Raw genomic sequence first — 115,343 nt, forward strand, 5'->3', positions numbered from 1 at the left:
ACGCCCCCGTCGGCAGTGGCACCGCCGGCGGGGGCGTTCTTGTGGGCGCTCGGGTCGGGCGGTGTCCTACGCGGGGACCCAGGCGTAGCAGGCCGTCGAGGTGAACTCGGTGGTGCCCGCCGGGATCGTCGCCGTGATCTTGTCGCCGGTCTTCGGCGGGGTCGCGGGTCCCGAGGCGAGGACGGAGCCGTCCTTGCCCTTGGCCTCCCAGGCGCAGGTGGTGCTCTGGGTCAGCGCCCGGTAGGTGCCGGGGGCGGGGGACTGCCGGCGGCCGTCACCGAAGCCCTTGTCGGCCGCGTCCAGGATCGGCTTCTGCTCCGGACACAGGAACGGGATGGCGTCCTTCGCCCCAGGGATCTCCCCGGCGACGATGGCGCCGACGGCCGCGTCCTTGTCGTGCTTCGCCGTGCGCTCCACCCGCTGGCAGGACTCCTGGCCCGTTTGGAGGACGGCCGCGGGGTCCATCTTCTCCGGGACCCGGCCGCTCAGGTACTTCTTCTCGGTCTCGGTGAAACTGCCCGTCTTGGGGACGAGCTTCGCGTCGGGCAGGACCGGGCCGGACGGCTTCCCCCCGGAGGGGGACGGCGCGGCCGGACTGTCGGCCGGGTCAGGCACCGAGGAGGAGGCCGGCGGCTTCGGCTTGCCGGCCTCGGCGTCGGCCTTGCCGTCGCCGCCCGAACCGCAGGCGGTCAGGGCCAAGGTGGCGGCCAGCAGAACAGCAGCCGCTGCGGAGCGTCGGTACATCAGGGGGCTCCCGTACTTGCCGGTGGTGGACAAAGGAGTACGGGGCCTGCCGCCCGGGCAGGCCCCGTACTCCGTCAGGCGGGTGGTGCCTCGGCCGTTACTTGGGGCCGAAGGTGAGGATCAGCTGCGGCGCGGCGTCCGCGGCCGTCGCCTCCGAGGACCAGAGCCACAGCGGGTCGGTGCCCGTGCTCGTCAGGGCCATGCTGTAGCCGTTGGTGCCCAGCACCGAGGAGACGGCGGTGGTGTCGAGTTCGACGTTCTGGATGGCCGAGCCGTCCGGCACGCCCGCGATGGAGCCGAGCGGGGTGGTGCCGAGGGTCGGCTTGGTGTTGAACGTCGTGCCCGCCGCGCTCCAGGTGCCGGTGACCGGAACCACGGACACGGTGTCGGCCGTACCGGCACCGGTCTGCGTCGTGGTCTTGATCTGGAGCGACGCCGCCTTGAGGACCGTCCCGGCGGGGGCGGCCGGGAGGTTGAAGCGCAGGTACGTCTCGTACGCCGAGGTGCCGCGCACCGCGAGCGAGGTGGACGTGCCGTAGGCCTGGCCGGGGGCGCCCTGGTTGATGTAGGTGTCCTCGGTCGCGACGACCTTGGAGACCGTGTCGGTGGGGGCAGTGGCCAGGTCGTAGTGGTTCTTGACCTGGGCCTGGGTCAGCGCCGTCGGGTAGACGGCCGTCTCGTCGATCTGCCCGACGAAGAAGTTGCTCGTCGGACGGCTCGGCCAGCTGCTGAGGTTGTCGCCGCCCACGTGCCAGAAACCGGCGTACTGCTGGAAGTTGGTGACGTTCAGCGTGCCCTTGTTCTGGCCGTCCACGTACAGCGCCATGCCCGAGGGGCCCTGGGTGCCGACGACGTGGTGCCACTTGTTGTCGTTGTACGTCTCGAACAGGCCGGTGGAGATGGTCCGGGTCGAGCCGTTGTACACGCCGAAGACCAGGCGGCCCGTGTTGGTCATGTACAGCTGCTTGTCGTACGAGCCGCTGTTGCGGTCGGTGTTGTTGCCGAAGCCGATCAGCTTGCCGCCGCGCGTGGTGTTCGTCTTGAACCAGGTCTCGATGGTGTAGCTGCTGCCGACCGTCTGGCGGTGGTCGCTGTACACCTGCTGGCTGGTGCCGTTGAAGCCCATGGCGGTACTGGCACCGGAGACGGCGCCGGGGGTCTGGCGCAGCGCCGGGGCGTTCAGCTGGATGCCGCTCGTGTCGCCGCCCGTGGAGGAGTCGGCGACGTAGGGGCTGACGGTGTCGTCGTAGCGCCAGTAGAGGTTGGCGCCGTCGGCGCGGACCTGGTTCGGGTACGACTGGGCCGAGGCGGGGACCGTCACCGAGGCGTTCGCCGACAGCGCGCTGGTGTTGCCGGCGGCGTCGGTCGCGGTCACGCGGTAGGTGTAGGACTGGCCGGCCTTGACGGTGGTGTCGGTCCAGGAGGCCTGCCGGCGCTCGAACTCCAGGGAGTCGGCGGTCATGGTGTGGGCCGGGGTGGACGAGCCGTTCCGGTAGATCCGGTACGTCAGCTTGCTGTCGTCCTTGTCGTAGCTGGTGCGCCAGCGGACCTGGACCTCGCCGGGCTTGACGCTCGCGGCGCTCGCGACCGGGGTGGTCGGCGCGCCGACGTCACCGCTGGAGGCGAACCGGGTCAGACCCTGCTGCGCCACGCCGTTGACGGTGGTGAACTCGCCGCCGACCCACATGTACTTGGTGTCGCCCTTGTCCGCGACCGCCATGACGCGCGGGCCGATGCCCTCGCCGAGGCCGTCGTTGGTGTCGGGGAACCAGCCGAGCTTGCGGGGGCTGGCCACGAAACCGTCCACCGGCGCGGGGGGCGTGCCCTGGTAGTCGGTGGGCTCGGCCAGCAGGTGGTGACGGCGACCGTCGGGGTACTCGCCGTTCAGGGAGCAGTCGTGCGCGTGCGAGGAGCTGTAGAGGACTCCGTCGTACGGCAGGACGAACTGGGTCGCGCCGAGGCACCGGTCGCGCCACTTCTCGCTGAAGTCATTGAGGTTGAGGCCGATGCGGCCGTCGAAGACGCCGCCGCCGGAGCCCTCGTTGCCGGTGTAGAAGCCGGTCGCGTCGGTGGCGATCGACTTGACGACCGAGTTGGAGGGGATGGTGCTGTAGGTCTTGGCGACGGCGCCGGTGGCGGAACTCACGACCGCCAGTGCGTGCGTGTTCTGGCCGTTGACGGTGAAGAAGTCACCGCCCAGGAGGACGTTCTTGCCGTCGGGGGTGACCGCGACCGCCCGGCCGGGCTCGTCGGCGTTGGCGACGAAGGGCTTGAGCGCACCGGAGCCGGCGTCGACCGCGGCGAACCGCTCGCGGGTCTGGCCCTCGACGGTGGTGAAGTCGCCGGCCGCGTACAGCGTGTCGTCGGTGACGGCGAACGCGCGCACGGTGGAGGGGAAGCTCGGGTGGAACGACGCCTTGGGGGTGCAGGTCGCGATGTCGATCGCCGCGACGCTGGAGACCGGCGTGCCGTTGACGGCGCCGAAGTAGCCGCCCGCGTACAGGGTCTTCTTGTCCTTCGAGACGGCCAGGGCGCGCACGGTGGCGCTGCCGTCGCCGACGGTGAAGGCGAGCTTGCAGGAGGTCGGGGCGCCGGTCGCGGCGTCGAGCGCCACGAAGTTCACCGCTTCCTGCTCGGTGCCGCTGCCACTGCCGTCGGGCGGGCGGACCGCCGAGAAGGTGCCGCCGGCGAAGACCGTGCCATTGGCCTGGGCCATCGCCCAGACGATGCCGTTGGGCTGCCAGGTGGGCAACTCGTCGGCGGTGAATGCCACGGGCGGCGTGATGGCGGACGCCTCGGGCATCAGCACCAGGCCTATACCGGTGCCGGCACCGGCCAGTGACAGGACGAGGGCAGCAGTCAGCCCTCTGGATCTACGCATGAGCCCCCCAGGGCAATCGCCCGGTTTTGATGGCTGGAACTATCCGATCAGCCATATGTACTGGCGCAGACTAGGGCTCACGCGAGGTCCCGGTCACCTCACTTGACCCATTGCATACCAACTTGGAATCAACAGGTTCTACATAGAGGACGCACGACGGACATACGGCAGGTTTGCCCCGGTCACGCGGCAGGGACCTGCTCGGCGTGACCGGGACACGGCAAATCAATAGGCGAAATATAAGGCCTCTAGCGGTCGATGCGGACCGTCACGCCCGCCAGTTGGTCCTCGACCTGGCGGATGTCGGCGTCGACCATGATCCGGGCGAGTTCGGCCACCAGGACCGTCGGCTTCCAGCCGAGGATCTCCTGCGCCTTGGAGGCGTCGCCGATGAGCGCGTCGACCTCGCTGGGGCGCTCGTACTTGGGGTCGTAGCGCACGTGCTCGTTCCAGTCGAGCCCGGCGTGGTGGAACGAGGACTCCACGAACTCGCGGACGGTCGCGGCGACACCGGTGGCGACCACGTAGTCGGTGGGCTCGTCCTGCTGGAGCATCCGCCACATGGCGTCGACGTACTCGGGCGCGTAGCCCCAGTCGCGGACGGCGTCGAGGTTGCCGAGGTAGAGGTGGTCCTGGAGACCGGCCTTGATCCGGGCGACGGCGCGGGTGATCTTGCGGGTCACGAAGGTCTCGCCGCGGCGCGGGGACTCGTGGTTGAAGAGGATGCCGTTGACCGCGAACATGTCGTACGCCTCGCGGTAGTTCACCGTGGTCCAGTACGCGAAGACCTTGGCGGCCCCGTACGGGCTGCGCGGGTGGAACGGGGTCGTCTCGTTCTGCGGCGGCGGGGTGGCGCCGAACATCTCCGAGGACGAGGCCTGGTAGATGCGGGTGTCCACGCCGCTGGCCCGGATGGCCTCCAGCAGGCGCAGCGCCCCGAGGCCGGTGACGTCGCCGGTGTAGAGGGGCGCGTCGAAGGAGACGCGGACGTGGGACTGGGCGCCCAGGTTGTAGACCTCGTCGGGGCGTATGTCTCGGAGCAGGTTCACGAGGGCGACGCCGTCGGACAGGTCCGCGTGGTGCAGCACGAGGGAGCGGTTCTCGGTCTGCGGGTCCTGGTAGATGTGGTCGATCCGCTCCGTGTTGAAACTGGAGGACCGCCGCACGAGCCCGTGCACCGTGTATCCCTTGGAGAGCAGGAGCTCGGCGAGGTACGAGCCGTCCTGCCCGGTGACGCCGGTGATCAGTGCGGTCTTGCCCATAGGGTCCCCCTGGTTGTCGGTGTGCTCTGCTTCGATGAGCGGGGCCGGCCCCCACCCGTTGTGCGGGGCCCTGCCCCTGGTCCCCCCGGCGGGCCTGCCGTCGCCCCGCCTCGTCCGGCGGGCGCCCGCGCGGCCCGGGGCCGGATGGGTACCGTACACGCCCCATCCGGAACCGCCCCCACCGCCGAGCCCCGCCACCCCAAGACCCCACGCCCGCCCCGGAACACCCGCCGCAGCGGGTGCCGCCGCCCCGGCCGCGCGACGTGGAAACTCCAGCACCGCCCGCGGCCGGACGACGACCCGCGGCCGGGCTGCGGGCCCTTGGCCGTGGGCATGCGGCCGGGCAACCGGTCGCGCCGGGGCCGCTGTCGGGCGGCGGCCACCGGAGCCGGGCTCGGCAGCGGGCCTGCCGCGTAAAGCCGCGGCAGCGGACTGGCATCATCGGCGGTATGACAAGTTCGCTGCCGCTCCTGCCCCCGCACGCCCGCGTCTTCGTCGCCGGTCACCGCGGCCTCGTGGGGTCCGCGGTCGCCCGGCGGCTGACCGCCGACGGCCACGAGGTGCTCACCCGCAGCCGCGCCGAGCTCGACCTGCGCGACGGCGCCGCGACCGAGGCCTACCTGCGGGACGTCCGTCCGGACGCCGTGGTGCTGGCCGCCGCCAAGGTCGGCGGGATCATGGCCAACAGCACCTACCCGGTGCAGTTCCTGGAGGACAACCTCCGGATCCAGCTCAGCGTCATCGCCGGGGCGCACGCCGCCGGGGTGGGCCGGCTGCTGTTCCTCGGCTCGTCCTGCATCTACCCGAAGCTGGCGCCGCAGCCCATCAGCGAGGACGCCCTGCTGACCGGCCCGCTGGAGCCGACCAACGAGGCCTACGCCCTCGCCAAGATCGCCGGCATCGTGCAGGTCCAGTCGTACCGCAAGCAGTACGGCGCCTCGTACATCTCGGCCATGCCCACGAACCTCTACGGGCCGGGGGACAACTTCGACCTGGAGTCCTCGCACGTCCTGCCCGCGCTGATCCGTCGCTTCCACGAGGCCGCGGCCGAGGGCCGCGAGGAGGTCACGCTGTGGGGATCGGGCACCCCGCGGCGCGAGTTCCTGCACGTCGACGACCTCGCGGCGGCCTGCGCGGTCCTGTTGGAGGGCTACGACGGCGACGAGCCCGTCAACATCGGCTGCGGTGAGGACCTCACCATCAAGGCACTGGCCGAGACGGTCGCCGAGGTGACCGGCTTCGACGGCCGGCTCGCCTGGGACACCTCCAAGCCCGACGGGACGCCCCGCAAGCTGCTGGACGTCACCCGCCTGACCTCGCTGGGCTGGAAGCCCGGCATCCCGCTGCGCGACGGGATCGCGTCCACCTACCGCTGGTGGCTCGACTCGCGGACGTCTCGCTGATCGCAATGCCGGCCCCTCAGTACGCTCCGCGGCCGTCGACGACGGCGCGGAGCGTGCGGCCCATGACATCGACATCACTGGTGAAGGACCAGTTGTCGACGTACTGCAAATCAAGCTGAATCGTTTCGTCCCAGGACAGGTCCGACCGTCCGCTGATCTGCCACAGGCCGGTCATACCGGGACGCACGCTCAGCCGGCGCAGCTCCACCTCGTCGTACCGGGCCACCTCGTCCGGGAGCGGTGGACGCGGGCCGACCAGCGACATGCTGCCCGTCAACACGTTGTACAGCTGGGGCAGTTCGTCCAGCGAGGTGCGGCGCAGCAGCCGTCCCACCCGGGTGACCCGCGGGTCACGGCGCATCTTGAACATCAGGCCGTCGTTCTCGTTGGCCCCTTCCAGCTCGGGCTTCAGCCGGTCGGCGTCCACGACCATCGTGCGGAACTTCCACATGACGAACGGGACCCCGTCGCGCCCGATCCGGCGCTGGCTGTAGAAGGCCGGCCCGCGCGAGCCGAAACGTATCGCCAGTACGAGCGCGAGGAACAGCGGTGACAGCAGCAGCAGTCCGACGGCGGCCCCCGCCCGGTCCAGGACCGACTTCAGCAACGTCTGCACCCCCTTGCCCACGGGCGGCGCGATCCGCAGCACGGCGAGGCCGCCCGCCGAGAGCGTCTCCAGCCGCTTGACGGATATCTCCACCAGACCGGGGAAGACGGCCAGTTCGAGGCCGGCGTCGTGCAGCGCCCAGGCGACCCGGCGCAGCCGCTCCCCGGCGAAGCGCACGCCCGGGGCGACGAGCACCAGGTCGGCGTGGTGGCTGCGTACGGCGCCCAGTACGGCGGCGGCGTCGATGTTCGGCCCCTGCGGGGTCGCGCCCAGCCGGGTCGCGACGGGGACCCCGCTGCCGAGTTGGCCGGCGCCGACCGGGACGACTCCGACGACGACGTAGGGGTGGTCGGTGCGCGAGGCGAGGTGGGCGATCACGCCTTCGGCCGCCTCGGGTTCGCCGACGACCAGGACCCGGCTGACCACCCTGGCTTCCCGGCGGGCGGCGGAGAGGTGGTGATAGGTGAGCTTGTGACAGGCGACGGTGACGAGCAGGGCGGGCAACAGCGCCCCCAGCGCCGCCATTCGCGGGGTGCTCTCCCCGGTCACCACGCGAGCGACGGCGAGGACGCCGATCAAAATCAGCCAGTCGTGGACGACGGGCAGTACCCCCCGGGACTCACCGAGCGTCCGGGTCGCGTACCGTCGACGCAGCGCCTGTACCGCGGTCCAGGCGAGGGCCGCGCCGACCGCGCAGTAGACGGGCCGGGCCTGCCGCGCCGCGTCGAAGACGAGGCCCACGGGAACCGCGGCGCCGAGGAAGTCGGCCGTGACCGCCGCGGGGAGGTACCAGCGCGCCTTGTCGCCGAGTCGGCGCGGAGGCGCGGACGTCGGCCCGGCCGGATCAACGGCCGCCCCGGCCACTCTTTGCGCAGGAAAATGGACATGCCTCATGGGCCCCCCTGGCACGTGGTCTATGACAGTGGCGTGTGCCCGCGGCTTCCCCTGGCGACGAGCATCTGACGCACCGGGAAACAGTACGACAAACACCCGTACGGTAAATGCCGTTTGCGTTAACGGAGCCGCTCGTTGCTCAAGTGTTAGCAACCGGTATCTGGCGTTCCGTATGTTTCATCCTCCTCTCTCACACAAAAGTGAATGGTTCGGATACCGGATACGTCTCTTCGGACAACGGACTGTTTCCAGCCAACCTTTTGATGTGGCCCTGACATTGACGTCGACAGGTGACACTCTTCGACCGTTCATCGCACCAACCCTGATCTGCCCGGAGGTCCACCCAGCCTTCCGGAACCCCCCTTGCAGAAGGAGTTTGCGTTGAGAGCCACCCCCCAGCGGCGTGCCACCGCGGCCGGCGCCCTCGTCGCCGCCGCCGCCATGCTCGCCGTAGGCATGCAGGCCGGATCCGCCAACGCCGACGCCACCGCGTCGCAGTCTTCCAAGGCGGCTCAGCCCAACCCGGGCGCGGCCGCCCGCCTACTCAGCGCTTCGGAGCGTGCGACGCTCCTCGCCGACGCCAACTCGACCACGGTGCAGGCGGCGAAGGCCCTCGGCCTCGGCGGCAAGGAGCGCCTCGCCGTCCGCGATGTGGTCCAGGACGCCGACGGCACCACCCACACCACCTACGAGCGCACCTACGACGGCATACCCGTGCTCGGCGGTGACCTGACCGTCCACGCCAAGGGCGGCGTCACCAAGAGCGTGACCAAGGCCACCAACCACGAGATCAAGGTGGCGGACACCAGCCCCTCCATCGCCACCTCGGCGGCCGAGAGCCAGGCCGTCGACTCGGCCAACGCCGCGGGCGCCAAGCAGGCCAAGCCCTCGAAGAACGCCCGCAAGGTGATCTGGGCCGCCGAAGGCGCGCCCGTCCTCGCCTTCGAGACCGTCGTCGGCGGCCTCCAGGACGACGGCACCCCGAGCGAACTGCACGTGGTCACCGACGCCAAGACCGGCGCGAAGATCACCCAGTGGCAGGCCATCGAGACCGGCACCGGCAACACCATGTACAGCGGCCAGGTCACGCTGGGCACCTCGCAGTCGGGCAGCAACTACACGCTGACCGACGCCGGTCGCGGCGGCCACAAGACCTACGACCTCAACGGCGGCAGCTCCGGCACCGGCACGCTCTTCACCAACACCACGGACGTCTGGGGCAACGGCGCCGCCTCCAACCGGGCGACGGCGGCCGCGGACGCGCACTACGGCGCCCAGGTGACGTGGGACTTCTACAAGAACGTGATGGGCCGCAACGGCCTGCGCAACGACGGCGTCGCCCCGTACAGCCGCGTCCACTACGGCAGCTCGTACGTCAACGCGTTCTGGGACGACGGCTGCTTCTGCATGACGTACGGCGACGGCACCAGCAACACGCACCCGCTGACGTCCATCGACGTGGCCGCCCACGAGATGACGCACGGTCTGACCTCGGTCACCGGCAACATGACCTACAGCGGCGAGCCCGGCGGCCTGAACGAGGCCACCTCCGACATCATGGGCACGTCCGTCGAGTTCAACGCCAACAACCCGAGCGACGTCGGTGACTACCTCATCGGCGAGAAGATCGACATCAACGGCGACGGCACGCCGCTGCGCTACCAGGACAAGCCGAGCAAGGACGGTTCGTCCGCGGACGCCTGGTACAGCGGCGTCGGCAACCTCGACGTCCACTACTCCTCGGGCCCGGCGAACCACGTCTTCTACCTGATGTCCGAGGGCTCCGGCGCCAAGGTCATCAACGGCGTCAGCTACAACTCGCCGACCTCGGACAACCTCCCGGTCACCGCGATCGGCCGCGACGCCGCCTCGAAGATCTGGTTCCGCGCGCTGACGGTCGGCTACTTCAAGTCGAACACGAACTACGCCGCCGCCCGTACGGCGACGCTGCAGGCCGCCGCCGACCTGTACGGCCAGGGCTCGACCACGTACAACAACGTGGCCAACGCCTGGGCCGGCATCAACGTCGGCGCCCGCATCACCTCCGGCGTCTCGGTGACCCCGATCGCCAACCAGACCACCCAGGTCAACACCGCTGTGAGCCTTCAGGTCCAGGCGACCAGCACCAACGCGGGTGCGCTGAGCTACGCGGCGACCGGTCTGCCGGCCGGCCTGTCGATCAACTCCTCGACGGGTCTGATCTCGGGTACCGCCACCACCGCGGGCACGTCCAACGTGACCGTCACGGTGACCGACTCCGCGGGCAAGACGGGTACGGCGTCCTTCACCTGGACCGTCGGCACGTCCCAGCAGAGCGTGTTCGAGAACACGAACGACTACCAGATCGCGGACAACTCGACCGTCGAGTCCCCGATCACGGTGACCCGCACGGGCAACGCCCCGAGCACCCTCAAGGTGGACGTCAACATCGTCCACACCTACGTCGGTGACCTGAGGGTCGACCTCGTCGCCCCCGACGGCTCCGTCTACAACCTGCGCAACCGCACCGGCGGCAGCGCGGACAACATCGTCCAGAGCTTCACCGTGAACGCCTCCTCCGAGGTCGCGCAGGGTGTCTGGAAGCTGCGGGTGGCGGACCTCGCCGCCGCGGACACCGGCTACATCAACAGCTGGAAGCTCACGTTCTGACCCCTACCGGGGTGACGGGGGCCGAGCCGATCGCCGGCTCGACCGATTGATCACGGGGCCGCCCGGGAGACGACCTCCCCGGGCGGCCCTGTTCCATGACGCGGGAGAGCCCGGCACCACGGAGGTGCCGGGCTCTCGCGTCGCGCGGTGGCGGGTCAGCCGATGGAGCGGAAGATACGGTCGAACATGTCGGGACGCTGCTCGTCGGGACGACCCTGCTCCTCCTCCTGACGGGCCTGCTCGTCGCGCATCCCCTGCTCGTCGCGGGCCTGCTCGTCGCGCATCCCCTGCTCGTCGCGGGCCTGCTGCTCCTGCCGGGCCTGCTCGTCCCGCCGGGCCTCCTCCTGGCGCGCTTGCTCCTCGCGCCGGCCCTGGTCCTCTCGGGCCTGCTCGTCACGGGCCTGCTCGTCGCGGGCCTGCTCGTCGCGGGCCTGCTCGTCACGCGCCTGCTCGTCACGCGGCTGGTCCTGACGGCCCTGGTCCTCACGGGCCTGCTCGTCACGCGCCTGCTCGTCGCGCGGCTGGTCCTGACCGGCCTGCTCGTCACGCGCCTGCTCGTCGCGCGGCTGGTCCTGACCGGCCTGCTCGTCACGCGCCTGCTGCGAGCCGGGCTCGTCCATGCGCGGCTTCACCGTCTGGTGCATGGCCGGCTTGGCGCCGTTGTGGTGCATCGCCCCCGGCAGGCCCGGCCGGGCGTCGTGACGGCCGCGGTCCTCGTCCCCGTTGCCGAAGTCGTCGTCGTCACGCCCGTCGCCCCGCCCGTCGTGACGACCCTCGTGACGCCCGTCGTTGTCGTCGTCCACCGGCTTGAAGAGCACCGAGCGGACCTGCACACCGTGTGCCCGCTCCCCCGGCTCCAGCACCCGCTCGGCACGCTCGCCGCAGTCGCGGTCCCGGAACAGCACCGCCAGCGACTCCGTCTCGTTGCGCACGGAGGTCGCCGGGTTCTCCCACGAGGTGCCCGTCAGTCGGTAGCAGGTGTCGTTGTCCGCCGGGCGGATCTGGCGGTGCTCGTCGCCGCCGTCATCGTCGTCGTCCACGAGGTACTCCAGACGGCCCAGCGAGCGGTGGCCGTCATCATCGTCGTGGTCGACCGCCAGGGAGGTGCCGGCGGTGGGCAGAACGAGGGCGAGAGCACCCAGGAGTGCGGCGGCGGTGGTACGAGCACGCATGAAGAGTCCGTTCTCTGATCGGCTGGAATGCCGGTCCGGTGGCATTCAGCGGGCAGCGTAGGAGCGGACACATCAGACGAAACGATTCAGCATGCCCAGCGCGTTCGAAGGTTCACCCTCCTGGATCGGTGCACCACGCCCATACGGCAGTCACCGCGCCCCGCGCCGGAACCCGTCGGCGCACCCGATCGCCCCGCGGCCGGGGCGATCGGAACCGCCCTCAGACCCGCTCCGGGACGGTGACGGCCTCGGCGGCCCGGGCCCCGGTCTTCGCCCCGCCCTCGTTCCGCCCCGTCGAACGGATCAGCAGGACGACGGCGAGGGCGCCCACCAGCCCCATCACCCCCGAGGCCACGAAGGTTTCCCGCAGCCCGCTCACGAAGGCCGCCTCCACCCACGCCTTGGCCGCCGGCGCCGTCGCCAGCAACCGCCCCGCCCCGCCCGATGCCAGCGCCTCGGCGGTGTCGCGCGCCCGACCGGAGTCGGCGAGACCGTCCGCCAGCCCGGAGTGGAAGAGGGAGCCGAGCACCGCGATGCCGAAGGCCATGCCCAGCTGGCGCGCCGTGTTCAGCGCCCCCCCGGCCATGCCCGCCCGGGCCGGGGCCACCGCCCCCATCACAGCGGCCGCCAGCGCCGGGATCGCCGTGCCCACCCCGGCGCCCGTCACCAACAGACCCGGGACCAGCGCCTGCCAGCCGTCACCGGCGTCCAACATCCACGCCTGGAGCAGTGCGCCCACTCCGATCAGCGCGCCTCCCCCGCCGATGGTCAGCCGCGCCGGGGCCCCGTGCAGGAGCCGCCCGGCCAGGGCCGAGACGAGGAACGCGGCCAGGCTCATCGGCACCACCACCAGACCAGCGCCGACCGGGCTCATCCCCTCGACGGACTGGAGCCAGAGGGATACGTACATCAGGTACGAGAACGCGGCCCCGGTCAGCAGCAGCGCGGCGGCCATGACGCCGACGAAGGTCCCGCTGCGGAACAGCGAGAGGTCCAGCATGGGGTGGGCTGTGCGCAGCTCGACGAGGACGAACACGACGAAGGCGACCGCGCCCAGGCCGAGGAGGCCGAGGGTGGCGGGGGAGGTCCAGCCGTTCTCGCCGGCCCGGATCAGCGCGTACGTGACGGCTCCGGCGCCGGCCGTGAAGGCCGTCATGCCGGGCAGGTCGAGGCCCTTGGCGTGCGGGTCACGGGTGTCGGTGACGGCCTTGAGGGTGACGTACACCGCCAGGGCGCAGACGGGCAGGTTGATGTAGAAGATCCAGCGCCAGCCGAAGTGCTCGGTCAGCAGTCCGCCGATGATCGGGCCGGCCGCGGCGGCGGCGCCGTTGACCGCGCCCCACACGCCGAAGGCGATCCCCCGGTCGCGGCCCTGGTAGGCGGCGCTGAGCAGGGCCATCGTGGTGGCGAACATCGCGGCGCCTCCGAAGCCCTGTACCGCGCGGAAGGCGATCAGGGCGCCCGGACCGGTGGCCAGGCCGCAGGCCAGCGAAGCGGCGGCGAAGACCACGAGGCCGCCGAGGTAGACCCGGCAGCGGCCGATCCGGTCGGCGAGGGAGCCCGCGCCGAGCAGCAGGGCGGCCAGTGCCAGGGCGTATATGTCCATCACCCACTGGAGGGCGGAGAACCCCGTGTGCATGTCGGCGGCCATGTCCGGCAGGGCGACGGTCACGATCGTGACGTCGACCAGGAGCATGAAGGCCCCCAGACAGACCGCCGTCAACGGCAGCCACTTGCGCATGATTCTCTCCTCGTCGAGGTGCTGGTTCGGGTAACCCCACGGTCCCCGTTCGCACCCCTGATCCCGCACCCGCAACCCGTTCGCCGCCGGATTTCCGTCATCGTCGGCCCTGGGATGATGGAAACCATGAACCGGACCGCGCCCAACGAGGAGCTCGACCTCCTCGACCGTTCCTTGATCCAGGCACTGATGATCGACGGGCGGGCCCCTTTCAGCCGGCTCGCGGAAGTGCTGGAGGTCTCCGACCAGACGGTGGTGCGCCGATACCGGCGGCTGCGCTCCGGCGGCGTGATCCGGGTGATCGGGCTCCCCCAGGGCCGCCGCGTCGGGCTGTTCGAGTCGTGGCTGCGCGTGCAGTGCGCGCCCGACGCGGCGCTGGAGGTGGCCGGGGCGTTGGCCCGCCGGCCGGACATCGCCTGGGTGAAGCTGGGCTCGGGCGGGACGGAGATCCACTGCCTGACCAAGGCGCGCACCCGCGCGGACCGCGACGGTCTGCTGCTGGAGAAACTCCCGCGCACCCGCAGGGTGACCGGGGTCAGCGCCCACACCCTGCTGCGGGTCTTCGTCGGCGGCCCGGAGCGGTGGTGCGGGCTGGGCGTGCTGCGGCCCGAGCAGGTCGCGGCGCTGGAGCGACCGCCGGTCGTGCCGGGGCGGGAGCGCCACAGCCTCGACGAGGTCGAGCTGGCGCTGCTGTCGGTGCTCGGCCGGGACGGGAGGGCCGGCTACCCCGAACTGGCCCGTGCCTCGGGCCTGTCGGAGTCCACCGCGCGCCGCCGGCTGGAGCGGCTGCGGGACCTCGGGACGCTGTACCTGGACGTGGAGCTCGTCCCCACCCGGCTCGGCTACGAGGCGGAGGCGACCTTGATGCTGACCGCGGCGCCCGCCCGGCTGGCGGAGGCGGGCGCGGCGGTCGCCCGGCACGAGGAGGTGCCCTTCGCGGCCGCGGTGACCGGGGCGGCCAACCTGGTGGCCGTCGTCGTCTGCCGGGACACGGACGCGTTGTACACCTACCTCACGGAGCGGATCGGCGCCGTGCCGGGCATCGAGCGGGTCGAGGTGATCCCGACCCTGCGCAACATCAAGCGGGCCGGGATGCTGGTGGAGGACGGACGGCTGATCGACCCCTGAGACTCACCCGTGCGGCCGCGCGCCACCGGGCCTCGCCCCGGCGGGAACCCGCCGCCCGTCCCCCGGTCCTGTCGTCGAAGTCCCGCCCGGCCCCCGACCTTGACGGCGCCGCTTCGACGACAGGACCCCGGGACTCACCTCAGCAGGACCCCGCCCACCGCGTCGGTGTCGGTACCCGCGTCCTGGGGCCCCGCGACCAGACCGAGTTCGGCCGGGCTGGCCAGCAGCGGGTGCGCGGGCAGGATTCGCACGGTATAGCCGTAGGGCCCCGTACGGTCGAGGGCGAGCGGGCCCTCGTACACCCAGCGGCCCTCCAGGTCCGGCCCGGAGGCCGGCTTCAGCGGGAAGGTCCGGGCGCCCTGGATCACGTCCTGGGCATCCACCCGACCCGCGACGGCCTGCACCTCGACGTCGTCCGGCACGAGCGAGTCCAGTGCCACCCGTACCCGCAGGGTGAGGGTCGCCCCCAGTTCGGCGGTACCGCCGACCGGGGCGGCGGCGAGCGCCTCCACGTGCTCGACGGCGACCCGGGGCCAGGCCGCGCGGACCCGGCCCTTCCACCAGGCGAGGTCCCGCGCCGCCTCGGGGACGAGTGCACGGTGTGCGAGCGCGGCGGGTGCGTAGAGCCGCTCCACGTACTCCCGCACCATCCGACCCGCCAGTACCTTCGGTCCCAGGGATACCAGGGTGCGCCGGACCATCTCGATCCACCGCTCGGGCAGTCCGCTGCGCCCGGCCCGGTCGTAGAAGCGGGGTGCGACCCGGCTCTCGATCAGCTCGTAGAGGGCGTTCGCCTCCAGGTCGTCACGCCGGTCCACGTCCGTGCCGGCCCCGTCGGCGGTGGGGATGGCCCAGCCGAAGTCCGGCTCGAACCACTCGTCCCACCAGCCGTCCAGCACGGAGAGGTTGAGGCAGCCGTTGAGCGCCGCCTTCATGCCGCTCGTGCCGCAGGCCTCCAGCGGGCGCAGCGGGTTGTTCAGCCAGATGTCGCAGCCGGGGTAGAGCTTCTGCGCCATGGCCATGCCGTAGTCGGGCAGGAAGACGATCCGGTGCCGCACCCGGGGGTCGTCGGAGAACCGCACCAGTTCCTGGACGAGGCGCTTGCCGCCGTCGTCGGCGGGGTGCGCCTTGCCCGCGACCACGATCTGCACCGGCCGGTCCGGATCCAGCAGCAGTCGGCGCAGCCGCTCCGGGTCGCGCAGCATCAGCGTGAGCCGCTTGTAGGAGGGGACCCGGCGGGCGAAGCCGATGGTCAGCACGTCCGGGTCGAGCACGGAGTCGACCCAGCCCAGTTCGGCGTCCGCGGCCCCGCGCTGCTTCCAGGACGTCCGCAGCCGGTCGCGCACCTCCTGGACCAGTTGTTCGCGCAGCACCCGGCGCAGGTCCCAGACCTCCTGGTCGGCGATGCCCGCCACGGCGTCCCAGCGCGGGGAGCCGCCGACGGACAGCGCGTCCTCGGTCCGCCCGGCCCCGATCTGGCGCGCGCCGAGCCGCATCACCTCGGGCGCCACCCAGGTCGGCGCGTGCACGCCGTTGGTGATGGAGGTGATCGGCACGTCGACCGGGTCGAAGCCGGGCCACAAACCGGCGAACATGCCCCTGCTGACGGCGCCGTGGAGGGTGGAGACGCCGTTGGCGCGCTGGGCGAGGCGCAGGCCCATCACCGCCATGTTGAACACCCCGGGGTCGCCGCCGGGGTAGGACTCCGCGCCCAGTTCGAGGATTCGCTCGACGGGTACCGCGGGCAGTTCGCCGCCCTCGCCGAAGTGTCGGGCGACCAGGGCGCGGTCGAAGCGGTCGATGCCGGCGGGGACGGGGGTGTGCGTGGTGAACACGGTGCCGGCGCGGACCGCCTCCAGGGCGGCGTCGAAGCCGAGCCCCTGTTCCCCTTCGAGTTCCCTTATGCGCTCGAGACCGAGGAACCCGGCGTGTCCCTCGTTGGTGTGGAACACCTCCGGATCGGCATGACCGGTCAGCCGGCAGTACGTCCGTACCGCGCGGACCCCGCCGATGCCGAGCAGCATCTCCTGGAGCAGCCGGTGGTCGCTGCCGCCCCCGTAGAGACGGTCGGTCACCTCGCGGGCGGCGGTGTCGTTGTCCTCGACGTCGGAGTCGAGGAGCAGCAGCGGGACCCGTCCGACGCGGGCTTGCCAGATGTGCGCGTGCAATGACCGCCCGCCGGGAAGGCTCAGGGCCACTCGGGCGGGCGTACCGTCGACCTCGCGCACGAGGGCGACGGGGAGCTCGTTGGGGTCGAGGACGGGATAGTGCTCCTGTTGCCAGCCGTCGCGGGAGAGCGACTGGCGGAAGTAGCCGTGACGGTAGAGCAGTCCCACGCCGATGAGCGGGACGCCGAGGTCGCTCGCGGCCTTGAGGTGGTCGCCGGCGAGGATGCCGAGCCCGCCGGAGTACTGCGGGAGGGCTGCGGTGATGCCGAATTCCGGCGAGAAGTAGGCGATGGCGGCGGGCAGGTCCCCACCGTTCTCGTGGGTCTGGTACCACCTCCCGCCGTGGACGTAGTCATCGAGGTCGGCGGCGGCAACGGCGAGCCGCCGCAGGAACCGCCGGTCGCCGGCGAGTTCCGCCAGACGGCCGGCGGACACGGCGCCGAGAAGCCGCACGGGATCGCCGGCAGCGGCCTGCCAGCCCTCGGGGTCGACGGATTGGAAGAGTTCGCGGGTTTCCGCGTGCCAAGACCAGCGCAGGTTGCGCGCGAGGTCGGCGAGTGGCAGCAGCGGCTCGGGGAGAACGGGACGCACGGTGAATCGACGGATAGCCTTCACGTGTTCCACCTTCGCAGGGGATCGCGGATCGGAGCGGCCGCACCACGCTGTGCGACCGCGCATCCGTCCACTTCGGTCCACTTCCGGAGCCACGAGGCTAGCCGGCGACCGGGCCGCACCGCCACGGCGCCGACGCGCGCGCGGGCCGCGAACGCGGTATACCGGTGTAGGTCCGGGAGTCCACAGCCGACTTGACGGAGCCTCGGTGAATGTCGAGCCGGGGCTTGGTTATCGGCGTGCCACTACGTACGAGTAGTTAACCAAGCACGCGGATTGGGCGGGACGAGAGTGGGAAGGGCTCCCCGGGTACACGCACGGCGCACACCGCCCACCACCTCCCGCCACCCGAGTGAACGCGGACAGGAGCGGCCATGCCCGCAGCCCAGCCGTCTTCTGAACGGCTAGAAACAGAGCGAACAGAGCGTGCACTGCCGGCTGCCCAGTCAGCCGGACCGTTGCCACCGAGCCCCGCGAACTGCCTCCAGGTGATCCCATCATGATCGGTCGCATTCCCGTGCTGGACGTCCGCCCTGCCGTCGACTGCGGCGCCAGACCCGCCAAGGCGGTCGTGGACGAGGTCTTCCGGATCTCGGCCACCGTGTTCCGCGAGGGCCACGACGCCGTGTCCGCCCATGTCGTGCTCCGAGATCCGAGCGGACGGCTGCGACCACCTGTGCCCATGTACGAACTCGCTCCCGGCACCGACCGGTGGGGCGCCAGGGTCTGCGCCGATACCGAGGGACGGTGGACCTACACCGTCGAGGCGTGGAGCGACCCCGTCGCCACCTGGCGGGCGCACGCCGCCATCAAGATCCCGGCGGGGATCGACACCGGGCTGATGCTCCTCGAGGGCGCGGAGCTGTACGCGCGGGCCGGCTCGAAGATCCCCAAGAAGGACGGGCGCGCGCACGTACTGGCCGCCGCCGAGGCGATGCGCGACGAGGACCGGGAGGTCTCGGTGCGGTACGCGGCCGCCCTCGCGGCGCCCGTGACCGAGGCCCTCGCACGCCGCCCTTACCGGGAGCTGGTCAGCGCGGCGAAGCCGCTGCCGCTGCTCGTCGAGCGCAAGCGCGCCCTCTTCGGCTCCTGGTACGAGATGTTCCCCCGGTCCGAGGGAGCCGTGGTGGAGCCGGGTTCGGCTCCGGTGAGCGGGACCTTCCGGACCGCCGCCGAGCGGCTGCCGGCGATCGCCGCGATGGGCTTCGACGTCGTGTACCTGCCGCCGATCCACCCCATCGGCAGCACCTGGCGCAAGGGCCCGAACAACACCCTCTCCGCCGGTAGTTGGGACCCGGGCGTGCCGTGGGCCATCGGGTCCACCGAGGGCGGCCACGACGCCGTCCACCCCGAGCTGGGCACCATCGAGGACTTCGACGCGTTCGTGGCGCGGGCCCGGGAGCTCCGGATGGAGATCGCCCTCGACTTCGCGCTCCAGTGCTCGCCCGACCACCCGTGGGTGGAGAAGCGGCCGGAGTGGTTCCGCCACCGCGCGGACGGGACGATCGCGTACGCCGAGAACCCGCCGAAGAAGTACCAGGACATCTACCCGATCCACTTCGACACCGACATGGCCGGCATCGTCGAAGAAACGGTCCGTATCCTGCGGCACTGGATGGACCACGGCGTCCGGATCTTCCGCGTCGACAATCCGCACACCAAGCCCGTCGTCTTCTGGCAGAAGGTGATCGCGGACATCAACAAGACCGACCCCGACGTGATCTTCCTGGCGGAGGCCTTCACCCGCCCCGCGATGATGCGCGCCCTGGCCGCCGTCGGCTTCCAGCAGTCCTACACGTACTTCACCTGGCGCAACTCCAAGGCGGAGCTGACCGAGTACCTGACCGAGCTCGTCGACGACCGTTCCGCGGCCGTCATGCGGCCGAATTTCTTCGTCAACACGCCGGACATCCTGCACGAGTACCTTCAGCACGGCGGACGTCCGGCCTTCGAGGTGCGGGCCGTGCTCGCCGCCACCCTCTCCCCCACCTGGGGGATCTACGCCGGATACGAGCTCTGCGAGAACGAACCGGTCAAGCCGGGCAGCGAGGAGTACCTGAACTCCGAGAAATACGAGTTCCGGCCACGCGACTGGGCCGCCGCCGACCGCGAGGGCCGCACCATCGCCCCGCTGATCACCACCCTGAACCGGGTCCGACGCCGCAACCCCGCCCTCCAACAGCTGCGCGACCTGCACTTCCATTCGACCGACAACGAACAGGTGATCGCCTATTCGAAGCACGCCGGAGCCAATTCCGTACTGGTGGTCGTCAACCTCGATCCGCACCACACCCAGGAGGCGACAGTCTCGTTGGACATGCCGGTACTCGGCCTCGACTGGCACGGGTCCCTCGCGGTGCGCGACGAGCTCACCGGCGAGACCTATCACTGGGGCAGGGCGAACTACGTGCGTCTGGAGCCGGGTCGGACACCCGCGCACGTGCTGGCCGCTCTGCGACCGTCCCCGCCCACCGGAGGGTCACCCATCACATGATGATCAACGATCCCGTCCCCGACACGTTCGAGGACACCCCCGCCAAGGACCGCGACCCCGACTGGTTCAAGCGGGCGGTCTTCTACGAAGTCCTCGTCCGCTCGTTCCAGGACAGCAACGGCGACGGCGTGGGCGACCTACAGGGCCTCACCTCCAAGCTCGACTACCTCCAGTGGCTGGGTGTCGACTGCCTCTGGCTTCCGCCGTTCTTCGCGTCACCGCTGCGCGACGGGGGCTACGACGTCTCCGACTACACCTCCGTGCTGCCGGAGTTCGGCGACCTCGCCGACTTCGTCGAGTTCGTGGACGCCGCGCACCAGCGCGGCATGCGGGTGATCATCGACTTCGTCATGAACCACACGAGCGACCAGCACGAGTGGTTCCAGCAGTCGCGCAAGGACCCGGACGGGCCGTACGGCGACTACTACATGTGGGCCGACAACGACAAGCAGTACCAGGACGCCCGCATCATCTTCGTCGACACCGAGACCTCGAACTGGACGTACGACCCGCTGCGCAAGCAGTACTACTGGCACCGCTTCTTCTCGCACCAGCCGGACCTGAACTACGAGAACCCGGCCGTGGTCGAGGAGATCATCTCGGCGCTGCGCTTCTGGTTGGACCTCGGCATCGACGGCTTCCGCCTCGACGCCGTGCCCTACCTGTACGCGGAGGAGGGGACCAACTGCGAGAACCTCCCGCGCACCCACGCGCTGCTCAAGCGGGTCCGGGCCGAGATCGACGCGCACTACCCCGACACCGTCCTGCTCGCCGAGGCCAACCAGTGGCCCGAGGACGTGGTCGACTACTTCGGCGACTTCACCAAGGGCGGGGACGAGTGCCACATGGCGTTCCACTTCCCCGTCATGCCGCGCATCTTCATGGCCGTGCGAAGAGAGTCCCGCTACCCCGTCTCCGAAATCCTGGCCAAGACCCCGGCGATCCCGGTGAACTGCCAGTGGGGCATCTTCCTGCGCAACCACGACGAGCTCACCCTCGAAATGGTCACCGACGAAGAGCGCGACTACATGTACGCCGAGTACGCCAAGGACCCGCGGATGCGGGCCAACATCGGCATCCGGCGCCGGCTCGCCCCGCTCCTCGACAACGACCGCAACCAGATGGAACTGTTCACCGCCCTGCTCCTGTCGCTGCCCGGCTCGCCGGTGCTCTACTACGGCGACGAGATCGGCATGGGCGACAACATCTGGCTCGGCGACCGCGACGGCGTGCGCACGCCCATGCAGTGGACCCCGGACCGCAACGCCGGTTTCTCCTCCTGCGATCCGGGCAGGCTGAACCTGCCGGTCATCATGGACCCCGTCTACGGGTACCAGGTCACCAGTGTCGAGGCGGCGATGGCATCGCCCTCCTCGCTCCTGCACTGGACGCGCCGGCTCATCGAAATCCGCAAGGCGAACCCCGCCTTCGGACTCGGGTCGTACACCGAACTGCCGTCGACCAACCCGGCGGTGCTCGCCTTCCTGCGCGAGTACGGGGACGACCTGGTGCTGTGCGTGCACAACTTCTCGCGCTTCGCGCAGCCCACCGAGCTCGACCTGCGGTCGTTCAACGGGCGGGTGCCCGTCGAACTCACGGGCGATGTGCGGTTCCCGCCGATCGGCGAATGGCCGTACCTGCTCACGCTCGCGGGTCATGGCTTTCTGTGGTTCCGCCTGCGCAGTGAGTAGTCCGGCACCGAAAAGCGGGTAACGGCGGTACGGGGCGGGCGCGCGAATGGGTCAATCGCCCGCCCCTGTACGGATCATCCTGACCCGACACTCGCCCACCGCCGGACAGCAACCATCGCCATCCGGGACACTCTGCGCATTCTGTGACGGCCCGGGGAAAGGACGCGACGCCATGTCGGAGGCTGCATCCGCCCGGAGCCGCCAGGGAAGCCTGGTCGGAGTCCCGCTCGGACCGCTGGAGCCCATGCTGCGGGCCTGGCTGCCGAGACAGCGCTGGTTCGCAGGCAAGGGACGCCCCATCACCCGGCTCCGGCTGGTCTCTGCCGTCGAACTGCTGCCGCCCGGCGCCTCGCCCGGGCTGCTCCACCTGCTCGTCGGGGTGGACGCCGAAGGCAGCTCGGACTGCTACCAACTGCTGCTCGGGGTACGCCCCAACCTGCCCCCGGCACTCTCGCCCGCGCTGATCGGGTACGCCGAGCAAGGCCCGTACGCCGGCCACGCCGTGTACGAGGGACTCGGTGATCCGCGCCTCGCGGCGCTGCTGCTGGAACGATTGCGCTCCCCGGGCGCGCTCGGCCCGCTGCGCTTCGAGCGGGACCCCCACGCGGTGATCCCGGCGGCCCCCGCGCCCCGGCCGCTGTCCGGCGAGCAGACCAACTCCTCGCTGGTATACGGCGATTCGCACATCCTCAAGGTGTTCCGCCGGGTCGGCCCCGGGGTCAACCCGGATCTGGAACTGCCCCGGGCGCTGGCCGCGGTCGGTTGTGCGCGGGTACCCGCGCCCGTCGCCTGGTACGAGGCCGAACTGCCCGGGTCGGAGCCGCTGACCCTGGGTGTGCTCCAGCCCTACCTGCGCGGCTCCGTCGACGGGTGGCAGCTCGCGCTGCAACGGCTGGGCGCCGGGGCCGACTTCACCACCGAGGCGCACGCGCTGGGTCGGGCCACCGCCGAGGTGCACAGCGCGCTCGCCGACGCCCTGCCCACCCTGGCGCTCGATCCGGAGCAGACCGCCCGGCTCGCCGCCGGGATGACGGCCCGACTTGCCGCCACCGCCCGGGAGGTACCCGCTCTGCTGCCCTACGAGGCGGGGCTGCGCGGGGCGTTCGACGCTCTGGCCGCCTCCCGGGGCGCCGGGGTGGCCGTCCAACGCATCCACGGGGACCTGCACTTGGGGCAGACCCTGCGGGCGTCCGACGGGAGCTGGGCCCTGATCGACTTCGAGGGCGAACCGGCCCGGCCGCTGGCCGACCGCCGCCGCCCCGAACCGGCGGTGCGCGACATCGCCGGGATACTGCGCTCCTTCGACTACGCCGCCCGCTCGCACCGGCCGTTCGCCCCCGCGTGGGCCGACGACTGTCGGGCCGCGTTCTGCGAGGGGTACGCCCGCACCACCGGGCGCGACCCGCGCGAGGACCCCGTCCTGCTGCGCGCGTACGAGACCGACAAGGCGGTGTACGAGGCCCGCTACGAGTCCCGGCACCGCCCCGACTGGCTGCACGTCCCGATGGCGGCGATCCGGCGGCTCTCGGAGCCGCAGCGGCCGGCCCACCGGCTGCCGCCCGTCCCGGGCGGCGCCGCCCACCCCCAACCCCGTCCGAAGCCCCCGAGGAGGCCGCTCGCGTGAGCGCCGCACGACAGCCGTCACCGACCGTCCGCGACAAAGCGGCCACCGCATCCGAGCCGGCGCCGAAGGCCCGTACGCCGCGGGCCCGGCGGCCCGCCGCGCCCCAGGGCCCGGCCCCGGCACCCGCCCTCGACGCCGGGGAGCGGGCCCGGCTGCTGGAGGGCCGTCACCACGACCCGCACGCCGTGCTGGGCGCCCGACCGGAGCTCGGCGGGGTGTCCTTCCGCGCCCTGCGCCCGTACGCGAAGTCCGTCACCGTGATCGCCGACGGCCTGCGGGCGGAGCTCCACGACGACGGGGACGGGCTGTTCTCCGGGCTGCTGCCGCTGCCCGAGGTGCCCGAGTACCGCCTGCTGGTCGGGTACGACGGCGACGAGATCGAGGTCGACGACCCCTACCGGTTCCTTCCGGCGCTGGGCGAGCTGGACCTGCACCTCATCGGCGAGGGTCGGCACGAGGAACTGTGGACCGCACTCGGCTCCCGGGTCATGGAGCACCAGGGCGTGGCCGGCACCCGCTTCACGGTGTGGGCCCCCAACGCCCAGGGCGTCCGCGTGACGGGCGACTTCTCGTACTGGGACGCGGGCGCGTACCCGATGCGCTCGCTCGGTTCGACGGGCGTGTGGGAGCTGTTCCTGCCGGGCATCGGCGAGGGCACCCTGTACAAGTACGACATCACCCGCCCCGACGGCGGCCACACGGTACGTGCCGACCCCATGGCGCGGCGCGCCGAGGTCCCGCCGGCGACCGCCTCGATCGTCACCGACTCCCACCACACGTGGCAGGACGCCGAGTGGATGGCCACGCGCGGCGTGCGTCCGGCCCACCTGGCGCCGATGTCGATCTACGAGGTGCACCTGGCGTCCTGGCGGCCCGGGCTCTCCTACCGCGAGCTCGCCGAGCAGCTCCCGGCCTACGTGCGGGAGCTCGGTTTCACGCACGTGGAGCTGATGCCCGTCGCCGAGCACCCCTTCGGTGGCTCATGGGGCTACCAGGTCACCGGCTACTACGCGCCGACCTCGCGGATGGGCACCCCGGACGACTTCCGGCTCCTCGTGGACGCGCTGCACCGGGCCGGCATCGGTGTGATCGTCGACTGGGTCCCGGCGCACTTCCCGCGCGACGAATGGGCGCTGGCCGAGTTCGACGGCCGGCCGCTGTACGAGCACCACGACCCGCGGCGGGCCGCCCACCCGGACTGGGGGACGCTGGAGTTCGACTACGGCCGCAAGGAGGTGCGCAACTTCCTCGTCGCCAACGCCGTGTACTGGTGCGAGGAGTTCCACATCGACGGGCTGCGGGTGGACGCGGTGGCCTCCATGCTCTACCTCGACTACTCGCGCGAGGAGGGCCAGTGGGTGCCGAACGAGCACGGCGGCCGGGAGAACTGGGACGCGGTGGCGCTGCTCCAGGAGATGAACGCGACCGTGTACCGGCGCTGCCCGGGGGTGGTGACGATCGCGGAGGAGTCCACGGCCTGGGAGGGCGTGACCCGGCCCACGGACGCGGGAGGTCTGGGGTTCGGCCTCAAGTGGAACATGGGCTGGATGCACGACACCCTGCGCTACATGTCGAAGGAGCCGGTGCACCGCAAGTACCACCACCACGACATGACCTTCGGGATGATCTACGCGTACAGCGAGAACTACGTGCTGCCGATCTCGCACGACGAGGTGGTGCACGGCAAGCGCGCGCTGGTGTCGAAGATGCCCGGCGACTGGTGGCAGCAGCGGGCCTCGCACCGCGCGTACCTGGGCTTCATGTGGGCCCACCCCGGTAAGCAACTGCTGTTCATGGGACAGGAGTTCGCCCAAGGAGCGGAGTGGTCGGAGGAGCACGGCCCGGACTGGTGGCTGGTGGACCCCGGGTACTCGGCGGCCGGTGACCACCGGGGGGTGCGCGACCTGATCCGCGACCTGAACCACACGTACACGGCGACGCCCGCGCTGTGGGAGCGGGACACCGTGCCGGAGGGCTTCGCCTGGGTGGAGGCGGACGCGACGGACGACAACGTCTTCGCGTTCCTGCGGTTCGCGCAGGACGGCTCGCCCCTGCTGGCGGTGTCGAACTTCTGCCCGGTGGTGCGGCACGGCTACCGGATCGGGGTGCCGGAGCAGGTGGCGCAGTGGCACGAGGTGCTCAACACGGACTCCGAGGCGTACGGCGGCAGCGGGGTGCGCCACCTCCAGCCGATGCGCCCCGAGCCGGTACCGGCCCAGGGGCGCCCGGTGAGCCTGCGCCTCACTCTGCCGCCGATGGCGACGATCTGGCTCAGGCCGTAGCCAGCTGGGGTTCCAGCTCCTGGAGGAGCTTGCGCTTCGCGCGGGCGCCGACCAGTTGCAGGACGGGCTCGCCGTCACGGAAGACGAGCATGGTCGGCATGGACAGCACCCCGTACCGGATCACGGTGGCGGGGTTGCTGTCCGCGTCGATCTGCACGACCTTGAGCCGGTCCGCCTCCTCGGCGGCGACGGCGGAGAGGACGGGGGCGAGCTGGCGGCACGGGCCGCACCAGTCGGCGGTGAACTCGACGAGCACGGGCCGGCCGTGCTCGCCGAGCACCTCGGCGTCGAAGTCCAGGTCGGTCACCTCGGCGACGCCCTTGGCGTGGATCATCTTTGTCTCTCCCTTGAGCGCGGAACGGGCTTACGGGTTCATCTCGCATGCGGGCCGGTCGGCTTCCCCGGCGGCCGCCTCGGCTTCGGTCAACTGCCGCGCGACCTGCTCGCGCACGTCGGCGAGCCGGCCGATCAGGTCGTCCAGCTCGGCGAGCTTGCGTCGGTAGACGGCGTGGGAAGCGGGACAGGAGTCCCCCGCCGGGTGACCGGCGCGCAGGCAGTCGACGAAGGGCCGGGTCTCCTCCAGCTCGAAGCCGAAGTCCTGGAGCACCCGGATCTGGCGCAGCAGACGCAGGTCGTCCTCGTCGTAGGTGCGGTAGCCGTTGCCACCGCGCCGTGCCGGAAGCAGGCCGCGGGACTCGTAGTAGCGCAGGGTCCGCGTGCTCGTTCCGGCGCGCTCCGCCAGTTCACCGATTCGCATGCCGAGACCGTAAGCCTTGACGTCGACGTCAAGGCAAAGGGAAATTCGGGGCCCTCGCCACCCCCGTAGGCGAGGGCCCCGGTATGGGTCACGCACGGGAGGGGCGGCCGGTTCGCACCCTGTGACGGAGATCACTCGACGAGTGTTCCGATACCCCGGAAATGGAGTGGCCTGATCCGTACGCTGAAATTGGATCTTTGCCTTCTCCGATTACCGGTCAGTCGCCGGGAAACCCGCCCAAAGCGCCGAACTCCATAGGACGTTCCTACGAGTTATGGGCTTGTTTGAATGGTCTGTAGTCGCCACCCCTTGGTGACTCCTACCGTGTGCCCTGTGCATTCCAGCCCCCCTTTCAATGCCCCCGCCGCGCGTCGTCTTCGCGCGGCCCTGGGCATGGCTCCCGGTCATGTCGCCTACGGCCTCCGTGCCCAGTACGGCCTGACGGTCGCGCCCGAGACCGTGATGGCGTGGGAGCGCGGCGAGATCTCGCCGACGTCCGCCGAACTCACGGCGCTCGCCGGCGTGCTGTGGTGCGCCCCCGGTGAACTGCTCGCCGAGCCCGTGACCTTGAGGGAGCACCGGATCGCCCGGGGCCTCGCCCCCGACGACCTGGCCCGGCGCATCGGGTTGGAGACGAACTCGTACCAGAAGATGGAGGACTCGGGCCGCTGGAAGGGCAACGAGCGCCAGTCGGCCGCCCTGGCCTCGACCTTGGGGCTGACCCTGGCCCAGTTCGTGACGGCGACCGGCAAGGAGCAGGAGCTGGCCGAGGTGCTGCGCAGCGCGGTGACCACGCGCTGGCAGGCGTACGGGAAGCCGCTCGCGAAGTTGCTGCCGGTGCCCCGGGCGAACCTGGACCGGGTGCTGGAGAAGATGCACGGCGAGTACCAGTCGCTGATGGTGGCCACCTTGAGCTGGGGCGGCGGCGGGGGCGCGGGGGCGACGGGCGACGCCGGCCGGGAGTACCTCGCGCAGATCGTGGACCGCTTCTGGGCGGTGGCCGGCGGCGCGGGGTAGCACGGCGGCCCCGCACCCCCGCGCCCGTGCTCCCCTACGTCGCGCGCCCGGGTCGGTCAGAAGACCGACTCGGCCTCGTACATCCGGTGGTCCGGGACCCTCTTGAGCTCGGTGACGGCCGACGCCAAGGGGGCCATGACGATGTCGGTGCCGCGCAGGGCGGTCATGTTGCCGAAGTCGCCGCGGTGCACCGCCTCGACGGCGTGCCAGCCGAAGCGGGTGGCGAGGACGCGGTCGTACGCGGTGGGCGTGCCGCCGCGCTGGACGTGCCCGAGGATGACCGGGCGGGCCTCCTTGCCCAGGCGGTGTTCCAACTCGACGGCCAGGCGGTTGCCGATGCCGGCGAAGCGCTCGTGCCCGTACGCGTCGATCGCGCCCTTCTCGTACGGCATGGAGCCCTCGGCCGGGTGCGCGCCCTCGGCCACGCAGACGACCGCGAACTTCTTGCCACGGGAGAAGCGTTCCTCCACCATCTTCACCAGGGCGTCCACCTCGAACGGGCGCTCCGGCAGGCAGATCCCGTGCGCGCCGCCGGCCATACCGGACTCCAGGGCGATCCAGCCGGCGTGCCGACCCATGACCTCGACCACCATGACCCGCTGGTGGGATTCGGCCGTGGTCTTGAGGCGGTCGATGGCCTCGGTGGCGACCATCACCGCGGTGTCGAAACCGAAGGTGCGGTCGGTGGAGGAGATGTCGTTGTCGATGGTCTTCGGTACCCCGACGACCGGCATCCCGGCGTCCGCCAGCATCCGGGCGGCGGTCAGCGTGCCCTCGCCGCCGATCGGGATCAGCGCGTCGAGGCCGTACCGGGTGGACAGTTCCTGTGCGTGTTCGGCGGCTTCGTGCAGCCGGGCGCGCTCCATGCGGGCCGAGCCGAGGATGGTGCCGCCGCGGGCCAGGATGCCGCTGACCGCGTTGATGTCCAGGGGGCGGTAGTGACCGTCGAGCAGGCCCTTGAAACCGTCCTCGAAGCCGATGACTTCGTCCCCGTGTCCGACCAGCGCACGGTGTACGACCGAACGGATGACGGCGTTCAGCCCCGGGCAGTCGCCGCCTGCGGTGAGAACTCCGATACGCATCGTGCTGTGTCTCCTGCTCCTGGTCGTACCGGGCCGTACGCGTGCGGGCGGACGGCCGTACATATGAAGGGCGTATTACTGAGGCCTTGTCCGATTCTTCCACGGGGCCGGGGGGAGGCGCTCATCGCGCTTGGCGCCCACAGGGCCTTTCGGTCCTCCCGACCGGGCCTTTTCCCGGCGGGCGCCTTAGCTACACGCAGAGGTATTGTCAAGAGGTCAAGCCCACACTAACTGGGGCAACCGACTCGGAGATCCACGGGTGGCCCCTGAGCCGCTCCGGGGGCGAAACATGGACGGAGAGCACGCGTGACGCGCAGCGTGTACGTGACCGGTATCGAGCGGGGGGACGGCCGGCAGGTCGTCGAGCTGGGGATCATGGAGCTGCTGGCCCGGCAGACGGGCCGGGTGGGCGTCTACCGTCCGCTGCTGCACGACAGCCCCGACCGGCTCTTCGACCTCCTGAAGGCCCGCTACCGGATAGACCAGGACGCGGCGTCCGCCTACGGCATGGAGTACCACGAGGCGTCGGCCGTCCTCGCCGAGAAGGGCACCGACGAACTGGTCTCCCGGCTCGTCGACCGCTACCACCGGGTGGCCCGGGACTACGAGGTCGTGCTGGTGCTCGGCACCGACTACGCCGACACGAACCTGCCGGACGAGCTCGCGCTGAACGCCCGCCTCGCCAACGAGCTGGGGGCCGTGGTCGTGCCCGTCGTGGGCGGTACGAAGCACTCCGCCGAGGCCGTCCGCGCGGAGGCCCGCAACGCCTACCGGGCGTACGAGGGCCTGGGCTGTCACGTGGTGGCCATGGCGGTGAACCGGGTGGCCGCGGAGGACCGGGACGTCATAGCCGACTGGCTCGCCGCGCGTCTGCCCGTGCCCTGCTACGTCCTGCCGGACGACAAGTCCCTCTCCGCCCCGACCGTCGCGGAGATCACCCGAGCGCTCGGCGGCGAGGTGCTGCTGGGGGACGGCGCGGGGCTGGCGCGCGACGCCCTCGACTTCGTGTTCGGCGGCGCGATGCTGCCGAACTTCCTGGGCGCGCTGACCCCCGGCTGCCTGGTCGTCACCCCCGGGGACCGCTCCGACCTGGTGATCGGCGCGCTGGCCGCGCACACCTCGGGCACCCCGCCGATCGCCGGGGTGCTGCTGACGCTGAACGAGCGCCCGGGCCGCGACATCCTGACGCTGGCCTCGAAGCTGGCGCCGGGTACGCCCGTGGTGTCGGTGGCCGGGAACAGCTTCCCCACCGCCGCGGAACTCTTCTCCCTCCAGAGCCGATTGAACTCCGCGACCCCGCGCAAGCTGGAGACCGCGCTCGGCCTGTTCGAGCGGCACGTGGACACCACCGAGCTGCGCGACCTGCTGTCGGTGGCCCGCTCCGAGCGCGTCACGCCCATGATGTTCGAGAACGAGCTGCTGGAGCGCGCCCGCTCCGAGCGCCGCCGGGTCGTACTGCCCGAGGGCACCGAGGAGCGGGTGCTGCGCGCCGCGGACGTGCTGCTGCGGCGCGGGGTCTGTGAGCTGACCCTGCTCGGCGAGGAGCCCGCGATCCTCAAGAAGGCCGCCGACCTGGGCATCGACATCTCCGGCGCCCAGCTCATCGACCCGGCGACCTCTCCGCTCCGGGAACGTTTCGCCGAGTACTACGCCCGGGCCCGCGCCCACAAGGGCATGACCGTCGAGCTTGCCAACGACGTGGTCACCGACGTCAACTACTTCGGCACCCTCATGGTCCAGGAAGGGCTGGCCGACGGCATGGTCTCCGGAGCCGTGCACTCCACCGCCGCGACCATCCGCCCCGCCTTCGAGATCATCAAGACCAAGCCGGAAGCGTCGATCGTCTCCTCGGTCTTCTTCATGTGCCTGGCCGACCAGGTCCTGGTCTACGGGGACTGCGCGGTCAACCCGGACCCGGGCGCCGAGCAGCTCGCCGACATCGCCGTCCAGTCCGCGGCCACCGCCGCCGCCTTCGGCGTCGAGCCGCGGATCGCGATGCTCTCGTACTCGACCGGCACGTCCGGGACCGGCGCGGACGTGGAGAAGGTCCGCAAGGCCACCGAGATCGTCCGCGATCGGCGGCCCGACCTGCTGATCGAGGGTCCGATCCAGTACGACGCCGCGGTCGAGCCCTCCGTCGCCGCCACGAAACTGCCCGGGTCGGAGGTGGCCGGGCGGGCGAGCGTGCTGATCTTCCCCGACCTCAACACGGGCAACAACACGTACAAGGCCGTACAGCGCTCGGCGGGCGCCGTGGCGGTCGGCCCGGTGCTCCAGGGGTTGCGCAAGCCGGTCAACGACCTGTCGCGCGGCGCCCTGGTCCAGGACATCGTCACGACGGTGGCGATCACCGCGATCCAGGCCCAGGCGCTCTCGCCCGCGCCCTGACGGCCGTAGCCGCGACCGCCGGCCCGCCGATCCGTACGCCCCGTCCTCGTTCACCCACCTCAGCAGAGAAGGCATCCGCACCTGTGACCGCATCACGCATCCTCGTCCTCAACTCCGGCTCGTCCTCGCTCAAGTACCAGTTGCTCGACATGGCCGACTCCTCCCGCCTCGCCGTCGGCCTGGTCGAGCGCATCGGTGAGGGGACGTCCCGGCTCGTACACGAGCCGCTGACCGGGCCCGGCGCCGAGGGCGGAAAGCGGGAACGCGCCGGCGCGATAGCCGACCACCAGGCCGCGTTGAAGCTGGTCGCGGCGGAGTTGGCCGCCGACGGGACGGGGCTGGACTCCCCCGAACTGGCGGCGGTGGGACACCGGGTGGTGCACGGCGGGACCCGGTTCACCCGGCCGACGGTGATCGACGACGAGGTGCTGGCGGAGATCCGCAACTTGATCCCGCTCGCCCCGCTGCACAACCCGGCGAACATCAGCGGCATCGAGGTGGCCCGCTCGCTGCGCGCCGACCTCCCGCAGGTCGCCGTCTTCGACACCGCCTTCCACTCGACGATGCCGGAGTACGCGGCCCGCTACGCGATCGACGCCGAGACGGCGCGGAAGTACGCCGTCCGGCGGTACGGGTTCCACGGCACCTCCCACGCCTTCGTGTCGCGGGCCACGGCCGCCCTGCTGGGCAGGCCGGTGGAGGACGTCAACGTGATCGTGCTGCACCTGGGCAACGGCGCCTCGGCCTCCGCCGTCCGGGGCGGGGTCTGCGTGGAGACGTCCATGGGACTGACGCCGCTGGAAGGACTGGTCATGGGAACCCGGTCCGGTGACCTCGATCCGGCCGTGATCTTCCACTTGGCGCGGGTAGGCGGTCTCTCGGTGGATGAGATCGATTCGCTCCTGAACAAGAAGAGCGGTCTGCTGGGCATGTGCGGCGACAACGACATGCGCGAGGTGCTCCGGCGCGCGGGCGAGGGGGACGAGGCGGCGTCGATGGCGTTCGCCACATACGTCCACAGGCTGAAGAAGTACATCGGCGCCTACTCGGCGGTGCTCGGGCGGGTGGACGCGGTGACGTTCACGGCCGGGGTCGGCGAGAACGCCCACCAGGTCCGGGAGGCTGCGGTGGACGGCCTGGCCGAACTGGGCCTGGTGCTCGACCCGGAGGCCAACGCGGTGCGCTCGGCGCGGCCTCGGCTGGTCTCGGCGCAGGGCTCCCGGGTCGCCGTGGCCGTGGTACCGACGGATGAGGAACTGGAGATCGCCGCTCAGGTCTACGCGCTGGTTACCCGGTAGTCACTTGGACTTTCCACCAGACGGAATATTCCGCTACGAAACAAACCGATAGGATCCGCTCCATGCGCCGTTCCAAAATCGTCTGCACGCTGGGCCCCGCCGTCGACTCGTATGAGCAGCTGAAAGCACTCATCGAGGCAGGCATGAACGTGGCCCGATTCAACTTCAGCCACGGGTCCCAGGCAGAACACCAGGAGCGGTACGACCGCGTCCGGAAAGTCTCCGAGGACACCGGGCGCGCGGTCGGCGTCCTCGCCGACCTGCAGGGCCCGAAGATCCGCCTGGAGACCTTCGCCGAGGGTCCCGTCGAGCTGGTGCGCGGTGACGAGTTCACCATCACCGTCGAGGACGTCCCCGGTGACAAGTCCATCTGCGGCACGACTTACAAGGGTCTGCCGGGCGACGTCGCCAAGGGCGACCCGATCCTGATCAACGACGGCAACGTCGAGCTCCGGGTGACCGAGGTCGACGGCGTCCGCGTCAAGACCATCGTCATCGAGGGCGGTGTCATCTCCGACCACAAGGGCATCAACCTGCCCGGTGCGGCCGTGAACGTGCCGGCCCTGTCGGAGAAGGACATCGACGACCTGCGCTTCGCGCTGCGGATGGGCTGCGACATGGTCGCCCTGTCCTTCGTGCGCGACGCCAACGACGTCAAGGACGTCCACAAGGTGATGGACGAGGTCGGCCGCCGGGTCCCCGTCATCGCCAAGGTGGAGAAGCCGCAGGCCGTCGAGAACATGGCCGCGGTGGTGGACGCCTTCGACGCGGTCATGGTGGCCCGTGGCGACCTGGCCGTCGAGTACCCGCTCGAAAAGGTCCCGATGGTGCAGAAGCGGCTCATCGAGATGTGCCGCCGCAACGCCAAGCCGGTGATCGTCGCGACCCAGATGATGGAGTCGATGATCACCAACTCCCGCCCGACCCGCGCGGAGGCGTCCGACGTCGCCAACGCGATCCTGGACGGCGCGGACGCGGTCATGCTGTCGGCGGAGTCCTCGGTGGGCGCCTACCCGATCGAGACCGTCAAGACGATGTCGAAGATCGTCACGGCGGCGGAGGAGGAACTGCTCTCCAAGGGCCTCCAGCCGCTGGTCCCCGGCAAGAAGCCCCGTACGCAGGGCGGCTCCGTCGCCCGCGCGGCCTGCGAGATCGCCGACTTCCTCGGTGGCAAGGCGCTGATCGCCTTCACGCAGTCCGGCGACACCGCCCGGCGGCTCTCGCGCTACCGCGTGCAGCAGCCGATCCTGGCCTTCACCACGGACCAGAACACCCGCAACCAGCTCACGCTGAGCTGGGGCGTCGACTCGTACATCGTCCCGCACGTGGACACCACGGACGCGATGGTCGACCTGGTGGACGGCGAGCTGCTCAAGCTCGGCCGCTACAACTCCGGCGACACCATGGTGATCACGGCCGGCTCTCCCCCCGGGGTCCCGGGCACGACCAACATGGTCCGCGTCCACCACCTCGGCGGCACCACCCCCACCGCCTGACCCACCCCGCTCCACCTCTGCCGCACAGAGACCGAGGGCGGCATCCGACCCCCGCCGGGGGCCCGGGTGCCGCCCTCGGTGCGTTCGCCCCGGCCCCGCGGGCCGTCCCACGACCGCGGCCCGCACCCTCCGGGGGAAGGGATGCGGGCCGCGGTCGCGGGACGGGGCGGGTTACCGCTCCGGGGGGCCGACGTAGTTGTGGAGGCCCGGGACCGTGAGGTTGCCGCCGAACTGGCCGGCCTGGACGACCTTGACGTTCGTGAAGAAGGCGAAGGGCACGTTCAGGGGCGGCGGGGAGTTCGGGGTGAACTCGATCGGGATCAGCCCGAAGAGGTTCCCCTTGAGGCTCTCCGTGTACATCGTCACCTTGCCGCCGCGGATCGTGGACGTCGAGCCCGGGCGGGACTTGAGGTGGGCGACGTTGCCCGTCGTGCCGACCGTTTGGTAGAGGTCCTTGATGTCCAGGGAGTCCGCCGTGAACTTGAGGACCTTCTTGGTCTTGCCGCCCGCCGTCTTCACCTCGACGATGCCCGCGTAGTCCAGGCCGTAGAGGGTCAGCAGGGAGCTGTCGAGGTACCAGGGCTCGTCCGGCAGGAGCGGGATGCCCTGTTCCATGGAGGCGTCCGCGAGGGCCTTGGCGTCGTAGGTCGGACAGGGGAAGGGCTGCTTCCCGTCCGGGTCCGTCGAAGCCGAGGGGGAACCGGACGGGGAGGGCGAGGCCGTCGGCTCGTCCTCGGCCGTCTTGGCCGTCTTGCCCGTCTCGTCCTTCGGGGTCTTGGCGGTGTCCTTGACGTCCTGCGGCAGCTCCTGGACCGAGGCGCCCGCCTTCTTGGCCGCCTCGCGGATCGCGTCCGCCGAGGGGTCGGGGGTGGGCGTGGCGGTCTTGGTGGGCGCGGGAGTCGTCGGGGTGGCTGGCTTCGTCGCGTCCTGGAGGGGCTTGGTGAGCCCTCCGACCAGGCCCGAGAGCGCGTCGCCGACACCCAGCGGGTCCAGGGGGTTCTTCGGCTTCGCCGCCGGCGCGGAGGCCGTGGGCGAGGGAGAGGCGGACTGCGGGGTGCTCTGCTTCGGCACCGACTTCGGAGCCTCGGCGGCGGGCTTCGACGCCGACGGGGTCGGCCCGGGCTTCGGCGCCGCGCTCGCGCCCGGTGACGCGGAAGCGCCGGGAGAGGGCGAGGCGGAGGTGGAGGGCGAGCCGGACGGCGTCGGGGACGCCGACTGCGTGGGCTCGTCGGAGCGGGTCACGCACGGGCCGGGCGCGAAGGGGATGTCCTTGTCGTCGGCCAGGGCCAGCTTCGGGGCGAGGCCCATCCCGACGAACACGGCCGTCGGCATCGCCGCCAGCGCCATCGTCTTGCCGACGGGTATCTGGATCTTGTTCAGCAGCGACTTCCGGGGCGCGGCGTGCCGCGGACCCCTTCTTTCGCGGGACTGCGCGTCAGGGACCACGCCCTGCTGCGTCTCGTCACCCCGCACTGTTCCTCCCGCCATCGGCGTGGGCAGTCGTCTCGCTCGGGTAGCTCGGGTAGCTCGGGTACGCCGTCTCCATGCCGCGCGGACCGGGGACGCCGCCCACGGGGGCGTGCTCGAAGGCCTGCGCGTGGTCCGGCACGTCTTCGGCGTCGGCCTCGGCCGTCTTGCCCGGTGCCCACGACAGCGCGAGCGCGCCGCCGAGCAGCGAGAACAGGAAGCCGATGAAGAAGCCGCCGAGGTTGGACACCGGCAGGGACACCAGGGCGAGGAGGATCGACGCCACACCGGCGAAGACCCGGATGCCCTGCTGGAACCAGAGGGCCACGCCGAGGGTCATCAGCAGGATGCCGATGATCAGCGAACCCGCGCCCGCGGTGGTCGCCATGGCGATGGTGATGTTGCCCAGCCGGAGGTCCGCGTAGGGGAAGTACGCGATGGGAAAACCGCCGATGAGAGTGAAGAGGCCCGCCCAGAAGGGCCGGCCACCCCTCCAGGCGCGGAAGCGGTAGTACACCACGGTGAGCCAAGCGTCGTCTGCGGCGCGAACCGGGGCCTGGGGGTTCATGGACAACAGCTCCCTGGAAACGGTGGTACGGAAAACTCTGTGGCGCGCGGAGGGACGGGCGGCGACGGCCGCCACCGCCCGCCTCTACCGGTCACCTGCCAGGAGTGGCTACTTCTCGTCCTGGTAGCACGGCTGGTCACCGCTGAGCAGACGCAGCTTGAGGTCGGGCAGCGTGAAGGTGCCCGCCGTCGTCGCCCACGCCTTCTGGCGCACGTTCGTCAGCACGGCCTTCTTGGCGCGCTGCGAGAACAGGGCTCCGTTGGCCACCGTGCCGGCCTGCGGCGCGGTCGGGTGGTCCTTGTCGGCCGCCGCGTCCACCGCGACACCGATGTCCAGGTTGCTGAACGTGGCGTCGGTGTCGAGCTCGGCGACATCCAGGTAGATGTTCTCCGCGACCGCCGGCTTGCCCTTGTTGCCGGTCTGGAGCTTCATCGTGATCGCGCCGAGGCCCGGGATCGGCGTGACCAGGGACTGGCACATGTTGGTGATCTCGGCGTGCCGGAACCCGGAGATCGTGACCGGGTGCGCCACGTCCTTGCCGTCGAGGCCCTTGCCCTTGGCGACGCTGCCGTACTGAAGCAGGTCGTCACCGTCCAGCTTGTCGGCCGAGACCTTGAAGTCCTGGCCGGAGACGCTGAAGGACGCCGCGAGGGCACCCTGCGCCAGACCGACACCGACCGCGGCCGTGGCCGCGATGCTCGGCACCATGACGAGAGCGAAACGCTTCCATCTGGTCCCGCCACGAACCTGAGAACTCATCTTGTTCCTCCTTCTCGGACGTACATCTCCGGTCCGGGCCGTGCCCGTCCTGGGATGGGAGAAGTGCTACGTCCTCGGGAAGGAGCGCAGGCGGCCGAGCCGCGGCGGAGCCGCGTCGCGTACACCGGCGATCACCCCCGAGCGACAACCACTGGGCCACGCGTTCGCGCAACCAGGAGGACAGGCTCCGCCGGTGCGGCGAAGACCCCCCTGTCCCACGGCCGGTGCCACTGTCACCGACCGGCTCGGTGGGGACCCTCACCGCGGCTCCGGATGAGCGGCTCTGCGGGAAGGACCGAGCGTCGCCGATCGTGGTCCATTCCAGGCCGGTACACAAGGGGGTTCGTTACTGGCGGGTAACGGCTGGATAACCACAGTGAGGCGCGCCGTCGTCAGGCAGCAACACAGGGTGTTACTCAGGGCCACGACAATGAGGAGGAACGTGAACCAACCGGACAGAACACGGGGTTCGATTTACTCGGAGTAACAGCAGCCGCGATTGCCAAGTTTTGGCAAAGCGCGGCCGCTGTTTATCTCCGTGTCAACAAATCGTCGGTGGTGACCGTCTACGACACCGCCGCGATACCGGGCTAGAAGAGCACCCGGGCCAGCGCCGTCCGGGCCGCCGACACCCGCGGGTCGTCCGATCCGATGACCTCGAACAGCTCCAGCAGCCGCAACCGTACGGCGTCGCGGTCGTCACCGAACGTAACGCGGACGGTGTCGACCAGGCGCCCGAAGGCGTCCTCCACGTGACCGCCGACCAGGTCGAGGTCGGCGGCGGCGATCTGCGCCTGCGGGTCCTTGGGGTTCTCGGCCGCCGTCGCGCGCACCGCCTGCGGGTCCATGTGCCGCACCCGGGAGAGCAGCTCGGCCTGCGCCAGCCCCAGCTTCGCCTCGGTGTTGCCCGGGTCGTCGACCAGTACGTTCTTGTACGCCTGCACCGCTCCGGCCAGGTCGCCGGCGTCCAGCGCCACGACCGCCGCCTCCAGCAGCGCGTCGTACGGACCGGCGGCCGGCTGCGCGGCGGGAGCCGCGGCCGCCGCCGGGGCGCCCTCCACGGCCGGGTCGACCTGGAGCCCGAGCAGGCCGAAGCGCTCCTCGGCGACCTGGACCAACTGGCCCAGCGTCGCGCGGATCTCCTGCTCCGGGGCGGCGCCCTGGAACAGCGGCAGCACCTGGCCGGCCACCACGGCGAAGACCGCCGGGATGCCCTGGATGCCGAACTGCTGCATCAGCGTCTGGTTGGCGTCGACATCGATCTTCGCCAGCACGAGCCGGCCGTTCGCCTCGACGGTCAGCCGTTCCAGCAACGGGCCGAGCTGCTTGCACGGTTCGCACCACTCGGCCCAGAAGTCGAGGACGACCGGAACCTGGTCGGAGAGGCGGATGACCGTACTGTCGAAGGCGGCCTCGTCTACGTCGATGACGAGTGCGGACGGCGGTACGGCGCCGGCGGAAGCGCCGCCGCCCTGCCGGGCGGCCTCGGCGCGCGCCTGCTCGGCCTTCGCCTTGGCGTCGGCGGCCGCCTTCACCGCGGCGAGGTCGACGACGCCGTTCATGGACATGTTTCTGGGCTGCATGCGTACATCCTCCCCCGTGTGCGCGCGCCGACGAAAAGGATCGGACAAGCCGGCCCGGAAATTCCCGCGCCGGTGTTACGTCCCGCGGCGCCGGGTCCCCACCTGACGCCTGTAGCTTCGCGTGGTTGTCGCTCTTACGCTACGAGCCGTAGCGTAACTCCCCGCCGCGCCCCGTCGGCCACCCGGGGGTCGTGATCTGAACCACAGCGATCGGGCTCCCGGCGGTTCCGCTACTGGCGGGTATGGTCTCGGCCATGCGCAACCCCAGCCCCGGCTCCAGCTCCCCGCCCGGCCGCACCGGCCGCCCCCGCAGCGCGGCGGCGGACGCCGCGATCCTGGCGGCGACCCGGGACGCGCTGGTGGAGCTGGGCTGGTCGAAGCTGACGATGGGGGACGTCTCGGCCCGGGCCGGGGTCGCGAAGACCACCCTCTACCGGCGTTGGGCGGGCAAGAACGAGCTGGTGGTGGACGCGGTCGCGGAGCTCTTCGACGCCCTCGAACTCCCGGACCGGGGCTCGCTGGAAGCCGACATAGAGTACGTCGTGCTCCAGTTCGCCCAGTTGCTGCGCCGGCCCGAGGCCCGTACGGCCCTGATGGCGGTCGTCGCGGAGTCCACGCGGGACACGGCGCTGCGCGACCGGATCAAGTCGGCGATCGTCGACCGGCAGAAACGTCTCGTCGTACTGGGCCGCGAACGCGCGCAGGCCCGCGGGGAACTGCCGTACGAGGAGGACGAGTCCCTCACCGGGCACACCACCGACCTGATCTTCGACGTGATCGCGGGCACGGTGGTGCACCGGGCACTGGTGAGCTGCGAACCGGTGGACGAATTCTGGGTGGCCACCTTCACCACCCTCCTGATGCACGGCCTCCGGGGCGCGCCCGAGGCGTGAAGCCCCGCCCCGCGGCTGCGACCGCGGTCGGGGCTTCGCCTTGGGCCGGGGCTGTGACCGGCCGTTCCACATCTTCGCGAGCGGGCCCGGAGGCAGGCCGCCTCAGAAGCCGGGCGGCTCGGTGTACGTGCCCCACTCGTCCCGGAGGGCGTTGCAGATCTCGCCCAGCGTGGCCTCGGCGCGTACCGCGTCCAGCATCGCCGGGATCATGTTCGAACCGTCCCGGGCGGCGTCCAGCATCCGCGTCAGCGCCTCGCTCACCTTGGCGGCGTCGCGACGGTCCTTGCGCTCGGCGAGGACGCGGACCTGTTCGCGCTCGACCTCGTGGCTGACCCGGAGGATCTCCAGATCGCCGGTGACCGAGCCGTGGTGCACATTGACGCCGACGACCCGCTTGTCGCCCTTCTCCAGCGCCCGCTGGTAGCGGAACGCCGACTCGGCGATCTCGCCGGTGAACCAGCCGTCCTCGATGCCGCGCAGGATGCCGGAGGTGATCGGGCCGATCGGGTGCCGCCCGTCCGGGTGGGCGCGCAGGCCGCGCTCCCTGATCTGCTCGAAGATCTTCTCCGCGTCGGCCTCGATGCGGTCGGTGAGCTGCTCCACGTACCAGGAACCGCCCAGCGGGTCCGCCACGTTGGCGACGCCGGTCTCCTCCATCAACACCTGCTGTGTGCGCAGGGCGATCTCGGCGGCCTGCTCGCTCGGCAGCGCGAGGGTCTCGTCGAGGGCGTTGGTGTGCAGCGAGTTGGTGCCGCCGAGGACGGCCGCGAGGGCTTCGACGGCGGTCCGCACGACGTTGTTGTACGGCTGCTGGGCGGTCAGGGAGACACCGGCGGTCTGGGTGTGGAAGCGCAGCCACATCGCCTTGTCGGACTTCGCCCCGTACACCTCCTTCATCCAGCGGGCCCAGATCCTGCGCGCGGCGCGGAACTTGGCGATCTCCTCGAAGAAGTCGAGGTGCGCGTCGAAGAAGAAGGAGAGCCCGGACGCGAAGTGGTCCACGTCCAGTCCGCGGGACAGGCCCAGTTCCACGTAGCCGAAGCCGTCGGCGAGGGTGTACGCCAGCTCCTGCGCCGCCGTCGCCCCGGCCTCGCGGATGTGGTAGCCGGACACCGACAGCGGCTTGTAGGCCGGGATGCCGTCGGCGCAGTACTCCATGAGGTCGCCGATGAGGCGAAGGTGCGGCTCCGGTTCGAAGAGCCACTCCTTCTGGGCGATGTACTCCTTGAAGATGTCGGTCTGGAGCGTGCCGTTGAGCACGGCGGGGTCGACGCCCTGCCGCTCGGCGGCGACCAGGTACATGCAGAACGCGGGCACGGCCGGTCCGCTGATGGTCATCGAGGTGGTGACGTCGCCCAGCGGGATGTCCTTGAACAGGACCTCCATGTCGGCGGCGGAGTCTATGGCGACGCCGCAGTGGCCGACCTCGCCGAGCGCGCGGGGGTCGTCGGAGTCGCGTCCCATCAGGGTCGGCATGTCGAAGGCGACGGAGAGCCCGCCGCCGCCGGCGGCCAGGATCATCTTGTAGCGCTCGTTGGTCTGCTCGGCGTTCCCGAACCCGGCGAACTGCCGGATCGTCCAGGTCCGGCCGCGGTAGCCGGTGGCGTGCAGGCCGCGGGTGAAGGGGTACTCCCCCGGCCAGCCGATGCGCTCGAAACCCTCGTACGAGTCGCCGGGCCGGGGCCCGTAGACGGGGTCGACGTCATCTCCGGAGAGCGTCGTGAAATCGGCCTCGCGCTTGCGGGCCTTGTCGTACCGGGCCTGCCAGCGGCGGCGGCCCTCCTCAATGGCGTCAGCGTCCATACCCATGAATTTACTAGGACGTCCTAGTAAATGTCGATGGCAAACCCCCGGGGAGTCCCCCGGGGGCAGGCGGAAGCAGGCGCGACGCGAGCCGGGCCCTAGCCCGTCCTCTTTGGGGACGACCTAGGCGCGGGCCGTGGCCAGACCGTCGGTGACCTGCGGTTCGATCTCCGCGCGGACCTTGCGCTCGACGAAGAACGCGGCCAGCGGGATGGTGCCGCTCGCCAGCACCCAGATCATCTTGCCGAAGGGCCACTTCGCCTTGGAACTCAGATCGAAGGCGAAGACCAGGTAGATCATGAAGAGCACGCCGTGGATCTGGGAGACCACCAGGGTCAGGTCCGCGCCCTTGTCGAATCCGTACTTGAAGATCATGCAGGTGCAGAGCACCAGCAGCATGACGGCAGTGGCGAAGGCCATCACCCGGTACCGGGTCAGCACGCTCTTTTTCATGCCATCGAGACTAGCCGTCCGATATGCGCGATCTTGACGGGGGCCCGGTGCCGGCGCTGTGACACCGCGCACCCCGCGCGCCGTCACTTCGCGTCGAAGTCCCCGGCCGCCACCCGCAGCGGGCGCAGCAGCGCGAAGATCTCGGCGCACTCCTCGGAGTCGTACGCGCCGAGACCGAAGTCGATCTCCATCAGGTCCTGGGTCGCGGCCTCGACGACCTCGCGCCCCTTGTCGGTGATGGACGCGAGCGTGCCGCGGCCGTCGTTCGGGTTCGGGCGCTTGTCCACCAGTCCCGAGCGCACCAGACGGTCGACGGTGTTCGTCACCGAGGTCGGGTGGACCATCAGCCGCTCCCCGATCTTCGACATCGGCAGTTCGCCGGCCTGCGAGAAGGTGAGCAGCACCAGCGCCTCGTAGCGGGCGAAGGTCAGCCCGTACGGCTTCACGACGGCGTCGACCTCGCCGAGCAGGATCTGGTGCGCCCGCATGATCGAGGTGATGGCGGCCATCGAGGGCACCGGGCCCCAGCGCCGCTCCCACAGTTCGTCGGCGCGGGCGATGGGGTCGAAGGGAAGGCTGAGCGGCTTGGACACCCGGCAGACCCTACCGGGCGGTCATTTGACGGTCAGCCCCGTCTCACGCTTCGGCCCCCGCACGGGTTCCACCGTGGCCCGCAGCCGGGCGAGGAGCAGCAGGACGACGACCGTGCCGAGCGCGCCCGAGGCGGTCACGACGAGGTGTACCGGCCAGAACTCGGCGGCGACCCCGGCCAGCGCCATGCCCACGCCCTGGAGGGTCATCAGTCCCGTGCTGAGCAGGGTCATCGCCCGTCCGCGCAGTTCCTCGGGGACGGCGTCGAGGTACATCCGGTCGAGTCCGAGGGTGTACGCGTGCGCCAGCCCGGTGAGCAGCAGCGCCACCAGGACGCCGGGCACGCCCGGCCGCAGGGCGTAGACGAGGAGCGGCAGCATGCCGACGGCCGCCAGCGGGGCCGTGATCCGCGAACGCGTTCGGGCGGTGAGCACGGAACCGGCCCAGAGCTCACCCGCGATGGTGCCGACCGGCAGCGCGCACAGCATCAGGCCGAGCAGCCCCGTGCCGACGCCGATGCCGTCGGCATACGGGGCCAGCAGTGCCTCCGGGACGACCACGAAGACGGGCGGCAGCCAGAACAGCAGGATCAGCAGCCGCCTGCGGCGGTCCCCGAAGACGGCGCCCAGCCCCGCGAGCGGCGTGCCGCGGGCGGTACGCGCGCCCGTGCGGGCGGGCCGGTCCGCCGTGCCGAAGCGCAGCAGCAGCGCGGAGGCCACCAGCCCGGCGGCGGTCAGCGCGAGCGCCCCGCGCGGTGCGAGCACGGTGAGCAGCAGCCCGCCGAGCCCGAAGCCGACGAGTTGGGCGCTCTGGGCGACCATGCGCAGCAGCGAGCGGCCGAGGACGAACGCCTCACCGGGCCCGAGGACATCGGCGAGGGAGGCGTTGCGGGTGCCCTGGAACAGCGGTGCGACGAAGGCCATGGCGCAGCGCAGCACGAGGAGTCCGGCGACGGGGGTCCCCGGCAGGGCCATGGCGGTCGCGCAGGCCGCGCAGACGAGGTCGCAGGTGACGAGCACCCGCCGGGCCGGGTACCGGTCCGCGATCCCGGCGAGCAGGGTCCCGCCCAGGACGTAGGGGAGGAAGCCGAGCGCGAAGGTGAGCGCGCTCATCAGCGGGGAGCCGGTGACACGGTAGACGAGGACGGTCAGCGAGATCTCGGCGACGACGAGGCCGAGCACGGACATCAGGTGCGCGGCGAACACGGCCCGGAACTCCCCGGTCGCGAGGACGGAGCGGTAGCCGGTGGAGCCGGCCTGGTTGACGGGTGCCATACGGCAGACCCTGGCGGAACGGGGCCCGCGCCCCCAATGATTCGGCCCGGCCCGAATCTTGGGGGGCGGACGGGACACTGGGCGGATGGCCTACAGCTTCCGCTTCGCCCCCGTGGACCTGCTGCGCTGCCGCTTCTCCCTCTCCCCCCGCTGGGAGACGCAGGAGGCGGTGCGGGTGCTGCGCGACGCGCGCCGCCAGACGTACCACCTGCCGTGGCTGCGGCGGATCAGGGCGAGCGCGCGGACGCCGGACCTGCGCCCGCTGTGGCTGCTGATGCCCCGCAAGGGGCACCACCCGGACTTCCTCAGCCCGCCGCCGCTCGGACCCTCCGTCACCATCGGGGAGGAACTGGCCCGGGTCCGCGCCGCCGATCCGCAGGCGGCGGGCGATGAGCTCAGGCGCTCCCTCGCCTGCACCCCGGGCGCATCGGAGAGCGAGATGGGGCGGCGGATGCTGGAGGACCCCGCCCGGGCCGTACAAGAGCTCGCCGACCTGCACGAGCAGGCCTGGGAGGCACTGATCGCCCCACACTGGCCGCGCCTGCGGGCCCTGTTGGAAGCCGACATCCTCTTCCACTCGCGGCGGCTGGCGGCGGGTGGCCTGGAGGCGCTGTTCGACGGACTGCATCCCGACCTGAGCTGGTCGCACGACACCCTCACCGTCGAACGCCCGGGGCACCACGAACGCCGCCTGGACGGGCAGGGCCTGCTGCTGATGCCGAGCGCGTTCGTCTGGCCGGAGGTCGTCGGCGGCTACGACCCGCCCTGGCAGCCGACGCTGGTCTACCCGGCGCGCGGGATCGGCGCCCTGTGGACGACCCCGACGGAAGCCACCCCGGGGCCCTTGGTCGCCCTGCTGGGCCGGGCACGGGCCGACATCCTGTGCGCCCTGACCGAGCCCGCCTCGACGACGGCCCTCGCCGCCCGGCTGGGCCTGGCTCCCTCGACGGTCTCCGCCCACCTGGGGACCCTGCGGGCGGCGGGTCTCCTGCTCGCGGCCCGTCACGGCCACCAGGTGCTCTACGAACGCACCCCCCTCGCCATCGCCCTGACGAGCGGCGGCCCGACGTAGGCCCCGGCGGGCCGAAGTGTCGCGGCCCGGCCGTTGTGCCCGTTATGTCACCATGTCCCGGTCCGCTGCCCCACCCTTCGCCCCGAGGAAGCCGCCGGATGCCAGGCCGTCGACGCAGAACCCGCCCCCGCGCCACCGCACTCGGCCTCGGCCTCGCACTCCTCCTGGCCACCGTGCCCGGCTGCGGCGGCGCCCCGAAGACCCGGCCCGAGCCCGCGCCGCCGCGCGGCTCCCGCTCCGGCGCCACACCGTCGGCCACCGCCACGACCACCCCCGCGGGCGACGGCTCGCCGTTCTGGGTCGACCCGCGGAGCGACGCGGCCCGGCAGGTCGCCGCCTGGGAGGCGGCCGGCCGCACCGGCGACGCCCAGGTGCTGCGCCGCATCGCGGACCGGCCCATGGCCCTGTGGGTGCCCGGCGACGACCCCGGTCCCGAGATCCGCCGCACCGCGCAGGGCGCGCACGCCGCCGGGCGGACCCTGCTCCTCACCGCGTACAACATCCCCTACCGGGACTGCGGGCAGCACTCCGCCGGCGGGGCCGCCGACGCCGGCGCCTACCGCGGCTGGATCGGCGCCGTCGCCGACAACATCGGCCGGCAGAAGACGGTGGTCGTCCTGGAGCCGGACGCCGTGCCCCACCTCGTGGACGGCTGCACGCAGGCCGAACGCCGCCAGGAGCGCTTCCAACTGCTCTCCGAGGCCGTCGACCGGCTCAAGCGCAACCGCGGGACGAAGGTCTACCTCGACGCGGGCAACCCGGCCTGGGTCAAGGACACCGGCAAGCTCGTCGACGCCCTGTACCGAGCGGGCCTCGACCGCGCCGACGGCTTCTCCCTCAACGTATCCAACTTCCAGTCGGACGCCGACACCCGGGCGTACGGCGCCGAACTCTCCCGGGCCGCCAAGGGCAAGCACTTCGTCATCGACACCAGCCGCAACGGCGCCGGCCCGCTGCCGGGACACGGGCAGGACGCCTGGTGCAATCCACCTGGCCGCGCCCTCGGCACCCCGCCGACCGACGACACCGGCGACCCGCTCGTGGACGCGTACCTCTGGATCAAGCGGCCCGGCGAGTCCGACGGCCCCTGCCGGGGCGGCCCGCAGGCCGGGCGCTGGTGGCCTGACTACGCCCTGGGCCTCGCGCGCCGCTCGAAGGAGGAGTAGCGGGGCCCGCGGAAGCCGCCCCCCGCCCCGCCGGACCGCCCCCGCCGCCGGGGCCCGTACGGGTTCAGGACTCCGGTTGCGGTCCCTCCGGCTGCCGCTCCACCGGCCTCGCCGGCGGCGCCTTCACCCGGAGCCACTTCGCCACCGACGGCGTCCCGTCCGCGTCCGTCACGAACAGCATGTACCAGCCCGGCGGGACCAGCGTCGGATCGCCCGGCACCTCGACCGTCACCGACCCGGCGGTCTTCGTCAGCCCCAGCTCGACCGACCGCTGCTCGACGTCCGTCGTGTGCGTGACCGCGCTCGGACGCATCAGCCGGGCCCGCCGGACGCGCCGTGTGTCCGTCGCCTTGAAGGTGGCCCGCCCGCCCCACTCCACCTCCTGCGGCCCCGCGCCCAGCACGGGCCGTCGGGCCGGGTCCCGGTACAGGTAGGGCGGGGTGTACACCTCCAGCCGGTGCTCGAACTTGCCCAGCTTGGTGTTGTCCTTGTCGGCGAAGAGCGGGTCGGAACCGAAGGTCGCCACCCGCCCGTCCGGCAGCAGCAGCGCCTCGGAGTGGTAGTTGCGCCCGACCGTCGGATCGGCGGCGGCCACGAACGTGTCGGTGCGCGCGTAGTAGAACTGCGCCTTGTGGATGTCGCTGGCGCTGCGGCCCCGGTAGTCGGCGGAGCCACCCGTCGTGAAGACCGAGTCGTCCGGCAGCAGCACACTGCTCAGGTACCGGGTTCCCCGCGGCAGCCGGGCCGTGGTGCGGAAGACCGGGTTCTCCTCCTTGAGGTCCACGACCGCGGTGCGCCGGGTGGCCAGCCTGGACTCGCCCACCCCGCCCCCGCCGAGCACCATCACCTTCTGGTCCTGGGCCGGCGGCAACAGCACCGAGGAGGAGGTCTCCAACTGGTCCGGGTCCTCCAGCCCTTCCACCTTGGTGAACCGGTTCGTCCTGAGGTCCCACACCCCCGGCTCGCGCCCCTTGTCCTTCGGCCCGTAGCCGGCGTTGGACCCGGTGTAGAGCAGCTTGCCGCCCTGGGTGAGGAAGAGGGCCGGGTAGGTCGGGAAGTAGTGGAACGGCCCCTTGGTCCACTTCTTCGTCCGGGGGTCGTAGTACTCGTTGTCCCCGGGCACGACATCGCCGACGTCGTTGAGGCCGGACACGGCCAGCGCCCGCCCGTCCTCCAGGGTGACCAGGGTCGGGTACCAGCGGGCGTCCTTCATCGGGTCGACGGGGACGTACCGCTCGGCCAGCGGGTCGAACTCGTACGCCGACTTGATGCCCTGGAAGTCCTGCTTGTCGACGCTGAGGCGCTCCGCGAGCCCGTAGACGTTGTCGGCGTCCTTGCCCTTGAGGCCGACCACCTCGTACTGCGCGGCCTCGGTCGTCAGCCCCTGCGCCCCGGCCCGAACCGCCTCGACGAACACCCGCGCCTCGGCGGCGACCACCTTCGTCTTCCAGGGCGTCATCCGCCCGCCCCGCCCGTAGGTGACCTCGAACTCGCGCTTGGCCTTGGGCACGGTGACGTCGAACTTCGCCTGGTACTCGACTCCGGACGGGGACCGGAACCGGGTCCCCTTGCGCAGGGTGACGGCCTTGTCGGGGCTCTCGTTCTTCACCCGCATGCCGCCGCCGGCCCGGGTGACCTTCCCGTCGAGCACCTCGTAGCGGGCGGTCCCGCCGGCGACCAGCAGCCGCCCGTCGGGGAGCTGGGTGTGGCCGGAGCAGAAGAAGTCCTCGGGGGTGGGGATCTTCTTGAAGGTGTTGTCCCTCGGGTCCCACAGGATGGTGTCGAAGGTGCCCTTGTCGAAGTTCTTCTGGTTGTTGCCGGAGCCGGCGATGAGCAGCACCTTGCCGGTGTGCAGCAGCGCCGCGTGCATCGCGTTGATCCGGTACTGCTCGGGCAGGTCGACCAGCGCCCAGGAGCCGTACTGGATGCGGTAGCTGGACTGTCCGATCTTGTACGAGTGGTACGTGTCCTCGGCGAAGGACAGCGCGGCAGGGGCGTTGAGCGCGGCGAGCAGGAGGGCCGCGCCGCTTCCGAGGGCGGTCTTCTTGAAGCTCTTCGAGGGCCGGTAGGCCATGTCTCAATTCCCTCCGGTCGTCGTGGCGAACGCCGGCTCCGGCTCGTCGCCCGGCTCGCCGCCGGCACTGCCGACGGGGCGCCGCTCGCGCAGCCGGGCGCGGTAGCGGGCCCAGCGCTCGCGGCCGAGCGTGGCACCCCATACCAGGAGCGGCGCGAGGGCGACGAGCAGCGCGAGCACGGCCCAGATCCGCATGGCCGCGTGGGTGTGTCCGTAGCGGACGGAGGCCGTCAGCGAGGAGATCAGGACGGCCGCCCAGAACAGGTGGATCCGGAAGGTCGCCATCCGGTCGGGGCTGGCGTCACCGCCCTTGGGGGTGACGACGAACCGGCCCTCGGTGCGCAGGACCGCCGAGCCGAGCGACCTCAGGTAGATGGGAGCGCAGACCGCGGACATGGCCATGCCGGCCAGGCCGCCGGAGCCCGCGGGCTCGTGGGGTGAGACGTTGTGCCGCCGGTTCCACAGGTACAGGCCCACTTGGAGGGCGGCCGTGTCGGTGTAGAGCATCAACCAGACCTCGGAGGACACCTCGATGCCGGAGGCGCCGAACCACAGGAACAGCACGCAGCTGAGGATGCCGAGCAGCCAGTTGACGGCTGTCATGGGGTAGTAGACGAGCATCAGGGTGTAGTTGAGCCGACGTCCCGGGGGCATCTGGAAGAGGCCCTTCCAGTACTGCCGGAAGAGGGTTTCGTAGGTGCCCCGCGACCAGCGCAGTTGCTGGGTGAAGAAATCGGTCCAGGAGGCCGGGCCTTCCCCGACGGCGAGCACGTCGGGGGTGTAGACGGACCGCCAGAACCGGCCGGTGGCGGGGTTGCGCCGGCGGTGCAGCTCGAAGCCGGTGGCCATGTCCTCGGTGATGGAGTCGTAGAGCCCGCCGACCTGACGCAGGGCGCTGACGCGTACCGCGTTGTTGGTGCCGACGAACATGGGGGCGCCGTAGCGGTTGCCGGCGCGCTGGATGAGGGCGTGGAAGAGGTATTGCTGGGACTCGGCGGCCTTCGTGACGGACCCGGTGTAGTTGCCGTACACCTGGGGGCCGACGACGAAGGCGGTGTCGGGGTCGCGGAAGTAGCCGAGCATCCGCTCCAGGTAGTTCGGCAGGGGCACGTGGTCGGTGTCGACGGAGGCGAAGAAGTCGTAGTCCTCGCCGTACCGGCTCAGCCAGGCGTTGTAGTTACCGTGCTTGGTCCTGGCCCGATAGGGGCCCGAGTCGGTGTTCCAGCCGGGGTTCCCCTTGCGGGTGAAGTGGCGTACGCCGAGTTCCGCACAGAGCGCCTTGACCTCGGGGTCGTCGCCCTCGTCCAGCAGCCAGACGTCCAGCGGTCCGTCGTGGCGGACGCGTACCGCGCCGAGGAGGGTGGACCGCACCATCTCCAGCGGTTCCTTGCCGGGCACGTACGTCGTCAGGAACGCGACACGGGTGCCGGGTTCGGGGGGCACCGGGACCGGGTCCCGGGCGACCATCGTGGCGTGGGCGATCGAGACCACGTTGACCAGCGTGAAGAGCATGATCAGCCCGATGGAGCCGAGCATCACGGCGTCCAGGCCGACGAGCCAGCGTTCGCCGCCCTCGCGGACGGTCCAGTGCGTGGGCCAGACGAGGTAGAGCAGCAGCCCGGCGGCGGCCAGCGGCGCGAGCGTCATGAGGGCGATCGCGCGTATTCGCGTCCGGACTTCCTCACGCGACAACAGGGAGCGGTACCTCACCCGGTAGGCGGTGGGGTCCGGCTCCGCGAACGGGCCGGCGAGGCGGCTGTGGGTCTCGTAGTCGAAGCCTTCCGGCCGCACGGTCCCTCCAGTGCTCGGTGCCGATGTCTCGACATGCCGATGTCTCGACGCGGTTGATATCACCACAAAAGGTGACGAACGCCTGGTGTGTCGAACGGGGCTCCGCCGACGGGGCGGTTCTGCCGCGGGCGGCCGGCTCAGGGCCGTACGGGGGACGCGCGGGCGACACGGGGCCGGCCCGACGGCATGCGAACGCCCCCGGCCGGTGGGCCGGGGGCGTGGTCGCGGGCAGGGGGGAAGGAGGCGGGATCAGCCCTCGGCGAGGTGCCGTTCGACCGTCTCCACCTTCGAGGTCATACCGTCCGTCACCCCGGGACGGACGTCTGCCTTCAGGACGAGGGAGACCCGTGGCGCGCGCGCCTCCACGGCCGCGACCGCCCGCTTGACCACGTCCATCACCTCGTCCCACTCGCCCTCGACGGTGGTGAACATGGCGTCGGTACGGTTCGGCAGACCGGACTCCCGTACGACGCGGACCGCGTCGGCGACGTACTCGCCGACGTCCTCCCCCACGCCCAGCGGCGTCACCGAGAACGCGACGATCATGCCTTCGCCGCCTCGCGCGCACGGGCCGCTAGCACGGTTCGGGCCTCGTCGCGCTTGAGCACCCGGTCACCGTAGAGGCCGCCGAAGGGCACCAGGGCCAGCAGGAAGAACAGCGCGACCTTCTTGGCCGGCCACTTGGCCCGGTTCCACACGTCCAGCAGGAAGATCACGTACAGGACGAAGAGGATGCCGTGCAGGGCCCCGAGCGGCATCACCAGGTTGATGTCCGAGATCCGGCTGAGCAGCGAGCCGAAGATCAGCAGGGCCGGGAACGACAGCGCCTCCGGTACGGAGACGAGGCGCAGCCGGTGGAGGGCGGAGGCGGTCTTGATGTCCACGAGGAACCTTCGGGGGGTCGAGGCCATGGTCCGAACCAGTGTCTCAGCCGCACGGGGAGATCTTGACCGGGCCCCCGGGCTCCTCGGGAAACGGGCCCGGACCCGGAAATAGGGCCGGAGAACGGCCCGGTGTGGCGGATATCGGCCCGGGCGCCCTGTTCGGCCCGGCCCGCTGCGGATACCTTCTCCCCGTGGCTCAGTTCCGACTCCAAGGCAGCAAGGTGCTCGCCGTCGACCTGACCGGGGACGCCGTGAAAGCGAAGAACGGCTCCATGGTCGCGTACGACGGTCAGATGGCCTTCAAGAAGATGACCGGCGGCGGTGAAGGCCTGCGCGGCATGGTGACCCGCCGGCTGACCGGCGAACAGATGACCGTGATGGAGGTGCAGGGGCACGGCACCTGCTTCTTCGCCGACCGCGCGAGCGAGATCAACCTCGTCAACCTGCGCGGCGAGAAGCTCCACGTCGAGGCCAGCAACCTGCTGTGCACCGACGCCGGGCTGCGCACCGGCACCACCTTCACCGGCCTGCGCGGCGGGGCGACGGGCAACGGCCTGTTCACCACCACCGTCGAGGGCTCCGGCCAGGCGGCGATCATGTCCGACGGCCCGGCGGTGGTGCTGCGCGTCAGCGGCCAGTACCCGCTCTCCGTGGACCCGGGGGCGTACATCGCGCACACCGGCGACCTCCGGCAGTCGTTCCAGTCGGGGATCAACTTCCGCACGCTGATCGGCGAGGGCTCGGGCGAGTCCTTCCAGATCCGCTTCGAGGGCGAGGGCCTGGTGTACGTGCAGCCCAGCGAGCGCAACACCATCGGCGGTGACCTCTGATGCCGTTCCGCGAGATCAACTCGAAGATGGTCGAGGCGCAGGTCGTACCGGGCCAGAAGATGTACAGCCAGCGCGGGGCGATGCTCGCCTACCGCGGTGAGGTGTCCTTCACCCCGAGCCTGACCGGCGGCCAGGGCGGGGTCATGGGCATGATCGGGCGCCGGGTGGCGAACGAGCAGACCCCGCTGATGACGGTCGAGGGCAGCGGCACCGTGATGTTCGGCCACGGCGGCCACCACATCCAGGTGATCAACCTGTCCGGCGAGACCCTGTACGTGGAGGCGGACCGGCTGCTCGCCTTCGACGGGACCCTCCAGCAGGGCACCATGTTCATGGGGTCGCAGGGCGGCGTCATGGGCATGGTGCGCGGCCAGGTGACCGGGCAGGGCCTGTTCACCACCACCCTCAAGGGCCACGGCTCGGTCGCCGTGATGGCCCACGGCGGAGTCATCGAACTTCCCATCACGCCCCAACGGCCGATCCACGTGGACCCGCAGGCCTACGTCGCCCACCACGGGGACGTGCGCAACAAGCTGTCCACGGCGCTCGGCTGGCGGGACATGGTCGGACGCGGCTCGGGGGAGGCGTTCCAGCTGGAGCTGTCCGGCCAGGGCGCGGTATACGTACAGGCTTCGGAGGAGAAACTGTGAGCTTCGGCCCCGTGACCGGCGGCCCCGGCGGCCCGACGGTCTTCGACCCGTACACCCTGCCCAGCGACGACAACGTGAACGCGTACACCTTCTGCGTGGAGCTCAAGGGGAGCCAGTGGTTCCTGCAAAAGGGCAAGATGATCTCCTACTACGGGAGCATCGAGTTCACCGGCGTCGGCAACGGCCGCTTCGACCGGCTGCTGCGCACGAGCTTCCACTCGCCCATGCACGCGAGCGACTGGGTGGTGGCCGAGGGCCAGGGCAAGATGTTGCTGGCCGACCGGGCGTTCGACGTGAACTCCTACGACCTGGACGACGGGAACCTGACGATCCGGTCGGGGAACCTGCTGGCCTTCCAGCCCACCCTCGCGCTCAAGCAGTCGATCGTCCCCGGCTTCCTGACCCTGATCGGGACGGGGAAGTTCGTGGCGGCGTCCAACGGGCCGGTGGTGTTCATGGAGCCGCCGCTGCGCGTGGACCCGCAGGCGCTGGTGGGGTGGGCGGACTGCCCCTCGCCGTGCCACCACTACGACCACCGGTACATGTCGGGGGTGATCGGGGGTCTGCGCTCGCTGACGGGCATCGGAGGCTCCTCGGGAGAGGAGCACCAGTTCGAGTTCGTCGGGGCCGGGACGGTGCTGCTGCAATCCTCGGAGACGCTGATGGCGGAGCAGGCGATCGGGACGGTGGGCACCGGCGCCGCCGGCGACCAGAACCACGGGGTACCGGGCGCGGGCCAGGGGCCGCTGGGACAATTGGGCGTGCCGCGGATGCCGGGACAGCTGGGTGATCTGCAACGGCGCCTCGGACTGTGACGGTCCCGGGGCACCTCCCGACGGAGCCGACCGGGACCGTCTTCCACGATCGTCCTATTTTTGTACGTAATTCAACTTCTTAGGTAGAGTTCAGTCATGGAGACCATGGAGACCGAGACGGCCACGCGCTGGCTTACCGACGCCGAGCAGTGCGCCTGGCGCACCCACCTGGACGTCAGCAGACTGCTGATGCACCAGCTGGAAAAGGATCTCCAGCCCTTCGGACTCACCAACAACGACTACGAGATCCTCGTGAACCTCTCGGAGTCGGAGCACCACCGGATGCGGATGAGCGACCTCGCGACCGCCACCCTCCAGTCGAAGAGCCGGCTCTCCCACCAGATCACCCGAATGGAGGCGGCCGGCCTGGTCACCCGGGTGAACTGCGAGTCCGACCGTCGCGGCCTGTACGCGGTGCTCACCGACGAGGGCATGGAGACCATGCGCAAGGTCGCCCCGCACCACGTGGCGTCCGTACGGCAGCACTTCATCGACCTGCTCAGCCCGCAGGACCTGGCGGCGCTGCGCGCCTCCCTGGGGCCGGTGGCCGACCACCTGCGCGACCAGCGCGGCAAGGTCTGAGCGGTCCGACGCCGGAGCCGCGCCCCCCGTACGGCGGGGGCGCGGCTCTCGTGCGTTCGCGGGCGGACCGGTCAGGCGTTGGGACGCTTGCCGTGGTTCGCCTTCTTCTTCCTGCGGGCCCGCTTCTTGTTGCCGCGCTTGGCCATGAGCCACTCCCTTCGCGGGGCACCCCGAAACCGCCGGGGCGCCTTCGAGGCATACCGGACGCCGCCAGCTTAGGGGCGCGGCGGGTCCGGCGCCTCCGCTTCGGTGAGGGTGGCCAGCAGGGCGTCGGAGGCCGCGTACGGGTCCAGCTCGCCCGCGGCGACCTTCGCCGCGAGGCTCCCGAGGTGCGCGTCGCCGTGCAGGTCCGCCATGCGGGCCCGCAGGGCCGTCACCGCGATGGTCTCCACCTCCCGCGCGGCGCGGGCGGCCCGGCGCTCGGCCAGCACCCCCCGCTCGTCCATCCACGCCCGGTGCTTCTCCAGCACCTCGACCAGCTCGTCGATGCCCTGACCCCGGGCGGCGACCGTCTTGACGATCGGCGGGCGCCAGTCGCCCGGCCCGCGGGACTCCCCCAGACCGAGCATGTGGTTCAGCTCCCGGGCGGTCGCGTCGGCGCCGTCCCGGTCCGCCTTGTTCACCACGTACACGTCGCCGATCTCCAGGATGCCCGCCTTCGCGGCCTGGATGCCGTCGCCCATGCCCGGCGCCAGCAGCACCACCGACGTGTCCGCCTGCGAGGCGATCTCCACCTCCGACTGCCCGACCCCGACCGTCTCGACCAGGATCACCTCGCAGCCGGCAGCGTCCAGTACGCGGATCGCCTGCGGCGCCGCCCAGGCGAGACCGCCCAGGTGCCCGCGCGTGGCCATGGACCGGATGTAGACCCCCGGGTCGGAGGCGTGGTCCGACATGCGCACCCGGTCGCCGAGCAGGGCGCCCCCGCTGAACGGCGAGGACGGGTCCACCGCGAGCACTCCGACCCGCTTGCCGGCCTTGCGGTACGCCGACACCAGGGCCGACGTGGACGTGGACTTGCCCACGCCCGGGGAGCCCGTCAGGCCCACCACGTACGCCCCGCCCGTGAGCGGGGCCAGGGCCGCCATCACCTCGCGCAGGTGCGGGGACGCCCCCTCGACCAGGGAGATCAGCCGGGCCACGGCCCGCGGACGGCCTTCTCGGGCCTGGGCCACCAGCGTGGGGACGTCCACCGTAGTCATCCTCGCGGTACCTACGCCTTCGTGCCGTTGCCGGGCACGCGGACGATCAGGGCGTCACCCTGACCACCGCCGCCGCACAGGGCCGCCGCGCCCACCCCGCCGCCGCGCCGGGCGAGCTCCAGGGCCAGGTGCAGCACCACGCGGGCGCCGGACATGCCGATCGGGTGCCCCAGGGCGATGGCGCCGCCGTTCACGTTCACCTTTTCCGGGGTCACGCCGAGGTCCTTCATTGACTGCACGGCGACCGCCGCGAACGCCTCGTTGATCTCGATCAGATCGAGGTCGGCGACCTCCAGGCCCTCCTTCTTCAGGGCGTGCAGGATGGCGTTCGAGGGCTGCGACTGGAGCGAGTTGTCCGGTCCGGCCACATTGCCGTGGGCGCCGATCTCGGCGATCCACTCCAGGCCCAGCTCCTCGGCCTTGGCCTTGCTCATCACGACCACGGCGGCGGCGCCGTCGCTGATCTGCGAGGAGGTTCCGGCGGTGATGGTGCCGTCCTTGGCGAACGCGGGGCGCAGCTTGCCGAGGGACTCGGTGGTGGTCTCGGGGCGGATGCCCTCGTCCTGCGCGAAGATCACCGGGTCGCCCTTGCGCTGCGGGATCTCGACCGGGGTGATCTCGGCCTCGAAGACGCCGTTCTTCTGTGCGGCCGCGGCCCGCTGGTGGGAGGCGGCGGCGAACTCGTCCTGCGAGGCGCGCTCGATGCCCAGGCGGGTGTTGTGCTTCTCGGTGGACTCGCCCATCGCGATGTTCTCGAACGCGTCGGTGAGGCCGTCGTAGGCCATCGCGTCGAGCATCTCGATGGCGCCGTACTTGAATCCCTCGCGGGACTTCGGCAGCAGGTGCGGGGCGTTGGTCATCGACTCCTGGCCGCCGGCGACCACGATGTCGAACTCCCCGGCGCGGATCAGCTGGTCCGCGAGGGCGATGGCGTCGAGGCCCGAGAGACAGACCTTGTTGATCGTGAGCGCGGGCACGTTCATGGGGATGCCGGCCTTGACGGCGGCCTGACGGGCGGGAATCTGGCCCGCGCCGGCCTGGAGCACCTGGCCCATGATCACGTACTGGACCTGGTCGCCCGAGATCCCGGCCCGTTCCAGCGCGGACTTGATGGCGAAGCCGCCGAGGTCGGCGCCGGAGAAGGACTTCAGCGAGCCGAGCAGACGCCCCATGGGCGTGCGGGCCCCGGCGACGATCACGGAAGTGGTGTTGTTCGTTCCGGACATGAGGCACAGCCCCTTGGATGAGAGGAGTGAACGAGGGTTTACCCGAATGTACTGAGCGGTACCCGCCCCGTCACCGGGCTGTCGGTGTGATCGCTGGCACGTTGCGTGACCACCCTCCTCAGCTGTGCACTGTTCCCATGCTGACAAGAATCGACCACATCGGGATCGCCTGCTTCGACCTCGACAAGACCGTCGAGTTCTACCGTGCCACGTACGGCTTCGAGGTGTTCCACACCGAGGTCAACGAGGAGCAGGGTGTGCGCGAGGCCATGCTCAAGATCAACGAGACCTCGGACGGCGGGGCCTCCTACCTCCAGCTCCTGGAGCCCACCCGCGAGGACTCGGCGGTCGGCAAGTGGCTGGCCAAGAACGGCGAGGGCGTCCACCACATCGCCTTCGGCACCGCCGACGTCGACGGCGACTCCGAGGCCATCCGCGGCAAGGGCGTCCGCGTCCTCTACGAGGAGCCCCGCATCGGCTCGATGGGATCCCGGATCACCTTCCTGCACCCCAAGGACTGCCACGGCGTACTCACCGAACTGGTCACCTCCGCACCCGACCACTGACGGGCCGCAGCGGTGCGCCCGGCGCGGCGCGGCGCCTCCCGCGACGCGCACCGGGTCGGCTTCCGGGCGACCCCGCACCCCTCGGCTCGGACCGGGGCGTTCGGGGTCTTCGCCCTGACGGCCGGGCCATGGGGCAGGCCACAGGTAGAGTGGCCATGGCTCGGCCGGGGTTCGGTGCGGAGACGGGGTCGGGGCCTGTGACCCCTGCCCCGGTATCTGACACCATTCCCCGGGGGCGTCGTTCAGCGGGCGAGCGATGCTCAATTGGGAGTGAGCTTGCGACCAGGGGACGGATGGGACCGCGCTGTGCGGGGCTACGAAAGCCAGGAGAGCCATCAGGCCGAGGCCGACCATCTCTCGCGCTTCGAGGCCGAGATGGAGCGGCTGAAGAAGGAGCGCGGGAAGGCCGTCCAGCACGCCGAAGACCTGGGATACCAGGTCGAGGTGCTGCGCGCCAAGCTCCATGAGGTACGCCGCAATCTCGCGTCCCGCCCCGCCTACGACGGCGCGGACATGGGTTACCAGGCGGAGCAGCTGCTCCGCAACGCCCAGATCCAGGCCGACCAGATGCGCTCCGACGCCGAGCGCGAACTGCGCGACGCCCGGGCGCAGACCCAGCGCATCCTCCAGGAGCACGCCGAGCACCAGGCGCGCCTCCAGGCCGAACTGCACGCCGAGGCCGTCAACCGGCGCCAGCGGCTGGACCAGGAACTCAACGAGCGCCGCCAGACCGTCGAGGCGCACGTCAACGAGAACGTCGCCTGGGCGGAACAGCTGCGCGCGCGCACCGAGTCCCAGGCCCGCCGGCTCATGGACGAGTCCCGCGCCGAGGCCGAGCAGACCCTGAACACCGCGCGCGCCGAGGCCGCCCGGCACGCCGCCGAGGCCACCCGCCGGCTCGCCGCCGAGGCCGAGGCCACCCGCGCCGAGGCCGAGGCGACGCTGCTGCGCGCCCGCAAGGAGGCGGAGCGGCTGCTGGCCGCCGCCTCCGCCCAGGCGCAGGAGGCCACCGAGCACGCGGAGCGGCTGCGTACGAGCACCACCGCCGAGGCCGAGCAGACCCGGCAGCAGACCCTCGACCTGGGCCGGGTCGCCGAGTCCCGGGTCCAGGAGGCCGACAACGCGCTGCGCACCGCGCGCGCCGAGGCCGAGAAGGTGCTCGCGGAGGCCAAGGAGAGCGCCGCCCGGCAGCTCGCGTCGGCGGAGTCGGTCAACGAGCAGCGCACCCGCACCGCCAAGGAGCAGGTCGCCCGCTTGGTCGGCGAGGCTTCCAAGGAGGCCGAGGTCCTCAAGGCCGAGGCCGAGCAGGCCCTCGCCGATGCCCGCGCGGAGGCGGAGCGGCTGCGCACCGAGGCCGGCGCGCAGGCCCGTACGGCCGCCTCCGAGGAGATGGCGGCGCAACTGGCGAAGGCGGCCCGCACCGCCGAGGAGGTACTGGACAAGGCCTCGCAGGACGCCCGGGCCACCACCCGCGCCGCGTCCGAGGAGGCAGAGCGCATCCGTCGCGAGGCCGAGGCGGAGGCGGAGCGGCTGCGCGCCCAGGCCGCGGCCACGGCCGATGAGCTCAAGGGCGCCGCGAAGGACGACACCGAGGAGTACCGGGCCCGGACGGTCGAACTCCAGGAGGAGGCCCGGCGGCTGCGCGGCGAGGCCGAGCAGTTGCGCGCGGAGGCCGTCGCCGAGGGCGAGCGCATCCGCGGCGAGGCGCGCCGCGAGGCGGTTCAGCAGATCGAGGAGGCGGCCCGCACCGCCGAGGGACTGCTGGGCAAGGCCAAGGCGGACGCGGACGAGTTGCGCGGCGGGGCCGCCACCGAGAGCGAGCGGGTCCGCGCGGAGGCCGTGGAACGGGCCGGCACCCTGCGCAAGCAGGCCGAGGAGACCCTGGAGCGGACCCGCGCCGAGGCCGAACGACTGCGCGCCGAAGCCGAGGAGCAGGCCGAGTCCGTACGCGCCGAGGCGGAGGCCGCGGCCCTGGCCCGGCGCGAGGAGACCGAGCAGACCCTCGCCGCGAAGCGGGCGGAGGCCGACGAGGAACTGGTCCGGCTGCACTCGGACGCGGAGAACCGGCTGACCACGGCCGAGGCGACGCTGCGTGACGCCCGCACGGCGGCGGAGAACATCCGTCGGGAGACGACGGAGGAGACCGAACGGCTGCGCGCCGAGTCGGCGGAGCGGATCCGGACCCTGCGCACGCAGTCGGAGGCGGAGGCCGAGCAACTGCGCACGGAGGCCGCCCAGGACGCCGGCCGGGTCCGGGCGGAGGCGGAGCAGGTCGCGGTACGGCTGCGCGGCGAGGCCGAGGCCGAGGCCGAGCGGGTGCGCATGGAGGCGCAGGAGACCGCGGACCGGCTGCGCGCGGAGGCGAAGGCCGCCGCCGAGCGGGTCTCCGAGGAGGCCGCCGAGGCGCTGTCGGCCGCCGCGGAGGAAGCGGCCCGCCGCCGCCGGGAGGCGGAGGAGACCCTCGCGTCGGCCCGTACGGACGCGGACAACGAGCGGGCCCAGGCCCGCGAGCAGAGCGAGGAGTTGCTGGCGCAGGCCCGCAAGCGCTCGGAGGAGGCGCAGGCCGAGGCGGCCCGGCTCACCGAAGAGGCGGAGCGGCGCGCGTCGGAACTGGTGGCGGCGGCGGAGGCCACCGCGCAGCAGGTCCGGGACGCCGTGGCCGGGTTGCACGAGCAGGCCGAGGAGGAGATCGCCGGGCTGCGCAGCGCGGCCGAGCACGCGGCGGAGCGGACCAAGACGGAGTCGGAGGCCGAGGCCGACCGCATCCGCGCCGACGCCCGCGCGGAGCGGGAGCGGGCCGCGGAGGACGCTGCCCGGGTCCGCGGCGAAGCCCGGGTGGAGACGGACGCGGCGAGGGCACTGGCCGAGCGCACGGTGGGCGAGGCGATCGCCGAGGCCGAGCAGTTGCGCGCCGACACCGCCGAGTACGCGCAGCGGGTGCGCACGGAGGCGACGGACGCGCTGGCCGCCTCCGAGCGCGACGCGGCCCGGACCCGGGCGGACGCCCGGGACGACGCGAACCGCATCCGCGGCGAGGCGGCGGAGTCCCTGGAGGCGTCGCGCGCCGAGGGCGCCCGGCTCGTCGCGGAGGCGACCGCGGAGGCCGAGCGGCTCACCGAGGAGACCCTCGCGGCCAACTCGGCGACGGTCGCGGAGGCGACGGCGGAAGCGGAGCGGCTGCGCGCCGAGGCCGAGGAGGAGGCGGAGCGGACCCGCGCCGAGGCGGCGGGCACGCTGGACGAGGCGCGGGTGGAGGCCGGCCGGCTGCGTACCGAGGCCGCGGAGCAGGCGGACCGGCTCATCACCGAGGCGATCTCCGAGGCGGAGCGGCTCACGGAGGAGACGCGCGCGGCCACCGAGGCCGCGCTCGCCGAGGCGACGGCGAAGGCCGAGCGGCTCACCACGCGGGCGGCCGACACCCTGGCCGCGGCCGAACGGGACGCCGCGCGCGTCCTGGTCGACGCCCGCACCGAGGGCGACCGGCTGGTCGAGGAGACCCGCGCCGCCAACGAGGCCACGGTCGGCGAGGCCGCGGCGGAAGCGGAACGGCTGCGCACGGACGCGGCGCGGACGCTGGACGAGGCGCGCGCGGAGGGCGGCCGGGTCATCGGCGAGGCCACCGCGGAGGCCGAGCGGGTCACGGCCGCGGCGGCGGAGACGCTGGCGAGCGCCGAGCGGGAATCCGAGCGGCTGCTGGACGAGGCCCGCGAGGAGGCGGGCAGGCGTCGCACCGAGGCCGCGGAGCAGGTGGACCGGCTCATCACCGAGGCGGCGGCGGAAGCCGACAAGCTCACCGAGCAGACCCGCAAGGACAACGAGCGCACGGTCGGCGAGGCCGCGGCCGAGGCCGAACGGCTGCGCGCCGAGGCCACCGAGGCGCTGTCCTCGGCGCAGGAGCACGCGGCCCGCACCCGGTCGGAGGCCGAACGCGTCAAGGCGAGTGCGGCGACCGAGGCGGAGCGCGTGCGTTCCGAGGCCCGGGCGGAGTCGGAGCGGCTGCTCGACGAGGCCCGCGAGGAGGCGAACAAGCGTCGCACCGAGGCCGCCGAGCAGGTGGACCGGCTCATCACCGAGGCGGCGGCGGAAGCCGACAAGCTCACCGCCGACGCGCGGAAGCAGGCCTTGGCGGCGACCACGGCGGCCGAGGAACAGGCCGACGCGATGGTCGACGCGGCCCGCAAGGAGGCGGCGCGGATCGGCTCGGAGGCGACCGTCGAGGGCAACTCCCTTGTGGAGAAGGCCCGTACGGACGCCGACGAGCTGCTCGTCGGGGCGCGTACGGACGCCGCCGCCATAAGGGAGCGGGCGGAGGAGCTGCGTGCCCGCGTCGAGTCCGAGGTGGAGGAGCTGCACGAGCGGGCCCGCCGGGAGTCGGCCGAGCAGATGAAGTCGGCCGGTGAGCGCGTGGACAAGCTGGTGCGCGCGGCGACGGAGCAGAGCGTCGAGGCCGAGACGAAGGCCAAGACGATGCTGTCCGACGCGAGCAGTGAGGCGAGCAAGGTCCGCATCGCGGCCGTCCGCAAGGCGGAAACGCTGCTCAAGGAGGCCGAGCAGAAGAAGGCCGACCTGGCGCGCCAGGCGGAGCAGGCGCTCGCGGAGGCGAAGGCCGAGGCGGAGCGGCTCGTCGATGAGGGCCGTCGTGAGCTGGAAGTCCTCGTGCGCAGGCGGGAGGACATTCAGGCGGAGATCTCCCGTGTCCAGGACGTTCTTGAGGCGTTGGAATCATTCGAGGCGCCTTCGGGCGGCGGAAAGCCGGCGGTCGGCGGTCAGGGCGCGGGGGGTGTGAAGGCCGGAGCGGCGGCGGGTTCCACTCGTTCGGGTGGTAAGTCGTCAGAGGGCTAGTCAGTGTGAGGGAATGTGTGCCCCTGATGAAGGTTCACCCGAAGGAGTGACAAGCATTCTGCCGCCTTGCCACTCAAAAGGGGTGTCATTGTCCAGATCAAACGTGGATTGACTCGATGACACGCCGCTTGGGCGCCTAGGATTCCCCTAACACCTCACGTAGCACCTCATCGGTCTCATTCGACAGGAACCCCATGAGCGACACTTCCTCCCCCTTCGGCTTCGAGCTCGTGCGGCGTGGTTACGACCGTGGTCAGGTGGACGACCGCATCACCAAGCTGGTCTCCGACCGCGACAGCGCCCTAGGACGTATCAACTCTCTGGAAAAGCGGATCGAGGAGCTGCACCTCGAGACGCAGAACGCCCAGGCCCAGGTGAGCGACGCCGAGCCGTCGTACGCGGGTCTCGGCGCCCGGGTCGAGAAGATCCTGCGCCTGGCCGAGGAGGAGGCGAAGGACCTGCGCGAGGAGGCCCGTCGCGCGGCCGAGCAGCACCGTGAGCTGGCCGAGTCCGCCGCCCAGCAGGTGCGCAACGACGCCGAGTCGTTCGCCGCCGACCGCAAGTCGAAGGCGGAGGACGAGGGCGTCCGCATCGTCGAGAAGGCCAAGGGCGACGCCTCGACGCTGCGTGCCGAGGCCCAGAAGGACGCGGCGTCCAAGCGCGAGGAGGCGGACGCGCTCTTCGAGGAGACCCGCGCGAAGGCCGCCCAGGCCGCCGCCGACTTCGAGACCAACCTGGCCAAGCGGCGCGAGCAGTCCGAGCGCGACCTGGCCTCCCGTCAGGCCAAGGCCGAGAAGCGGCTCGCGGAGATCGAGCACCGCGCGGAGCAGCTGCGCCTGGAGGCCGAGAAGCTCCGTACGGACGCCGAGCGCCGCGCCCGTCAGACCGTGGAGACCGCGCAGCGCCAGGCCGAGGACATCGTGGCCGACGCCAACGCCAAGGCCGACCGGATCCGCAGCGAGTCCGAGCGCGAGCTGGCGGCGCTCACCAACCGCCGCGACTCCATCAACGCCCAGCTGACCAACGTCCGCGAGATGCTGGCGACGCTGACCGGTGCCGCCGTCGCCGCCGCCGGCTCCCCGATCGACGACGAGCCCGTCACCCGCGGCGTCCCGGCGCAGCAGACCCGCTGAACGCCCGTTTCGGCGTCCGGCGCGTACACCCCCGATATTCGCCGGTAGGACCGAGGCGCGCGCCGCGTGCACAACGAGGGCCCTGTGTCACCTTTCGAGGTGGCGTGGGGCCCTCCGGCGTTCTAGCGTGGCCGCATGATCGAGCTTGAGGGCCTCACCAAACGATTCGGCGCCAAGACCGCCGTGGACAACCTCAGCTTCCAGGTCAGACCGGGGGTGGTGACCGGCTTCCTCGGCCCCAACGGGGCGGGGAAGTCCACGACCATGCGCATGATGCTCGACCTCGACAACCCGACCAGTGGCACGGTCCGGATCGACGGCAAGCACTACCGGGACCTGCCGGAACCGCTGAAACACATCGGAGCGCTGCTGGACGCGAAGTCCATGCACGGCGGACGCAGCGCCTACAACAACCTCCTGTGCCTGGCCCAGTCGAACCGCATCCCCGAGCGTCGGGTGTCCGAGGTACTGGACCTCGTCGGGTTGACGTCGGTGGCGAAGAAGAAGTCGAAAGGATTTTCGCTGGGGATGGGGCAGCGGCTGGGAATCGCCTCCGCGCTGCTCGGCGATCCGGAGATCTTGATGTTCGACGAACCCGTCAATGGTCTGGATCCGGAGGGAATTCACTGGATCCGCAATCTGATGAAGAGGCTGGCGTCGGAAGGTCGGACGATCTTCGTTTCCTCGCACTTGATGAGTGAAATGGCCCTGACGGCAGACCATTTGATCGTGATCGGACAGGGCAGACTGCTCGCCGACTTGTCGATGGCCGATTTCATCCACCAGAACTCGCGCAGCTACGTGCGCCTGCGCTCGCCGCAGCAGGAGCGACTCAAGGACGTCCTGCACGAGGCGGGCATCACCGCGGTCAGCGTTCCCGCCACCGGCACGCTGGAGATCGACGGCGTGGGACCGGAGCGGCTCGGCGAACTGGCCGCCCAACACCAGATCGTGCTGCACGAACTCAGCCCTCAGCGGGCCTCATTGGAAGAAGCGTTCATGCGCATGACCGCGCAATCCGTCGAGTACCACGCCCACGCCCCGGGCGCCCCGGGCGCCGCGCCCGCTCCCGGCATGGCGAGCGACAACCCCGCGCGGCCGGACGACGTCCCCGCGTGGGGCGCCGGTTTCGACGCGACCCACAAGGGCGGTGAGTGACCGTGGCCCTCCCCGCCGTTCTCACCTCGGAGTGGACGAAGATCCGTACGGTCCCTTCCACGGTCTGGACCCTCGCGACCGCGCTGGTCGTCACCGTCGGCGTCAGCGCCGGGCTGTGCGCGCTCATCAGCGCCACGTTCGGGCACATGCGGCCCGAGGAACAGTTGACCTTCGACCCGACCCTCGCCAGCTTCTCCGGAATCCAGTTCGGGCAGCTCGCCATGATCATCTTCGGTGTCCTGGTGATGGGCACCGAGTACAGCTCGGGCATGATCCGCGCCTCGCTGGCCGCCGTACCGCGCCGGGGGGAGTTCCTCGTCGGCAAGCTCGTGGTGGCGACCGGGCTGGCCCTGCTCGTGGGGCTGATCACCAGCTTCCTGTCCTTCTTCCTCGGACAGGCGATCCTGGGCGAGCGGAGCATCGGCATCGACGAGCCGAACGTGCTGCGGGCGGTGATCGGCACCGGGCTCTACATGGCGGTGCTCGCGCTGTGCTCGATGGGCGTGGCCACGATGCTGCGCAGCTCGGTGCTCTCGATCTGCCTCCTGATCCCGTTCTTCCTGATCGTCTCGAACATCCTCGGCGCCGTCGAGGCGACGCGGAAGGTGGCCCAGTACTTCCCGGACCAGGCCGGTTCCGCGGTCATGCGGGTCGTGCCGGGCGCGATGGGCAGCGAGCCGCCGCCCTACGGCCCCTGGGGCGGCTTCGGGATCATGGTGCTGTGGGCGCTGGCCGCCGTACTCGGCGGATACCTGGTGCTGAAGAAGCGCGACGCATAACGTCCCGTCCACGACTCCGCGCTCCGGCGTCCGTCGCGCGACGGACGCCGGAGGTAGTACGGGGAACCCCGAGGTCGGGATCAGGGGGAGATCAGGGATCGGGGACGGGACGGAACCGTAGGCCACTCGATATCCTCTTAACCCTTACAGGGGCGAAAGCCGTCCCGGGCCCGCCGGCCTGTCGAGGGGCAGAACCATGATCGAGGCAGTCGGCCTGACCAAGCGCTTCGGCGCCAAGACCGCCGTCGACCAGCTGTCCTTCCAGGTCAGGCCTGGTCACGTCACCGGATTCCTCGGACCCAACGGGTCGGGGAAGTCCACCACCATGCGCATGATCCTCGGGCTCGACCGGCCCACCGCCGGTCACGTCACGATCAACGGCCTCCCCTTCCGGGAACTGCCGAACGCGCAGCGGCACGTCGGCGCACTGCTCGACGCGAAAGCCATGCACGGCGGGCGCCGGGCCCGTACCCACCTGCTGTCCATCGCCCAGCTCTCCGGCATCCCGGAGAAGCGGGTAGACGAGGTGCTGGCGGTCGTGGGCCTCCAGGACGCCGCCCACCAGCGCACCAAGGGCTTCTCCCTCGGCATGGGCCAGCGGCTCGGCATCGCCACCGCCCTGCTCGGCGACCCCCGGGTGCTGCTGTTCGACGAACCCGTCAACGGCCTCGATCCGGAGGGCATCCTCTGGGTCCGCAACCTGATGCGGCAGCTCGCCGCCGAGGGCCGCACCGTCTTCGTCTCCTCGCACCTGATGAGCGAGATGGCCCTGACCGCCGACCACCTGATCGTGATCGGGCGGGGCCGGCTGCTGGCCGACATGAGCACCCAGGAGTTCATCACGCACAATTCGGCCGGATTCGCTCGGGTACGCGTGGCCGACACCGACGCGGATGGCCGGGACGCGTTCTCGGAGGCCCTGCGCGAGGCCGGCGCCCGCGTGCTTCAAGAACCGGACGGCGCCCTGCGCGTGACGGGCCTGGAGCTGCCGCGGATCTCCGACCTGGCCCACGCGGGCGGCCTGCGCCTGTGGGAGCTGTCCCCGCACCGGGCCTCGCTGGAGGAGGCGTACATGCGGATGACCCGGTCCTCCGTCGAGTACACCTCCACCGAGGACCCCCGGGCGCAGCTGTGGGAACCGGACCCGCTGGCCCTCCCGGACTGGCAGGAGGGCCCCGTGACCCCCGAAGTCCCCCGGGAGGGCTTCTTCGCGCCCCCGCCGCCCGGCGAGGGCGCCGCGGCGTTCCTCATGCCCGGCGAGCCCGGCGAACTCGCCGCCTCCGTCCAGAACAACCCCGAGGCCTCCCGATGAGCGGCGCGCAGACGACCGACCCCCGGTCCCTCCCGACGACCCCTGCCTGCGGCTCCCCCCTGGAGAGCCGGCGCCCGCACCTGGGGCACGCGGTGGCCTCGGAGTGGACCAAGCTCGTCTCCGTCCGCTCCACCCTGTGGACGCTCGGCTCGCTGGTGGTGGTGGTCGTCGGCATCGGCATCGTCTTCATCGCCCAGACCTCCTCGGGCGACTACTCGAACATCCCCTTCACGACGCCGGCCCTGATCGGCATGCTCGTCGGGCAGCTCGCGGTGATGGTGCTCGGCGTGCTCACGATCACCTCCGAGCACGGGACGGGCCTGGTGCGCACCACCTTCACCGCCGCGCCCGATCGGCACCGGGTCCTCACCGCCAAGTACCTCGTCTTCGGCCTGGCCGCCTTCCTCGCCACCGCCGGCTCCGTCTTCGTGGTCGGCACGGCGGCGGCCATCGCCCACAACGGCCCCGCAGCCGGGCATCACCCGGCGGGCGAATGGGCGGGCGCGCTGGCGGGGAGCTTCTACGTCACCCTGCTCGGGCTGCTCGCCCTGGCCGTCGGGGCCCTGGTGCGGCATTCGGCCGGGGCGATCGCCGTCATGATCGGCGTCGTGACGCTGCCGCCGGTGGCCGGGGCGATGCTCAGCATCTGGGAGGCTTCGGCTCCGCTGGGGCGGTTGGTGCTCCGGCACAACGCTCCGGTCGCCCTGATGCAGCTGTTCGGGATGCCCACGGGCAGCACCGACCCGTCGGGTTCCCCCGAGGCGATGCCCGCCGATCTGACACAGATGGCGCTGATGCTGCTGGTGACCGGCGCCGCCATGGCGGGCTCCTACGTGGTGGTCGGCCGCCGCGACGTCTGACGGGACGGGACGGCCCGGAGGCCGGCCGCCTAGTACTTCGGCGCGTTCCTGGACCGCTGCACCCGCGTGGTGCGGCGGTCTTTCGCGTTCCAGCAGGCCTTGTGCCAGTGCCGGCGGTCGTCCACACCGCCGTACTCGGGCCAGGCGACCAGGTGCGGGGTGCCGGAGGGGATCTCCTGGTCGCAGCCGGGGCAGCGGTAGCGCTTGCCCGACGCGCTCGCTCCCGCCACGTGCCGGACCTTCCACTCCTCGCCGAGGTACTCCTCGGTCTGTTCGAGGCCGAACCTGTCCAGCCCCCCGGAACCGGACCCGGACCCCGACCCCGTGCCCGAACGGTCGGCTGGATTCCCGCCGCCCCTGGGGCGGTTGTGGCGCGGTGACACGTATACCTCACGGATGGGCGGACGGCAGTGACTTTCTCCCAGACTACGCGCAGCGAGCCCGGGTACCCGCAGGGTGGCCAAGGAGAGGGCCCGCTCACGGACGCCGGCCTGACAATCCCAATAACTTTGGCTGCCGGCCGTGCCCTTGGCACGTGTCGGACGTTGTTGCCATCAGACGTTGATGTCATGAGCGTCGGAGAGCCGGTCCACCTGGGGAGGCCGCGTCAGCCGCGAGGAGGCTAAGCGCGATGCGCGTAGGAGCGTTTGTAGTGGGGGCCCAGTTCCCGGGCCAGGGGCCGGGGGAAGCGCTGCACCGTGCGGTGCGGACCGCCGAGGTGGCCGAAGAGGCCGGGTTGGACGCGGTCTGGCTGGCCGAGCACCACTTCGTGCCGTACGGGGTCTGCCCGTCCGCGGTGACCCTGGCGGCCCTGCTGCTCGGACGGACCGAACGGCTGCGCGTGGGGACGGCGGTGAGCGTACTGCCGAGCACGCACCCGGTGACCCTCGGGGAACAGGCGGCCCTGCTGCACCTGACCTCGGGCGGGCGCTTCATGCTCGGGGTGGGCCGGGGCGGACCCTGGATCGACCTGGAGGTGTTCGGCGGGGGCCTGGACGCGTACGAGACGGGTTTCCCCGAGGCCCTGGACCTGCTGCGGCGCTGGTTGACCGAGGCGCGCGTGGGAGCGGCCGGCGAGCGTTACGGCTTCCGCGAGGTGGCCGTCGTACCGCGTCCCGCGGAGGCGCTGGACGGTGACGGGAAGGGGCCGGAAGTGATCGTCGCCTGCACCTCCCCGGCATCGGTACGGCTGGCCGCGGAGCGCGGCCTGCCCATGCTGCTCGGCATGCACTGCGGGGACGAGGACAAGGCGGACATGGTCGCGCTGTGGCGGCGCACCGCCCGGGCCGCCGGACGCGCGCCGGACGCCGCGCACGTGTCGGCCGGGGTCTGCCAGCTCGCGGACCGCACGGCGGACGCCCGGGAAACGCTGGTGAAGGCGATGCCGGGCTGGCTGCGCCAGGGCCTGGACGCACATGTGACGGTTGACGGCCGACAACGCGCGATGCGCGACCCGGTGGCGTACACGGAGTCCCTGTGCGAGCTGCATCCCGTCGGAACCCCGCGGTTCGCCGCGGACCGCCTGGCGGCCACCGCCGAACGCACGGGGATCACACGCTTCGCCTTGCTGACGGAGGGCTCCGGCGACCTCGCCGCGACGGAGGAGAACGTACGGCGCATCGGCGCCGAGGTCCTGCCCCGCCTCGGCTGAGAGCCGCACTGCCGCTCCGGTAACGGTCGTACCTCCCGCCATACGGAGCGGCAGCGGGCGGCTCTTCGACGCGGGACCTAACAGTCCCGCAGCTCCGGCGACTGGTTGAGCAGCTGGCCGCGGATCGAGGTGAACTTGGCGAGCCGGTCGTCCACCGCGGGGTCCAGCGGGAACACCGCTACACGGTGGCAGTTCTGGAATGCCAGGCGCACCCCGAAGTGCCGCTGCAGGGCACCGCGTATCGCGTCACTCGCGAGCGCGCGCAGCAGCTGCCCGCGCGCCTGCTCGTCCGGCGGCGGCGTCTGGTTGTCGGCGAATTCTCCGCCCTCAACCTCCAGCTGGGCCACCAGCGAGCTGACCATCTCCCATGCGTAAGGCAGGGAGGTCCGGACGCAGTCGACGAAGGCGGCTTCGTCGACCTCGCCTCGCTCGGCCTGTTCGAGTAGGGCCGGTGAGACGTCGAGCGACATGGGTTCTCCTCTCGTGACCCCGGCGGTTTGGGTGTCCGGAGTCCTACGGGCAGGGAAGGCGGCCGCGACGCAGCGTGCACGTTCGACAACCACCCGCTCACCACGGTAGGCGCCCCCGGGTTACCGCACCAGGAGAATGCGCATACAACGCGCCATCGACGAAGGGGGCTTTCACGGGCGAATCGCGTGGAGGCCCATCGGTCGAGTAGCGTTGCCGACCATGCGTCTCGTGATTGCCCGCTGCTCCGTCGACTACGCGGGCCGGCTCACCGCCCATCTGCCCTCGGCACCCCGTCTGATCCTCGTGAAGGCCGACGGCAGTGTCTCGATCCACGCGGACGACCGGGCGTACAAACCGCTCAACTGGATGTCTCCTCCGTGCACCCTCAAGGAGGGGACGGGCGCCGAGGAGGGCGTCTGGACCGTCGTCAACAAGGCGGGCGAGAAGCTCATCATCACCATGGAGGAAGTGCTGCACGACTCCTCCCACGAACTGGGCGTCGACCCCGGCCTGATCAAGGACGGCGTGGAAGCGCACCTCCAAGAGCTGCTCGCCGACCGCATCGACACGCTGGGCGACGGCTACACGCTGATCCGCCGCGAGTACATGACGGCGATCGGCCCGGTGGACATCCTGTGCCGTGACGCCTCGGGCGCGACCGTGGCCGTGGAGATCAAGCGTCGCGGCGAGATCGACGGCGTGGAACAGCTCACCCGGTACCTGGAGCTCCTCAACCGCGACCCGCACCTCGCGCCGGTCCGCGGTGTCTTCGCCGCCCAGGAGATCAAGCCGCAGGCCCGCGTACTGGCAACGGACCGCGGCATGGACTGTGTGGTGCTGGACTACAACGCGATGCGCGGCATCGAGGACGACAAGCTCCGCCTGTTCTGAGCCCCGGGCCCCGACGCCGTCACAGCCGTCACAGCGCCCGACGCCGTCACTGCGTGGAGGACGGGGCCGACCCGGAGGCGGACCCGGAGGCCGACCCGGTGGTGCCCGGCCCCGGCGGGGTCTCCGTCGGCGGGGTCGTGGGCGACGAGGACGAGGTGGTCGGGGCCGGCGGGTCCGGGACGACGGCCGAGGACGTGGAGGTGGGCGCCTTGGTGCCCGGCGCCGGCGGCGCGGGCTTGTGCGAGGACGTCACGCCCCCCGACGTGGAGCCCGGCGGCCGGGTGGTCCCGGGAACGGGTTCCGCCGCCCCCTCGCCCGGCCCGGGCGTCGCCGCGTCGGATGGGGCCGCCGACGGATCGGCGGTGCCCGGCGCGGGCGCGACGGCCGGGTCGCTCCCGCCGGAATCGGTGCCCGGGTCGGTGTCCGGCGACGACGACACCGCCGGGTCCTTCGGCGCCCGCGTGTCCGAGTCGGACACCGCCAGGCCCACGACGGTCCCGATCACGGCCACCGCCAGGGCGCCGGCCGCGGCGAGGAAGGCCGTCCTGCGCCGGGAGTCCGGCTGCCCCGCCCACGCGCCGCCCGCTGCGGGGCCCGCGCCGGGCACCGGCACCGGCGCCGTCACCGGTTCCTGCTTCGGCGAGGGCGGGAAGGCGTTCTCGAACACCTCGGAGAGGGTCGACGGGGTCGTCGGCGCCTCGGGCCGTCGGACCGTCGACACCACCTGGGTCTGCGCCTCGGAGGCGCCGGGAGGCACGCCAGGAGTCAGCGGCCGGATCGACGGCGGGCTCACCGGGGCGGTATTCGGGCGCGCGAGGGGGCGAATCACGGGCAAAGCCGCCGGGACGGACGCGGCCGGCGCCTCGACCGGCACCGCCGAAGCCGCCGACGGGGAGGGCCCGGCCGCTGCGGCCGGCGCCTCCAGCCGCAGCGGCGGCGACACCTGGGCCGCGGCCGCCTCCCGGTCGCTCACCAACGCCAGCGCCCGCCGTCCCGCGACCGTCCCGCGCTTGTCCGCCAGCGCGCCCCGCAGCCCGATCGAGGCCTCCAGCTCGGCCCGCGCCCGTTCCAACCGCCCCTCGCACAGCGCGAGCACGCCCAGCTCGTGGTGGAAGTAGGCCTGTTCCGCCACCTCTCCCGCCTTGCGTGCGGCCTCCGCGCCCGAGCGCAGCGCCCGTTCCCACGCCTCCCAGTGCAAGGAAGCCGCCAGGGCCGGGGCCGCCGTGCGGGCGAGCATGACGGCGGCCACCACGTCGGCGCCCGCCAGGGCCGCCAGCACCGCGTCCGCCTCGCCGGCGACCCGCTCGGGGGTCACCGAGGCGTGCCCGGTCCACCAGGCGTAGTGCCGGGCGGCGGTACGGGCCTCCTCGGCGGCGGTGTCCCCGTACCCGGCCTCCTCCAACTGCCGGGCGACGCCGTGGGCCAGCCGGTAGCGCGCGCCGACGGGGGTCAGCAGGCCGCTGTCCAGCAGTTCCGCGACCGCCGCGTCGGCGTGCGTGTCCCCCACCAGTGCCGGCAGGTGCGCGTGGTGCGGCATCTCCCCGCCGAGCGCGCAGGCGATCCGCAGGGCGGCCCGGGCCGACTCGCTGACCCGCGAGGCCAGCAGTTCTGCGGGCGCCGCGCCCTCGGCCGGCGTGGGCAGCGGTACGTGCGCGGCCTCGCGCGGCCGCCCTTCGAAGACGCCGGGCTCGTCCTCGTCGTCCTCCCGGTCGCGGTGGTTCAACTCGTCGCGCCGGCGCAGCAGCGCGGCCGCCTGTACGAAGCGCAGGGGCAGCCCCTCGGAGGCGAACCACACGTCTGCGGCCCAGGCCGTCTCCTCCTCCGTCAGGGGCCGTCCGGTGAGGGTTTCCAGGAGTTGGAGGCATTCGGCCCGGCCGAGGCCCTCGAGGTAGACCTCCTCCAGGTACGAGCTGTCGGAGGGGGCCTTGCCGGCGGGGGTGGCGGCCAGCAGGTAGGCGCACTCGGGGGTGGCCCGCAGGAGTTCGTCGAGGGCGGCTCCGCCCAGCTCCAGGTCGTCGATGACGACGATGGCGCCGATGTCGCGTACCCGCGCGAGGAGTTCGCTGCGGTCGGGCCGTTCGTCGGCGCTCTCGTAGACGGCCGTGTGGAGCGCGTGCAGCAGTTCCAGCGGCTGCTGTTGACCGTATCCGCTGAGCCGGACGACCCCGTCGGGCGCGCGTCCGGCGCACGCGGTGGCCACCGAGTCGAGCAGCGTGGAACGGCCCGATCCGGCCGGTCCGGTCAGTCGTACCGAGCGGCCGCTCCCCAGCAGCCTTTCGAGCCGCTCCTGTTCTTCCTCGCGCCGCGGCAGCGGGCGGGAGGGGACGGTGGAGCCGGGCAGGGCCGGCGGCCGGGCCGCGACCTGCCGGGCGGCGCGGGAGGCCGGACCCCGCTTGGCGGGGCGGGGCGTCTCGGTGCCGGGACGTTGGGGTTCTATCTCGCTGCCGTCGACCGGGTTCACGGTGAGGGTGAAGTCGCCCGCGGTCAGGGTGACGACGCGTGCGAGACCGCCGGTGGAGGGGGCGCCGGCGGCCGGTGCCGCCGCAGCGGAGGTTCCGCTTCCGGAAGCACCCGCGGCTGCGGCACCCGCCGTTCGGCTGCCGGTGGCCCGGGTGTCCGCGGACCCGGTGCCCGCGGGCCCCGTGACGGGGCGGGCGGCCCCGTCGCCCGTGGGCCCGTCGCCCGTGGGTCCCACGGCCCGACGCTTCGCGTCCGCGCCGGGCTGCCCCTGTATACGGTCCATGACCAAGTCCCCCGATCGCGTCGCGTGCCGCGCCGCTGCCGCCGTCTCACCGCCCGGCCTTCGCACGCACACACCGCTGTCGCTACTGGTCCGGTTTCCGCCCGGAGCCTAAACCGTGGCCGGGCGCGCGGGAACCGTCAGAGGGCCTTCACCACCGGAACGTTACGTTTCCGCAGGAAAGAAGCGGCCCTGGATCAGACCCGGGGCAGGGATTCCGCTTCCAGTCCGCCCTCGATCGCGAGAATGCGGTGCAGCCGGGTCGCGACGAGCAACCGCTGCATCTGCGCGGGCACTCCGCGCAGGACGAGACGGCGCCCGGAGCGGCCCGCCCGCCGGTGCGCGCCCATGATCACGCCGAGTCCGGTCGCGTCCCAGGAGTCGAGCCCGGTGAGGTCGAGGACGAGGTCGCCGTGGCCTCGGTCGAGCGCGGTGTGGAGGGCCGTACGGGCGTCCGCCGCGCTGCGCACGTCGAGGCGACCCCCGACAACGAGTTCGGCGTGGTCGCCCCTGATGTGCATATGTGCTCCCGCAGTCCCGTGTACGTGCCGCGTACGTATGGTCCGACTGGTCCGTGGTCGGCCACTCTCACTGGAACTGACTGCCCCGGGGGCGGTGAAGTTGCCGACTGTGAGCGAACCGATACTCTCATTCACACCAACGGGTGAAGGCGTTCGAACGATGGTCGTCAGTGCTTGTAGAAACCCTGCCCGCTCTTGCGCCCGATGTCGCCCGCGTCCACCATGCGCCGCATCAGCTCCGGCGGCGCGAACTTCTCGTCCTGCGACTCGGTGTAGATGTTGCTCGTGGCGTGCAGCAGGATGTCGACGCCCGTGAGGTCGGCGGTGGCCAGCGGCCCCATCGCGTGCCCGAAGCCCAGCTTGCAGGCGATGTCGATGTCCTCGGCGGTGGCGACGCCCGATTCGTAGAGCTTGGCGGCCTCGACGACCAGCGCCGAGATCAGACGGGTCGTCACGAAGCCGGCCACGTCGCGGTTGACGACGATGCAGGTCTTGCCGACGGACTCGGCGAAGGCCCGGGTCGTGGCGAGGGTCTCGTCGCTGGTCTTGTAGCCGCGGACCAGTTCGCACAACTGCATCATCGGGACGGGCGAGAAGAAGTGCGCGCCGACGACCCGCTCTGGGCGCTCCGTCACCGCCGCGATCTTGGTGATCGGGATGGCGGAGGTGTTGGACGCGAGGATCGCGTCCTCCCGGACCAGCTTGTCGAGCGTGCGGAAGATCTCGTGCTTGACTTCGAGCTTCTCGAAGACGGCCTCGACGACGATGTCCGCGTCCGCGACCGCGTCGAGGTCGGTGGTGGTGGTGATGCGGGCGAGCGCCGCCTCGGCGTCCTCGGCCGTCAGCTTGCCCTTGGAGACGAACTTGTCGTACGAGGCCTTGATCCCGTCCGTGCCGCGGGTCAGCGCGGCATCGGTGACATCGCGCAAGACGACGTCCCATCCCGCCTGAGCGGAGACCTGAGCGATCCCCGAACCCATGAGTCCGGCACCGATGACGGCGAGCTTCCCAGCCACTGCACACCCCTCGTTCTCGCTACGGCCCAGTCTCGTAGCCTCTCCGGCGGAGACTAGCGTCCGTGAGGGAGGGTGTGACCGCGAAGTAACACGCGTCACGTCTCAGCTGACGGACATCACACCGGTACGGTCCAGCACCGCCCTGAGGGGCCGCAGTTGACTCTTGCGCGCCTTTGTCCGGGATCGCGCCCTCCTCACGGGGGGCCGCGCCCCGGTCTGTCATTACGCTGGACCCATGGTGAACCTCACGCGCATCTACACCCGCACCGGCGACAAGGGCACGACCGCCCTCGGCGACATGAGCCGTACGCACAAGACGGACCTGCGGATCTCCGCGTACGCCGACGCCAACGAGGCCAACGCGGCCATCGGGACGGCGATCGCGCTGGGCGCTCTGTCCGAGGACGTGGTGAAGGTCCTCGTCCGGGTGCAGAACGACCTGTTCGACGTCGGGGCCGACCTGAGCACCCCGGTCGTGGAGAACCCGCAGTACCCTCCGCTGCGCGTCGAGCAGTTCTACATCGACAAGCTGGAGGCGGACTGCGACCGCTTCAACGAGCGGCTGGAGAAGCTGCGCAGCTTCATCCTCCCCGGCGGCACCCCCGGAGCGGCGCTCCTCCACCAGGCCTGCACCGTGGTGCGGCGCGCCGAGCGGTCGACCTGGGCCGCGCTGGAGGCGCACGGCGAGGTGATGAACCCGCTCACGGCGACCTACCTCAACCGCCTCTCGGACCTGCTCTTCATCCTGGCCCGCACCGCCAACAAGGAGGTCGGAGACGTGCTCTGGGTGCCGGGAGGCGAGCGCTAGGAGCACCTCGCGCCGGCTGGTTCCGGCCCCGCGTCCCGGGCGTCCGTAGCGCGTCGTCGCCGGTGACCAAGGGTGACTGCATCCTTCGGTGTAGCCGGGCGGCGAGCGCCTCAGCCCCCGCGACGAGGTCCCGGGCCGCGGGGGCGTGTTGGATGGGGACCGTGACCGCCACGACCTTCCGTCCCCACCGCCATGACGTGCTGCTCGCCGTCGTCAGCGTGCTCGCGGGCCTGCTGCTGTGGCTGCTCGGGATCCACAGCAACGGCGAGCGGCCCACACCGGACTGGCTGGCCCTGGTCCCGCTGCTGGTCCTGGGCGCGATGGAGCCGCTGCGCCGCTCCACCCCCCGGCTGACGCTGGCCGTCGGCACCGTCGGGGTGGTCGCGGACCAGTTCACCGTGGGCAACCTGGGCACGGTCCTGATCTTCACCGACCTGATGTACGCCGCCGTGGTCTACGGCACGCCCGCCTCGGCCCGGCGGCTCCCGGTCACCACCGGACTGATCACGATCGCCGTCACGATCGGGTCGGTGGCCTGGCTGCGCACCCCGCAGTCCCTGATGATCGGCGTGCTCACGGGGATCGTGTGCTTCGGGCCGGCCCTGACCGGCGCGACCCTGCGCAACCACCGCGACGCCGCCGAGGCGGCCCGGCTGCGCGCCGAACAGACCGCGCTGCTGGCCGAGATGGACCGCAGCCAGGCCGTGACCGCGGAGCGGGCCCGGATGGCCCGGGAGCTGCACGACATGGTGGCCAACCACCTGTCGGCCATCGCCATCCACTCCACCGCCGCCCTCTCCATCGACTCGGCCGACACCAGCCGCCAGGCGCTCGGGGTGATCCGGGAGAACAGCGTCCAGGGGCTCGCCGAGATGCGCCGGCTGATCGGGCTGCTGCGGGACGCGGGCGCGGAGCAGGAGGCCGCCGCCACGCCCTCCCTCGACGGGCTCGACGCCCTGCTGGGGCAGGCCCGGGTCAACGGCGCCGCGAGCGGGCTGGACTTCGTTCTCCACGACGAGCGGACGCCCGGGGAGCCGCTGCCGGCGCCGGTGGAGCTGGCGGCGTACCGGATCGTGCAGGAGTCGCTGACCAACGCGCTCAAGCACGCCGCCCCGGGCGAGGTCACGGTCCGGGTGGGCCGGCCCGGCCCGGGCGGGATGCTGACCGTACGGGTGGACTCCCCGTACGGCGACCGGCCCGGCCCCCGCGCCCCCGGCTCGGGGGCCGGGCTGACCGGCATGCGGGAGCGGACGGAGCTGCTGGGCGGGGAGTTCGGGGCGGGCCCGGCGGGAGCGGTGTGGCGGGTGCGGGCGGCGTTGCCCGCCCAGGAGAGGGCGGTGACCGGATGACCGGGCGGGTCGTGACGGTATTGGTGGCGGAGGACCAGAGCGCGGTGCGGGCCGGGCTGGTGCTGATCCTGCGCAGCGCGGGGGACATCGAGGTCGTGGGCGAGGCCGCGGACGGCGAGGAGGCGGTCCGGTTGGCCCGGGAACTGCGGCCGGATCTGGTGCTCATGGACGTGCAGATGCCCCGACTGGACGGGGTCTCGGCGACCCGCCAGGTGGTCGGCGAGGGGCTCGCGGACGTGCTGGTGCTGACCACTTTCGATCTGGACGAGTACGTCTTCGGGGCGCTGCGCGCGGGCGCGGCGGGGTTCTTGCTGAAGAACGCGGAGGCCTCGGAACTGATCGGGGCGGTACGGACGGTCGCGCGCGGGGAGGGCCTGATCGCCCCGGCGGTGACCCGGCGGCTGATCGCGGAGTTCGCGGCGCCCAGGCCGGTCCGGCCGGCAGCGCCGCCGGCGAAGGCGGCGGCGGTGGGGTCGCTGACCCGGCGCGAGCGCGAGGTGTTGGGGTGTCTGGGCGAGGGCCTGTCGAACGCGGAGATCGCCGGGCGGCTGGAGATGGCGGAGGCGACGGTGAAGACGCACGTCAGCAGAGTGCTGGGCAAGCTGGGGCTGCGCAGCCGCCTCCAAGCGGCCGTACTGGCGCGGGAGTTGGGCCTCCAGGGCCCGCCTTCGTAATGAGGTCTGGACCTCTTGACGGTTGGTCCAGACCTTTCTACGCTCACCGGAACTGTGGTGAGCGTGCATGGCAAGCAGGCTCACGGGCGACGCAGGTCCCACCCCCATGCCGAAGTCGGCCCCGCGACTTCGGCGGACCTACGGAGGACGACCTTGAGCACAGCACCCCCACCCCGTACCCGTCTCTTCAGGAGGCTCGCCGCCGCGGTGGCCGCCTTCGCCCTGCCGGCCGCGGCGGGACTCGTGGCCCTCGCCGGCCCCGCCCAGGCCGCCGGTTCCGCGACCGCCACGTACACGAAGGTCTCCGACTGGGGTTCCGGCTTCGAGGGCAAGTGGACGGTGAAGAACACCGGCACCACCAACTTGACCAGCTGGACCGTGGAGTGGGACTTCCCTTCCGGCACGACGGTCACCTCCGCCTGGGACGCCACCGTCACGAACTCGGGCACCCACTGGACCGGTAAGAACGTCGGCTGGAACGGCACCCTCTCCCCCGGTGCGACCATCAGCTTCGGGTTCAACGGCGCCGGTCCCGGCTCCCCCGCCGGATGCAAGGTCAACGGCGCGTCCTGCGACGGCGGGACCACGCCCCCCGCCGACTCCCCTCCGTCGGCCCCCGGCACCCCCACCGCCACCGGGATCACCGACACCTCCCTGACCCTCGGCTGGAGCGCCGCCACCGACGACAAGGGCGTCAAGAACTACGACGTCTACCGTGACGGGGCCAAGGTGGCCTTGGTCACCGGCACCGCCTACACCGACTCCGGACTGACCAAGGGCACCTCCTACGGCTACACCGTCACGGCCCGTGACACCGCCGACCAGACCGGCCCCTCCTCCGGCGCCCTCTCCGTCACCACGACCGGCGGCGGCACCACGCCTCCGCCCACCGGCAGCAAGGTCAAGCTGGGCTACTTCACCGACTGGGGCATCTACCAGCGCAACTACCAGGTGAAGAACCTCGTCACCTCCGGCACCGCCGCGAAGATCACGCACATCAACTACGCCTTCGGCAACGTCACCGGCGGCAAGTGCGCGATCGGCGACGCCTACGCCGACTACCAGAAGACGTACGACGCCGCGTCGAGCGTCGACGGCACCGCCGACACCTGGGACCAGCCCGTCGCCGGCAACATCAACCAACTGCGCGAGCTGAAGAAGAAGTACCCCGGCATCAAGGTGCTGTGGTCCTTCGGCGGCTGGACCTGGTCCGGCGGCTTCGGCCAGGCCGCGGCGAACCCGGCCGCCTTCGCCGACTCCTGCTACAGCCTGGTCGAGGACCCCCGCTGGGCGGACGTCTTCGACGGCATCGACATCGACTGGGAGTACCCGAACGCCTGCGGCCTGTCCTGTGACACCAGCGGCGCCGCCTCCCTGAAGAACCTGCTCTCCGCGCTCCGCGCCAAGTTCGGCGGCAGCAACCTGATCACCGCCGCGATCTCCGCCGACGGCTCCAACGGCGGCAAGCTCGACCTCGCCGACTACGCGGGCGCGGCCCAGTACGTCGACTTCTACAACGTGATGACCTACGACTTCTTCGGCGCCTGGGACGCCAAGGGCCCCACCGCCCCGCACTCCCCGCTCACCTCCTACGCGGGCATCCCGATCGCCGGCTTCAACTCCGAGGCCGCGATCACCAAGCTCAAGGGCAAGGGCATCGCCGGCTCCAAGCTCAACCTCGGCATCGGCTTCTACGGGCGCGGCTGGACCGGCGTCACCCAGGACGCCCCCGGCGGCGCCGCGACCGGCCCCGCCCCCGGCACGTACGAGCAGGGCATCGAGGACTACAAGGTGCTCAAGAGCAGCTGCCCGACGACCGGCACCATCGCCGGCACCGCCTACGCCAAGTGCGGCAGCAACTGGTGGAGCTACGACACCCCCGCCACCATCGCCGGAAAGATGACCTGGGCCAAGCAGCAGGGCCTCAGGGGCGCCTTCTTCTGGGAGTTCAGCGGCGACACGGCGAACGGCGAACTCGCCAACGCCATCCACACCGGTCTCCAGTAGCCCCCACGCGCGGGACCGGTGAAAGACGAAGCCGGGGAGAAGGGTCCGCCCCCTTCTCCCCGGCTTCTCCTTCTTCACGCGCCGCTCGCACGGCTCGGCCCCGGGGGGCCTCACCGGCTTCGCGCCGCTGCGCCGAACCCCGTCCGGCGAAGACGTCCGCCCCTCAGGCCACGTTCACTCTCTGCCCGGGAGGCGCCGCCTCAAGCCAGGCCAGGAAACCGGTCAGCGCGTCATCGCTCATCGCCAGCTCCAGGCGCGTCCCCCGGTGGGAACAGCCCAGCACGACGGCGTCGGACAGCAGCGCCAGCTCCTCCTCGCCCTCAGGGGCGCGACGGGCCAGCACCTCGATGGAGGAGCGCTCCAGCAACCGGCGCGGCCTCGGCGAGTAGCTGAACACCCGGAACCACTCGATCCGGTCACCGCTGTAGCGGGCGACCCCGTACACCCAGCCCTTGCCGGAGACGTCGGGCTCGTCCGCCACGCCCCAGCGCAGGCTGCAGTCGAAGGTGCCGCCGGAGCGCTGGATGAGTCTGCGACGCAGCCCGAAGACAAACAGCCCGATCACCACCAGGGCTACTACCAGGCCGCTCACAAGCAGAGCGAGGAGCATCTTCACCGACCTCCTCGCTCATCGAATACAGCACACGAAAAACTGATCCGCATCGCCTCAGCCGCGACCCGCTCCGGAAAGTTCCGGAGCGGACCGCGGCTGAGGACGCACACTATTCGGTAAGGGGCTCAGCGGCCCGTCACCGCGCGCAGCCGGACATCGGCGCGACGCTCGGCGGCCGCTTCGGCCTCCGCCCTCGCGCGCTCCAGTGCCCGCTCCGCCCGCTCGACGTCGATCTCGTCCGCGAGTTCGGCGATCTCGGCCAGCAGGGACAGCTTGTTGTCGGCGAACGAGATGAATCCGCCGTGCACCGCCGCGACGACGGTGTCGCCCCCGCTGGTGCGGATGGTCACCGGGCCCGATTCCAGCACACCGAGAAGCGGCTGGTGGTTGGGCATGACGCCGATGTCGCCGGACGTGGTGCGCGCGACAACAAGGGTGGCCTCGCCGGACCAGACGTTGCGGTCCGCCGCGACCAGCTCGACGTGCAGCTCAGCAGCCAAGGTGGCTCCTCGGGTCACCACCCGGCGGGTCAGCCGGGTGTTGGGTCAAATTCTAATGGGCGTGTGGAGAGGGACGGGACGCACCCGCCCCTCTCCGTAAATCAGCTCTGCTCACGGGGAGCGGGGCTTCAGGAGACGCCCAGCTCCTTGGCGTTGGCCTTGAGGTCCTCGATGCCACCGCACATGAAGAACGCCTGCTCGGGGAAGTGGTCGTAGTCACCGTCGCAGATCGCGTTGAACGCGGTGATCGACTCTTCGAGCGGGACGTCCGAACCGTCGACGCCGGTGAACTGCTTGGCGACGTGCGTGTTCTGCGACAGGAAGCGCTCGACGCGACGGGCACGGTGGACAACCAGCTTGTCCTCCTCGCCCAGCTCGTCGATGCCGAGGATCGCGATGATGTCCTGGAGGTCCTTGTACTTCTGCAGGATCCCCTTGACACGCATGGCACACGCGTAGTGGTCCGCCGCGATGTACCGCGGGTCGAGGATGCGGGACGTCGAGTCCAGCGGGTCCACGGCCGGGTAGATGCCCTTCTCGGAGATCGGACGGGAGAGAACCGTCGTCGCGTCGAGGTGGGCGAAGGTGGTGGCCGGCGCCGGGTCGGTCAGGTCGTCCGCGGGGACGTAGATCGCCTGCATCGAGGTGATCGAGTGACCGCGGGTCGAGGTGATGCGCTCCTGCAGCAGACCCATCTCGTCAGCCAGGTTCGGCTGGTAACCCACCGCGGACGGCATGCGGCCGAGCAGCGTGGAGACCTCGGAACCCGCCTGGGTGTAACGGAAGATGTTGTCGATGAAGAAGAGCACGTCCTGCTTCTGCACATCGCGGAAGTACTCCGCCATGGTCAGACCGGCGAGCGCGACGCGCAGACGGGTGCCCGGGGGCTCGTCCATCTGGCCGAAGACGAGCGCCGTCTTGTCGATGACGCCCGAGTCGCCCATTTCCTCGATGAGGTCGTTGCCCTCACGGGTACGCTCACCGACGCCCGCGAAGACCGACACACCGTCGTGGTTGTTGGCGACGCGGTAGATCATTTCCTGGATCAGAACGGTCTTGCCGACACCGGCGCCACCGAACAGACCGATCTTTCCACCCTTGACGTACGGGGTGAGGAGGTCGATGACCTTGACGCCGGTCTCGAACATCTCGGTCTTCGACTCGAGCTCGTCGAACCGGGGGGCCTTGCGGTGGATCGGCCAGCGCTCGGTCACCTCGGAGTTGGTCTCCGGGTAGTTCAGCACCTCACCCAGGGTGTTGAAAACCTTGCCCTTGGTGAAGTCGCCGACGGGGACGGTGATGCCCTCGCCCGTGTCGGTCACCGGGGCCTGGCGGACCAGGCCGTCGGTGGGCTGCATGGAGATGGTGCGGACCAGGCCGTCACCCAGGTGCTGGGCGACTTCCAGGGTCAGCGTCTTCAGCTTGCCGTCCTCGGCCGGGTCGGCGACCTGGACCTTGAGGGCGTTGTAGATCTCGGGCATGGCGTCGACGGGGAACTCCACGTCGACGACCGGGCCGATGACCCGGGCGACGCGGCCCGTGGCGGCGGCCGTCTCAACAGTGGTCGTCATTACTTGTCACTCCCCGCGGTCGCGTCAGCCATGGCGCTCGCGCCACCGACGATCTCGCTGATTTCCTGGGTGATTTCGGCCTGGCGGGCCGCGTTGGCAAGCCGGGAGAGGCTCTTGATGAGGTCTCCGGCGTTGTCGGTGGCCGACTTCATCGCGCGGCGGCGGGCGGCGTGCTCGGAAGCGGCCGACTGCAGCAGTGCGTTGTAGATGCGGCTCTCGACGTATCGCGGCAGAAGGGCGTCGAGGACGTCCTCCGCCGACGGCTCGAACTCGAACAGCGGAAGGATCTCGCCCTTCGTGCTGGTCTCCTCCGCAGCCTGGTCGAGGCTGAGCGGCAGCATCCGGCCGTCCACGGCGTTCTGCGTCATCATCGACACGAATTCCGTGTAGACGATGTGCAGCTCGTCCACGCCGCCCTCGGCCGTCTCCGTCTGGATGGCCTCGATCAGCGGCGCGGCGACGCGCTTGGCGTCCGCGTAAGCCGGGCTGTCGGTGAAGCCGGTCCACGAGTCCGCGATCTCGCGCTCGCGGAAGCCGTAGTAGGCGACACCCTTGCGGCCGACGATGTAGGCGTCGACGTCCTTGCCCTCGGCACGCAGCCGCTCGGTGAGCCGGTCCGCCTGCTTGATGGCGTTCGAGGAGTAGCCGCCGGCCAGACCGCGGTCGCTCGTGATGAGCAGGACCGCGGCACGGGTCGGCGCCTCGACCTCGGTGGTCAGGGCGTGCTTGGTGTTCGAACCGGTCGCCACCGCGGTCACCGCACGGGTGAGCTCGGTCGCGTACGGCATCGATGCCGCCACCTTGCGCTGCGCCTTGACGATGCGCGAGGCGGCGATCATCTCCATCGCCTTGGTGATCTTCTTGGTCGCCGTGACGGCACGGATGCGACGCTTGTAGACCCGGAGCTGCGCTCCCATGAGTCAGGTCCCTTCCGTCGTCACTTGGAGACGTTGGCGGCCGGAGCGTCCTCGCCCAGGAGCTTGCCGTCAGACGTCTCGAACTGCTGCTTGAAGGCAGCGATGGCGTCCGCGATCGACGTCAGGGTGTCGTCCGACATCTTGCCGCCCTCGGCGATCGAGGTGAGGAGGTCCTTGCGCTCGCGGCGCAGGTGCTCCAGCAGCTCGGACTCGAAGCGGCGGATGTCGCCCACCGGGACGTCGTCCATCTTGCCGGTGGTGCCGGCCCAGACGGAGACGACCTGCTCCTCGACGGGCATCGGCTGGTACTGGCCCTGCTTGAGCAGCTCGACCATGCGCTTGCCGCGCTCCAGCGAAGCCTTCGACGCGGCGTCCAGGTCGGAACCGAAGGCGGCGAACGCCTCCAGCTCGCGGTACTGGGCGAGGTCGACGCGCAGCCGGCCGGAAACCTGCTTCATGGCCTTGTGCTGCGCGGAACCACCGACACGGGAGACCGAGATACCGACGTTCAGCGCCGGGCGCTGGCCCGCGTTGAACAGGTCGGACTCCAGGAAGCACTGGCCGTCGGTGATGGAGATGACGTTGGTCGGGATGAACGCCGACACGTCGTTCGCCTTGGTCTCGACGATCGGCAGACCGGTCATCGAACCGGCGCCCATCTCGTCGGAGAGCTTCGCGCAGCGCTCCAGCAGACGCGAGTGCAGGTAGAAGACGTCACCCGGGTAGGCCTCACGGCCCGGCGGGCGGCGCAGCAGCAGCGAGACGGCGCGGTAGGCGTCGGCCTGCTTCGAGAGGTCGTCGAAGATGATCAGGACGTGCTTGCCGGCGTACATCCAGTGCTGGCCGATGGCGGAACCGGTGTACGGCGCCAGGTACTTGAAGCCGGCCGGGTCGGACGCCGGGGCGGCGACGATCGTCGTGTACTCGAGCGCGCCGGCCTCTTCCAGGGCGCCGCGAACGGACGCGATGGTCGAGCCCTTCTGGCCGATGGCGACGTAGATGCAGCGGACCTGCTTGTTCACGTCGCCCGAGCGCCAGTTGTCGCGCTGGTTGATGATCGTGTCGACGGCAAGAGCGGTCTTGCCGGTCTGACGGTCACCGATGATCAGCTGACGCTGGCCGCGGCCGATCGGCACCATGGCGTCGACGGCCTTGTAGCCGGTCTGCATGGGCTCGTGCACCGACTTGCGGACCATGACGCCCGGGGCCTGCAGCTCGAGGGCGCGGCGGCCCTCGGTCGCGATCTCGCCGAGGCCGTCGATCGGGTTGCCGAGCGGGTCGACAACACGGCCGAGGTAGCCCTCGCCGACACCTACGGAGAGAACCTCACCGGTGCGCCGCACCGGCTGGCCCTCTTCGATGCCGTTGAATTCGCCGAGGACGATCGCACCGATCTCGCGCTCCTCGAGGTTGAGGGCGAGACCGAGGGTGCCGTCCTCGAACTTCAGCAGCTCGTTCGCCATGGCGGAGGGCAGACCCTCCACCTTCGCGATGCCGTCGCCGGCAACGCTTACCGTTCCGACCTCCTCGCGCGAGGCCGCGTCCGGCTGGTACGACTGGACAAAGTTCTCCAGTGCGTCCCGGATCTCCTCCGGCCGGATCGTGAGCTCCGCCATCTGGGTTCCCTGCTCTCCTTGTTGGGCCTGAAGCTTCTTTGGGGTCTGGGGGCGACCCCCAGGAATCTTCTGCAAGTTCTGCACGGCCCAACCGGGCCGCTAGGAATGCTTTGTTCTATTGGTGGTCGGTCAGCCGGCCATGCGGCGGGACGCCTCTGCGAGGCGGTCCGCGATGGTTCCGTCGATGACCTCGTCGCCGACCCGCACCGAGATCCCGCCGAGGACCGCGGGGTCCACGTCGAGGTTCAGGTGCATCTGGCGGCCGTAGATCCTGGCCAGCACCGCGCCGAGACGCTGCTTCTGCACGTCGCTGAGCGGAACCGCGCTGGTCACGGTGGCGACCATGCGGTTGCGGCGCTCCGCGGCGAGCGTGGAAAGGGACTCGAGTCCCGCTTCCAGGCTACGTCCACGCGGGTGCGTGACGATACGGATGACCAGACGCTCGGTGACAGCGTTCACCTTGCCGCCGAGCAGGCTGCGCAGCAGCTCGCTCTTGGCGGAGGCGGTGGCCGCGCGGTCGGTCAGCGCGGAGCGCAGCGCGGTGTTCGAGGAGACGATCCGGCCGAACCGGAACACCTCGTCCTCGACATCGTCGAGCGCGCCCGCCTGCTGCGCCGCCGTGAGGTCGGCGGTGGCCGCCAGTTCCTCAAGCGAGTCGACCAGGTCACGCGACTGCGACCAACGGGACCGGGCCATGCCGGACACCAGGTCGAGGGTTTCCCCGCTCACCTGGCTTCCCAGCAGACGGCCCACCAGCTCGGCCTTCGCCTCGCCGGCCTGCGCCGGGTCCGTGATGACCCGGCGCAGCGAGACCTCGCGGTCGAGCAGCGCGGTGACGGAGGCCAGCTCGCCCGCGAGCTTCGCGGCGTCGACGGACGTGTTGTCCGTCAACGCGTCGAGACGCTCGCGCGCGGAGGCCAGCGCCTCGCGGCTCGCTCCGTTCATCGGACAGCCTCGGCCTTCTCCTCAAGCTCGCTGAGGAAACGGTCGATCGTGCGGCTCTGCCGGGCGTGGTCCTCGAGGGACTCGCCGACGAGCTTTCCGGCCAGGTCGGTGGCGAGCTTGCCCACGTCCTGGCGGAGCGCCTGAGAGGCAGCCTTGCGGTCGGCCGCGATCTGGGCGTGGCCGGCAGCGATGATCTCCTCACGCTGCCGCTGGCCCTCTGCGCGCAGTTCTTCCTTGAGCGCAGTGCCCTGCTCGAGCGCGTCCTGGCGCATGCGGGCTGCCTCGTGCCGGGCCTCGGCGAGCTGGGCCTTGTACTGCTCCAGCACGCTCTGGGCCTCGGTGCGGGCCTCCTCAGCCTTCTCGATACCGCCCTCGATGGCCTCGCGACGCTCTTCCAGAACCTTGTTGATGTTCGGGAGGAACTTCTTCGCGAAGAAACCGAAGACGATGACGAAGGCGATCAGACCGATGACGAGCTCGGGGATCGGCGGGATGAGGGGATTCTGAATCTCCTCAGCTGCCAGCGGTACCAGGGCGATCACATCAGTGCCTTCCGTCGAAAATGGTTCTCAGCCGAGGGCGATCAAGAAGGGACCGGGTAGACGAAGCCCATGACGAGACCGATCAGGGCCAGCGCCTCACAGAGGACGAAGCCGAGGATCTGGTTCTGCCGGATCAGACCCGCGGCCTCGGGCTGGCGGGCCAGCGCCTGGGTACCGTTACCGAAGATGATGCCGACGCCGACGCCGGGGCCGATCGCGGCGAGGCCGTAGCCGATCGCTCCGAGGTTGCCCTGGAGGTTGACCGCAGCGAGGGTCTCGAGAGCAGACATGCCGTTTCTTCCTTCTGTTTCACGGGCCGGTGGGGGTTGGCCACCGGATGTATAGGGGGTCCGACCGTCAGTGGTGCTCGGCGAGAGCACCCTGGATGTAGCTGCACGCAAGCAGGACGAAGACGTACGCCTGCAGTGCCTGGATGAACAACTCGAAGATCGTCATCACGATGACCATCACGAACGAGACGCCGGCGTAGGCGATACCGATGCCGTTCAGCAGGTACCAGCTCGCGATGGTGAAGATCAACAGCAGTACGTGGCCCGCGAACATGTTCGCGAAGAGACGGACCGCGTGGGTGAACGGCCGGATCAGCATGTTCGACAGGAACTCGAACAGCATGACGACGGGGAACACCGGCCCGAGCGACTTGTCGTAAGCCGTGATGTTCTTGATGCCGCCGACGAATCCGTGGCGCTTGAAGGTGAGGCTCACCCACAGCACGTACACGATGGCGGCGAGACCGGCCGGGAAGGCGATGATCGACGTGACCGGGAACTGGGCCAGCGGGATGATCGACCAGATGTTCATGATCCAGATGAAGAAGAACAGCGAGACCATGAGCGGGACGTACTTCTCGCCCTCGCGCTTGCCGATCGTCTCGTAGACCACTCCACGACGGACGAAGTCGTAGCCCGCCTCGCCGACCATCTGCAGCTTGCCGGGGATCAACTTCGGCTTGTTGAATGCCGCCCAGAAGAACCCGACGACGACCAACGTGCTGAGCAAAGCCAGCATTATCGGCTTGTTGAACTCGATACCGCCGACCGTGAACATCGGCTTGAACAGGAAGGAGTGCAGGCCGGGGGTCGGAAAGCCGCACCCTTCGAAGATGTGACAATCGGTCTCGAAGGCGAGCGTCATGGCGTCACTCACCGCGAGCTCCTTCAACTTGACGCATGGGTACGGCAACCTCATTGTGTCGGCGCGGCCTGCGACCGCGGAACGGCACTGGACTGGACTGGCGGTTACTTAAGTGCGGCGATTGGGCATCAACGCTCTGACAAGGCTCATCTGCCGTCCGTCTGCCGCCCGCGCAAACCCTGCCGCAGCTGTGGCGAGACGATAGCAAACGAGCGGAGGCCCATTTACAACCGGCCTACACGCTACGAGGGCGTCTTGGCCGCTTCCGGCTCCACATAAAGGATTTTCGACTTCATGTGCGCCCGGACCTGCGCCGCCATCCAGACCAGGGTGGCCGCGAGCAGCGTGAAGGCGGTGCACTTGGTATCGAAGACCGCGACGCGCTTGATGATGTTCAGGACGACCATGAGCACGATGATCTGCGTCGTGTAGAGCAAGAGCCCCATCATCTGGAAGAGATGCGGCAAAGAGCGAGCGGTCCGCTGGAGGGCGACCAAGCCCCCGCCCATGAACACGAGGACGAGTGCCGCGCCGATGGCGGCACCCAGCGCACCCTTGCCACCCGCGAGGGCGGCGCTGACCGCGATCCCGACGCCGCCGACGACGACGGTGGGGATGGCGCAATGCAGCAGCGTTCGGGCGTCGTTGGACTGCATGGGGGCAGCTCCTCCGGCGAGGTCTTGGGCGGGTGGTCACCGTCGGTGGACAGACGGGACCCGGGAGTGAAGTCGCACCTACTGGGAAGGCCGTCGCACTACGGCCTTCACGCGTTCATCCCGGGCGCTTGCGAACGGTATCACAAAGTATTTGATGCAGACTTTACTCAATTAGTATGCCGCTGGTCACACGGATGGGTCAACGCCCGCTCAGGCGAGCGGCCCAACTGGCCCCAGACCGTCGCACACACGGCAAGGACCTGCCCGGAACCAGTATCTACGGTCCCGGACAGGTCCTGTGGCGAGGGTCGCGGCCTGCGGCGCGGGCCCCTGGGTGGTCGTGCGGCGGCTCCGGCCGATCTTTGTGCGAATGATTCGACCGAGCCTCGTGCCCGCCTCGGTCACCTTGGCGGGTCATCCAGTGGCGCGGGGCTGCCACCGTTGTTTCGGACGAACTGGCTCCGAATGTACGGCTCGACGCCCGGCGCGGAACATCCCGTCACTGTCGGTGGCGACTTGCCGGGTGGGTGGTGGCGGGTCGGCGACACCGGGCGCCGCCGGCGCCGGTCCGACCCCCGGGCCTCAGACTCGGCGGGCGTGGATCTCGTCGGCCGGGATCCAGGCGCTCTCGTCGCTCTCGTCGAACCGCACGAACCCGCGCTTGACGTAGTGGTCCGCGTCGACGATCTCGTACTGCTCCTTGAGCTGCGGTGAAGGAGAAGAAGCCGTCCTTCCAGCCCTCGGAGGTCAGGAGGGTGCGGTTCGCCCAGTCGTCGTAGTAGTAACCGCAGAACGCGGCCTCGGACTCGACCCACTGGACGATGAAGCGCCCGTTGACGTCGTGCTCGTCCACGCGCTGCGTCATCTCGTACGCGTGGCCGCCGAAGGTCGACGCGGTGTTCCAGGTGGCGACGCCGGTGGTGGCCGGTTCGGCGGTGTGGTTGGTCCACTCGACACGGAAGTCACCCAGGAGGAAATCCAAGTCGTGCATCTTCTCGGGGGCTGTGGGCTTGGTGAATTCCTGCTCCGCCGGGGTTTCGGTTTCCGAATCAGAAATAGTCATGGCGGCGATGCGCTCCAGTCCTGTCGAGACATGAAATCGCCGAATGCTAGGCAGGGCGGCACCCCTAAGGACAACCCCTAGCCAGGCCTGTCCGCACCCTTGCGCGGGGCGCCGACAACGGCTTTCTGGGGTGGCTGAGGGGACGCGGCTAGGGGCGCACCATCCGTAGCTTCCCCTCGAAGGGCGAGGTTTGCCAATCTCTCAGGCGGGTTCACAGGTGACGAACGAAGCGCAGCTGGTTGATTACCTCAAGAAGATGGCGGCCGATCTCCGGCAGGCCCATCGACGGATCAAGAAGCTTGAGGCCGGCGACGCCGAGCCCATAGCAATTGTCGGGATGGCCTGCCGGCTGCCCGGCGACATCGGTTCGCCCGACGAGCTGTGGGACTTGGTGAGCCGCGGCGGGGACGCCATCGGTCCCATGCCGCGGGACCGCGGCTGGGACCTCGACGCGCTCTACCACCCCGATCCCGACCACTGCGGCACCTCGTACGCCGACGAGGGCGGTTTCCTCGCCGGCGCGGCCTCCTTCGACTCCGAGTTCTTCGGGATCGCGCCGCGCGAGGCGCTGGCGATGGACCCGCAGCAGCGGCTGCTGCTCGAAACCGCGTGGGAGGCCCTGGAGAACGCGGGGGTGGACCCCAGGTCACTGGCCGGTTCGCGTACCGGTGTCTTCACGGGCCTGTTGTACCACGACTACGCCTCCGGACCGGGCACGCTGCCCGACGAGGTCGAGGGCTACCTGAGCACGGGCATGGCCGCCAGCGTGGCCTCGGGCAGGACTTGACCGAGCCCAACCACAGCGGCCGGTCCGCCGGGCGGCCCTGCCCGTAAGTGGCCAGCAGTGCCTGCGTCGTCGCCCCGCGCTGCTGGACGCGCCGCTGCCGGTGACTGGCGATGCGGCACCGGGAACTGCCGCGCACCCTGCACGTGGACGGCCCCACGCCCGAGGTGGACTGGTCCGCCGGCGCGGTGGAGCTGCTGACCGAGAACCGGCCGTGGCCCCGTGGCGACCGGCCCCGCCGGGCCGGGGTGTCTTCGTTCGGGATCAGCGGCACCAACGCGCACGTGATCCTGGAACAGGCACCGGAGGCCGCTGAGGAGACCGCGGCCGAGGCCGCCGGCCCATGGGCGGAGCCGTCCTCGACGCCGTGGGTGGTATCCGGCCGTGGCGAGGCCGCGCTGCGTGCCCAGGCACGACGGCTCCTGGACCACCTGGAGGAGCACCGCGCACTGAGCCCCGCGGACGTGGGTCTGTCGCTGGCGGGTACGCGTTCGGCTTTCGAGCACCGGGCCGTGGTGCTCGGTGGCGGCGGTCGTGTCGGGCGAGCCCGACGCGCTCGACGAACTGCTCACCTCTTGTGAGGCGGAGGGGGTTCGGGCGCGTCGCATCGCGGTCGACTACGCCTCCCATTCGGCGCAGGTCGACGCCCTCAACGAGGACCTGCTGCGCGAACTGGCCGACATCCGGCCCCGGGTCCTGCTCCGTCGCCTTCCACTCCACGGTGAGCGGGGAGCAGCTGGACACCTCGGGACTGGACGGCCGTTACTGGCTGCGGAACATGCGCGAGACGGTCGCCTTCGAAGGGGCGGTTCGCGCCGCGACCATGGCGGTCCAGGAAGCCATCGACGGCGCCGGAGTCGTCGCCCATGCGTCGGGCACCCTGCGACGTGAGGAGGGTGGCACCGGTCGACTCCTGAACTCGCACGCGCAGGCCTACACGGCCGGTGCGCCCGTCGACTGGACGAAGGCGTTCACCGGCAGCGGCGCGCGCCGCGTGGAGCTCCCCACCTACGCCTTCCAACGGCAGCGCTACTGGCTCCGCGTGACGTCGTCCGCGTCCGGCGACGTGACGGCCGCGGGTCTCGCCGACCCCGGGCACCCCCTGCTCGGAGCGGCCGTGGAGCCCGCCGAGATCGACGGCCTCGTACTGACCGGCCGCGTCTCACCGCGCGACCACCCCTGGCTGGCCGACCACCGGGGCATGGGCGCGGTGCCCCTGCCCGGTACGGCCTTCGTCGAGCTGGCGGTGGTCGCCGGTGACCTCGTCGAGTGCCTCCGCATCGAAGAACTGACCATGGAGGCGGCGCTCCTGCTCCCCGAGAGCGGCGCCCTCGACCTGCAACTCGCCGTGAGCGCCCCCGATGAGAGCGGCCGACGCGAGATCGGGTTCTTCGCCCGGGCGGACCACGACGTCACGGCCACCTGCACCCGACACGGCTCGGGAGTCCTGTGCCCGGCCGCCGCGGTCCCGGACCCGGACCCGGCCGCCTGGCCGCCCCCGGGTGCCGAGCCGATCGAAGTCGCCGGTCTGTACGAGCAGTCACCGGACAGCCCCTTCGCCTACGGGCCCGCCTTCCACGGCCTGCGCGCCGCGTGGTCACGCGGCCGGGAGGTGTTCGCCGAGGTGCGGCTCCCCCGGGAACCGCACGAGTAGGCCGCCGAGTACCTCCTGCACCCCGCGCTGCTGGACGCGGCGCTGCACGCGGTGCACCTGGGTCAGACCGAACGGCTGGCCAAGCTGCGCGCCTGGCGGGACCAGTGGGCTGTGGACGAGGCCCTGACACGGCTTGCGCGGGCCGCCGGCGGCGACGGGAACGTCATGCTCCCGATGCGCTCGGCTCTGGCGACCGGTGCCACGGTCGGCGAGATCCGCGCGACCCTCCAAGGGGTGTGGGGAACCTACCCGCCCCGGCACGGACACCGCTAGGGCCTGCCCGTGCCGTCTCCCGCCGGCGCCACCGCGGCGACCGTCCGGCGGCGCCCTAGCCTCGCTGCCGTTCCTTCGTACCGGTCCCGCCCCGGCTCACGGGCAGCGCGGACAACGCGGTGGCGCCGTGCAACCCGTACGAGGCCGGCTCGCGGACCTCCACGCTCTGGCCCGCCGCCGCCCGGGACGGCGTCGGCGAGGTGTGGCCGTCCTCCGCGCCGGCGACCACGGCGCGGCCCACCGGCGCCGACGCCTGCGCCTGTGCGTCCCGGTAGCGCGGCGGGACCAGCGCCTGCGCCCAACGCGGGGCGCGCGGGGTGAAACGCGGCAGGAGGAGCAGTACGAGGCCCAGGGCGCTCAGGCCCGCGATGCCGAGCACGATCCACATCGAGGTCGAGTGCACCGAGTAGGCCACCGCCCCGAAGGCGATCAGACCCGACCAGAAGTACATGATCAGTACCGCGCGGCTGTGGGAGTGCCCGAGTTCCAGCAGCCGGTGGTGCAGGTGCCCGCGGTCGGCCGCGAAGGGCGACTGCCCGTTCCAGGTGCGCCGGACGATGGCCAGGACCAGGTCCGCCATCGGGATCGCGATGATCGTCAGCGGCAGCACCAGCGGGATGAAGACCGGCAGCATCGCGTGCGTCGCGTTGCGCTCGCCGCCCGCGAAGAGGGCCAGCGTGTCCGGGTCCACCTGCCCGGTGATGGAGATCGCGCCGGCGGCCAGCACCAGACCGATCAGCATCGACCCCGAGTCGCCCATGAAGATCCGGGCGGGATGCATGTTGTGCGGCAGGAAGCCCAGGCACATGCCCATCAGGATGGCGGCGAACAGGGTCGCCGGCGCCGCCGACTCGATCCCGTAGCCGAACCAGATCCGGTACGCGTACAGGAAGAACGCCGCGGCGGCGATGCAGACCGTGCCGGCGGCCAGTCCGTCGAGACCGTCCACGAAGTTCACCGCGTTGATGGTGAGCACCACCAGGGCCACGGTGAGCAGGTTGCCCTGCCACGGGGTGACCGAGACCGTGCCGATGAAGGGCACCGGGATCCACAGGATCGTCAGGCCCTGGATGACCATCACACCGGCGGCGATCATCTGGGCGCCGAGTTTGATCAGGGCGTCGATCTCGAACTTGTCGTCGAGCACGCCGATCAGCCAGATCAGCGCCGCGCCGGACAGCAGCGCCCGGGGCTCGTTCGAGCCCGTGAACACCCCGCTCAGGTTCTTGAGGTGGTCGGCCACCAGCAGCCCCGCGCACAGACCGCCGAACATCGCGATCCCGCCCAGCCGCGGAGTCGGTTCCCGGTGCACGTCACGGGCGCGGATCTCCGGCATGGCCCCGACCGCGATCGCGAACTTCCGCACGGGCCCGGTCAGCAGGTAGGTCACCGCAACCGTGACGCAAAGCGTCAGCAGATATTCACGCACTGGCAGCCCCAGATGTATCGCCGGCCATCTCAGCCCCACACATTAGCCGCGATGTCACCGCTACCGAGGACGCGCGGGGCCCCTACCCCGGTTGCGGTACGCCCCACTCGCCCGCCTTGTCACCATAAGGAGGAAATGTCCCGACCAGTTCGCCGACCGCGACACGGGTCCGCGCGCCCTCCCCGCGCAGCGCCGCCGCGAACAGCGCGGCGACGCGGACCATCTCCGTCTCCCCCATGCCCTGGGTGGTCACCGCCGCGGTGCCGAAGCGAATCCCACGCTGGTCCCCGTACGGCAGGGCGCAGGTGTCCAACACGATGCCGGCGGCCGCGAGCCGGCCCCGGGCGGTGGGGCCGTCGATGCCGAGGGGGGCGGGGTCGGCGCAGATGAGGTGGGTGTCGGTGCCGCCGGTCGTCACGGCGAGGCCGGCGGCCTCCAGTGCCTCGGCCAGGGTCCGGGCGTTGGCGACGACCCGGTGGGCGTACGTGGTGAACGCGGGCCCGGCCGCCTCCCCGAAGGCCACGGCCTTCGCGGCGATGGTGTGCATCTGGGCGCCGCCCTGGGTGAAGGGGAACACCGCCCGGTCGACGCGCTCGGCCAGTTCCGCGGTGCACAGGAGCATCCCGCCGCGCGGGCCCCGCAGCACCTTGTGCGTGGTCGCGCAGACGATGTCCGCGTACGGGACGGGGCTGGGGGCCGCCCGGCCTGCCACGAGCCCGATCGGGTGCGCGGCGTCGGCGATCAGGTACGCCCCCACCTCGTCGGCGATCTCCCGGAAGGCGGAGTACTCGGGGTGGCGGGGGTAGCAGATCGAGCCGCAGACGATGGCCTTGGGCCGGTGCGCGCGGGCCAGTTCCTGCACCTGCTCGTAGTCGATCAGGCCCGTCTCGGCGTCGACGCCGTACCCGACGAAGGAGAACCAGCGGCCGGAGAAGTTCGCGGGAGAGCCGTGGGTGAGGTGTCCGCCGTAGGGGAGGCCCATGGCGAGCACCGTGTCGCCCGGGCGCAGCAGCGCGGCGTACGCGGCCAGCATCGCGGAGGAACCGGAGTGCGGCTGCACGTTGGCGTGCTCGGCGCCGAACAGCGCCATGGCCCGCTCGACCGCGATGCGTTCGGCGAGATCGGCGTACTCGCAGCCGCCGTGGTGGCGGGCGCCGGGGTAGCCCTCGGCGTACTTGTTGGCGAGCGCGGAGCCGAGCGCGGCGAGCACGGCGGGCGAGCAGAAGTTCTCGGCGGCGATCAGCTGCAAGGAACCGGCCTGCCGCTGGGCCTCCCCCGCGAGCACGTCGGCCATCTTCGGGTCCTGCTGCCGCAGCAGGTCCGTGGGCGGGGTGGTGACGCTCATGGCGCGGCTCCCAGTGCTGTCCCGGATAGGGCCACTGTAGGCCCGCCTCCGCGATTTCGCCCCCGGGCCGCCGCCGGCCTCGACCGCCCGGTCCGCGCGGCTCCGGAGGGTGATCCGGGCATCGGCCCGCCGCGCCGGCTTCCGGCCGTCGGGCCCCGCGGTCTCAGCGGGAAGCCGTGACGCCCGTCAGGGCCGTCACCACGGGGTCCAGCGCCTGGTTGATCTCGTCGCCGATCGAGCGGAAGAAGGTGATCGGCGCCCCGTACGGGTCGTACACCTCGTCCGCGTCGGCGGACGGCGCCAGCAGCCATCCGCGCAGCGCGGCGGCCGCCCGCACCAGGGCCCGCGCGCGCTCCGCCATGCCGTCGTCCAGCGGCGGCAGCGTAGCCGGGTCTATCGCCCGTACCAGTCGCGTGAACTCCTTCAGCGTGAACGTGCGCAGCCCCGCCGAGTGACCCATCGAGATGACCTGCGCCCGGTGGTCCCGGGTCGCCGTCAACACCAGGTCGGCCCGGATGACGTGCTCGTCCAGCAGCTCCCGCCCCGTGAAGCCGGAGGCGTCCGCGCCGAAGTCCGCCAGGACGGCGGCCGCGTTGGCCTCCATCGGGGCCCCCTCGTGGCCCCAGGTGCCGGCGCTCTCCACAATGAGTTCCCCGGCGACGAGACCGCCCAGCCGGTGCGACAGGGCGTGCCGCGTCAGCCGCTCGGTGATGGGCGAGCGGCACACGTTCCCAGTGCTGACGTGGAGTATGCGGAAGCAGTCTCCCCCAGCCTCCGCCGGAAGACGCCCCGTTGCTATGCCACGCCCCTGAGGGCTCACGGGGCGACCTCGAGGTCGGGTACGACCTCCCGCAGCTGCTCGGCGGTCAGCGCCCCCGCGCGCAGCAGGAGGGGAACCTTCCCCGTGACGTCGACGATCGAGGAGGGCTGGATGCCCGGGGTGGGGCCTCCGTCCAGGTACACCGACACCGAGTCGCCGAGCATCGCGCGGGCCGCGTCGCAGTCCTCCGGCGCCGGGTGCCCGGTCAGGTTCGCGGAGGACACGGCCATCGGGCCGACCTCGGTCAGCAGCTCGATCGCCACGGGGTGCAGGGGCATGCGTACGGCCACGGTCCCGCGGGTCTCCCCCAGGTCCCAGGCCAGCGAGGGCTGGTGCTTGGCGACGAGCGTCAGCGCGCCCGGCCAGAACGCGTCGACCAGCTCCCACGCCTGCTCGGAGAAGTCCGTGACCAGGCCGTGCAGGGTGTTCGGGGAGCCGATGAGGACGGGCGTGGGCATGTTGCGGCCCCGACCCTTGGCCGCGAGCAGGTCGCCGACCGCCTCCGCGCTGAAGGCGTCCGCGCCGATCCCGTACAGGGTGTCGGTGGGCAGCACGACGAGTTCGCCGCGGCGCACTGCGGAGGCGGCTTCACGCAGGCCCGTCTTGCGGTCCGTGGCGTCATTGCAGTCGTATCGCCGGGCCATCAGCGGGCCTCCTCAAGCAGCGGGGTGGTGACGTTGTCCGGGAGCGGGGTCGCGCTGATCACGGCATGGCCTTGCGGGCGGTCGCGAAGCGCGGGCGGTTGTTGAGGTCGGGGTGGTCGGCGGCGTCGGCCCAGCCCCGCTCCTCGGCGAAGATCCACGGCACCTGGCCGCCCTGCGTGTCGGCGTGCTCGATGACGACGATCCCGCCGGGCCTCAGCAGCCTGTGGGCGGTGCGTTCGATGCCCCGGATGGTGTCCAGGCCGTCCTCGCCGGAGAACAGCGCCATCTCGGGGTCGTGGTCGCGGGCCTCGGGGGCGACGTACTCCCACTCGGTGAGCGGGATGTACGGCGGATTGGAGATCACGAGGTCCACCTGGCCGTCCAGCTCGGGCAGCGCGCCGAGCGCGTCGCCCTGGTGGACGGTGACCCGGGAGCCCTCGGCGTTCTTGCGGGTCCACCGCAGGGCTTCCTCGGACAGCTCGACCGCGTGGACGCGCGAGCGCGGCACCTCCTGCGCCATGGCCAGCGCGATGGCGCCGGAGCCCGTGCAGAGGTCGACGATCAGCGGCTCGACCACGTCCATGGCCCGGACGGCGTGTATGGCCCAGTCCACGACCGACTCGGTCTCGGGCCGGGGCACGAACACCCCGGGGCCGACCTGGAGCTCCAGGTACCGGAAGAAGGCGCGCCCGGTGATGTGCTGGAGCGGCTCGCGCGCCTCCCTGCGGGCGACGGCCTCCCAGTAGCGGGCATCGAAGTCCGCGTCCTTGACGTGGTGCAGTTCCCCCCGCTTGACGCCGTGCACGAAGGCCGCGAGTTCCTCCGCGTCGAAGCGCGGTGAGGGCACGCCTGCGGCGGCCAGCCGCTGGGTGGCCTGGGCCACCTCGGCAAGCAGCAAGTTCACGCTGGTCCTCCGGGCTGCTGTCGTACGGGGGTGGAGCGGGGGGGCAGGCAGGCGCCTCGGTCACACGGTCGCGGTTCAGTGCGCGGCGGCGAGCTTGGCGGCGGAGTCGGTGTCGACGCAAGCCTGGATGACCGCGTCGAGGTCTCCGTCGAGCACCTGGTCCAAGTTGTACGCCTTGAAGCCGGTCCGGTGGTCCGAGATCCGGTTTTCCGGGTAGTTGTACGTGCGGATCTTCTCGGACCGGTCCACGGAGCGCACCTGGCTGCGGCGCACGTCGGACGCCTCCTGCTCGGCGGCCTCCTGGGCCGCGGCCAGCAGCCTGGAGCGCAGGATGCGCATCGCCTGCTCCTTGTTCTGGAGCTGGCTCTTCTCGTTCTGGCAGGAGGCGACCACACCGGTGGGGATGTGCGTGATGCGCACGGCCGAGTCGGTGGTGTTGACGGACTGGCCGCCGGGGCCCGAGGAGCGGTACACGTCGATGCGCAGGTCGTTCATGTTGACCTCGACCTCGACCTCCTCGGCCTCCGGGGTGACGAGCACGCCGGCGGCGGAGGTGTGGATGCGGCCCTGGGACTCGGTGGCCGGAACCCGCTGGACGCGGTGCACGCCGCCCTCGTACTTCAGGCGGGCCCAGACGCCCTGGCCGGGCTCGGTGGCGCCGTTGCCGCCCTTGGTGCGGACGGAGACCTGGACGTCCTTGTAGCCGCCGAGTTCGGACTCGGTGGCGTCGATGATCTCGGTCTTCCAGCCCACGCGCTCGGCGTAGCGCAGGTACATGCGCAGCAGGTCGCCGGCGAACAGGGCGGACTCGTCGCCACCCGCGCCCGCCTTGACCTCCAAGAGCACGTCCTTGTCGTCGCTGGGGTCGCGGGGGACGAGCAGCAGGCGGAGCTTCTCGGTGAGCTCTTCGCGCTGGACGCCCAGTTCCTTGGCCTCGGCGGCGAAGTCGGGGTCGTCGGCCGCGAACTCCTTGGCCGTCTCGATGTCCTCGGCGGTCTGCTTCCAGGCGCGGAAGGTCGCGACGATCGGGGTCAGCTCCGCGTAGCGCTTGTTGAGCTTGCGCGCGTTGGCCTGATCCGAGTGGACCGAAGGGTCGGCGAGCTTCTTCTCAAGGTCGGCGTGCTCGCCGACCAGTTCCTCGACCGCCTCGAACATCGGTGGCTCCTGTGGTGAAAGTGAAGAAAGGGCTGCGGGACGAGAAAGGCGCCGGCCCGGCTGCCCGCGCGAGAGCGGTGCAGCCGGGATCCGGCGCCGGAGGCTCGCTACTTCGAGCCGGCAGCCTTGCCGAAGCGGGCCTCGAAGCGGGCCACACGGCCACCGGTGTCGAGGATCTTCTGCTTGCCCGTGTAGAACGGGTGGCACTCGGAGCAGACCTCGGCACGGATGGTGCCGTCGGTCAGGGTGCTGCGGGTGGTGAACGACGCGCCACAGGTGCAGCTGACCTGGGTCTCGACGTACTCGGGGTGAACATCGCGCTTCAAGGTGTCTCCTAGATTCGGGAGGGCGCCGGGTCGCAGGGGCCGAATTGCGCGCTGCGTGAACCGGGGCCGACAGACCAGTCTGCCAGGACCGGGCCGCCTGTCAAAATTCTGAGGACACCCTCCACAACGGGGAGGGGCCGGCATCTATTCCACTCGGCCGGGAAACTCCCGCGGCCGGCGTTTTCGATGTTCCGGCCGCCCCGTCCCGGGCGCTAAGGCTGCTGGACGATGCCGCCGGCGCTGCCCTTGTCCCCCATGGAGTTCGCCGTCGCCTCGGCCGGGATCGGCTGGTCCGCGAGCAGGGCGTCCCATACCATCTTGGACTCCTTGGCGAGCGGGGCGACGCGGTCGTGGTCGAGGGCGTCCGCGGTCACCGGCATGGTGATCATCTGGAGGTTCTGGGCGTCGATGCCGCGCAGGCTCTGGGCGAAGCCCAGGAGCGACTTCACGTCGCCGAGCTGTTTGTCGGTGGTGAGCGCCTTGGTGCCGGTGTCGGCGAGGTCGAGCAGCCGCTTGGGGTTGTCGAAGACGCCGATGCCCTTGACCTGCTTGATCAGCGCCTTCATGAAGGCCTGCTGGAGCTGTATTCGGCCGAGGTCGCTGCCGTCGCCGACGCTCTTGCGGGTGCGGACGAGGCCGAGGGCCTGTTCGCCGTTCAGCTTGTTGGGGCCCGCGGGCAGGTCGAGGTGGCTGGAGCCGTCCTTGATCGGCTTGGTGGTGGTCACCTGGACGCCGCCGAGGTTGTCGATGATCTTCTTGAAGCCCGTGAAGTCGACCTCGATGTAGTGGTCCATGCGGATCCCCGACATCTTCTCGACGGTCTTGACCGCGCAGGCGGCCCCGCCGATGGTGAACGACTCGTTGAACTGGGAGCGCGTGCTGCCCCGGTCCGTCTTCCCGTCCGCCGTCTGGCAGGCGGGGCGGTTGACCATGGTGTCGCGCGGGATGGATATGACGCTCGCCTTGTGGTGGCCGTCGTAGAGGTGGACGATCATCGCCGTGTCGGAGCGGGCGGACCCGCCGTCGTCCCGGCCGTACTCGCCGTTCGCCCCGCCGCGGGAGTCCGAGCCGAGGACGAGGATGTCCATCGAGCCGTTGTCGACGTTCTGCGGGCGGTCCTTGCCGAGCGCCGCGTCGATGTCGACGGTCTTCAGGTTCCCGTTGAACTTGAAGTAGAAGTAGCCCGCGCCCGCGCCGCCCAGCAGCACTACGCCGGCGGCCGTCCACGCGACGACGGTGAGGCCCTTACGGCGCTTCGGCGCTCTTCTCCGGCGCCGGCTGCCCGCGGCGCGGCGGCCGCGGCCCCTCGTGTCCTCGCTCATGCTCTCCTCGGTCCCCGGCCCGCTCCCGCGACCCGTTCGGCCTGTCTGCGACCCCCGCTGTTCTCTGACACAGACGGAGGAACGACTTCCAGGGTTCCACGGTCCCGGGCCGGGGTCGTACCGCACCCGTCGACCACCGGCGCGGCCCCTGACAGGGTGTGACACGGGGCTCACGGTGCGTGCCGGAACGCGGACGAAAGCGGGGGTGAGCGCGTCCGCCGGCCCGGCGGCGGTGTGGCGAAGGTCGCAGTACGACGAAAGCGGTACGACGAAACGGGACCGCCCCCGCCGCGGCTGCGGTGGGGGCGGTCCCGTCGGACGGTCCGGCTACGGCGACGATCAGTCGTCGTTCTTGCCCGCCGGGGTCGTCTTGGCGATCTGCATCAGGAACTCGGCGTTCGACTTCGTCTGCTTCATCTTGTCGAGCAGCAGCTCGATCGCCTGCTGCGAGTCGAGTGCGTGGAGCACCCGGCGCAGCTTCCAGACGATGGCGAGCTCCTCCGCGTTGAGGAGGATCTCCTCCTTGCGCGTACCGGAGGGGTCGACGTCGACGGCCGGGAAGATGCGCTTGTCGGCGAGCTTGCGGTCGAGCTTGAGCTCCATGTTGCCGGTGCCCTTGAACTCCTCGAAGATCACCTCGTCCATGCGCGAGCCGGTGTCGACCAGCGCGGTGGCCAGGATGGTCAGCGAGCCGCCGTCCTCGATGTTGCGCGCGGCACCGAAGAAGCGCTTCGGCGGGTACAGCGCGGTCGAGTCGACACCACCGGACAGGATGCGGCCGGAGGCGGGGGCGGCGAGGTTGTACGCGCGGCCCAGGCGGGTGATGGAGTCCAGCAGGACGACCACGTCGTGACCCAGCTCCACGAGACGCTTGGCGCGCTCGATGGCCAGCTCGGCGACCGTGGTGTGGTCCTCGGCCGGACGGTCGAAGGTCGAGGAGATGACCTCGCCCTTGACCGACCGCTGCATGTCGGTGACCTCTTCCGGACGCTCGTCGACCAGGACGACCATCAGGTGGCACTCGGGGTTGTTGGTGGTGATCGCGTTGGCGATCGCCTGCATGATCATGGTCTTGCCGGTCTTCGGCGGGGCCACGATCAGGCCGCGCTGGCCCTTTCCGATCGGCGACACGAGGTCGATGATGCGGGTGGTCAGCACGCCCGGGTCGGTCTCCAGGCGGAGCCGGTCCTGCGGGTACAGGGGCGTCAGCTTCTGGAACTCCGGTCGGCCGCGGCCCGATTCGGGCGCCATGCCGTTCACCGAGTCCAGGCGCACGAGGGCGTTGAACTTCTCGCGGCGCTCGCCGTCCTTGGGCTGGCGCACGGCACCGGTGGTGTGGTCGCCCTTGCGCAGCCCCGCCTTGCGGACCTGGGCGAGGGAGACGTACACGTCGTTCGGGCCGGGAAGGTAGCCGGAGGTCCGGATGAACGCGTAGTTGTCGAGGATGTCGAGGATGCCCGCGACGGGGATCAGCACGTCGTCGTCGGCGACCTGCGGCTCGCTCGGCGCGAACTCGTCGCGGCCACGACGGCCACGGCGGTCGCGGTAGCGGCCGCGACGGCCGCGACGGCCGTCCTCGGAGTCGAAGTCGTCCTGCGGGCCGTTGTCCTGACGGTCCTGCCGACCCTGCTGACCCTGGCTCTGGCCCTGGCCGCGGCCGCCCTGCTGCTGACGGTCACCGCGGTCCTGACGGTCCTGGCGGCTGCCGCCCTGACCACCCTGGCCCTGGCTGGCCTGCCCGGCCTGGCCGCCCTGCGCCTGGCCGCCCTGGCCCTGCTCGTCGGCCTTGGCGCCGCGGTCGCGGCGGTCGCGCTGGCGGTCGCCGCGCTCACCCCGGTCGCGGTCACGGCGCTCCCGACGGCCGCGACCCTCGCCGGCCTCCTGGAGCTGCGTCTGACCCTGGCCCTGACCCTGTGCGGAGACGGCCGTGGCGGCCTCCACCTTGACGTCGGCCTGAGTCGCGGGCGCGGTGTCGGTCTTCTGCTCGACCTGGACGGCGACGGGCGCCGCGGACTCCGGGCTGCCGGTGGGTGCGGTGGCCCGACGGCGGCGGCGCTCGCCGACCGGGGCGTCGTCGCTGGCCGGCTGGCCGGGAATCTCGATCTGGGCCTGCGTGGCAGGCTTCTCGGCGGGCGCCTCGGCGGCGGCCTCACCCGTACGGGCCTTGCTGGTGGCGCGGCGCTTCGGCTTGACCTCGGCGGTGTCCGCGACGGAGGCGGCGGCCTTGGGAGCACTTCCGCCCGCCTGCGCCTCCTTGATGACCTCGATCAGCTGGCTCTTGCGCATCCGCGCGGTGCCCCTGATGCCGAGGCCCGACGCGACCTGCTGCAGCTCGGCCAGGACCATGCCGTCAAGGCCGGTGCCGGAGCGGCGCCGCCGTCCGGCAGTGGCAGCCGCGGCACCCGCGGCGGGGGCACTGGTGTCGACGTTGGTGTCGGCAGCGCCCATCAGATCGGTGGTGTCGCTCACGAAGGGTCCTTCCCTGGAGCGGACGTCGGCCTGTCTGGCTCGGCGACCGGTTGTGCTGTCCGGCGCCAGTCTGTGACCTGGTGGGTCATGGACTGCAGCCGGGGCGGTGGTCCGCCGATAGAGATACGGCGGAGGAGAAACGTGCGTGGTGTTTCCGGCGAGAGGCCCCCGAGCTGGAAGCGTGGGAATATCACGCCGATTCCGGAGCGTGCTCGAAACTGCTCGCGGCGATCAGAGCAGTCGGGGAGGCTCCCGGAAGAAAGGTGGTCCCGTATGGGGACACTGAGCACCGAGCCATGGCGGCTTCGGATGCGCACTTGAGATTAACACTACCGGATCCAACGACATTCCCCCTCTCAATCACCGGCAATCACGCCTTTCCGCGCGGTCGGCCTGCCCAGCCGCCGCACCGGCCGCAGGCCGGCCGGGCCCTCGGGCCTAGCCGGCCTGGGTGCCCAGCGGAAGAACGCTCGCGCCCGGGACGTCGAGGGCCAGCCGGTTGGCCGCCCACCCCTCGCCCGCGAGCCGCGCGACCTTGTCGGCCGCACCGTTGTCGACCAGCGCCAGGACCGTGGGGCCCGCGCCGGAGATGACCGCGGGGATGCCGTCCGCCCGCAGTCGGGCCACGAGAGCCACGCTCTCGGGCATCGCCGGGGACCTGTACTCCTGGTGGAGCCGGTCCTCGGTGGCGGGCAGCAACAGCTCGGGACGCCTGGTCAGGGCTTCCACGAGCAGGGCCGCGCGACCCGCGTTGACGGCCGCGTCCACATGCGGGACGCTGCGCGGCAGCAGGCCGCGCGCCGTCTCCGTGAGGACCGGCTTGGAAGGCACGAAGACCACCGGAACGATGGAACCGGCGGGGTCCATCCGGATCGCCTTGGCGCTGCCGCCGTCCATCCAGGCGAGGGTGAAACCACCGAGCAGGCAGGCGGCGACGTTGTCGGGATGCCCCTCGATCTCGGTGGCGAGTTCCAGTAGCGCCGCGTCGTCGAGCTTGGCCTCCGCGCCTATGGTCACGGCGCGGGCGGCGACGATGCCGGCGCAGATCGCGGCGGAGGACGAGCCGAGTCCGCGCCCGTGCGGGATGCGGTTGGCGCAGACGACCTCCAGGCCGCGCGGCTGGCCGCCCAGCAGGTCGAAGGCGGTGCGCATGGACCGTACGAGGAGGTGGCTCTCGTCGCGCGGGAGGTTGTCGGCGCCCTCACCGGCGATGTCGATGTTCAGGCCGGAGTCGGCGACACGGACGACCACGTCGTCGTAGAGCCCCAGGGCCAGGCCGAGGGCGTCGAAGCCCGGGCCGAGGTTGGCACTGCTGGCGGGGACGCGCACTCGTACGGCGGCGGCGCGGAACGCTGGACCTGCCATCGGTCGATGACACTCCTTGTGACTGTGCGAGATCTGGTGCTGGGCGGGATCTTCGCTGCGAATGTACTGGAGAACGTACGACACCCGAAGGCCCTTGGGGCAGCACCGCGGTCATGTGCGCGGTGGCGGATGTAAGTACAGCCTATCGAAGGAAGGTTCTCTCGCGACATAGGGCGCACGGGAGGCGCACGATGCGTGTCGCGTCCTGCTGTCGACTTCGGTCGCTTTCGTCGGCTTTCGTCGGCTTCCGTTGGCTCCCTGTCGGCTCCCGTCGGCTTCCCGTCGGCTTCCTGTCGGGCCTTTCGTACCGTACGGCCCGAGTGGCCGGATTCCGGGGCTTACCGGAATCCGGCCACTCGGTTTCGGGCCGGCGCGGGGCGGGCCCCGGGATCAGACCAGGCCGAGCCGGACGGCCGCGGCCTCGGCGTCCACCGGAACGGTGACCGGCTGCGGGGCACCGGCCACCGCCCAGTCGGGGTCCTTGAGGCCGTTGCCGGTGACGGTGCACACGATCGTCTGGCCGGGATCGACCAGTCCGGCCTCGGCCGCCTTGAGCAGGCCGGCCACCGACGCGGCGGAGGCGGGCTCCACGAAGACGCCCTCCTGAGCGGCCAACAGCCGGTAGGCGGCCAGGATCTGGCGGTCCGTCACCTCGTCGATGAGGCCGCCGGACTCCTCGCGCGCCGCGAGGGCGTACTCCCAGGAGGCCGGATTGCCGATGCGGATCGCCGTCGCGATGGTGTGCGGCTCCTTGACGACCTCGCCCCGCACGATCGGCGCGGAACCGGAGGCCTGGAATCCCCACACACGGGGCGTACGGGAGGCCAGGCCGTCGGCCTTGTACTCCTTGAAGCCCTTCCAGTACGCGGTGATGTTGCCCGCGTTGCCGACCGGCAGCACGTGGATGTCGGGGGCGTCGCCCAGCGCGTCGACGATCTCGAACGCGGCCGTCTTCTGGCCCTCGATGCGGACCGGGTTGACGGAATTGACCAGCGCCACCGGGTAGTTGTCGGAGAGCGCGCGGGCCAGGTCCAGGCAGTCGTCGAAGTTGCCGTCCACCTGGAGGATCTTGGCGCCGTGCACCAGGGCCTGACCCATCTTGCCGAGCGCGATCTTGCCGCGGGGCACGAGGACCGCCGAGACCATGCCGGCGCGCACCGCGTACGCGGCGGCGGAGGCCGAGGTGTTGCCGGTGGAGGCGCAGATGACCGCCTTGGCGCCCTCCTCCTTGGCCTTGGTGATCGCCATCGTCATGCCGCGGTCCTTGAAGGACCCCGTGGGGTTCGCGCCCTCGACCTTGAGATGCACCTCACAGCCCGTGCGCTCGGAGAGCACCTGGGCCGGGACGAGGGGAGTGCCGCCTTCGCGGAGCGTGACCACGGGCGTCGCGTCCGTCACCGGCAGGCGGTCCCGGTACTCCTCGATGATGCCGCGCCACTGGTGGGTGCGATTGCTGCTCATGGGTCCTTACTCCCCTTCAACACGCATGATGCTGGCGACACCGCGTACGGTGTCCAGCTTCCGCAGCGCCTCGACGGTCCCGGAAAGGGCGGCGTCGGGGGCCCGGTGGGTGACGACGACGAGGGAGGCCCCTTCGCCGACGCTTTCTGGATGCCCTTGCTGGCGGACGGTGTCGATCGACACCCCGTGCTCCGCGAAGGTCGTCGCGACCTGGGCGAGGACGCCCGGCTTGTCCGCCACATCGAGGCTGATGTGGTAGCGCGTGACGACGTCCCCCATGGGGCTGACCGGCAGCTGGGTGTACGCCGACTCGCCGGGCCCCGTTGCCTCGGCGAGCTTGTTGCGGCAGACGGCGACGAGGTCGCCGAGGACCGCGGAGGCGGTCGGCGAGCCGCCCGCGCCCGGGCCGTAGAACATGAGCCGCCCGGCGGCCTCCGCCTCGACGAAGACGGCGTTGTACGCCTCGCGGACCGACGCCAGCGGGTGGCTGAGCGGGATCATCGCCGGGTGCACGCGGGCGGTCACCGACCGGCCGTCGGCGGCCCGCTCCAGGATCGCGAGGAGCTTGATGGTGCAGCCCATGCGCTTGGCGGAGGCGAAGTCGGCGGCGCTGACCTCGGTCATGCCCTCGCGGTAGACGTCGTCGAGCCGGACCCGGGTGTGGAAGGCGATGCCGGCCAGGATCGCGGCCTTGGCGGCGGCGTCGTAGCCCTCGACGTCGGCGGTCGGGTCGGCCTCGGCGTACCCGAGGGCCGTGGCCTCGTCGAGCGCCTCCTGGTAGCCGGCGCCCGTCGAGTCCATCTTGTCGAGGATGAAGTTGGTCGTGCCGTTGACGATGCCAATGACCCGGTTGATCTTGTCGCCCGCGAGGGACTCGCGCATCGGGCGGACCAGCGGGATCGCGCCCGCGACAGCGGCCTCGTAGTACAGGTCGAGCCCGGCCTGCTCGGCCACCGCGTGCAGCGCGGCGCCGTCCTGGGCGAGGAGCGCCTTGTTCGCGGAGACGACCGAGATGCCGTGCTCGAAAGCCGTGGTGATCAGGCCGCGGGCCGGCTCGATGCCGCCGATGACCTCGATGGCGATGTCGATGTCGCCGCGTTTGAGGAGGGCGGTCGCATCGGTGGTGATCAGGGCCGGGTCGATGCCCTCGCGGACCTTGGAGGGACGGCGCACGGCGACGCCGGCGAGTTCGACGGGCGCGCCGATCCTGGCCGTCAGGTCTTCGGCGTGCGTCGTCATGATGCGCGCCACCTCTGAGCCGACCACACCACAGCCCAGCAGCGCCACCTTCAGCGGACGCGTACGCATCATTCGACCTACGCCTTTCGATCTTTCATCGCCACCCGGCACGCGGTTTTGCGTGCCAGGTCTGACCAGTCTCACGCAATGGACAGCAGTTTCCATCCTCGGTCCATTGAGTGAGACGTCCATTTTGGGGGCCCGGGGGCCCACCCCAGAAATACCGGCGTCATCCGAGGTCGAGACGCAGGAGATCTTCCTCCGTCTCGCGCCGGACGATCTCGCGCGCCAGTCCGTCACGAACGGCCACGACGGGCGGCCGGAGCGCGTGGTTGTAGTTGCTGGCCATGGAGCGGCAGTACGCGCCCGTGGCCGGGACCGCGACGAGGTCGCCCGGGGCGAGGTCCGCCGGGAGGAAGGCGTCCTTGACCACGATGTCGCCGCTCTCGCAGTGCTTGCCGACGACGCGCACCAGCATCGGCTCGGCGTCGGAGACACGCGAGACAAGCGTGACCGCGTATTCGGCGTCGTAGAGGGCGGTGCGGATGTTGTCCGACATCCCGCCGTCGACGCTGACGTACGTCCGCAGGCCCTCCAGCGGCTTGATGGTGCCGACCTCGTAGAGGGTGAAGGCGGTCGGGCCGACGATCGCCCGGCCGGGCTCGACGGAGATCCGGGGGGCGCGCAGCCCCGCCGCCTCGCACTCCCGCGCGACGATCTCGTGCAGCGCCTTGGCGATCTCGTGCGGCTCGCGGGGGTCGTCGGCGGAGGTGTAGGCGATACCGAGGCCACCACCGAGGTCGATCTCCGGCAGCTCCACGCCGTGCTCGTCGCGGACGGCCGCCAGCAGCCGCACGACGCGCTTCGCGGACACCTCGAAACCGGCCATGTCGAAGATCTGCGAGCCGATGTGGGAGTGGACGCCGAGCAGCTCCAGCGAGGCGTGCCCCAGCGCCCTGCGGACGGCCTCGGCGGCGGACCCGTCGGCGACCGCGATCCCGAACTTCTGGTCCTCGTGCGCCGTGGCGATGAACTCGTGCGTGTGCGCCTCGACGCCGACGGTCACGCGGATCTGCACGGGCTGGCGTACGCCCAGTTCGGCGGCGATGTGCGCGACGCGGGCGATCTCCTGGAAGGAGTCGAGCACGATGCGGCCCACGCCGGCCTCGACGGCACGGGTGATCTCCGCGACCGACTTGTTGTTGCCGTGGAACGCGATCCGCTCGGCGGGCATCCCGGCGGCGAGCGCGGTGGCGAGTTCGCCCCCGGAGCACACGTCGAGGTTGAGTCCTTCCTCCCGCAGCCACTTCACGACGGCCTTGGAGAGGAACGCCTTCCCCGCGTAGAACACGTCGGCGTCGGCGCCGAAGGCGTGCGCCCAGGCGCGGCAGCGGGCCCGGAAGTCCTCTTCGTCCATGAAGTAGGCGGGCGTCCCGAACTCCTCGGCCAGCGCGGTCACTTCGATCCCGCCCATGGTCACGACGCCGTCGGCGTTGCGGGTGACGGTGCGCGACCAGACCTTCTCGTCGAGGGCGTTGAGGTCGGCGGGCGGCGGCGCGTAGTGGCCCTCGGGCAGGACGTCGGCGTGGCGGGGCCCGGCGGGGTGCGCGGAACGGCTCATCGGATTCTCTCTTCGCGGGTCACAGGCGTTCGGGGGCGGCGATGCCGAGCTGGGACAGGCCACCGGCCAGCACCGTCCCGGCGGCTTCGGCGAGTGCCAGCCGGGAGCGGTGGGCGGCCGAGGGTTTCTCGTCGCCCTTGGGCAGCACGTCGTACTGGAAGTCGAGCAGCGCGTCGGCCAGCCGGACGAGCTGCCGCACGAGGCGCTCGGGCGCGCGGTGGTGGGCTGCGGCTTCGAGGGCGAGGGGGTGGTCGGCGAGGGCGCGCAGCAAGGCGGGCGCCCCGTGCACGTGGTCCTCGACGTCCCCCGGCTCCGGCCGGAAGCCGATCCCGGCCGCGTTGCGGAGCAGGGCCCGGGTGCGGGCGTATCCGTACCGCACGCGGAAGAAGTCACTGGACTCGTCCTGGACGAGGAGGGCCCGCGACCCGAACACGGGGGTCTCGTGGGGCGGGACGGCGAGCATGGCCCAGCGGGCGGCGTCGACACCGTAGGCGGCGACGACGTCCCCTTCCTTCTCCGGTACGGGCGCGATCCGCAGCCCTCCCGTGTCGGGGTCGCCGCCGAGCCGCGATACGGCGCGGCGCACGACATCGGCCCGGGTCTCGGCTTCCGTGACGTCGACGGCCCTCGGGGGGCACCCGTAACGGGCGCCGCGGGTCTCCACGTCCCGTACGAGGGCTTCGGCGGACGGCCGGGCCATGACGAAGTTCAGGAACCCGGCACCGGTGACCTCGACCCGGTCGATCCCGGGCACCTCCGCGAGCCGGCGGGCGAGCATACGCGCGACGTCCCCCGGGGGGCGTCCGGCGCTCTTGGCCAGGGGAAAGGCGACGGCAGTGGCGTACTCCCCCACCCCGCCCGGCCGCGTCCGATCGACCACCACGCGCCCCGGCGGCTCCACCCCGACGGGCAGCTCCCCCTCCTCGACGGCGCCACGCACGGCGTGCGCGACGGTACGGGAGAGGTCGGCGGGGGTCACGGGACCCAGCCTAGGGGAGAACCCCCGACGTCATGCGAAGGGTTTCGCGATGTGAACAGCGCCCTGGATCTCGGCGCCCTCCACCCTCTGACCCGCCCTCTGCCCCGTCCCTTGCGGTCACCCTCTGCCGGTCCCGGCGGCGGCCCATTGCGGTCACCCTCTGCCGGTCCCGGCAGGAGCCCCTTCCCGCTCACGCCGGTCCCGCCGCTCGACGAGCCTCCGTACGACCCGGACCAGCTCGGCCGGCTCGAAGGGCTTGGCGAGGAAGGCGTCGACCCCGGCGGTGATCCCGGCCTCGACCTCGTGCTGCGTACAGGCACTGACCATGGCGAGCGGCACGTCCCGCGTCCGCGGATCGGCTCGCAACCGCGCGGCGGTCCCGAACCCGTCCAGCCGGGGCATGACCACGTCGAGCGTGATCACGTCGGGGCAGACGTGGTGGACGACGTCCAGACACTCGGCACCATCGTTCGCGGTCACGACCTCGAAGCCCTCCAGCTCGAGATTGACCTTGATCAGCTGCCGGATGACCTTGTTGTCGTCGACAACAAGCACCCGGCGCGAGGCGCCTGGCACAACTCGAGAGTAGGTGTGCCTAAGCCCCCGCGTCCGGGTTTTCCCCACTTCCACCCCCTCCGGGCGACCCACCCCTCCCCACCCCCGCAAACCGTTTCTGATCACTGCCCGCGAGCTGGTAGTGTTCAACCCGTCGCCGCAACGCGAACGACACGCCCCCGTAGCTCAGGGGATAGAGCAACGGCCTCCGGAGCCGTGTGCGCAGGTTCGAATCCTGCCGGGGGCACTTCGCAGGAAGTGCCACAGAGGCCCTCCAAACAGTTTCGCTACTGTTCGGGGGGTCTTTTTGTGTTCGCACCATGGCTACCCGCAGACCAGCAGCATTCGGGGGACAACACGTGGACGACAGGCTCCGGGATTTCGCGAAGGGGTCACCCAACTTCGGTGTCCTCTACCAGCACCAGCCCCTGCTCTCCCTCTACGGCGCCTCGGCCGAGGCCACGGTGTTCACCCACCCCAACTCGTCTCTTGTACAGGCCGGCCAGTTCGGTGAGGTCCTCGCCGAGGAGCTGATCACCCGCATCGGCATGCGGATCGAGGGCGACCGGCAGATCGACCGGCTGGTCGCGCTGACCCGTGCCGGAGTGCTGGTCCCCGAGATCCGTGACGACTTCGACCGGTTGCGGCGCGACCGGAACAAGGCCGCGCACAGCCACCTGTTCGATACGGCACGGGCCCTCGCCGCCGTACGCGTCTGCTACAAGCTCGGCCTCTGGTTCCACGACGCCATCGAGGGCCGGCGGACGGTCGCGGAGTTCGTACCGCCCACGGACCCCGGTGACACCGCGCAGGTCACGGACCCGGCCGAGCTGGCCGAGCTGCGGGAGGCCCTCGACGGCCACCGCCAGGCGCTCACCCAGGCCCGGACCAGGCTCGCCGAGTCCAGCGACGCTCTCGAAGCCGAGCGCAAGGCACGGGCCGAGGCCGAGCACCTCATCGCCAGCGCCGACGCGAACAAGAGCGCGCTGCTGGCCCGCGTCGAGCAGCTGACCTCGCAGATCGATGAGCTGCGCACCACTCAGCAGGCGAAGTACGAGGCAGCCCGTCAGCAGCCCCGGCAGGTGGACGCCAAGCGCCGCGAGGCGATCATCCACCGTGCGCAGCGGCCGGCCCCCCTCAACGAAGTGCAGGCGCGCGACGCCATCGACGGGATGCTGCGCGCGTCCGGCTGGGTCGTGCAGGACCGCGACCAGGTCAACCCGGAAGCGGGTCAGGGCGTGGCGGTCCGCGAGTTCACCCTCGCTACCGGCCGCGCGGACTACGTCCTGTACGTCGACGGGCACATCGTCGGCGTGGTCGAGGCCAAGCGTGAGGGCGACCACCTGTCCAGCGCCGTCGAGCAGAACGACCGTTACGCGTCCGGAGTCCTGAAGGAGCACCGCCTCGCGGTCTGGCGCGAGGCGGAGCCCTTCGCGTTCCGGTACGCGACGACCGGTACCGAGACGTACTTCATCAATCGCCTCGACCCCGACGCCCGCTCCCGCGAGGTCTTCTCGTTCCACCGGCCCGAGACGGTGGCCGCGTGGATGCGGCGCGCGGAGGAGAACCCGGACGCGCTCACTTTCCGCGCGGCTCTGCGTCAGCTGCCGGTCCTGGAGGCCAACGGCCTGCGCCTCGCCCAGATCGACGCGATCACCGGCCTGGAGAAGTCCCTGGGCGAGGACCGCGCGCGGGCCCTGATCCAGATGGCGACAGGCGCCGGCAAGACCTTCACGGCCGTGGCTCAGACGTACCGCCTGCTGAAGCACGCCAAGGCGCGCCGGATCCTGTTCCTCGTGGACCGCAACAACCTGGGCCGCCAGGCGTACGACGAGTTCCGCAAGTTCACGACGCCCGACGACGGCCGGAAGCTCTCCGACATCTACAACGTCGACCGCCTGGGTGCCGCCGGACTCCAGGACACCTCGTCGGTCACCATCTGCACGATCCAGAAGATGTACTCGCTGCTGCGCGGGGAAACCCTCGCCGAGGACGAGCAGGCGGACGAGGCCGCGGACAGCGAGGCGTACGAGGACACATACGCGACCGACCTGCCGATCGACGTCTCCTACAACCCCGATGTACCGATCGAGTCCTTCGACCTGATCATCGTGGACGAGTGCCACCGGTCGATCTACGGCCTGTGGCGCGGGGTCCTGGAGTACTTCGACGCGCACCTGGTCGGCCTGACGGCCACGCCCACGCTCCAGACCCTCGGCTTCTTCGGCCGCAACCTGGTCTCGGAGTACACCTATCCGCAGGCGGTCGCGGACGGGGTGAACGTCGACTTCGACGTCGTACGGATGCGGACCGACCTGCGGGAGAACGGCGGCGCGAAGATCGAGTCGGGTACGACGGTACGGATCAAGGACCGTAAGACCCGGCGGCAGCGCTACCAGGAGCTGGACGACGACTTCACGTACACGACCGGGCAGATCGGCCGGTCGGTGGTCACGGTGGACGAGATCCGGGCGGTCCTGACGGCGTATCGGGACAACTGGCAGCGCTGGTTCCCAGGGCGTAGCGAACTCCCCAAGACCCTGATCTTCGCGGTCGGCGAGGACCACGCCGAGGACGTCTTGGCCCAGGTCAAGGAGATCTTCGGGCGTGGGGACGACTTCGCCAAGAAGATCACGTACAAGAGTCGCCAGGCCGGCGAGGACCCGGACGAGCTGATCCGCGCGCTGCGGACCTCGCCCCGGATGAGGGTCGCCGTTACCGTCGACATGATCGCGACGGGTACGGACGTGAAGGCCCTGGAGTGCGTCATCTTCCTGCGCGAGGTGCGCAGCGCGGTGCTCTTCGAGCAGATGAAGGGGCGCGGCGCGCGGACCATCGACGCGACGGAGCTCCAGGAGGTCACGCCGGACGCGGACGCGTCGGTACGCAAGGACCGCTTCGTTCTGGTGGACGCGGTGGGCGTGACGGACTCGCCGCTGGTGGACGCCCGCCCGCTGGTTCCGGCGGGTGAGCGCCAGGTGTCGCTGGCCAAGCTGCTCGACAAGGCCGGTACGAAGTCGATCAGCGCGAACGAGGCCGAGATCCTGGCGGGACGGCTGGCCCGCCTCAACCAGCAGCTGACGACGGAGGAACGCGACCAGCTGACACGGGCGGCGGGCGGGCAGACGCTGTCCGAGATCGCGGGGGCGATCGTCAAGGCGGTCGACCCGGACCGGCAAGAGCGCGCGGTGGACGAGGGCGGCCAGGCGGCGGCCAGACGGCTGATCGAGAACGCGATCGCCCCGCTGACGGAGCAGCCTGAGCTGCGGCGGCACATCATCGAGATCCGGCGGGACAAGGACTACGTCTTCGACGAGTTCACGGCCGTCGAGGTGACGGACGTGAACGAGATCCCGCGCGAGCAGCGCGCGAAGGAGCAGGTGGACCGCTGGAGCCGGCTCCTGAAGGAGGAGCGCGACCGCATCACGGCGGTCAGCATCGCCCTGACGAGCCCGCGGTCGGTCTCCCCGGCGGAGACGTACGCGGCGCTCCAGGAACTGGCCCTGGAGATCCGCCGCCCGCACTTCGCGTGGACCCCGAAGGCTCTCTGGACGTACTACGAGGACCTGGGTGTGGCAGCCCACTCTCCCGGCCGCGAGGCGGGCGTGCCGGATCTGATCTCTCTGATCCGATACGAGCTGGGCGTGGACGAGGAGCTGCGGCCGTACCGTGAGACGGTGGAGGAGCGCTTCGAGGCGTGGCTGCTGAAGCAGGGCCAGGCCGGGGCGGACTTCTCGGAGGAGCAGCTGTGGTGGCTGCGGTCCATACGGGACGTGGTGGCGAGCGACGTCGGCATCAGCACCAAGGAGTTCAACGCGGAGCCCTTCAAGGGGAAGGGCGGGGGCCGCGGTTTCCAGCACGCTTTCCCGGGGCGGGATGTGCGGTCTCTGTTGAATGAGTTGAATCGAGAATTGGCTTGAGCGACATGGAACTTCCGGCGGGGTGGAGTTATGTCACCCTAGGGGACATCGCGAATTCCGTGAAGAACGGAATCTACGTCTCGCGGCCCGGTACTGAGCCCGACGGGGTACCCATCTTGCGTATCAGCGCAGTGCGCCCCATGCAGCTGAGCACATCGGATCTCCGTTACACGGGCATGTCATTGGACGAGGTCGAGGCAAAGGGTGGGATCGCCAAGCCCGGAGACCTCTTGTTCACCCGATACAACGGAAACATCAAGCTGGTTGGCGCCTGCGCACGAGTCCCGGACCATGCCCCCGTCGTGGCCTATCCAGACAAACTCATCCGGGTTGCACTGCCGCCCGAGGTCGATAGTCGTTTCCTCTGTTACGCATGGGCGTGGGCCGAGACACAGAGCCAACTACGGCAACACGTGAAGACGACCGCCGGGCAAGCAGGTATCTCGGGTAGCTCCCTCAAGACCATCAGACTCCCCCTCGCCCCCCTAGCGGAGCAGCACCGTATCGTCGAAGCCCTCGAAGACCACCTCTCCCGCCTCGACGTCGGCATCGCCGAACTGGCCAAGGCTCGGGCGAAGGCCAAGCGACTTTCATCGGTTCTATACGGACGCGCGGTGTCTGGCGGCTTCAGTCGCTCGGTACACGCCGACGAGGCCGTAGACGAGAGTGCTGTTCGCCAGGCGAGCAGCAAGATGGCCGCCCGCCGCTGGAAGCCCGTACAGCCCGTACGGATCCCCGACTACACCCTTCCAAAGAATTGGAAGACTGTCAGCCTGGGAGACTTGTCGCACTCATCTGGATATGGCACATCGACCAAGTGTGACTATGGGGCGTCCGGCTATCCGGTCCTGCGTATTCCAAATGTCCAGCAGGGATCACTCGATCTCTCGGACATGAAGTATGCGCTTGACCAAACTCTCGATTTGACCAAGTTCGCCATCGATCCCGGGGACCTGCTATTCGTTCGTACGAACGGCAGCCCAAGCCTCATCGGCAGGGTGGGCGTCGTGGAGGAATCACTTCCCTACGCCTTTGCGTCCTACTTGATCAGATTCCGCCTCACGCCCGGAATCGTGGAACCGCGCTGGGTTCAACTGGTCACGCAGAGCCCGCTTTGGCGGCAGGCGATCGAGCGGTACGCCGCATCATCGGCTGGCCAGTACAACCTGAGCGCAGAAACTCTCTCTCAGCTTCCAGTGCCACTACCTCCCTTGGCGGTTCAGCAAGAGACTCTCGAAGCTGTGGACGCAGCCGCGGCTAAGGCCATGCGGCTCTCCGTCGCAACCGACGTCGCCCGGACGCGCGCGGACCACCTGCGGAGTGCACTGCTACAGCGCGCCTTTACCGGCCAACTCGTCCCACAAGGCCCCACTGACGAGCCCGCCTCTGTGCTGCTCGACCGGATCCGGGCCGAGCGCGAAGCTCAGGGCGGCACGGTCAAGCGGGGCACACGCCGGCCCCGTAAGGCGGCCGAAGCCGCACCGCCGCCGGCCCCCGCCTCAACCCCCTCCCCCGCCACCGCCGTTCAGCAGGAGCTTCCGCTGTGACCCCCGCATCCCCCGCCCTGGCACACGCTCAGACCAACTCCTTGGTCGCGAAGCTCTGGAACTACTGCAACGTCCTGCGGGACAACGGCCTGTCCACCATCGAGTACGTCGAGCAGCTTTCGTACCTGCTCTTCCTCAAGATGGCCGACGAGATCGCCTCCGACCCCTTCACCGAGGCCGAAGCCCGGACCGTCGTACCCGCCAAGTACGACTGGCAGTCGCTCGCCTCCAAGAAGGGGATCGAGCTCGAAGTCCACTACCGCGAGATCCTGGCCGAGCTCGGCAAGAGCCCTGGCACCACCCTCGGCCGGATCTTCGCCAAGGCGCAGAACCGGATCACCGAGCCCGCCCTCCTCGAAAAGCTCGTGGTCGAGCTGATCGGCAAGGAGGACTGGACGATCCAGGGCACCGACCTCAAGGGCGACGCCTACGAGGGCCTGCTCGCCAAGGGCGCCGAGGACACCAAGACGGGCGCCGGCCAGTACTTCACGCCCCGGGCACTCATCGACGCCATGGTCGAGGTGATGCAGCCCCAGCCGGGTGACACCATCACCGACCCCGCCTGCGGAACCGCCGGCTTCCTCATCGCCGCGCACGCCTACATCCGCGAGCACCACATGCAGAACCTTTCCCGCGAGGAGCGGCTCGCGCTAGGGGACGGCAAGATCTGGGGTAACGAGCTGGTCACCGGCACCGCCCGCCTCGCCGCCATGAACATGCTGCTCCACGGCATCGGCGACGCCGACGGCAAATCCCTCATCACTGAGGGGGACGCACTCGCCGAACAGCCCAAGCAGCACGCTTCCCTGGTCCTCGCCAACCCGCCCTTCGGCAAGAAGTCCGCGATCACCATCGTCGGCACCGACGGCAAGGCCGATAAGCAGGACATCTCCTACGACCGCGACGACTTCCGCGCCACCACGACCAACAAGCAGCTCAACTTCCTCCAGCACATCATGTCGCTGATGGAGATGAACGGCCGCGCGGCAGTGGTCCTCCCCGACAACGTGCTCTTCGAAGGCGGGGCCGGCGAGAAGATCCGGCGTCGCCTGCTCGAAGACTTCGACCTGCACACGATCCTTCGTCTGCCCACCGGCATCTTCTACGCGGGCGGCGTGAAGGCCAACGTCCTGTTCTTCGAGAAGAAGCCGCCGCGCAGCGGAGGCGCGCACAACACCTCGAAGCTCTGGGTCTACGACTTCCGCACCGCCAAGCACTTCACCCTCAAGCAGCACCCGCTGACCCGCGCGGCTCTGGAGGAGTTCGTCGAGGCATACCTGCCGGGCAAGGACCGAAGTGAGCGCGTCGAGACCGAGCGCTTCAAGTGCTTCGACTACGACGAACTCATCGCCCGCGACAAGGTGAACCTCGACATCACCTGGATGAAGGACCCGGCCCTCGACGACGCCGACAGTCTGCTGCCGCCCGAGGTGATCGCGCAGGAGATCGTGGAGGACTTGCAGGCCGCGCTCAGCGAGTTCGCCGCGATCGCGGAGGCGCTCGGTGGCGAGATCTCGGCTGATACTGACGAGATCCAGCCAGGCGAAGGCGCTTGACCCGCAACTGAGTTGACCCGCCCCCGTCCCGCCGGAAGTCTTGATCTCGATCAATCAGCGAGACGGGGGCATCCCATGGCAGTTCCGCAGCCACAGACGCGCGAGTTCCAGGCGTTCAAGACCAACATCGAGTACGCCCGGAAGATGGTCCTCGCCGGCCAGAGCCTGGCCGCCTTCCAGTCCCCTGTCTTCGACATCGGCGACTTCTACCGTGCCGCGTGGGTGCAGGCGGTCAGCGCCATCGACCACTGGTTCCACGAGGAGCTGTACCGCCGGGTGGCCGACCTCGCCGCCGCGGACAGTCCTGGCATGCCGTACCAGCTGACGAAGTTCGAGCTGCCGCTGGAGAAGGTCGAGGAGGTCCGGCGGGGCACCACCACACTCGCCGACGCCGTGTCCGAGCACGTCAAGGCGAAGTGGGCCAACGCCTCCCTTCAGAACCCGCGCAAGATCAGCGAGGCGCTGAAGCTGGTCACGGAGGAGAACATCTGGGGCAAGGCCGCAGTTCAGCTCAACGAGTGGAACCACGGCCGCACGGGGATGACC

The 115,343-nt window shown here is 70.9% G+C and carries 94 protein-coding genes, 1 tRNA gene and 2 pseudogenes (1 of these 97 only partly in view); 41 read left to right on the forward strand and 56 right to left on the reverse strand.

What is annotated here, in order from left to right; translation table 11 throughout:
* Positions 1-66: 66 nt before the first annotated feature.
* The 3 genes from ACV7NM_RS10530 to gmd form a co-directional block, all read right to left on the reverse strand.
* Positions 67-744: a hypothetical protein gene (locus ACV7NM_RS10530; protein WP_463410056.1), complete on the reverse strand. Its 678-nt coding sequence runs from the start codon at positions 742-744 to the stop codon at positions 67-69.
* 97 nt (positions 745-841) lie between these two features.
* Positions 842-3,625 carry a CBM96 family carbohydrate-binding protein gene (locus tag ACV7NM_RS10535; protein WP_463410057.1) on the reverse strand — a complete coding sequence of 928 codons (2,784 nt, stop codon included), beginning with the start codon at positions 3,623-3,625 and terminating at the stop codon, positions 842-844.
* 248 nt (positions 3,626-3,873) lie between these two features.
* Entirely contained in the window at positions 3,874-4,887 is a 1,014-nt protein-coding gene (gene gmd / locus ACV7NM_RS10540; RefSeq protein WP_463410058.1) for a GDP-mannose 4,6-dehydratase, read from the reverse strand.
* Between the two features lie 449 nt (positions 4,888-5,336).
* On the opposite strand from gmd, the gene ACV7NM_RS10545 reads away from it, so the two are divergent.
* Positions 5,337-6,290: a GDP-L-fucose synthase family protein gene (locus tag ACV7NM_RS10545; RefSeq protein WP_463410059.1), complete on the forward strand. Its 954-nt coding sequence runs from the start codon at positions 5,337-5,339 to the stop codon at positions 6,288-6,290.
* 16 nt (positions 6,291-6,306) lie between these two features.
* Here the strand turns inward: ACV7NM_RS10545 and ACV7NM_RS10550 are convergent, their stop codons facing one another.
* A complete protein-coding gene (locus tag ACV7NM_RS10550) occupies positions 6,307-7,791 on the reverse strand; it encodes a sugar transferase (protein WP_463410060.1) in 1,485 nt (494 codons plus the stop codon).
* A 381-nt stretch (positions 7,792-8,172) separates the two neighbouring features.
* Between ACV7NM_RS10550 and ACV7NM_RS10555 the strand changes: the two genes are divergently transcribed.
* Complete coding sequence (locus ACV7NM_RS10555) at positions 8,173-10,440, forward strand: M4 family metallopeptidase (RefSeq protein ID WP_463410061.1); 2,268 nt, start codon at positions 8,173-8,175, stop codon at positions 10,438-10,440.
* A gap of 155 nt (positions 10,441-10,595) precedes the next feature.
* On the opposite strand, the gene ACV7NM_RS10560 is transcribed toward ACV7NM_RS10555, so the two are convergent.
* Both ACV7NM_RS10560 and ACV7NM_RS10565 read right to left on the reverse strand, forming a co-directional pair.
* Entirely contained in the window at positions 10,596-11,612 is a 1,017-nt protein-coding gene (locus ACV7NM_RS10560; RefSeq protein ID WP_463410062.1) for a hypothetical protein, read from the reverse strand.
* Positions 11,613-11,832: 220 nt separating this feature from the next.
* Positions 11,833-13,353: an MFS transporter gene (locus ACV7NM_RS10565; RefSeq protein ID WP_463410063.1), complete on the reverse strand. Its 1,521-nt coding sequence runs from the start codon at positions 13,351-13,353 to the stop codon at positions 11,833-11,835.
* A 126-nt stretch (positions 13,354-13,479) separates the two neighbouring features.
* Between ACV7NM_RS10565 and ACV7NM_RS10570 the strand changes: the two genes are divergently transcribed.
* A complete protein-coding gene (locus tag ACV7NM_RS10570) occupies positions 13,480-14,481 on the forward strand; it encodes an Lrp/AsnC family transcriptional regulator (RefSeq protein WP_463410064.1) in 1,002 nt (333 codons plus the stop codon).
* 134 nt (positions 14,482-14,615) lie between these two features.
* Here the strand turns inward: ACV7NM_RS10570 and glgP are convergent, their stop codons facing one another.
* Positions 14,616-17,264 (reverse strand): alpha-glucan family phosphorylase, encoded by a 2,649-nt coding sequence (gene glgP, locus ACV7NM_RS10575; RefSeq protein ID WP_463410065.1) that lies wholly within the window; start codon positions 17,262-17,264, stop codon positions 14,616-14,618.
* A 496-nt stretch (positions 17,265-17,760) separates the two neighbouring features.
* On the opposite strand from glgP, the gene ACV7NM_RS10580 reads away from it, so the two are divergent.
* The 4 genes from ACV7NM_RS10580 (at position 17,761) to glgB (ending at position 25,352) form a co-directional block, all read left to right on the forward strand.
* Complete coding sequence (locus tag ACV7NM_RS10580) at positions 17,761-19,755, forward strand: alpha-1,4-glucan--maltose-1-phosphate maltosyltransferase (RefSeq protein WP_463410066.1); 1,995 nt, start codon at positions 17,761-17,763, stop codon at positions 19,753-19,755.
* A complete protein-coding gene (gene treS / locus ACV7NM_RS10585; protein WP_463410067.1) occupies positions 19,752-21,446 on the forward strand; it encodes a maltose alpha-D-glucosyltransferase in 1,695 nt (564 codons plus the stop codon). Before ACV7NM_RS10580 ends, treS begins: the two co-directional genes overlap by 4 nt.
* A gap of 172 nt (positions 21,447-21,618) precedes the next feature.
* The gene (locus tag ACV7NM_RS10590) at positions 21,619-23,070 is read left to right on the forward strand and encodes a maltokinase N-terminal cap-like domain-containing protein (protein ID WP_463410068.1); all 1,452 of its coding nucleotides are present in this window, start codon (positions 21,619-21,621) and stop codon (positions 23,068-23,070) included.
* Positions 23,067-25,352, forward strand: coding sequence for a 1,4-alpha-glucan branching enzyme (gene glgB, locus ACV7NM_RS10595; protein WP_463410069.1), 2,286 nt, complete (start codon positions 23,067-23,069; stop codon positions 25,350-25,352). Before ACV7NM_RS10590 ends, glgB begins: the two co-directional genes overlap by 4 nt.
* On the opposite strand, the gene ACV7NM_RS10600 is transcribed toward glgB, so the two are convergent.
* On the reverse strand, positions 25,342-25,686 hold the full coding sequence (locus tag ACV7NM_RS10600) for a thioredoxin family protein (RefSeq protein ID WP_463410070.1): 345 nt from the start codon (positions 25,684-25,686) through the stop codon (positions 25,342-25,344). The two genes, glgB and ACV7NM_RS10600, sit on opposite strands and share 11 nt — an antisense overlap.
* Positions 25,687-25,716: 30 nt before the next feature.
* Positions 25,717-26,109, reverse strand: coding sequence for a MerR family transcriptional regulator (locus ACV7NM_RS10605; protein ID WP_463410071.1), 393 nt, complete (start codon positions 26,107-26,109; stop codon positions 25,717-25,719).
* A 288-nt stretch (positions 26,110-26,397) separates the two neighbouring features.
* On the opposite strand from ACV7NM_RS10605, the gene ACV7NM_RS10610 reads away from it, so the two are divergent.
* Positions 26,398-27,126 (forward strand): XRE family transcriptional regulator, encoded by a 729-nt coding sequence (locus ACV7NM_RS10610; protein ID WP_463410072.1) that lies wholly within the window; start codon positions 26,398-26,400, stop codon positions 27,124-27,126.
* 56 nt (positions 27,127-27,182) lie between these two features.
* On the opposite strand, the gene ACV7NM_RS10615 is transcribed toward ACV7NM_RS10610, so the two are convergent.
* Positions 27,183-28,208 carry an ATP-dependent 6-phosphofructokinase gene (locus ACV7NM_RS10615; protein ID WP_136214478.1) on the reverse strand — a complete coding sequence of 342 codons (1,026 nt, stop codon included), beginning with the start codon at positions 28,206-28,208 and terminating at the stop codon, positions 27,183-27,185.
* A 306-nt stretch (positions 28,209-28,514) separates the two neighbouring features.
* Here ACV7NM_RS10615 and pta point away from each other — a divergent pair, with 306 nt between their 5' ends.
* The 3 genes from pta to pyk all read left to right on the forward strand — a co-directional run bounded on the left by pta (position 28,515) and on the right by pyk (position 33,390).
* Complete coding sequence (gene pta, locus ACV7NM_RS10620) at positions 28,515-30,596, forward strand: phosphate acetyltransferase (RefSeq protein WP_463410073.1); 2,082 nt, start codon at positions 28,515-28,517, stop codon at positions 30,594-30,596.
* 83 nt (positions 30,597-30,679) lie between these two features.
* On the forward strand, positions 30,680-31,894 hold the full coding sequence (locus tag ACV7NM_RS10625; protein WP_463410074.1) for an acetate kinase: 1,215 nt from the start codon (positions 30,680-30,682) through the stop codon (positions 31,892-31,894).
* A 62-nt stretch (positions 31,895-31,956) separates the two neighbouring features.
* Positions 31,957-33,390 carry a pyruvate kinase gene (pyk, locus tag ACV7NM_RS10630; RefSeq protein WP_463410075.1) on the forward strand — a complete coding sequence of 478 codons (1,434 nt, stop codon included), beginning with the start codon at positions 31,957-31,959 and terminating at the stop codon, positions 33,388-33,390.
* 171 nt (positions 33,391-33,561) lie between these two features.
* Here pyk and ACV7NM_RS10635 read toward each other — a convergent pair whose 3' ends face one another.
* From ACV7NM_RS10635 to ACV7NM_RS10650, 4 genes are all read right to left on the reverse strand, one after another.
* Complete coding sequence (locus ACV7NM_RS10635; protein ID WP_463410076.1) at positions 33,562-34,863, reverse strand: hypothetical protein; 1,302 nt, start codon at positions 34,861-34,863, stop codon at positions 33,562-33,564.
* Positions 34,853-35,425 (reverse strand): DUF6114 domain-containing protein, encoded by a 573-nt coding sequence (locus ACV7NM_RS10640; protein ID WP_463410077.1) that lies wholly within the window; start codon positions 35,423-35,425, stop codon positions 34,853-34,855. The genes ACV7NM_RS10635 and ACV7NM_RS10640 overlap by 11 nt, the downstream gene beginning before the upstream one ends.
* A 108-nt stretch (positions 35,426-35,533) precedes the next feature.
* Positions 35,534-36,184, reverse strand: a complete 651-nt coding sequence (locus ACV7NM_RS10645) for a DUF6230 family protein (RefSeq protein ID WP_463410078.1) — start codon at positions 36,182-36,184, stop codon at positions 35,534-35,536.
* Between the two features lie 590 nt (positions 36,185-36,774).
* Positions 36,775-37,767, reverse strand: coding sequence for a tetratricopeptide repeat protein (locus tag ACV7NM_RS10650; protein WP_463410079.1), 993 nt, complete (start codon positions 37,765-37,767; stop codon positions 36,775-36,777).
* A 254-nt stretch (positions 37,768-38,021) separates the two neighbouring features.
* Here ACV7NM_RS10650 and ACV7NM_RS10655 point away from each other — a divergent pair, with 254 nt between their 5' ends.
* Positions 38,022-38,660 carry a TetR/AcrR family transcriptional regulator gene (locus ACV7NM_RS10655; RefSeq protein WP_463410080.1) on the forward strand — a complete coding sequence of 213 codons (639 nt, stop codon included), beginning with the start codon at positions 38,022-38,024 and terminating at the stop codon, positions 38,658-38,660.
* Positions 38,661-38,762: 102 nt separating this feature from the next.
* Here ACV7NM_RS10655 and ACV7NM_RS10660 read toward each other — a convergent pair whose 3' ends face one another.
* From ACV7NM_RS10660 to ACV7NM_RS10675, 4 genes are all read right to left on the reverse strand, one after another.
* Positions 38,763-40,463, reverse strand: coding sequence for an acyl-CoA mutase large subunit family protein (locus ACV7NM_RS10660; RefSeq protein ID WP_463410081.1), 1,701 nt, complete (start codon positions 40,461-40,463; stop codon positions 38,763-38,765).
* 123 nt (positions 40,464-40,586) lie between these two features.
* A complete protein-coding gene (locus ACV7NM_RS10665) occupies positions 40,587-40,916 on the reverse strand; it encodes a DUF3817 domain-containing protein (protein ID WP_463410082.1) in 330 nt (109 codons plus the stop codon).
* 83 nt (positions 40,917-40,999) lie between these two features.
* On the reverse strand, positions 41,000-41,509 hold the full coding sequence (locus ACV7NM_RS10670) for a MarR family winged helix-turn-helix transcriptional regulator (protein ID WP_463410083.1): 510 nt from the start codon (positions 41,507-41,509) through the stop codon (positions 41,000-41,002).
* Positions 41,510-41,530: 21 nt separating this feature from the next.
* Positions 41,531-42,781 (reverse strand): MFS transporter, encoded by a 1,251-nt coding sequence (locus tag ACV7NM_RS10675; RefSeq protein WP_463410084.1) that lies wholly within the window; start codon positions 42,779-42,781, stop codon positions 41,531-41,533.
* A gap of 85 nt (positions 42,782-42,866) precedes the next feature.
* Between ACV7NM_RS10675 and ACV7NM_RS10680 the strand changes: the two genes are divergently transcribed.
* On the forward strand, positions 42,867-43,853 hold the full coding sequence (locus tag ACV7NM_RS10680) for a DUF5937 family protein (protein WP_463410085.1): 987 nt from the start codon (positions 42,867-42,869) through the stop codon (positions 43,851-43,853).
* A gap of 98 nt (positions 43,854-43,951) precedes the next feature.
* Entirely contained in the window at positions 43,952-45,019 is a 1,068-nt protein-coding gene (locus tag ACV7NM_RS10685) for a glycoside hydrolase family 6 protein (protein ID WP_463410086.1), read from the forward strand.
* Between the two features lie 64 nt (positions 45,020-45,083).
* On the opposite strand, the gene glxA is transcribed toward ACV7NM_RS10685, so the two are convergent.
* The 4 genes from glxA to ACV7NM_RS10705 form a co-directional block, all read right to left on the reverse strand.
* Positions 45,084-47,093 (reverse strand): radical copper oxidase GlxA, encoded by a 2,010-nt coding sequence (gene glxA / locus ACV7NM_RS10690; RefSeq protein WP_463410087.1) that lies wholly within the window; start codon positions 47,091-47,093, stop codon positions 45,084-45,086.
* 3 nt (positions 47,094-47,096) lie between these two features.
* A complete protein-coding gene (locus ACV7NM_RS10695; protein ID WP_463410088.1) occupies positions 47,097-48,884 on the reverse strand; it encodes a glycosyltransferase family 2 protein in 1,788 nt (595 codons plus the stop codon).
* A gap of 249 nt (positions 48,885-49,133) precedes the next feature.
* Positions 49,134-49,430, reverse strand: coding sequence for an MTH1187 family thiamine-binding protein (locus ACV7NM_RS10700; RefSeq protein ID WP_463410089.1), 297 nt, complete (start codon positions 49,428-49,430; stop codon positions 49,134-49,136).
* Positions 49,427-49,768: a DUF3817 domain-containing protein gene (locus tag ACV7NM_RS10705; protein WP_136215166.1), complete on the reverse strand. Its 342-nt coding sequence runs from the start codon at positions 49,766-49,768 to the stop codon at positions 49,427-49,429. The genes ACV7NM_RS10700 and ACV7NM_RS10705 overlap by 4 nt, the downstream gene beginning before the upstream one ends.
* 191 nt (positions 49,769-49,959) lie before the next feature.
* Here ACV7NM_RS10705 and ACV7NM_RS10710 point away from each other — a divergent pair, with 191 nt between their 5' ends.
* The 4 genes from ACV7NM_RS10710 to ACV7NM_RS10725 all read left to right on the forward strand — a co-directional run bounded on the left by ACV7NM_RS10710 (position 49,960) and on the right by ACV7NM_RS10725 (position 52,645).
* The gene (locus ACV7NM_RS10710) at positions 49,960-50,598 is read left to right on the forward strand and encodes an AIM24 family protein (RefSeq protein ID WP_389663062.1); all 639 of its coding nucleotides are present in this window, start codon (positions 49,960-49,962) and stop codon (positions 50,596-50,598) included.
* Positions 50,598-51,248: an AIM24 family protein gene (locus tag ACV7NM_RS10715; RefSeq protein ID WP_030386912.1), complete on the forward strand. Its 651-nt coding sequence runs from the start codon at positions 50,598-50,600 to the stop codon at positions 51,246-51,248. The genes ACV7NM_RS10710 and ACV7NM_RS10715 overlap by 1 nt, the downstream gene beginning before the upstream one ends.
* A gap of 11 nt (positions 51,249-51,259) precedes the next feature.
* Positions 51,260-52,063 carry an AIM24 family protein gene (locus ACV7NM_RS10720; protein ID WP_463413892.1) on the forward strand — a complete coding sequence of 268 codons (804 nt, stop codon included), beginning with the start codon at positions 51,260-51,262 and terminating at the stop codon, positions 52,061-52,063.
* A gap of 105 nt (positions 52,064-52,168) precedes the next feature.
* On the forward strand, positions 52,169-52,645 hold the full coding sequence (locus ACV7NM_RS10725; protein ID WP_136215164.1) for a MarR family winged helix-turn-helix transcriptional regulator: 477 nt from the start codon (positions 52,169-52,171) through the stop codon (positions 52,643-52,645).
* A gap of 71 nt (positions 52,646-52,716) precedes the next feature.
* Here the strand turns inward: ACV7NM_RS10725 and ACV7NM_RS10730 are convergent, their stop codons facing one another.
* The 3 genes from ACV7NM_RS10730 to ACV7NM_RS10740 all read right to left on the reverse strand — a co-directional run bounded on the left by ACV7NM_RS10730 (position 52,717) and on the right by ACV7NM_RS10740 (position 55,073).
* On the reverse strand, positions 52,717-52,791 hold the full coding sequence (locus ACV7NM_RS10730; RefSeq protein ID WP_107089157.1) for a 50S ribosomal protein bL37: 75 nt from the start codon (positions 52,789-52,791) through the stop codon (positions 52,717-52,719).
* A gap of 69 nt (positions 52,792-52,860) precedes the next feature.
* Positions 52,861-53,847, reverse strand: a complete 987-nt coding sequence (meaB, locus tag ACV7NM_RS10735; protein ID WP_463410090.1) for a methylmalonyl Co-A mutase-associated GTPase MeaB — start codon at positions 53,845-53,847, stop codon at positions 52,861-52,863.
* A gap of 11 nt (positions 53,848-53,858) precedes the next feature.
* Positions 53,859-55,073 carry an acetyl-CoA C-acetyltransferase gene (locus ACV7NM_RS10740; protein ID WP_463410091.1) on the reverse strand — a complete coding sequence of 405 codons (1,215 nt, stop codon included), beginning with the start codon at positions 55,071-55,073 and terminating at the stop codon, positions 53,859-53,861.
* A gap of 137 nt (positions 55,074-55,210) precedes the next feature.
* Between ACV7NM_RS10740 and mce the strand changes: the two genes are divergently transcribed.
* The 7 genes from mce to ACV7NM_RS10775 all read left to right on the forward strand — a co-directional run bounded on the left by mce (position 55,211) and on the right by ACV7NM_RS10775 (position 65,723).
* Positions 55,211-55,639 (forward strand): methylmalonyl-CoA epimerase, encoded by a 429-nt coding sequence (mce, locus tag ACV7NM_RS10745; protein WP_463410092.1) that lies wholly within the window; start codon positions 55,211-55,213, stop codon positions 55,637-55,639.
* 306 nt (positions 55,640-55,945) lie between these two features.
* On the forward strand, positions 55,946-60,481 hold the full coding sequence (scy, locus tag ACV7NM_RS10750; protein WP_463410093.1) for a polarized growth protein Scy: 4,536 nt from the start codon (positions 55,946-55,948) through the stop codon (positions 60,479-60,481).
* A gap of 194 nt (positions 60,482-60,675) precedes the next feature.
* Positions 60,676-61,614, forward strand: a complete 939-nt coding sequence (locus ACV7NM_RS10755) for a cellulose-binding protein (protein WP_463410094.1) — start codon at positions 60,676-60,678, stop codon at positions 61,612-61,614.
* 135 nt (positions 61,615-61,749) lie between these two features.
* Positions 61,750-62,772 carry an ABC transporter ATP-binding protein gene (locus tag ACV7NM_RS10760; protein WP_463410095.1) on the forward strand — a complete coding sequence of 341 codons (1,023 nt, stop codon included), beginning with the start codon at positions 61,750-61,752 and terminating at the stop codon, positions 62,770-62,772.
* Entirely contained in the window at positions 62,769-63,551 is a 783-nt protein-coding gene (locus ACV7NM_RS10765) for an ABC transporter permease (protein ID WP_463410096.1), read from the forward strand. Before ACV7NM_RS10760 ends, ACV7NM_RS10765 begins: the two co-directional genes overlap by 4 nt.
* Before the next feature lie 196 nt (positions 63,552-63,747).
* A complete protein-coding gene (locus ACV7NM_RS10770) occupies positions 63,748-64,863 on the forward strand; it encodes an ABC transporter ATP-binding protein (protein WP_463410097.1) in 1,116 nt (371 codons plus the stop codon).
* Positions 64,860-65,723 (forward strand): ABC transporter permease, encoded by an 864-nt coding sequence (locus ACV7NM_RS10775; protein WP_463410098.1) that lies wholly within the window; start codon positions 64,860-64,862, stop codon positions 65,721-65,723. The genes ACV7NM_RS10770 and ACV7NM_RS10775 overlap by 4 nt, the downstream gene beginning before the upstream one ends.
* Before the next feature lie 29 nt (positions 65,724-65,752).
* Here ACV7NM_RS10775 and ACV7NM_RS10780 read toward each other — a convergent pair whose 3' ends face one another.
* A complete protein-coding gene (locus tag ACV7NM_RS10780; protein ID WP_463410099.1) occupies positions 65,753-66,106 on the reverse strand; it encodes an ATP/GTP-binding protein in 354 nt (117 codons plus the stop codon).
* A 248-nt stretch (positions 66,107-66,354) separates the two neighbouring features.
* Here ACV7NM_RS10780 and ACV7NM_RS10785 point away from each other — a divergent pair, with 248 nt between their 5' ends.
* Positions 66,355-67,374 (forward strand): LLM class flavin-dependent oxidoreductase, encoded by a 1,020-nt coding sequence (locus tag ACV7NM_RS10785; protein WP_463410100.1) that lies wholly within the window; start codon positions 66,355-66,357, stop codon positions 67,372-67,374.
* 77 nt (positions 67,375-67,451) lie between these two features.
* On the opposite strand, the gene ACV7NM_RS10790 is transcribed toward ACV7NM_RS10785, so the two are convergent.
* On the reverse strand, positions 67,452-67,844 hold the full coding sequence (locus ACV7NM_RS10790) for an SCO5389 family protein (protein ID WP_136215131.1): 393 nt from the start codon (positions 67,842-67,844) through the stop codon (positions 67,452-67,454).
* Positions 67,845-68,064: 220 nt separating this feature from the next.
* On the opposite strand from ACV7NM_RS10790, the gene nucS reads away from it, so the two are divergent.
* The gene (nucS, locus tag ACV7NM_RS10795; RefSeq protein WP_190183452.1) at positions 68,065-68,736 is read left to right on the forward strand and encodes an endonuclease NucS; all 672 of its coding nucleotides are present in this window, start codon (positions 68,065-68,067) and stop codon (positions 68,734-68,736) included.
* Between the two features lie 46 nt (positions 68,737-68,782).
* Here nucS and ACV7NM_RS10800 read toward each other — a convergent pair whose 3' ends face one another.
* The 3 genes from ACV7NM_RS10800 to ACV7NM_RS10810 form a co-directional block, all read right to left on the reverse strand.
* Positions 68,783-71,479 carry an ATP-binding protein gene (locus ACV7NM_RS10800; protein WP_463410101.1) on the reverse strand — a complete coding sequence of 899 codons (2,697 nt, stop codon included), beginning with the start codon at positions 71,477-71,479 and terminating at the stop codon, positions 68,783-68,785.
* Between the two features lie 194 nt (positions 71,480-71,673).
* Positions 71,674-71,997 (reverse strand): STAS domain-containing protein, encoded by a 324-nt coding sequence (locus ACV7NM_RS10805; protein WP_136215128.1) that lies wholly within the window; start codon positions 71,995-71,997, stop codon positions 71,674-71,676.
* Between the two features lie 167 nt (positions 71,998-72,164).
* On the reverse strand, positions 72,165-73,013 hold the full coding sequence (locus ACV7NM_RS10810) for a 3-hydroxyacyl-CoA dehydrogenase family protein (RefSeq protein WP_463410102.1): 849 nt from the start codon (positions 73,011-73,013) through the stop codon (positions 72,165-72,167).
* A 235-nt stretch (positions 73,014-73,248) separates the two neighbouring features.
* Here ACV7NM_RS10810 and ACV7NM_RS10815 point away from each other — a divergent pair, with 235 nt between their 5' ends.
* The 4 genes from ACV7NM_RS10815 (at position 73,249) to ACV7NM_RS10830 (ending at position 77,851) form a co-directional block, all read left to right on the forward strand.
* A complete protein-coding gene (locus ACV7NM_RS10815) occupies positions 73,249-73,821 on the forward strand; it encodes a cob(I)yrinic acid a,c-diamide adenosyltransferase (RefSeq protein WP_463410103.1) in 573 nt (190 codons plus the stop codon).
* 161 nt (positions 73,822-73,982) lie between these two features.
* A complete protein-coding gene (locus ACV7NM_RS10820) occupies positions 73,983-75,170 on the forward strand; it encodes a sensor histidine kinase (RefSeq protein ID WP_463410104.1) in 1,188 nt (395 codons plus the stop codon).
* On the forward strand, positions 75,167-75,844 hold the full coding sequence (locus ACV7NM_RS10825) for a response regulator (protein ID WP_463410105.1): 678 nt from the start codon (positions 75,167-75,169) through the stop codon (positions 75,842-75,844). Before ACV7NM_RS10820 ends, ACV7NM_RS10825 begins: the two co-directional genes overlap by 4 nt.
* 153 nt (positions 75,845-75,997) lie before the next feature.
* Entirely contained in the window at positions 75,998-77,851 is a 1,854-nt protein-coding gene (locus ACV7NM_RS10830; RefSeq protein WP_463410106.1) for a glycosyl hydrolase family 18 protein, read from the forward strand.
* A gap of 163 nt (positions 77,852-78,014) precedes the next feature.
* On the opposite strand, the gene ACV7NM_RS10835 is transcribed toward ACV7NM_RS10830, so the two are convergent.
* The 11 genes from ACV7NM_RS10835 to ACV7NM_RS10885 form a co-directional block, all read right to left on the reverse strand.
* Positions 78,015-78,461 (reverse strand): DUF2550 domain-containing protein, encoded by a 447-nt coding sequence (locus tag ACV7NM_RS10835; RefSeq protein ID WP_329198344.1) that lies wholly within the window; start codon positions 78,459-78,461, stop codon positions 78,015-78,017.
* Between the two features lie 128 nt (positions 78,462-78,589).
* Positions 78,590-78,964 carry a F0F1 ATP synthase subunit epsilon gene (locus ACV7NM_RS10840; protein ID WP_463410107.1) on the reverse strand — a complete coding sequence of 125 codons (375 nt, stop codon included), beginning with the start codon at positions 78,962-78,964 and terminating at the stop codon, positions 78,590-78,592.
* 128 nt (positions 78,965-79,092) lie between these two features.
* Complete coding sequence (gene atpD / locus ACV7NM_RS10845) at positions 79,093-80,535, reverse strand: F0F1 ATP synthase subunit beta (RefSeq protein ID WP_463410108.1); 1,443 nt, start codon at positions 80,533-80,535, stop codon at positions 79,093-79,095.
* On the reverse strand, positions 80,535-81,452 hold the full coding sequence (locus ACV7NM_RS10850; protein WP_463410109.1) for a F0F1 ATP synthase subunit gamma: 918 nt from the start codon (positions 81,450-81,452) through the stop codon (positions 80,535-80,537). Before ACV7NM_RS10850 ends, atpD begins: the two co-directional genes overlap by 1 nt.
* Positions 81,453-81,472: 20 nt before the next feature.
* Positions 81,473-83,068, reverse strand: a complete 1,596-nt coding sequence (atpA, locus tag ACV7NM_RS10855) for a F0F1 ATP synthase subunit alpha (protein WP_463410110.1) — start codon at positions 83,066-83,068, stop codon at positions 81,473-81,475.
* Between the two features lie 129 nt (positions 83,069-83,197).
* The gene (locus ACV7NM_RS10860; protein WP_463410111.1) at positions 83,198-84,013 is read right to left on the reverse strand and encodes a F0F1 ATP synthase subunit delta; all 816 of its coding nucleotides are present in this window, start codon (positions 84,011-84,013) and stop codon (positions 83,198-83,200) included.
* The gene (locus ACV7NM_RS10865) at positions 84,010-84,555 is read right to left on the reverse strand and encodes a F0F1 ATP synthase subunit B (RefSeq protein WP_463410112.1); all 546 of its coding nucleotides are present in this window, start codon (positions 84,553-84,555) and stop codon (positions 84,010-84,012) included. Before ACV7NM_RS10865 ends, ACV7NM_RS10860 begins: the two co-directional genes overlap by 4 nt.
* A 41-nt stretch (positions 84,556-84,596) precedes the next feature.
* Positions 84,597-84,845, reverse strand: a complete 249-nt coding sequence (locus ACV7NM_RS10870; protein ID WP_351762174.1) for an ATP synthase subunit c family protein — start codon at positions 84,843-84,845, stop codon at positions 84,597-84,599.
* Positions 84,846-84,912: 67 nt separating this feature from the next.
* On the reverse strand, positions 84,913-85,722 hold the full coding sequence (gene atpB / locus ACV7NM_RS10875) for a F0F1 ATP synthase subunit A (protein ID WP_463410113.1): 810 nt from the start codon (positions 85,720-85,722) through the stop codon (positions 84,913-84,915).
* 230 nt (positions 85,723-85,952) lie between these two features.
* On the reverse strand, positions 85,953-86,366 hold the full coding sequence (locus ACV7NM_RS10880; RefSeq protein WP_463410114.1) for a hypothetical protein: 414 nt from the start codon (positions 86,364-86,366) through the stop codon (positions 85,953-85,955).
* Positions 86,367-86,865: 499 nt separating this feature from the next.
* Positions 86,866-87,429 (reverse strand): hypothetical protein, encoded by a 564-nt coding sequence (locus ACV7NM_RS10885; protein WP_463410115.1) that lies wholly within the window; start codon positions 87,427-87,429, stop codon positions 86,866-86,868.
* Between the two features lie 217 nt (positions 87,430-87,646).
* Between ACV7NM_RS10885 and ACV7NM_RS10890 the strand changes: the two genes are divergently transcribed.
* From ACV7NM_RS10890 to ACV7NM_RS10910, 5 genes and pseudogenes are all read left to right on the forward strand, one after another.
* A complete protein-coding gene (locus tag ACV7NM_RS10890) occupies positions 87,647-88,216 on the forward strand; it encodes a beta-ketoacyl synthase N-terminal-like domain-containing protein (RefSeq protein WP_463410116.1) in 570 nt (189 codons plus the stop codon).
* A gap of 104 nt (positions 88,217-88,320) precedes the next feature.
* Positions 88,321-88,737 (forward strand): annotated as a pseudogene (locus tag ACV7NM_RS10895) (ketoacyl-synthetase C-terminal extension domain-containing protein); the annotation flags it as partial.
* 10 nt (positions 88,738-88,747) lie between these two features.
* Positions 88,748-88,846 (forward strand): annotated as a pseudogene (locus ACV7NM_RS10900) (hypothetical protein); the annotation flags it as partial.
* An 88-nt stretch (positions 88,847-88,934) separates the two neighbouring features.
* The gene (locus ACV7NM_RS10905; protein WP_463410117.1) at positions 88,935-89,867 is read left to right on the forward strand and encodes a polyketide synthase dehydratase domain-containing protein; all 933 of its coding nucleotides are present in this window, start codon (positions 88,935-88,937) and stop codon (positions 89,865-89,867) included.
* A 51-nt stretch (positions 89,868-89,918) separates the two neighbouring features.
* Complete coding sequence (locus tag ACV7NM_RS10910) at positions 89,919-90,140, forward strand: methylmalonyl-CoA mutase family protein (protein ID WP_463410118.1); 222 nt, start codon at positions 89,919-89,921, stop codon at positions 90,138-90,140.
* 55 nt (positions 90,141-90,195) lie between these two features.
* Here the strand turns inward: ACV7NM_RS10910 and ACV7NM_RS10915 are convergent, their stop codons facing one another.
* From ACV7NM_RS10915 to ACV7NM_RS10985, 15 genes are all read right to left on the reverse strand, one after another.
* Entirely contained in the window at positions 90,196-91,581 is a 1,386-nt protein-coding gene (locus ACV7NM_RS10915) for an MraY family glycosyltransferase (RefSeq protein ID WP_463413893.1), read from the reverse strand.
* Between the two features lie 70 nt (positions 91,582-91,651).
* Complete coding sequence (locus tag ACV7NM_RS10920) at positions 91,652-92,914, reverse strand: serine hydroxymethyltransferase (RefSeq protein ID WP_463410119.1); 1,263 nt, start codon at positions 92,912-92,914, stop codon at positions 91,652-91,654.
* A 163-nt stretch (positions 92,915-93,077) separates the two neighbouring features.
* Complete coding sequence (locus ACV7NM_RS10925; protein WP_361309377.1) at positions 93,078-93,734, reverse strand: arsenate reductase/protein-tyrosine-phosphatase family protein; 657 nt, start codon at positions 93,732-93,734, stop codon at positions 93,078-93,080.
* Complete coding sequence (locus tag ACV7NM_RS10930) at positions 93,731-94,378, reverse strand: L-threonylcarbamoyladenylate synthase (protein WP_136215110.1); 648 nt, start codon at positions 94,376-94,378, stop codon at positions 93,731-93,733. The genes ACV7NM_RS10925 and ACV7NM_RS10930 overlap by 4 nt, the downstream gene beginning before the upstream one ends.
* A 58-nt stretch (positions 94,379-94,436) precedes the next feature.
* Positions 94,437-95,282 carry a peptide chain release factor N(5)-glutamine methyltransferase gene (gene prmC, locus ACV7NM_RS10935; RefSeq protein ID WP_136215109.1) on the reverse strand — a complete coding sequence of 282 codons (846 nt, stop codon included), beginning with the start codon at positions 95,280-95,282 and terminating at the stop codon, positions 94,437-94,439.
* A 75-nt stretch (positions 95,283-95,357) separates the two neighbouring features.
* Positions 95,358-96,437, reverse strand: coding sequence for a peptide chain release factor 1 (prfA, locus tag ACV7NM_RS10940; protein WP_463410120.1), 1,080 nt, complete (start codon positions 96,435-96,437; stop codon positions 95,358-95,360).
* A gap of 107 nt (positions 96,438-96,544) precedes the next feature.
* Positions 96,545-96,763 (reverse strand): 50S ribosomal protein L31, encoded by a 219-nt coding sequence (gene rpmE / locus ACV7NM_RS10945; RefSeq protein WP_136215107.1) that lies wholly within the window; start codon positions 96,761-96,763, stop codon positions 96,545-96,547.
* 212 nt (positions 96,764-96,975) lie between these two features.
* Positions 96,976-98,085, reverse strand: a complete 1,110-nt coding sequence (locus ACV7NM_RS10950) for an LCP family protein (RefSeq protein ID WP_463410121.1) — start codon at positions 98,083-98,085, stop codon at positions 96,976-96,978.
* A 339-nt stretch (positions 98,086-98,424) separates the two neighbouring features.
* Positions 98,425-100,554, reverse strand: a complete 2,130-nt coding sequence (gene rho / locus ACV7NM_RS10955; RefSeq protein WP_463410122.1) for a transcription termination factor Rho — start codon at positions 100,552-100,554, stop codon at positions 98,425-98,427.
* A gap of 438 nt (positions 100,555-100,992) precedes the next feature.
* Entirely contained in the window at positions 100,993-101,919 is a 927-nt protein-coding gene (thrB, locus tag ACV7NM_RS10960) for a homoserine kinase (protein WP_463410123.1), read from the reverse strand.
* Positions 101,920-102,309: 390 nt separating this feature from the next.
* Positions 102,310-103,380, reverse strand: coding sequence for a threonine synthase (gene thrC, locus ACV7NM_RS10965; RefSeq protein WP_463410124.1), 1,071 nt, complete (start codon positions 103,378-103,380; stop codon positions 102,310-102,312).
* A gap of 6 nt (positions 103,381-103,386) precedes the next feature.
* Positions 103,387-104,691: a homoserine dehydrogenase gene (locus ACV7NM_RS10970; protein ID WP_463410125.1), complete on the reverse strand. Its 1,305-nt coding sequence runs from the start codon at positions 104,689-104,691 to the stop codon at positions 103,387-103,389.
* Positions 104,692-104,848: 157 nt separating this feature from the next.
* Positions 104,849-106,240, reverse strand: coding sequence for a diaminopimelate decarboxylase (lysA, locus tag ACV7NM_RS10975; protein ID WP_463410126.1), 1,392 nt, complete (start codon positions 106,238-106,240; stop codon positions 104,849-104,851).
* A 19-nt stretch (positions 106,241-106,259) separates the two neighbouring features.
* Positions 106,260-107,219, reverse strand: coding sequence for an ArgS-related anticodon-binding protein NrtL (nrtL, locus tag ACV7NM_RS10980; RefSeq protein ID WP_463410127.1), 960 nt, complete (start codon positions 107,217-107,219; stop codon positions 106,260-106,262).
* A 153-nt stretch (positions 107,220-107,372) separates the two neighbouring features.
* Positions 107,373-107,849: a response regulator gene (locus ACV7NM_RS10985; RefSeq protein ID WP_463413894.1), complete on the reverse strand. Its 477-nt coding sequence runs from the start codon at positions 107,847-107,849 to the stop codon at positions 107,373-107,375.
* A 100-nt stretch (positions 107,850-107,949) separates the two neighbouring features.
* On the opposite strand from ACV7NM_RS10985, the gene ACV7NM_RS10990 reads away from it, so the two are divergent.
* From ACV7NM_RS10990 to ACV7NM_RS11010, 5 genes are all read left to right on the forward strand, one after another.
* Positions 107,950-108,021: transfer RNA gene (locus ACV7NM_RS10990), tRNA-Arg, on the forward strand.
* A gap of 112 nt (positions 108,022-108,133) precedes the next feature.
* The gene (locus ACV7NM_RS10995) at positions 108,134-111,694 is read left to right on the forward strand and encodes a type I restriction endonuclease subunit R (protein ID WP_463410128.1); all 3,561 of its coding nucleotides are present in this window, start codon (positions 108,134-108,136) and stop codon (positions 111,692-111,694) included.
* Positions 111,695-111,699: 5 nt separating this feature from the next.
* Positions 111,700-113,241 carry a restriction endonuclease subunit S gene (locus ACV7NM_RS11000; protein WP_463413895.1) on the forward strand — a complete coding sequence of 514 codons (1,542 nt, stop codon included), beginning with the start codon at positions 111,700-111,702 and terminating at the stop codon, positions 113,239-113,241.
* The gene (locus ACV7NM_RS11005; protein ID WP_463410129.1) at positions 113,238-114,797 is read left to right on the forward strand and encodes a type I restriction-modification system subunit M; all 1,560 of its coding nucleotides are present in this window, start codon (positions 113,238-113,240) and stop codon (positions 114,795-114,797) included. Before ACV7NM_RS11000 ends, ACV7NM_RS11005 begins: the two co-directional genes overlap by 4 nt.
* 75 nt (positions 114,798-114,872) lie before the next feature.
* Positions 114,873-115,343, forward strand: the 5' portion of a protein-coding gene (locus tag ACV7NM_RS11010; RefSeq protein ID WP_266497695.1) for a hypothetical protein. Its footprint extends 180 nt past the window's final position; only the first 471 of its 651 coding nucleotides appear in the window; its start codon is at positions 114,873-114,875; the stop codon falls past the right edge of the window.

This window comes from Streptomyces sp. Tek67B01, assembly GCF_055231995.1.

Bases quoted from the DNA above. Each gene is read 5' to 3' on its own strand.
- ACV7NM_RS10530 (WP_463410056.1), bottom strand. From the start codon at position 744: ATGTACCGACGCTCCGCAGCGGCTGCTGTTCTGCTGGCCGCCACCTTG.
- ACV7NM_RS10535 (WP_463410057.1), bottom strand. From the start codon at position 3,625: ATGCGTAGATCCAGAGGGCTGACTGCTGCCCTCGTCCTGTCACTGGCC.
- gmd (WP_463410058.1), bottom strand. From the start codon at position 4,887: ATGGGCAAGACCGCACTGATCACCGGCGTCACCGGGCAGGACGGCTCG.
- ACV7NM_RS10545 (WP_463410059.1), top strand. From the start codon at position 5,337: ATGACAAGTTCGCTGCCGCTCCTGCCCCCGCACGCCCGCGTCTTCGTC.
- ACV7NM_RS10550 (WP_463410060.1), bottom strand. From the start codon at position 7,791: ATGAGGCATGTCCATTTTCCTGCGCAAAGAGTGGCCGGGGCGGCCGTT.
- ACV7NM_RS10560 (WP_463410062.1), bottom strand. From the start codon at position 11,612: ATGCGTGCTCGTACCACCGCCGCCGCACTCCTGGGTGCTCTCGCCCTC.
- ACV7NM_RS10565 (WP_463410063.1), bottom strand. From the start codon at position 13,353: ATGCGCAAGTGGCTGCCGTTGACGGCGGTCTGTCTGGGGGCCTTCATG.
- ACV7NM_RS10570 (WP_463410064.1), top strand. From the start codon at position 13,480: ATGAACCGGACCGCGCCCAACGAGGAGCTCGACCTCCTCGACCGTTCC.
- ACV7NM_RS10580 (WP_463410066.1), top strand. From the start codon at position 17,761: ATGATCGGTCGCATTCCCGTGCTGGACGTCCGCCCTGCCGTCGACTGC.
- treS (WP_463410067.1), top strand. From the start codon at position 19,752: ATGATGATCAACGATCCCGTCCCCGACACGTTCGAGGACACCCCCGCC.
- ACV7NM_RS10590 (WP_463410068.1), top strand. From the start codon at position 21,619: ATGTCGGAGGCTGCATCCGCCCGGAGCCGCCAGGGAAGCCTGGTCGGA.
- ACV7NM_RS10600 (WP_463410070.1), bottom strand. From the start codon at position 25,686: ATGATCCACGCCAAGGGCGTCGCCGAGGTGACCGACCTGGACTTCGAC.
- ACV7NM_RS10605 (WP_463410071.1), bottom strand. From the start codon at position 26,109: ATGCGAATCGGTGAACTGGCGGAGCGCGCCGGAACGAGCACGCGGACC.
- ACV7NM_RS10610 (WP_463410072.1), top strand. From the start codon at position 26,398: ATGGTCTGTAGTCGCCACCCCTTGGTGACTCCTACCGTGTGCCCTGTG.
- ACV7NM_RS10615 (WP_136214478.1), bottom strand. From the start codon at position 28,208: ATGCGTATCGGAGTTCTCACCGCAGGCGGCGACTGCCCGGGGCTGAAC.
- pyk (WP_463410075.1), top strand. From the start codon at position 31,957: ATGCGCCGTTCCAAAATCGTCTGCACGCTGGGCCCCGCCGTCGACTCG.
- ACV7NM_RS10640 (WP_463410077.1), bottom strand. From the start codon at position 35,425: ATGAACCCCCAGGCCCCGGTTCGCGCCGCAGACGACGCTTGGCTCACC.
- ACV7NM_RS10645 (WP_463410078.1), bottom strand. From the start codon at position 36,184: ATGAGTTCTCAGGTTCGTGGCGGGACCAGATGGAAGCGTTTCGCTCTC.
- ACV7NM_RS10650 (WP_463410079.1), bottom strand. From the start codon at position 37,767: ATGCAGCCCAGAAACATGTCCATGAACGGCGTCGTCGACCTCGCCGCG.
- ACV7NM_RS10655 (WP_463410080.1), top strand. From the start codon at position 38,022: ATGCGCAACCCCAGCCCCGGCTCCAGCTCCCCGCCCGGCCGCACCGGC.
- ACV7NM_RS10660 (WP_463410081.1), bottom strand. From the start codon at position 40,463: ATGGACGCTGACGCCATTGAGGAGGGCCGCCGCCGCTGGCAGGCCCGG.
- ACV7NM_RS10665 (WP_463410082.1), bottom strand. From the start codon at position 40,916: ATGAAAAAGAGCGTGCTGACCCGGTACCGGGTGATGGCCTTCGCCACT.
- ACV7NM_RS10675 (WP_463410084.1), bottom strand. From the start codon at position 42,781: ATGGCACCCGTCAACCAGGCCGGCTCCACCGGCTACCGCTCCGTCCTC.
- ACV7NM_RS10680 (WP_463410085.1), top strand. From the start codon at position 42,867: ATGGCCTACAGCTTCCGCTTCGCCCCCGTGGACCTGCTGCGCTGCCGC.
- ACV7NM_RS10685 (WP_463410086.1), top strand. From the start codon at position 43,952: ATGCCAGGCCGTCGACGCAGAACCCGCCCCCGCGCCACCGCACTCGGC.
- glxA (WP_463410087.1), bottom strand. From the start codon at position 47,093: ATGGCCTACCGGCCCTCGAAGAGCTTCAAGAAGACCGCCCTCGGAAGC.
- ACV7NM_RS10700 (WP_463410089.1), bottom strand. From the start codon at position 49,430: ATGATCGTCGCGTTCTCGGTGACGCCGCTGGGCGTGGGGGAGGACGTC.
- ACV7NM_RS10715 (WP_030386912.1), top strand. From the start codon at position 50,598: ATGCCGTTCCGCGAGATCAACTCGAAGATGGTCGAGGCGCAGGTCGTA.
- ACV7NM_RS10725 (WP_136215164.1), top strand. From the start codon at position 52,169: ATGGAGACCGAGACGGCCACGCGCTGGCTTACCGACGCCGAGCAGTGC.
- meaB (WP_463410090.1), bottom strand. From the start codon at position 53,847: ATGACTACGGTGGACGTCCCCACGCTGGTGGCCCAGGCCCGAGAAGGC.
- ACV7NM_RS10740 (WP_463410091.1), bottom strand. From the start codon at position 55,073: ATGTCCGGAACGAACAACACCACTTCCGTGATCGTCGCCGGGGCCCGC.
- mce (WP_463410092.1), top strand. From the start codon at position 55,211: ATGCTGACAAGAATCGACCACATCGGGATCGCCTGCTTCGACCTCGAC.
- ACV7NM_RS10755 (WP_463410094.1), top strand. From the start codon at position 60,676: ATGAGCGACACTTCCTCCCCCTTCGGCTTCGAGCTCGTGCGGCGTGGT.
- ACV7NM_RS10760 (WP_463410095.1), top strand. From the start codon at position 61,750: ATGATCGAGCTTGAGGGCCTCACCAAACGATTCGGCGCCAAGACCGCC.
- ACV7NM_RS10770 (WP_463410097.1), top strand. From the start codon at position 63,748: ATGATCGAGGCAGTCGGCCTGACCAAGCGCTTCGGCGCCAAGACCGCC.
- ACV7NM_RS10775 (WP_463410098.1), top strand. From the start codon at position 64,860: ATGAGCGGCGCGCAGACGACCGACCCCCGGTCCCTCCCGACGACCCCT.
- ACV7NM_RS10785 (WP_463410100.1), top strand. From the start codon at position 66,355: ATGCGCGTAGGAGCGTTTGTAGTGGGGGCCCAGTTCCCGGGCCAGGGG.
- ACV7NM_RS10790 (WP_136215131.1), bottom strand. From the start codon at position 67,844: ATGTCGCTCGACGTCTCACCGGCCCTACTCGAACAGGCCGAGCGAGGC.
- nucS (WP_190183452.1), top strand. From the start codon at position 68,065: ATGCGTCTCGTGATTGCCCGCTGCTCCGTCGACTACGCGGGCCGGCTC.
- ACV7NM_RS10800 (WP_463410101.1), bottom strand. From the start codon at position 71,479: ATGGACCGTATACAGGGGCAGCCCGGCGCGGACGCGAAGCGTCGGGCC.
- ACV7NM_RS10805 (WP_136215128.1), bottom strand. From the start codon at position 71,997: ATGCACATCAGGGGCGACCACGCCGAACTCGTTGTCGGGGGTCGCCTC.
- ACV7NM_RS10815 (WP_463410103.1), top strand. From the start codon at position 73,249: ATGGTGAACCTCACGCGCATCTACACCCGCACCGGCGACAAGGGCACG.
- ACV7NM_RS10825 (WP_463410105.1), top strand. From the start codon at position 75,167: ATGACCGGGCGGGTCGTGACGGTATTGGTGGCGGAGGACCAGAGCGCG.
- ACV7NM_RS10835 (WP_329198344.1), bottom strand. From the start codon at position 78,461: ATGCTCCTCGCTCTGCTTGTGAGCGGCCTGGTAGTAGCCCTGGTGGTG.
- atpD (WP_463410108.1), bottom strand. From the start codon at position 80,535: ATGACGACCACTGTTGAGACGGCCGCCGCCACGGGCCGCGTCGCCCGG.
- ACV7NM_RS10850 (WP_463410109.1), bottom strand. From the start codon at position 81,452: ATGGGAGCGCAGCTCCGGGTCTACAAGCGTCGCATCCGTGCCGTCACG.
- atpA (WP_463410110.1), bottom strand. From the start codon at position 83,068: ATGGCGGAGCTCACGATCCGGCCGGAGGAGATCCGGGACGCACTGGAG.
- ACV7NM_RS10860 (WP_463410111.1), bottom strand. From the start codon at position 84,013: ATGAACGGAGCGAGCCGCGAGGCGCTGGCCTCCGCGCGCGAGCGTCTC.
- ACV7NM_RS10870 (WP_351762174.1), bottom strand. From the start codon at position 84,845: ATGTCTGCTCTCGAGACCCTCGCTGCGGTCAACCTCCAGGGCAACCTC.
- ACV7NM_RS10880 (WP_463410114.1), bottom strand. From the start codon at position 86,366: ATGCAGTCCAACGACGCCCGAACGCTGCTGCATTGCGCCATCCCCACC.
- ACV7NM_RS10885 (WP_463410115.1), bottom strand. From the start codon at position 87,429: ATGACTATTTCTGATTCGGAAACCGAAACCCCGGCGGAGCAGGAATTC.
- ACV7NM_RS10920 (WP_463410119.1), bottom strand. From the start codon at position 92,914: ATGAGCGTCACCACCCCGCCCACGGACCTGCTGCGGCAGCAGGACCCG.
- ACV7NM_RS10930 (WP_136215110.1), bottom strand. From the start codon at position 94,378: ATGGCCCGGCGATACGACTGCAATGACGCCACGGACCGCAAGACGGGC.
- prfA (WP_463410120.1), bottom strand. From the start codon at position 96,437: ATGTTCGAGGCGGTCGAGGAACTGGTCGGCGAGCACGCCGACCTTGAG.
- ACV7NM_RS10950 (WP_463410121.1), bottom strand. From the start codon at position 98,085: ATGAGCGAGGACACGAGGGGCCGCGGCCGCCGCGCCGCGGGCAGCCGG.
- thrB (WP_463410123.1), bottom strand. From the start codon at position 101,919: ATGGCAGGTCCAGCGTTCCGCGCCGCCGCCGTACGAGTGCGCGTCCCC.
- thrC (WP_463410124.1), bottom strand. From the start codon at position 103,380: ATGAGCAGCAATCGCACCCACCAGTGGCGCGGCATCATCGAGGAGTAC.
- ACV7NM_RS10970 (WP_463410125.1), bottom strand. From the start codon at position 104,691: ATGATGCGTACGCGTCCGCTGAAGGTGGCGCTGCTGGGCTGTGGTGTG.
- lysA (WP_463410126.1), bottom strand. From the start codon at position 106,240: ATGAGCCGTTCCGCGCACCCCGCCGGGCCCCGCCACGCCGACGTCCTG.
- ACV7NM_RS11000 (WP_463413895.1), top strand. From the start codon at position 111,700: ATGGAACTTCCGGCGGGGTGGAGTTATGTCACCCTAGGGGACATCGCG.